This is a genomic window from Nonomuraea sp. B10E15 (assembly GCF_039871615.1).
GTDB lineage: Bacteria > Actinomycetota > Actinomycetes > Streptosporangiales > Streptosporangiaceae > Nonomuraea.
Genome location: NZ_JBDPMB010000002.1, coordinates 54,950 through 169,268, shown reverse-complemented (window position 1 = coordinate 169,268; position 114,319 = coordinate 54,950). Strand labels below are relative to the sequence as shown.

101 protein-coding genes and 1 pseudogene (2 of these 102 cut by a window edge) are annotated in these 114,319 nt (G+C 71.4%); 41 read left to right on the top strand and 61 right to left on the bottom strand.

What is annotated here, in order from left to right; translation table 11 throughout:
* The 3 genes from ABGB14_RS09960 to ABGB14_RS09950 form a co-directional block, all read right to left on the bottom strand.
* On the bottom strand, positions 1–316 hold the beginning of the coding sequence (locus ABGB14_RS09960) for an ABC transporter permease (protein ID WP_347643294.1). It extends 728 nt beyond the left edge of the window; only the first 316 of its 1,044 coding nucleotides appear in the window; the start codon lies at positions 314–316; its stop codon lies beyond the left edge, outside the window.
* A complete protein-coding gene (locus tag ABGB14_RS09955; protein WP_347643293.1) occupies positions 313–1,809 on the bottom strand; it encodes a sugar ABC transporter ATP-binding protein in 1,497 nt (498 codons plus the stop codon). Before ABGB14_RS09955 ends, ABGB14_RS09960 begins: the two co-directional genes overlap by 4 nt.
* 106 nt (positions 1,810–1,915) lie before the next feature.
* Positions 1,916–2,914, bottom strand: coding sequence for an AraC family transcriptional regulator (locus ABGB14_RS09950; RefSeq protein WP_347643292.1), 999 nt, complete (start codon positions 2,912–2,914; stop codon positions 1,916–1,918).
* A gap of 103 nt (positions 2,915–3,017) precedes the next feature.
* Between ABGB14_RS09950 and ABGB14_RS09945 the strand changes: the two genes are divergently transcribed.
* Positions 3,018–4,703 (top strand): zinc-binding dehydrogenase, encoded by a 1,686-nt coding sequence (locus ABGB14_RS09945; protein WP_347643291.1) that lies wholly within the window; start codon positions 3,018–3,020, stop codon positions 4,701–4,703.
* Here the strand turns inward: ABGB14_RS09945 and ABGB14_RS09940 are convergent.
* From ABGB14_RS09940 to ABGB14_RS09930, 3 genes are read right to left on the bottom strand one after another with little or no spacing between them, the layout of a single operon-like run.
* Positions 4,690–6,666 carry an acetoacetate--CoA ligase gene (locus tag ABGB14_RS09940; RefSeq protein ID WP_347643290.1) on the bottom strand — a complete coding sequence of 659 codons (1,977 nt, stop codon included), beginning with the start codon at positions 6,664–6,666 and terminating at the stop codon, positions 4,690–4,692. The two genes, ABGB14_RS09945 and ABGB14_RS09940, sit on opposite strands and share 14 nt — an antisense overlap.
* A gap of 58 nt (positions 6,667–6,724) precedes the next feature.
* The gene (locus ABGB14_RS09935) at positions 6,725–7,582 is read right to left on the bottom strand and encodes a serine hydrolase (RefSeq protein ID WP_347643289.1); all 858 of its coding nucleotides are present in this window, start codon (positions 7,580–7,582) and stop codon (positions 6,725–6,727) included.
* A gap of 43 nt (positions 7,583–7,625) precedes the next feature.
* A complete protein-coding gene (locus ABGB14_RS09930; protein WP_347643288.1) occupies positions 7,626–8,555 on the bottom strand; it encodes a LysR family transcriptional regulator in 930 nt (309 codons plus the stop codon).
* A 171-nt stretch (positions 8,556–8,726) separates the two neighbouring features.
* On the opposite strand from ABGB14_RS09930, the gene ABGB14_RS09925 reads away from it, so the two are divergent.
* Positions 8,727–10,259, top strand: coding sequence for a penicillin-binding transpeptidase domain-containing protein (locus ABGB14_RS09925; RefSeq protein ID WP_347643287.1), 1,533 nt, complete (start codon positions 8,727–8,729; stop codon positions 10,257–10,259).
* Positions 10,260–10,289: 30 nt separating this feature from the next.
* Here the strand turns inward: ABGB14_RS09925 and ABGB14_RS09920 are convergent, their stop codons facing one another.
* From ABGB14_RS09920 to ABGB14_RS09890, 7 genes and pseudogenes are all read right to left on the bottom strand, one after another.
* Positions 10,290–10,997 (bottom strand): haloacid dehalogenase-like hydrolase, encoded by a 708-nt coding sequence (locus ABGB14_RS09920; RefSeq protein ID WP_347643286.1) that lies wholly within the window; start codon positions 10,995–10,997, stop codon positions 10,290–10,292.
* Positions 10,998–11,126: 129 nt separating this feature from the next.
* Complete coding sequence (locus tag ABGB14_RS09915) at positions 11,127–11,753, bottom strand: HAD hydrolase-like protein (RefSeq protein WP_347643285.1); 627 nt, start codon at positions 11,751–11,753, stop codon at positions 11,127–11,129.
* 547 nt (positions 11,754–12,300) lie between these two features.
* A complete protein-coding gene (locus tag ABGB14_RS09910; protein ID WP_347643284.1) occupies positions 12,301–12,801 on the bottom strand; it encodes a hypothetical protein in 501 nt (166 codons plus the stop codon).
* Positions 12,723–13,040 (bottom strand): annotated as a pseudogene (locus tag ABGB14_RS09905) (zinc ribbon domain-containing protein); the annotation flags it as partial. The gene ABGB14_RS09910 and the pseudogene ABGB14_RS09905, both read right to left, overlap by 79 nt.
* A gap of 33 nt (positions 13,041–13,073) precedes the next feature.
* Positions 13,074–13,721, bottom strand: coding sequence for an HAD family phosphatase (locus ABGB14_RS09900; RefSeq protein ID WP_347643283.1), 648 nt, complete (start codon positions 13,719–13,721; stop codon positions 13,074–13,076).
* 54 nt (positions 13,722–13,775) lie between these two features.
* On the bottom strand, positions 13,776–14,447 hold the full coding sequence (locus tag ABGB14_RS09895; protein WP_347643282.1) for a response regulator transcription factor: 672 nt from the start codon (positions 14,445–14,447) through the stop codon (positions 13,776–13,778).
* Complete coding sequence (locus tag ABGB14_RS09890) at positions 14,444–15,835, bottom strand: sensor histidine kinase (protein WP_347643281.1); 1,392 nt, start codon at positions 15,833–15,835, stop codon at positions 14,444–14,446. Before ABGB14_RS09890 ends, ABGB14_RS09895 begins: the two co-directional genes overlap by 4 nt.
* Before the next feature lie 135 nt (positions 15,836–15,970).
* Here ABGB14_RS09890 and ABGB14_RS09885 point away from each other — a divergent pair, with 135 nt between their 5' ends.
* The 4 genes from ABGB14_RS09885 (at position 15,971) to atpB (ending at position 20,144) form a co-directional block, all read left to right on the top strand.
* Positions 15,971–16,888, top strand: coding sequence for an ATP-binding cassette domain-containing protein (locus ABGB14_RS09885; protein WP_347643280.1), 918 nt, complete (start codon positions 15,971–15,973; stop codon positions 16,886–16,888).
* Entirely contained in the window at positions 16,885–18,459 is a 1,575-nt protein-coding gene (locus tag ABGB14_RS09880) for an ABC transporter permease subunit (RefSeq protein ID WP_347643279.1), read from the top strand. Before ABGB14_RS09885 ends, ABGB14_RS09880 begins: the two co-directional genes overlap by 4 nt.
* Positions 18,456–19,232: an ABC transporter permease gene (locus ABGB14_RS09875; protein WP_347643278.1), complete on the top strand. Its 777-nt coding sequence runs from the start codon at positions 18,456–18,458 to the stop codon at positions 19,230–19,232. Before ABGB14_RS09880 ends, ABGB14_RS09875 begins: the two co-directional genes overlap by 4 nt.
* A gap of 99 nt (positions 19,233–19,331) precedes the next feature.
* Complete coding sequence (gene atpB, locus ABGB14_RS09870; RefSeq protein WP_347643277.1) at positions 19,332–20,144, top strand: F0F1 ATP synthase subunit A; 813 nt, start codon at positions 19,332–19,334, stop codon at positions 20,142–20,144.
* A gap of 46 nt (positions 20,145–20,190) precedes the next feature.
* On the opposite strand, the gene nagZ is transcribed toward atpB, so the two are convergent.
* The 6 genes from nagZ to ABGB14_RS09840 form a co-directional block, all read right to left on the bottom strand.
* Positions 20,191–21,492, bottom strand: coding sequence for a beta-N-acetylhexosaminidase (gene nagZ / locus ABGB14_RS09865; protein WP_347643276.1), 1,302 nt, complete (start codon positions 21,490–21,492; stop codon positions 20,191–20,193).
* Between the two features lie 61 nt (positions 21,493–21,553).
* Positions 21,554–23,221: a phosphoenolpyruvate--protein phosphotransferase gene (gene ptsP, locus ABGB14_RS09860; protein WP_347643275.1), complete on the bottom strand. Its 1,668-nt coding sequence runs from the start codon at positions 23,219–23,221 to the stop codon at positions 21,554–21,556.
* Positions 23,218–23,478 carry an HPr family phosphocarrier protein gene (locus ABGB14_RS09855; protein WP_132596043.1) on the bottom strand — a complete coding sequence of 87 codons (261 nt, stop codon included), beginning with the start codon at positions 23,476–23,478 and terminating at the stop codon, positions 23,218–23,220. Before ABGB14_RS09855 ends, ptsP begins: the two co-directional genes overlap by 4 nt.
* Positions 23,479–23,591: 113 nt before the next feature.
* Positions 23,592–24,038 carry a PTS glucose transporter subunit IIA gene (locus tag ABGB14_RS09850; RefSeq protein ID WP_347643274.1) on the bottom strand — a complete coding sequence of 149 codons (447 nt, stop codon included), beginning with the start codon at positions 24,036–24,038 and terminating at the stop codon, positions 23,592–23,594.
* 10 nt (positions 24,039–24,048) lie between these two features.
* Complete coding sequence (locus ABGB14_RS09845) at positions 24,049–24,285, bottom strand: PTS glucose/sucrose transporter subunit IIB (protein ID WP_347643273.1); 237 nt, start codon at positions 24,283–24,285, stop codon at positions 24,049–24,051.
* Between the two features lie 51 nt (positions 24,286–24,336).
* Complete coding sequence (locus ABGB14_RS09840; protein ID WP_347643272.1) at positions 24,337–25,371, bottom strand: SIS domain-containing protein; 1,035 nt, start codon at positions 25,369–25,371, stop codon at positions 24,337–24,339.
* Positions 25,372–25,495: 124 nt separating this feature from the next.
* Here ABGB14_RS09840 and ABGB14_RS09835 point away from each other — a divergent pair, with 124 nt between their 5' ends.
* From ABGB14_RS09835 to ABGB14_RS09820, 4 genes are all read left to right on the top strand, one after another.
* A complete protein-coding gene (locus ABGB14_RS09835; protein WP_347643271.1) occupies positions 25,496–26,221 on the top strand; it encodes a GntR family transcriptional regulator in 726 nt (241 codons plus the stop codon).
* A 31-nt stretch (positions 26,222–26,252) separates the two neighbouring features.
* Positions 26,253–27,596, top strand: coding sequence for a PTS transporter subunit EIIC (locus tag ABGB14_RS09830; RefSeq protein ID WP_347643270.1), 1,344 nt, complete (start codon positions 26,253–26,255; stop codon positions 27,594–27,596).
* A gap of 43 nt (positions 27,597–27,639) precedes the next feature.
* Positions 27,640–28,899 (top strand): PTS transporter subunit EIIC, encoded by a 1,260-nt coding sequence (locus ABGB14_RS09825; protein WP_347643269.1) that lies wholly within the window; start codon positions 27,640–27,642, stop codon positions 28,897–28,899.
* Between the two features lie 205 nt (positions 28,900–29,104).
* A complete protein-coding gene (locus ABGB14_RS09820; RefSeq protein ID WP_347643268.1) occupies positions 29,105–29,557 on the top strand; it encodes an Rv3235 family protein in 453 nt (150 codons plus the stop codon).
* 95 nt (positions 29,558–29,652) lie between these two features.
* On the opposite strand, the gene secA is transcribed toward ABGB14_RS09820, so the two are convergent.
* Positions 29,653–32,442: a preprotein translocase subunit SecA gene (gene secA / locus ABGB14_RS09815; RefSeq protein ID WP_347643267.1), complete on the bottom strand. Its 2,790-nt coding sequence runs from the start codon at positions 32,440–32,442 to the stop codon at positions 29,653–29,655.
* A gap of 223 nt (positions 32,443–32,665) precedes the next feature.
* Between secA and ABGB14_RS09810 the strand changes: the two genes are divergently transcribed.
* Positions 32,666–32,926 (top strand): HGxxPAAW family protein, encoded by a 261-nt coding sequence (locus tag ABGB14_RS09810; RefSeq protein ID WP_132596035.1) that lies wholly within the window; start codon positions 32,666–32,668, stop codon positions 32,924–32,926.
* Positions 32,927–33,199: 273 nt separating this feature from the next.
* Positions 33,200–34,396, top strand: coding sequence for a crosslink repair DNA glycosylase YcaQ family protein (locus tag ABGB14_RS09805; protein ID WP_347643266.1), 1,197 nt, complete (start codon positions 33,200–33,202; stop codon positions 34,394–34,396).
* A gap of 93 nt (positions 34,397–34,489) precedes the next feature.
* Here the strand turns inward: ABGB14_RS09805 and ABGB14_RS09800 are convergent, their stop codons facing one another.
* The 6 genes from ABGB14_RS09800 to mtrA all read right to left on the bottom strand — a co-directional run bounded on the left by ABGB14_RS09800 (position 34,490) and on the right by mtrA (position 41,593).
* Positions 34,490–35,188: a response regulator transcription factor gene (locus tag ABGB14_RS09800; protein ID WP_347643265.1), complete on the bottom strand. Its 699-nt coding sequence runs from the start codon at positions 35,186–35,188 to the stop codon at positions 34,490–34,492.
* Positions 35,189–35,360: 172 nt separating this feature from the next.
* Positions 35,361–36,029: a ribosome-associated translation inhibitor RaiA gene (raiA, locus tag ABGB14_RS09795; RefSeq protein WP_347643264.1), complete on the bottom strand. Its 669-nt coding sequence runs from the start codon at positions 36,027–36,029 to the stop codon at positions 35,361–35,363.
* A 612-nt stretch (positions 36,030–36,641) separates the two neighbouring features.
* Positions 36,642–37,340, bottom strand: a complete 699-nt coding sequence (locus ABGB14_RS09790; RefSeq protein ID WP_347643263.1) for a ComF family protein — start codon at positions 37,338–37,340, stop codon at positions 36,642–36,644.
* A gap of 85 nt (positions 37,341–37,425) precedes the next feature.
* A complete protein-coding gene (locus tag ABGB14_RS09785; protein ID WP_347643262.1) occupies positions 37,426–39,162 on the bottom strand; it encodes an LpqB family beta-propeller domain-containing protein in 1,737 nt (578 codons plus the stop codon).
* A complete protein-coding gene (gene mtrB, locus ABGB14_RS09780; RefSeq protein ID WP_347643261.1) occupies positions 39,149–40,795 on the bottom strand; it encodes an MtrAB system histidine kinase MtrB in 1,647 nt (548 codons plus the stop codon). The genes ABGB14_RS09785 and mtrB overlap by 14 nt, the downstream gene beginning before the upstream one ends.
* Positions 40,796–40,915: 120 nt before the next feature.
* A complete protein-coding gene (gene mtrA / locus ABGB14_RS09775) occupies positions 40,916–41,593 on the bottom strand; it encodes an MtrAB system response regulator MtrA (protein ID WP_043620615.1) in 678 nt (225 codons plus the stop codon).
* Positions 41,594–42,096: 503 nt separating this feature from the next.
* Here mtrA and ABGB14_RS09770 point away from each other — a divergent pair.
* The 5 genes from ABGB14_RS09770 to ABGB14_RS09750 all read left to right on the top strand — a co-directional run bounded on the left by ABGB14_RS09770 (position 42,097) and on the right by ABGB14_RS09750 (position 47,535).
* Entirely contained in the window at positions 42,097–43,128 is a 1,032-nt protein-coding gene (locus ABGB14_RS09770; protein WP_347643260.1) for a glycerophosphoryl diester phosphodiesterase membrane domain-containing protein, read from the top strand.
* Positions 43,125–43,790, top strand: a complete 666-nt coding sequence (locus ABGB14_RS09765; RefSeq protein WP_347643259.1) for a DUF4129 domain-containing protein — start codon at positions 43,125–43,127, stop codon at positions 43,788–43,790. Before ABGB14_RS09770 ends, ABGB14_RS09765 begins: the two co-directional genes overlap by 4 nt.
* Positions 43,787–44,962 carry a DUF4350 domain-containing protein gene (locus ABGB14_RS09760; protein ID WP_347643258.1) on the top strand — a complete coding sequence of 392 codons (1,176 nt, stop codon included), beginning with the start codon at positions 43,787–43,789 and terminating at the stop codon, positions 44,960–44,962. The genes ABGB14_RS09765 and ABGB14_RS09760 overlap by 4 nt, the downstream gene beginning before the upstream one ends.
* Entirely contained in the window at positions 44,952–45,932 is a 981-nt protein-coding gene (locus ABGB14_RS09755; RefSeq protein WP_347643257.1) for a MoxR family ATPase, read from the top strand. The genes ABGB14_RS09760 and ABGB14_RS09755 overlap by 11 nt, the downstream gene beginning before the upstream one ends.
* A 229-nt stretch (positions 45,933–46,161) precedes the next feature.
* Positions 46,162–47,535, top strand: a complete 1,374-nt coding sequence (locus tag ABGB14_RS09750) for a DUF58 domain-containing protein (protein ID WP_347643256.1) — start codon at positions 46,162–46,164, stop codon at positions 47,533–47,535.
* A 79-nt stretch (positions 47,536–47,614) separates the two neighbouring features.
* On the opposite strand, the gene ABGB14_RS09745 is transcribed toward ABGB14_RS09750, so the two are convergent.
* Positions 47,615–48,607, bottom strand: coding sequence for a stage II sporulation protein M (locus ABGB14_RS09745; RefSeq protein WP_132516475.1), 993 nt, complete (start codon positions 48,605–48,607; stop codon positions 47,615–47,617).
* A 51-nt stretch (positions 48,608–48,658) separates the two neighbouring features.
* Here ABGB14_RS09745 and ABGB14_RS09740 point away from each other — a divergent pair, with 51 nt between their 5' ends.
* A complete protein-coding gene (locus ABGB14_RS09740; protein WP_347643255.1) occupies positions 48,659–49,639 on the top strand; it encodes an RDD family protein in 981 nt (326 codons plus the stop codon).
* A 187-nt stretch (positions 49,640–49,826) separates the two neighbouring features.
* Here ABGB14_RS09740 and ABGB14_RS09735 read toward each other — a convergent pair whose 3' ends face one another.
* A complete protein-coding gene (locus ABGB14_RS09735; protein WP_347643254.1) occupies positions 49,827–51,206 on the bottom strand; it encodes a hypothetical protein in 1,380 nt (459 codons plus the stop codon).
* Between the two features lie 36 nt (positions 51,207–51,242).
* A complete protein-coding gene (locus ABGB14_RS09730; protein ID WP_347643253.1) occupies positions 51,243–52,640 on the bottom strand; it encodes a hypothetical protein in 1,398 nt (465 codons plus the stop codon).
* 166 nt (positions 52,641–52,806) lie between these two features.
* Between ABGB14_RS09730 and ABGB14_RS09725 the strand changes: the two genes are divergently transcribed.
* Entirely contained in the window at positions 52,807–53,442 is a 636-nt protein-coding gene (locus tag ABGB14_RS09725) for a DUF305 domain-containing protein (RefSeq protein WP_347643252.1), read from the top strand.
* A 90-nt stretch (positions 53,443–53,532) separates the two neighbouring features.
* Here ABGB14_RS09725 and ABGB14_RS09720 read toward each other — a convergent pair whose 3' ends face one another.
* Entirely contained in the window at positions 53,533–54,768 is a 1,236-nt protein-coding gene (locus ABGB14_RS09720; RefSeq protein ID WP_347643251.1) for an adenosylhomocysteinase, read from the bottom strand.
* A 241-nt stretch (positions 54,769–55,009) separates the two neighbouring features.
* On the bottom strand, positions 55,010–56,437 hold the full coding sequence (gene ahcY, locus ABGB14_RS09715) for an adenosylhomocysteinase (RefSeq protein ID WP_347643250.1): 1,428 nt from the start codon (positions 56,435–56,437) through the stop codon (positions 55,010–55,012).
* Positions 56,438–56,540: 103 nt separating this feature from the next.
* On the opposite strand from ahcY, the gene ABGB14_RS09710 reads away from it, so the two are divergent.
* Positions 56,541–56,966, top strand: a complete 426-nt coding sequence (locus tag ABGB14_RS09710; protein WP_347643249.1) for a MerR family DNA-binding transcriptional regulator — start codon at positions 56,541–56,543, stop codon at positions 56,964–56,966.
* Here the strand turns inward: ABGB14_RS09710 and ABGB14_RS09705 are convergent.
* From ABGB14_RS09705 to ABGB14_RS09685, 5 genes are read right to left on the bottom strand one after another with little or no spacing between them, the layout of a single operon-like run.
* Positions 56,921–57,847 carry a cation diffusion facilitator family transporter gene (locus tag ABGB14_RS09705; protein WP_347643248.1) on the bottom strand — a complete coding sequence of 309 codons (927 nt, stop codon included), beginning with the start codon at positions 57,845–57,847 and terminating at the stop codon, positions 56,921–56,923. The genes ABGB14_RS09710 and ABGB14_RS09705 overlap by 46 nt on opposite strands.
* 48 nt (positions 57,848–57,895) lie before the next feature.
* Positions 57,896–59,002: an SIS domain-containing protein gene (locus tag ABGB14_RS09700; RefSeq protein WP_347643247.1), complete on the bottom strand. Its 1,107-nt coding sequence runs from the start codon at positions 59,000–59,002 to the stop codon at positions 57,896–57,898.
* Positions 58,999–59,166 carry a Trm112 family protein gene (locus tag ABGB14_RS09695; protein ID WP_347643246.1) on the bottom strand — a complete coding sequence of 56 codons (168 nt, stop codon included), beginning with the start codon at positions 59,164–59,166 and terminating at the stop codon, positions 58,999–59,001. The genes ABGB14_RS09700 and ABGB14_RS09695 overlap by 4 nt, the downstream gene beginning before the upstream one ends.
* A complete protein-coding gene (locus tag ABGB14_RS09690; RefSeq protein WP_347643245.1) occupies positions 59,163–60,512 on the bottom strand; it encodes a phosphomannomutase/phosphoglucomutase in 1,350 nt (449 codons plus the stop codon). The genes ABGB14_RS09695 and ABGB14_RS09690 overlap by 4 nt, the downstream gene beginning before the upstream one ends.
* 42 nt (positions 60,513–60,554) lie before the next feature.
* On the bottom strand, positions 60,555–60,923 hold the full coding sequence (locus ABGB14_RS09685; RefSeq protein ID WP_106236645.1) for a DUF3499 domain-containing protein: 369 nt from the start codon (positions 60,921–60,923) through the stop codon (positions 60,555–60,557).
* A 224-nt stretch (positions 60,924–61,147) separates the two neighbouring features.
* Here ABGB14_RS09685 and ABGB14_RS09680 point away from each other — a divergent pair, with 224 nt between their 5' ends.
* Entirely contained in the window at positions 61,148–61,588 is a 441-nt protein-coding gene (locus tag ABGB14_RS09680; protein WP_132605991.1) for a metallopeptidase family protein, read from the top strand.
* A 24-nt stretch (positions 61,589–61,612) separates the two neighbouring features.
* Here ABGB14_RS09680 and ABGB14_RS09675 read toward each other — a convergent pair whose 3' ends face one another.
* From ABGB14_RS09675 to ABGB14_RS09660, 4 genes are all read right to left on the bottom strand, one after another.
* Complete coding sequence (locus tag ABGB14_RS09675; RefSeq protein WP_347643244.1) at positions 61,613–62,911, bottom strand: DUF5719 family protein; 1,299 nt, start codon at positions 62,909–62,911, stop codon at positions 61,613–61,615.
* Complete coding sequence (locus tag ABGB14_RS09670) at positions 62,911–65,703, bottom strand: glycosyltransferase family 2 protein (RefSeq protein WP_347643243.1); 2,793 nt, start codon at positions 65,701–65,703, stop codon at positions 62,911–62,913. Before ABGB14_RS09670 ends, ABGB14_RS09675 begins: the two co-directional genes overlap by 1 nt.
* A 112-nt stretch (positions 65,704–65,815) precedes the next feature.
* The gene (locus ABGB14_RS09665; RefSeq protein ID WP_020546325.1) at positions 65,816–66,076 is read right to left on the bottom strand and encodes a WhiB family transcriptional regulator; all 261 of its coding nucleotides are present in this window, start codon (positions 66,074–66,076) and stop codon (positions 65,816–65,818) included.
* Positions 66,077–66,395: 319 nt separating this feature from the next.
* Positions 66,396–68,225, bottom strand: coding sequence for a hypothetical protein (locus ABGB14_RS09660; protein WP_347643242.1), 1,830 nt, complete (start codon positions 68,223–68,225; stop codon positions 66,396–66,398).
* Positions 68,226–68,406: 181 nt separating this feature from the next.
* Between ABGB14_RS09660 and cofD the strand changes: the two genes are divergently transcribed.
* Genes cofD through ABGB14_RS09645 form a run of 3 tightly spaced genes read left to right on the top strand, consistent with a single transcriptional unit; the run spans position 68,407 to position 71,185 of the window.
* The gene (cofD, locus tag ABGB14_RS09655) at positions 68,407–69,345 is read left to right on the top strand and encodes a 2-phospho-L-lactate transferase (protein WP_347643241.1); all 939 of its coding nucleotides are present in this window, start codon (positions 68,407–68,409) and stop codon (positions 69,343–69,345) included.
* Positions 69,342–70,691, top strand: coding sequence for a coenzyme F420-0:L-glutamate ligase (locus tag ABGB14_RS09650; RefSeq protein ID WP_347643240.1), 1,350 nt, complete (start codon positions 69,342–69,344; stop codon positions 70,689–70,691). The genes cofD and ABGB14_RS09650 overlap by 4 nt, the downstream gene beginning before the upstream one ends.
* Positions 70,688–71,185, top strand: a complete 498-nt coding sequence (locus ABGB14_RS09645; RefSeq protein ID WP_347643239.1) for a carbohydrate-binding protein — start codon at positions 70,688–70,690, stop codon at positions 71,183–71,185. Before ABGB14_RS09650 ends, ABGB14_RS09645 begins: the two co-directional genes overlap by 4 nt.
* Positions 71,186–71,226: 41 nt before the next feature.
* Here ABGB14_RS09645 and ABGB14_RS09640 read toward each other — a convergent pair whose 3' ends face one another.
* The 7 genes from ABGB14_RS09640 to ABGB14_RS09610 form a co-directional block, all read right to left on the bottom strand.
* Positions 71,227–72,975, bottom strand: coding sequence for a substrate-binding domain-containing protein (locus tag ABGB14_RS09640; RefSeq protein ID WP_347643238.1), 1,749 nt, complete (start codon positions 72,973–72,975; stop codon positions 71,227–71,229).
* Positions 72,976–73,050: 75 nt separating this feature from the next.
* Positions 73,051–75,624 (bottom strand): bifunctional FO biosynthesis protein CofGH, encoded by a 2,574-nt coding sequence (locus ABGB14_RS09635; protein WP_347643237.1) that lies wholly within the window; start codon positions 75,622–75,624, stop codon positions 73,051–73,053.
* A 48-nt stretch (positions 75,625–75,672) separates the two neighbouring features.
* Positions 75,673–76,569: a DNA-3-methyladenine glycosylase 2 family protein gene (locus tag ABGB14_RS09630; RefSeq protein WP_347643236.1), complete on the bottom strand. Its 897-nt coding sequence runs from the start codon at positions 76,567–76,569 to the stop codon at positions 75,673–75,675.
* Positions 76,570–76,599: 30 nt separating this feature from the next.
* The gene (locus ABGB14_RS09625) at positions 76,600–77,694 is read right to left on the bottom strand and encodes an NDP-sugar synthase (RefSeq protein WP_347643235.1); all 1,095 of its coding nucleotides are present in this window, start codon (positions 77,692–77,694) and stop codon (positions 76,600–76,602) included.
* 17 nt (positions 77,695–77,711) lie between these two features.
* A complete protein-coding gene (locus ABGB14_RS09620; RefSeq protein ID WP_347643234.1) occupies positions 77,712–78,827 on the bottom strand; it encodes a glycosyltransferase family 1 protein in 1,116 nt (371 codons plus the stop codon).
* Positions 78,828–78,922: 95 nt separating this feature from the next.
* On the bottom strand, positions 78,923–79,846 hold the full coding sequence (locus ABGB14_RS09615; RefSeq protein ID WP_347643233.1) for a lysylphosphatidylglycerol synthase domain-containing protein: 924 nt from the start codon (positions 79,844–79,846) through the stop codon (positions 78,923–78,925).
* A gap of 38 nt (positions 79,847–79,884) precedes the next feature.
* Positions 79,885–80,712, bottom strand: a complete 828-nt coding sequence (locus ABGB14_RS09610) for a class I SAM-dependent methyltransferase (protein WP_347643232.1) — start codon at positions 80,710–80,712, stop codon at positions 79,885–79,887.
* Between the two features lie 92 nt (positions 80,713–80,804).
* On the opposite strand from ABGB14_RS09610, the gene ABGB14_RS09605 reads away from it, so the two are divergent.
* From ABGB14_RS09605 to ABGB14_RS09595, 3 genes are all read left to right on the top strand, one after another.
* Positions 80,805–81,881 carry an SPFH domain-containing protein gene (locus tag ABGB14_RS09605; RefSeq protein ID WP_347643231.1) on the top strand — a complete coding sequence of 359 codons (1,077 nt, stop codon included), beginning with the start codon at positions 80,805–80,807 and terminating at the stop codon, positions 81,879–81,881.
* 74 nt (positions 81,882–81,955) lie between these two features.
* Positions 81,956–83,029, top strand: coding sequence for a hypothetical protein (locus ABGB14_RS09600; protein ID WP_347643230.1), 1,074 nt, complete (start codon positions 81,956–81,958; stop codon positions 83,027–83,029).
* 9 nt (positions 83,030–83,038) lie between these two features.
* Complete coding sequence (locus ABGB14_RS09595; RefSeq protein WP_347643229.1) at positions 83,039–83,998, top strand: lysylphosphatidylglycerol synthase transmembrane domain-containing protein; 960 nt, start codon at positions 83,039–83,041, stop codon at positions 83,996–83,998.
* Here the strand turns inward: ABGB14_RS09595 and ABGB14_RS09590 are convergent.
* The 3 genes from ABGB14_RS09590 to ABGB14_RS09580 all read right to left on the bottom strand — a co-directional run bounded on the left by ABGB14_RS09590 (position 83,899) and on the right by ABGB14_RS09580 (position 87,949).
* On the bottom strand, positions 83,899–84,960 hold the full coding sequence (locus ABGB14_RS09590; RefSeq protein ID WP_347643228.1) for a glycosyltransferase family 4 protein: 1,062 nt from the start codon (positions 84,958–84,960) through the stop codon (positions 83,899–83,901). The two genes, ABGB14_RS09595 and ABGB14_RS09590, sit on opposite strands and share 100 nt — an antisense overlap.
* A gap of 3 nt (positions 84,961–84,963) precedes the next feature.
* A complete protein-coding gene (locus tag ABGB14_RS09585) occupies positions 84,964–85,857 on the bottom strand; it encodes a glycosyltransferase family 2 protein (RefSeq protein WP_347643227.1) in 894 nt (297 codons plus the stop codon).
* A gap of 91 nt (positions 85,858–85,948) precedes the next feature.
* Positions 85,949–87,949 (bottom strand): glycosyltransferase family 39 protein, encoded by a 2,001-nt coding sequence (locus ABGB14_RS09580; RefSeq protein WP_347643226.1) that lies wholly within the window; start codon positions 87,947–87,949, stop codon positions 85,949–85,951.
* 178 nt (positions 87,950–88,127) lie between these two features.
* On the opposite strand from ABGB14_RS09580, the gene ABGB14_RS09575 reads away from it, so the two are divergent.
* The 6 genes from ABGB14_RS09575 to ABGB14_RS09550 all read left to right on the top strand — a co-directional run bounded on the left by ABGB14_RS09575 (position 88,128) and on the right by ABGB14_RS09550 (position 95,762).
* On the top strand, positions 88,128–89,630 hold the full coding sequence (locus ABGB14_RS09575) for a hypothetical protein (RefSeq protein ID WP_347643225.1): 1,503 nt from the start codon (positions 88,128–88,130) through the stop codon (positions 89,628–89,630).
* A 264-nt stretch (positions 89,631–89,894) separates the two neighbouring features.
* Positions 89,895–91,475, top strand: coding sequence for an LCP family protein (locus tag ABGB14_RS09570; protein ID WP_347643224.1), 1,581 nt, complete (start codon positions 89,895–89,897; stop codon positions 91,473–91,475).
* 174 nt (positions 91,476–91,649) lie between these two features.
* A complete protein-coding gene (locus ABGB14_RS09565) occupies positions 91,650–92,903 on the top strand; it encodes an acyltransferase family protein (protein ID WP_347643223.1) in 1,254 nt (417 codons plus the stop codon).
* 56 nt (positions 92,904–92,959) lie between these two features.
* Positions 92,960–93,949, top strand: a complete 990-nt coding sequence (locus tag ABGB14_RS09560) for a glycosyltransferase (protein WP_347643222.1) — start codon at positions 92,960–92,962, stop codon at positions 93,947–93,949.
* A gap of 174 nt (positions 93,950–94,123) precedes the next feature.
* Positions 94,124–94,888 carry an alpha/beta hydrolase gene (locus ABGB14_RS09555; protein ID WP_347643221.1) on the top strand — a complete coding sequence of 255 codons (765 nt, stop codon included), beginning with the start codon at positions 94,124–94,126 and terminating at the stop codon, positions 94,886–94,888.
* Positions 94,889–95,048: 160 nt separating this feature from the next.
* On the top strand, positions 95,049–95,762 hold the full coding sequence (locus ABGB14_RS09550) for an acetoacetate decarboxylase family protein (RefSeq protein ID WP_347643220.1): 714 nt from the start codon (positions 95,049–95,051) through the stop codon (positions 95,760–95,762).
* Between the two features lie 2 nt (positions 95,763–95,764).
* On the opposite strand, the gene ABGB14_RS09545 is transcribed toward ABGB14_RS09550, so the two are convergent.
* The 6 genes from ABGB14_RS09545 to ABGB14_RS09520 all read right to left on the bottom strand — a co-directional run bounded on the left by ABGB14_RS09545 (position 95,765) and on the right by ABGB14_RS09520 (position 101,557).
* On the bottom strand, positions 95,765–96,649 hold the full coding sequence (locus ABGB14_RS09545; RefSeq protein ID WP_347643219.1) for a glycosyltransferase: 885 nt from the start codon (positions 96,647–96,649) through the stop codon (positions 95,765–95,767).
* A gap of 187 nt (positions 96,650–96,836) precedes the next feature.
* Positions 96,837–97,604, bottom strand: a complete 768-nt coding sequence (locus ABGB14_RS09540; protein ID WP_347643218.1) for a CDP-alcohol phosphatidyltransferase family protein — start codon at positions 97,602–97,604, stop codon at positions 96,837–96,839.
* Positions 97,582–98,622, bottom strand: coding sequence for an iron-containing alcohol dehydrogenase family protein (locus ABGB14_RS09535; RefSeq protein WP_347643825.1), 1,041 nt, complete (start codon positions 98,620–98,622; stop codon positions 97,582–97,584). The genes ABGB14_RS09540 and ABGB14_RS09535 overlap by 23 nt, the downstream gene beginning before the upstream one ends.
* 27 nt (positions 98,623–98,649) lie before the next feature.
* Complete coding sequence (locus tag ABGB14_RS09530; RefSeq protein WP_347643217.1) at positions 98,650–99,384, bottom strand: phosphocholine cytidylyltransferase family protein; 735 nt, start codon at positions 99,382–99,384, stop codon at positions 98,650–98,652.
* A 128-nt stretch (positions 99,385–99,512) separates the two neighbouring features.
* Complete coding sequence (locus tag ABGB14_RS09525; protein ID WP_347643216.1) at positions 99,513–100,121, bottom strand: DUF5941 domain-containing protein; 609 nt, start codon at positions 100,119–100,121, stop codon at positions 99,513–99,515.
* An 11-nt stretch (positions 100,122–100,132) separates the two neighbouring features.
* On the bottom strand, positions 100,133–101,557 hold the full coding sequence (locus ABGB14_RS09520) for a CDP-alcohol phosphatidyltransferase family protein (RefSeq protein ID WP_347643215.1): 1,425 nt from the start codon (positions 101,555–101,557) through the stop codon (positions 100,133–100,135).
* A gap of 112 nt (positions 101,558–101,669) precedes the next feature.
* On the opposite strand from ABGB14_RS09520, the gene ABGB14_RS09515 reads away from it, so the two are divergent.
* Both ABGB14_RS09515 and ABGB14_RS09510 read left to right on the top strand, forming a co-directional pair.
* Complete coding sequence (locus tag ABGB14_RS09515) at positions 101,670–102,944, top strand: bifunctional cytidylyltransferase/SDR family oxidoreductase (protein ID WP_347643214.1); 1,275 nt, start codon at positions 101,670–101,672, stop codon at positions 102,942–102,944.
* Between the two features lie 26 nt (positions 102,945–102,970).
* Positions 102,971–104,704, top strand: coding sequence for a CDP-glycerol glycerophosphotransferase family protein (locus ABGB14_RS09510; RefSeq protein WP_347643213.1), 1,734 nt, complete (start codon positions 102,971–102,973; stop codon positions 104,702–104,704).
* A 6-nt stretch (positions 104,705–104,710) separates the two neighbouring features.
* Here ABGB14_RS09510 and ABGB14_RS09505 read toward each other — a convergent pair whose 3' ends face one another.
* A complete protein-coding gene (locus ABGB14_RS09505; protein WP_347643212.1) occupies positions 104,711–105,727 on the bottom strand; it encodes a glycosyltransferase family 2 protein in 1,017 nt (338 codons plus the stop codon).
* A gap of 82 nt (positions 105,728–105,809) precedes the next feature.
* Between ABGB14_RS09505 and ABGB14_RS09500 the strand changes: the two genes are divergently transcribed.
* The 5 genes from ABGB14_RS09500 to ABGB14_RS09480 all read left to right on the top strand — a co-directional run bounded on the left by ABGB14_RS09500 (position 105,810) and on the right by ABGB14_RS09480 (position 110,249).
* Positions 105,810–107,243, top strand: coding sequence for an LCP family protein (locus ABGB14_RS09500; protein ID WP_347643211.1), 1,434 nt, complete (start codon positions 105,810–105,812; stop codon positions 107,241–107,243).
* Between the two features lie 35 nt (positions 107,244–107,278).
* Positions 107,279–107,626 carry an STAS domain-containing protein gene (locus ABGB14_RS09495; protein ID WP_347643210.1) on the top strand — a complete coding sequence of 116 codons (348 nt, stop codon included), beginning with the start codon at positions 107,279–107,281 and terminating at the stop codon, positions 107,624–107,626.
* An 82-nt stretch (positions 107,627–107,708) separates the two neighbouring features.
* Positions 107,709–108,554 carry a GNAT family N-acetyltransferase gene (locus ABGB14_RS09490; protein ID WP_347643209.1) on the top strand — a complete coding sequence of 282 codons (846 nt, stop codon included), beginning with the start codon at positions 107,709–107,711 and terminating at the stop codon, positions 108,552–108,554.
* A complete protein-coding gene (locus ABGB14_RS09485) occupies positions 108,551–109,390 on the top strand; it encodes an LLM class flavin-dependent oxidoreductase (RefSeq protein ID WP_347643208.1) in 840 nt (279 codons plus the stop codon). The genes ABGB14_RS09490 and ABGB14_RS09485 overlap by 4 nt, the downstream gene beginning before the upstream one ends.
* A gap of 127 nt (positions 109,391–109,517) precedes the next feature.
* Entirely contained in the window at positions 109,518–110,249 is a 732-nt protein-coding gene (locus ABGB14_RS09480) for a hypothetical protein (protein ID WP_347643207.1), read from the top strand.
* Between the two features lie 7 nt (positions 110,250–110,256).
* Here ABGB14_RS09480 and ABGB14_RS09475 read toward each other — a convergent pair whose 3' ends face one another.
* The 4 genes from ABGB14_RS09475 to ABGB14_RS09460 all read right to left on the bottom strand — a co-directional run bounded on the left by ABGB14_RS09475 (position 110,257) and on the right by ABGB14_RS09460 (position 113,827).
* Positions 110,257–111,078 carry a hypothetical protein gene (locus ABGB14_RS09475; protein ID WP_347643206.1) on the bottom strand — a complete coding sequence of 274 codons (822 nt, stop codon included), beginning with the start codon at positions 111,076–111,078 and terminating at the stop codon, positions 110,257–110,259.
* A gap of 155 nt (positions 111,079–111,233) precedes the next feature.
* Positions 111,234–112,373 carry a hypothetical protein gene (locus ABGB14_RS09470; protein ID WP_347643205.1) on the bottom strand — a complete coding sequence of 380 codons (1,140 nt, stop codon included), beginning with the start codon at positions 112,371–112,373 and terminating at the stop codon, positions 111,234–111,236.
* A 109-nt stretch (positions 112,374–112,482) separates the two neighbouring features.
* Positions 112,483–112,875 carry a VOC family protein gene (locus ABGB14_RS09465; RefSeq protein WP_347643204.1) on the bottom strand — a complete coding sequence of 131 codons (393 nt, stop codon included), beginning with the start codon at positions 112,873–112,875 and terminating at the stop codon, positions 112,483–112,485.
* 268 nt (positions 112,876–113,143) lie between these two features.
* On the bottom strand, positions 113,144–113,827 hold the full coding sequence (locus ABGB14_RS09460; protein WP_347643203.1) for a C39 family peptidase: 684 nt from the start codon (positions 113,825–113,827) through the stop codon (positions 113,144–113,146).
* A gap of 178 nt (positions 113,828–114,005) precedes the next feature.
* Between ABGB14_RS09460 and ABGB14_RS09455 the strand changes: the two genes are divergently transcribed.
* Positions 114,006–114,319 carry the 5' end (the start) of an AraC family transcriptional regulator ligand-binding domain-containing protein gene (locus ABGB14_RS09455; RefSeq protein WP_347643202.1) on the top strand. 673 nt of this gene lie beyond the right edge of the window, so the window shows 314 of its 987 coding nt (coding positions 1–314); its start codon is at positions 114,006–114,008; the stop codon falls past the right edge of the window.

The window sequence follows — 114,319 nt, the reverse complement described above, 5'->3', positions numbered from 1 at the left end:
CGAGCACGTCGGCGGTGACGAACGCGACCAGCCCCACCACGGAGCCGACGGACAGGTCGAGGTTGCGGGTGATGACCACGACCGACTGCCCGACGGCCAGCAGGGCGAGGATCGCGGTGTTGAGCAGGATGTCCTCGATGCCCTGCCCGGACAGGAAGTTGGGGTTGACCGCGCCGGTCACGCCGATGAGCAGGGCCAGGGCGATGACCAGGCTCAGCTCGCGGGCCCTGAACACCAGGTCGACCAGGCTCCTGGCGCTGCGCCCTCCGGGGGACTGCTCGGAGGGCGCGGCCACCGTGGTGGTGGGTCCGGTCACGCGGCCCTCCCGGTCGCGGCGCTCATCACGCTCTCCTCGGTCGCCTCGGCCCTGGGGATCTCGGCGGCCAGCCGGCCCTCATGCATGACCAGCACCCGGTCGGCCATGCCGAGCACCTCCGGCAGCTCGGAGGAGATCATGAGGACGGCGATGCCCTGGCCGGCCAGCTCCGACAGCAGCCGGTGCACCTCCGCCTTGGTGCCGACGTCGATGCCGCGCGTCGGCTCGTCCACGATCAGCACGGACGGCTCGGTGGCCAGCCACTTGGCCAGCACCACCTTCTGCTGGTTGCCGCCGGACAGCACGCCCACCCCGTCGGCCAGCCGGGCGAACTTCAGCTGCAGCCGCAGCGCCCAGTCCCCGGCCCGGTCGCGCTCGGCCCCGCGGGAGATCGTCGGGCCGCGGCGCAGCTCGCGCAGGCCGGTCAGCCCGATGTTGCGCTCGATCGACAGGTCCATGACGAGCCCCTGCTGGCGGCGGTCCTCGGGCACCAGGGCCAGCCCCGCGTTCATGGCGGCCGTGGGGCTGCCCGCGGGCAGGGTGACGCCGTCCACCGTGACGGACCCGGCGTCCCAGCGGTCGATGCCGAAGACGGCCCTGGCCACCTCGCTGCGGCCGGCGCCGACCAGCCCCGCCAGGGCGACGATCTCGCCCCTGCGCACCTCGAAGGACACGTCGGTGAACACGCCCTCGCGGGTCAGCCGCTCGACCCTCAGCGCGACCTCGCCGACGGCCGCCTCCTCCTTGGGGAACAGCGTGGCGACCTCGCGGCCCACCATGCGGCGGATGAGGTCGTCGTGCGTGAGGCCCTCGACGGGCTCGCTGGCGATCCAGGCGCCGTCCCGCAGGGTCGTGACCCGCTGGCACAGGGTGAAGATCTCGTCCAGCCGGTGGGAGATGAACAGCAGGGCGCAACCCTGCTCGCGCAGCGCCTGCGCGACCGAGAACAGCCGGGTCACCTCGTGGCCGGAGAGCGCGGCCGTCGGCTCGTCCATGACCAGCACGCGGGCGTCCCTGGAGATCGCCTTGGCGATCTCGACGAGCTGCTGGTCGGCGATGGACAGCCCGCGCGAGGGCTGCTCGGGGTCGAGGGCCACGCCGAGCCGCCCGAACAACTCCCTGGTACGCGCGTGCATGGCCCCGCGGTCGATCCTGCCGAGGCCGCGCCGGGGCTGGCGGCCCATGAAGATGTTCTCGGCCACGGACAGGTCGGGGAAGAGGGTCGGCTCCTGGTAGATGACGGCCACGCCCGCCTGCTGGGCGTCGGCCGGTCCGGCGAACTCGACCGGCTCGCCCCCGAGCAGCACCTGGCCGCTGTCGGGGCGGTGCACCCCCGCGAGCGTCTTGACCAGGGTGGACTTGCCGGCGCCGTTCTCCCCCGCCAGCCCGTGCGTCTCGCCGGCGAACAACTCGATGGAGACGTCACGCAGCGCGCGCACGGCGCCGAACGACTTGCTGACGTTCGCCAGGGCCAGCGTGGGGGGAACGGCCATCCATCCTCCCGACAACAAACGTTTTAACGGGTGGCTGTCCGGAATCTAGGCGCTGTGTCCAGCAAGCGTCAATGCCTTGCTCCAAGGTATGACGGCATTGTGATTGCTACGTTTTAATCACGTCGGGGACCTGGCGGAACACGGCCCGCCGCCGGCTTCGACCGGGCGGCGGCGCGAGCAGACCGGCCTCACGGCGATACCGGCCGGGCGACATGCCGTGCTCCCGCTTGAAGGCGTTGGCGAAGGCGTACTCCGAACCGTAGCCGACCTGGGCGGCGATCTCCCCCAGCACCGCGTCCGACTCCCGCATGAGCCGGGCGGCCATGGCCAGGCGCCACCAGGTCAGGTAGGTGAGCGGCGGCTGCCCCACCAGCGCCGTGAACCGCCTGGCGAAGGCCGACCTCGACAGGCCCGCCCGTTCGCCCATCTCCTGGACGGTCCACGGATGTGCCGGATCCCGGTGCACGGCGTCGAGCACGGCGCTGATCCCCGGATCGGCCAGGGCCGCCGCCCAGCCGCCGACCTGGCAGCGCCCCGGCTCCGCGGCGAAGCAGGCCCGCAGGATGTAGAGCAGGAGCATGTCCAGGAGCGACGTCACGATCGTGTCGGCGCCCCCGCCCGGCCGCCGGACCTCCGTGCTCAGCAGGCCGATCGCGGCGCTCAGCTCGGCGTCCAGGCCGAGCGCCCCCGGCAGGTGCACCAGGTCGGGCACGTCGGCCAGGATGGGATGGGCGCGGCTCGTGTCGAACCGGTAACCACCGCACAGCAGCACCGTCGCCGCGCCCGTGCCGCCGAACGAGTCCGCGGCGAACAGGCCGAGCTCATCCTGCAGCGGGTCGCACGCCGGCTCGGCCAGCGGGGTGGACGCCGAGTCGGCCATGGCGTAGCCGTGCCCGCGCGGGAAGAAGAGCACGTCACCCGCCGACAGCGCGACCGACTCGCCGTCCGGTGGGATCAGCCGGCCGGTCCCCTCCAGGACGACCTGGAACCCGGCCGAGCCGGGGACCGCCGGGAACCGCTGGCCCCAGGGTGCGTGCCACGCGACGCGGGCCGCCCGGGGGCGCCCTGTGCGCATGAGCGCGATCACGTCACTGAGCACGTCCATAACCCAGGAGTTTAAGACGATGACGTATGAAATACGCGCTAATGGCGCATTGGATGTCTCGATGGGCGCTCCTACGGTTGCTTTGCGACGAAAGGAGCGCTCTATGGGTGCGGTTCTGGTCACCGGGGCGACCGGCACGGTCGGCAGCCAGGTGGCGAAGCAGTTGCGGGCGGCAGGCGCCGAGGTCACGCCCCTGACGAGGACCCCTGCGGGGGGCCGTACGGGTGATCTCAAAAACCCCGGATCGTTGCCTCTCGACGGGGTGGAGTCGGTGTTCCTGGTGTGGCCGTTCGCGACGGCCGAGGGTGCGCGGGCGGTGGTCGACGTGCTCGCCGCGCGTGCCCGCCGCGTGGTCTACCTCTCCTCCGCCGCGGTCCGCGAGCACGAACGCGAGGTCGAGCGGCTGATCGAGGAGTCCGGGCTGGAGTGGACGTTCCTGCGCCCGCACGCCTTCGCGGCCAACGCGCTGCGGTGGGCCAGGCGGCTCAGGGCCGGAGTCGTGCGCGCGCCGTACGGCCGGGCCGCCATGGCTCCGGTGCACGAGCGGGACATCGCGGCGGTCGCCGTACGGACGCTGCTGGAGGACGGCCACCACGGCGCCGCCTACGTGCTGACCGGCCCTGAGCCGATCACCCAGGCCGGCCAGGTGGGCGTGCTCGCCGAGATCGCCGGATTCCCGGCGCGCTGGGAGGAGGTCCCGCCGCACCATGCCCGCGCGGAACTCCTGGCCGAGGGGTGGCCCCCGCTCGCGGCGGACGAGGCCCTCCAGGCTCAGGCCGCCCTGGTGACCGCCCCGCTCCCGGTCACGCGGACGGTCGAGGAGGTCACGCGGAGCGCCGCCCGCACGTTCCGCGAGTGGGCCGCGGAGCACGCTACGGCCTTCCGCACCGCCCCCGTACCGGCCGGCACCATGCGCGCCGCCCGGATCCACGAGTTCGGCGGCCCGTCTGTGATCCGGCACGACCGGATCCCGGTGCCGCGGCCCGGCCCGGGAGAGGTGCTGATCGAGGTGGCGGCCACGTCCTTCAACCCGGCCGAGATCGGCCTGCGCTCCGGCCTGCTGACCGAGATCTTCGGGACGAGCCTGCCGCGCACCCTCGGCTGGGACGTCTCCGGAACCGTGCTGGAAACCGGCGCGGACGTCACCGGCCTGGCCCCGGGCGACCGCGTGTTCGGCCAGGTGGACGGCGCCGCGGCCGAGTACGTGACCGCGCCCGCGAACATGCTGGCCAGAGCCCCGGAGAGCATCCCGCTCGCCCACGCGGCCACCATCCCGGTGGCCGGGCTCACCGCCTGGCAGGCGGTCCACGAGCACGCCCGCATCACCAGGGGACAGCGCGTGCTGGTCAACGGCGCGGGTGGCGGCGTCGGCATGTTCGCTGTCCAGCTCGCCCGTCTGGCGGGCGCGGTCGTGACGGCCACGGCGAGCCCGCGCAGCGCGGCGGCGGTCAAGGGGTACGGCGCCGACGAAGTGATCGACTACACCGCCACGCCGCTGCCCGACGGCATGGACGTGCTGCTGAACCTGGCCGCCGTCCCTCCGCGGGACGCCGCCGCGCTGGCCGGGCTCGGCCGAACGGTGGTCACGATCGCCACCCCGATCGAGGGCGGCACACACTTCGTGACCCGCAACGACCCCGGCCAGCTCGTTCAGCTGGCAGCCCTGGTGGACCGGGGAGATCTGGTCGCCGGCCCGTCCGAGTGCCACCCGCTGGCGGCGCTGGCGGAGATCCACCGCAGGGCGGAGTCGGGGCGGACCCGCGGGAAGATCGTCATCACGCCGGTCTGAAGTGCCGCAGGACCTCCGGGTTGGCCATGGCGTCGGGATTGGCCGCCTGCTCGACGGGCGCGCCCAGCAGGATCTTGCGTACGGGCACCTCGAGCTTCTTGCCCGACAGCGTGCGCGGGATGCCCGGCACGGCGTGGATCTCGTTGGGCACGTGGCGGGGCGACAACTCCTCGCGGAGGGCGTCGCAGAGGGCCCGCTGGAGCGGCTCGGTGAGCTCGGCCCCTTCGGCGAGCGTGACGTACAGCAGCAGCCGCCCCTCCTGGCCGAGCTGCCCGGTGTCGATCACGAGGCTGTCGGCGACCTCCTCGAACCGCTCGACGACCCGGTAGAACTCGCTGGTGCCCATGCGGACGCCGCCGCGGTTGAGCGTCGAGTCGGAGCGGCCGTAGATCACGCAGCTGCCGTCCTCGTTGATCTTGATCCAGTCGCCGTGCCGCCACACGCCGGGGTAGACGTCGAAGTAACTGCCGAAATAGCGCTCACCCGACGGGTCGTTCCAGAACTTCACCGGCATCGACGGCATCGGCCGGGTCACCACCAGCTCGCCCACCTCGCCGACGACCGGCTTGCCCGCGGGGTCGTACGACTCCACCTTCGCCCCCAGCGACCGGCACGGGATGATGCCGGCCCTGACCGGGTGGAGCACGGTGGCCCCGACGAAGCCCGTGCACACGTCGGTGCCGCCGGAGAACGACCCGAGCGGGATGCCGGGCAGCTCGGCGGCCAGCCACGCGAACCCCTCGGGCGGCAGCGGCGACCCGGTCGAGCCGACGCCGCGCAGCTTCTCCAGCCCTTCCGGATGGAGGCCCGCCTTCTGCGAGGCCATGATGTAGGGCGCCCCGACCCCGAAGTAGGTCACGTGCTCGGAGTCGGCGATCCGCCACAGCGCCGCCGCCGACGGATAGGTGGCCGAGCCGTCGTACAGCACCGGCGTGGCCCCCACCAGCAGGGCTCCGATGAGGTAGTTCCACATCATCCAGCCCGTGGTGGTGTACCAGAAGAACACCTCGCCCTCACCCATGTCCTGGTGGAAGGTGAGCGACTTGAGGTGCTCCAGCACGACGCCGCCGTGCCCGTGCACGATCGGCTTGGGCAGCCCGGTCGTGCCGCTGGAGTAGAGGATCCACAGCGGGTGGTCGAAGGGCACCCGCTCGAACTCCAGCGGGCCCTGCTCGGCGCGCAGCCCCTCCCAGCCGATCACCTCGCCGTGCGGCGGCTCCGCGGCGTGCGGGGAGGCAGGCTCGGCCTGCTGCGGCGCGTGGCCCTCCCCGGCCGCCGCCAGGTAGGGGATCCACACGGTCGCGCGCAGCGACGGCAGCGCGGCGGCGATCTCGTTGACGGCCGCGGAACGGTCGTAGCTCTTGCCGTTGTAGTGGTAGCCGTCGACCGCGATGAGGACCTTGGGCTCGATCTGGGTGAACCGGTCGACCACGCTCGGCACGCCGAAGTCGGGCGAGCCCGCCGACCAGATCGCGCCCAGCGAGGCGGTGGCCAGGAAGGCGATGAGGGCCTGCGGGATGTTGGGCACGTAGGCGGCCACCCGGTCGCCGCGCCCGACGCCGAGGCGGCGCAGCCCGGCCCGCACGCGGGCGACCTCTTCGCGCAGCTCGGCGTGGCTCATCTCCTGGCGGGCGCCGTCCTCCGAGACGAACACCAGGGCGGCGCCCTCAGTGCCGTCAGTGCTGCGCGGGCGCAGCGCGTTCTCGGCGTAGTTGAGGGTGCTGCCGCCGAACCACGTGACGCCGGGCATCGCGCCGGACAACACCGGCCCGTCGCCACGCTCGCCGATCACGTCGAAGTAGTCCCAGATCGACGTCCAGAACTGTTCGGGGTTGTCGACGGACCACCGCCACGCGTCCTCGTAGTCGGTGGGCCGCCCCAGCCACTCCAGGTAGCGGGTCAGCCTGGCCGATGCGACGACCTCTTCGCTCGGCTCCCAGACAAGCTCGCCCTCAGCAACCATGTGTCCCATCCTGTCGCTTGATCAACGGAAAGTCATACCCGGACTTCCCCACAAGTTGCTACTTCCTCAGGTGGTCCACCGCCATACGCGCGGCCGTGCCGATCACCGCGTCGGCGCGCGGCTGGTTCAGCGCGGTGCTGAAGGAGCGGGTGAACACGGCCACCGCGTAGCGCCTGCCGTCGGGATATTCGACGACGCCCGATTCGGTGCGCAATGTCGGGGCCGTGCCGGTCTTGCCGCTGACGGCCACGTCGTCGTACGGGAAGCCGGAGGCCAGCCGGTGCGGCCAGACCTGCTTGTTGAGCGCCGCGCGCATCCAGGCGCACGACTCGGCCGAGGCCGCCTCGTCCCGCCAGATCAGCCCGAACAGCTCCGCCATCTCGCGCGGGGTGCTCCGGTTGGTCCGCTCGGGGTCGAGCGCGCTCAGGCGGGCGATGTCGTCGGGGTCGACGAACGGCCACGGGTGGCCTGCGTCGTCACGCATGCTGTCGTTGAACTCCTGGCAGCTGTGCAGGACACGCGTGCCGCGCAGCCCCAGCGCCGCCAGCATCGTGTTGACCGCCTCGCGCCCGACCTCGGCCAGCAGCACGTCGGCGGAGCCGTTGTCGCTCACCGCGATCATCAGGTACGCCATGTCGCGCAGCGAGAGCGTCACCTCGTCCAGCATCGCCGAGATGCCCGTCGGCCCCGACGACCGGCCGGTCGCCGGCACGGTCATCCGGCCGGCGGGGTCGAGCAGCCCGGCGTCGGCCTGCCGGCAGAACTCCACCAGCAGCGGCACCTTGAACATCGACGCCGTGGGCAGCGGCACGTCGGCCCCGTGACCGATCTCCCGGCCCGAGTCGACGTCGACGGCGTGCAGCCAGCCGTTCACGCCGGCCGCCCTGAACAGGGCGTCGAAGTCGGGCGTGCTCACGTGCCCTCCTTCACCGGCCGCGCCAGCGGGTCGCGTCCGCGCCTCATGCCAGCATCCCCGGCCTGCGGCTGATCCGCCGTGCGGGTACGGCGCCCTCGTCCGTCATCCCCGCTCTCTCCTTCAATGTCCGTACGGCCACGGCGGAGAAGTCGCCGATCAGGTCGTTGCCGGACGCCGTCGCCATGCGCCAGGCCGTGGAGACCCGGGACATGATCGGCGAGCCTAGCAGCGGCCGCCAGGCCAGCCCCGAGAGCTCCGCCTTCGGCCCGAACGCCACCGCCGCCCCGGCCAGGACCAGCCCGAGCCCGGCGCCCTGGTGCACCTGCGCGGGGACGAAGCCGTGGCGCCGGCATTCCGACAGCACCTCGGCGTGCAGCCCCGGCTCGCCCTCCTTGGGTGGCATCACCAGCTCGCGTCCCGCCAGGTCGGCCAGGTGCACCTCGCCGACGGCGGTCAGCGGGTCGCCCTCGGCCAGCAGCACGCCCTGCGCCTGCACGAGGATCCGGCCGTACTCCAGGCCGGGCGCGGAGACCGGATGGCGGACCAGGCCGACGTCGATCGTGCCCTCCGCCAGCGCCGTCACCTGGTCGGCGGTCCAGATCTCGGCGGGCGCGAGGCGTACTTCCGGCTTGATCTCGCGGAAACCGGCGACGAGCGCGGCGATCGCGGCGGCGGCCAGGTCGGGCGGGACACCGACCTTCAGCACCGTGCCCTGGCCCTGCCTGGCCAGCTCGTGCAGCCGGTCCACCCTGGTCACGATCTCGCGGGCCTCGCCCAGCAGCAGCCGGCCGGCCTCGGTGAGCCTGACCTGGCGGGCCGAGCGGTCGAACAGCCGCACGCCGAGCTCCTCCTCCAGGCGCTTGATGCGCTGGCTGAGCGGCGGCTGCGCCATGCCGAGCCGGATCGCGGCGTTGCCGAAGTGGAGTTCCTCCGCGACCACGGTGAAGTAGCGAAGGTGTCGGACGAGGTCCATGAACAGCAACTATATCCAGATATATATCCATTGAGCGGTCATATCAGTATTGGACACCAACACTCCCGCTCTGGTGTCCTCTCCGTCATGGCACCACAAACGGGGACAAACTATGCCTACCTCCGGCCTGAACAACCGCCGCGGCGCCGGAGCCGGCGATGGCCGTGGATCGTGGCGGGACTGCTCGTCCCGGTCGTCGCGGCCGGCGGCGTCATCTGGGCGCTGCGTACGGAGGGCTCGCCGGAACGGACGGCCGACGAATATCTCGCGGCCTGGTCAGGCCAGGACTACGCGGCCATGCGGGAGCTGGTCGTCGACCCGCCCGCCGACTTCGAGCGCCGGCACCGGCGCTTCCTCACCGACCTCAAGGCGACAAGGGCCGGCTTCCACCGTCCCGAGCCGACAGGCGTCTTCGCCCGCTCGGCCGCCGACGGCGACGGCGTCGTCGGCTTCGTCGCCCAGGTGACCGGGAAACACGACTGGCGCTACAGCGGGGCGCTCAAGCTCGTCGAGAGCGGCCGTACCTGGAAAGTGGCCTGGACCCCCGCCGCCCTGCACCCCCTGCTGAAGCAGGGCCGCTCGCTGCGGGCGGTCACGGAGCAGGGCGACGGGCCTCCGGTCGTGGCCGCGGACGGCACCACCATCAGCACCCCGGACGCGCCCGGCTCCGTCCAGCAGCTCGTCGAAGGGATCAAGCAGACCTTTCCCGACCGCTTCCAGGCAGCGGAACGCACCAGAATCGACCTGTACGAAGGGGACAAAGTCCTCCAGACGGTCGTGGAACCCGCCGGGAAGCGGCCGCTGAGGACCACGATCGACCTGAAGGTGCACCGGGCGGGGGCCCGGGCGCTCGAAGGCGTGTCCAAGCCCCGCTCGCTGGTGGCGCTGCGGGCCTCGACCGGAGAGATCCTCGCGGCGATCAACGCGCCCGGCGGGTTCAACCGGGCCCTGCTCGGCAAATATCCGCCGGGCTCGACCTTCAAGGTCGTGACGGCCTCCGCCCTGGTCGCCGACGGGACCGAGCCGAGCGAGAAGGTCGCCTGCCCCGCCGAGCGGAACATCGGCGGCTTCCCGTTCCACAACGCGGGCTACGAGGACTTCGGCACGCTGCCGTTCCGTGACGCGTTCGCGCATTCGTGCAACACCACGTTCGGCGAGCTCGCCGTGGCCGAACTGAACGGCGGCCGGCTGGGCGAGGTCGCCGGGAGCTTCGGCTTCGGCCTCCCGATCACGCCCGGCGTGCCCGCCGTACGGGCGGAGTTCCCCGACCCGAAGGACGACACCGACCTCGCCTCCGCCGCCATCGGGCAGGGCAGGGTGCTGGCGAGCCCGCTGAACATGGCGTCCGTCGCCGCGGCCATCGCCTCCGGCGCGTACATCCCGCCCAGGCTCGTCAAGGACGAGCACATCCCCGACGCGCAACCGTCCCGGCCGCGCCCGCTGGAGCGAGAGGTGGTGGCGGCGCTGCGCAAGCTCATGCCCGCCGTCGTCACCGACGGCACCGCCCACGCCGTACGGTTCCCGGCCGGCACGGCGGGCAAGACCGGCACCGCGGAGTACGGCTCCGGCGAGGAACCGCCCGCGCACTCCTGGTTCATCGGCTACCAGGGTGACCTGGCGTTCGCGGTGGTCGTCGAGGGCGGCGGCGCGGGCAGCGCGGTGGCGGCTCCGATCGCGGCCCGCTTCCTCGACGCCCTGCCCTGACCGCCGAGCTACGGCCGGCCGGGAGGGAGGTCAGCCGGCCTTGCGGTCGAGAGGGGACGTGAGGCCGGCGACCGCGGCCACCACCTCCGAGGCGTTGGACAGGTCGGGCAGCACGATGTCGGCGCCCGCGTCGCTGAGCTCGGCCGCCGTCGACCGCCCGGAGGCGATCCCGATCATGGCCGCGCCGCCGATCTTGGCGGCCTGCACGTCACGCGTGGAGTCGCCGATCACCACGGTGTTGGCCGCGGTGAACGGCACTCCGAGACGCTGCTTGGCCCGCGACTGCGCGACCTGCAGCAGCGTCGCCTTGGGATAGACCTCCTCGCCGTAGCCGCCGAGCTCGAAGTCGATGTACTTGTCCAGCTTGAACGCCTTGAGCTTGTGCGCGGCATTGCTCTTGATCGTGCCGGTCAGCACCGTCTGGACCACGCCGTCGAGCTTGGACACCGACTTGAGCGCGTCTTTCGCCCCGGGCATCATCCGGCCTTGCTCGGCCAGCCGCCCGCGCCGGTCGGCGAACGCCATGGCCAGCGCCGCCAGGAACCTGGGCAGGTGGGCGTCCTCGGCCTGGACGCCGTTGACGGCCAGCGTCTCGAAGACGATCTCGGAGTCGGGGCGGCCCAGCGGGGGAACGAGCTTGACCAGCGGTCGCCCGGTCACGAGGCGGAACGCCTCGGCGTAGGCGTCCCTGGTCACGATGGCGACGTCGACCAGGGTCAGGTCGACGTTCCAGAGCACAAGGCGGTTGATGGCGGCCTCCTGAGGGGGGTGATCCCTGCCAAGGGTACGGCCGCCACCGGGCTCAGGGCCCGCGCCCGGGCGATTTTCGTATGCCCCGAGCATGCCTGAGCATGGCCCGAGCGCTGTCTAGGCGTGGTCAAGGGCGTCGGCCAGGGTGTCGACCACCGGCAGGCCGGTGCTTTCGAGCTCGGCCCTGGTCGTCATGCCGCCGGTGTAGAGGACCGCCCTGGCTCCCACGTGCTTGGCGGCGAGCCCGTCGTCCACGCTGTCGCCGATCACCAGGATGTCGCTGGGGTCGATGCCGAGCGTCGCGATGTGCGCGGTCATGTGGGCCGCCTTCTCGCCGCCGGTCAGCCCGAGCAGCCCGTCGATCCTGGTGAAGTGCCGGGTGATGCCGAACGAGTCGACCTTGGGCACCAGATGGGCGTGCGGCGCCATCGAGCAGAGCGACTGCGTGCCCGTCCAGCTGGAGAGCACGACCTCGGCGCCGGCGGCCAGCCGGCAGCTGTCGCACAACCGGTAGTAGTGCTCGTGGAACCCATCGTTGAGCAACTGCCACTCGCCCTCGGTCAGCGGGCGGCCGAGCAGGCGCTCATAGGCGAGCCAGACCGGGCGCGTGTAGACGGCGCGGAATCCGTCGGCGGTCATCGCAGGCAGGTCGTACGGCTTGAAGACTTCGTTGGTGGCTTCGACCACGGCGTCGAGATCGTGGAAGAGGGTGCCGTTCCAATCCCAAACAATGTGCTTTGTCATGTCATGACCAGCATAGTGGGCCGGCGTGACATTCCACGGAACGTGCGAAGGCCGCGGCCGGCCGGCCGCGGCCTTACGCCGGCGTGCCTCAGCCGCAGGCCTTGGCGGTCATGCCGGAGCCGTTCTGGCCGCCCCGGCCGCCGTTCCACCGCACGGTGGCGGTGCCCCAGGCGCACATGTTGTTCGCCCAGATCATGTCGCCCCAGTGGCGGCCCCCGTTGCCGGCCTTGTAGGAGAAGGTGTCGTAGCGTCCGTCCCTGGCGTAGACCTTGGTGACTCCTCCGCTCCCTGAAAAAAGCGGCTTCTCGCCTCGCTTACGCGGGAGACGACGGCCAAGCCCTGACCGATGCCCGAAAGCACAAGCACAATCCTATCCGCAGGAGGCGACGGTGTCCGAGGTTCCGCCCCTGAACGCCCGGGCCTTGGCGGCCCTCCCGCTCCCGATTCCCCCATCGCCTTAAGGCGACGGTCCCCTCAGGAGGCTCTGATGGTGCCGATGGTGCCGTTGGCACGGCTCTTGATCTTCGCGGTCTTCACCGCGCGGCCGTTACTCACCGAGAAGTTCGGGGATCTCCTGGGTCGCGTACCACATGAGCTCGTGGGCCTCCGCGCCGTCCACGGTGAACTTCGCGTCGTCGTCGCCCGCGTCGGAGGCTGGCAGCGCGGCGATCGCGGCCTCGATGTCGGCCACCGCGTCGTGGTCGTCGACGTGCACGGCGGCCACCTTGGCCAGCGGGACCGGCCCGGCGAGGCGCACCCTGCCCCGCTCCTCGAGACCGACGCCGGCGGACACCTCGCGGTCCGGCACCTCGGCCGCCACCACGACGCGCCTGGGCGCGGCCTTCCCGCCGGCGCCGGCCAGCATGCGCAGCGAGGCGCGGGCCGCCTCGGTGAGCGCGACGTATTCGAGCTCCTCGGTGTCGCCCGAGGCGTACCACTCGGTCAGCGCGGGGGTCACCGCGTAGCCGGTCAACGGGGCCGGACCCACCTCTCCCGCCTCGACCGCCGCGGCCAGGGCAGGGAGAGTGCACGGCAGATAGACGCGCATGACGTACCTTTCCACGCTTTCGCCAGGGCCCGGCCATCGGGAAACCCGAGCCACCAGACCGACACATTACTGGTGACTCCTCCGCTTCCTGAGGGAGCGGCTTCTCGCCAAGCCGCTTGCGCAGCCTGGCGAAGGGCAAGCCCTGCCCTCAAGATGTTGATCGCTGTGTTGACGTCGGCGTGCGCGGCATGCCCGCACGCCGTGCAGGCGAAGTCGGCTCGGGTGACGCGGTTCTCCTTCGCGCTGTGCCCGCCACGATGCCCGGCAGGCTGTCAGGCCCGGCGCAGCGTGAGGCGGAGGAGGGACTCGAGCTCCGTGATGGTCGACTCCGCGTCGCGGTGATGGATGCCGGCGATGCCGAGGGCGCGGGCGGCCAGGATGTTGGCCTCGATGTCGTCGATGAACACGCACTCCTCGCCGGGGAGCCCGATCTGGCCGAGGGCGTGGTGGAAGATGCGCGGCTCTGGCTTGCGCATGCCGACCTCGCCTGAGATCACGACCGCGTCGAAGAGGTCGTCCCAGCCGTCGCGGGCATACGTGTTCGCCCAGGAGTTGGAGAGCAAACACGTTTTAAGGCCATTTTTCCGCACGTCGCGGAGCACGTCGTACATTGCCTCGACCGGCTCGAACCCCGCGAACATCCGATCCAGCAGCCCCTCCGGCACCGGCGGCACCCCGTCGAGCGTGAGCAGCCGGGCCGCGAGATCGCGCTCGAAGGCGGGACCGTCGAGCTCGCCGCGTTCGAGCGCGTGGACCGTGCTCTCCCCCGCGCCGTCGCCGTAGGCGTGATCGACCATCTCGCGCATCACGACGTAGTAGTGGTCGGCGTCGATCCGGTCCTCGCGAATCCACCTGCCGATGGAGTCGGACAGGCTCGTCGTGAGCACCCCGCCCCAGTCGATCAGCACACCCGTGACCACGACCACCTCCAGGCTCGAACGTCGTTCCAGAATAGGGCGTCCCGCGGCCCGCGCTCACGCCCGGCCGCGCGGCACCACCAGCCCCGTCTCGTACGCGGCGACGACCGCCTGGGTCCTGTCACGCAGGCCGAGCTTGTTCAGCACGCGGCTGACGTGCGTCTTGACCGTCTCCTCCGTCACCAGCAGCCGCCCCGCGATCTCCGGATTGGACAACCCCTCCGCGACCAGTCTCAGCACCTGCGTCTCGCGCGGGGTGAGCCTGGCCAGCTCCGCCACGGGAGCCTCGCCCCTCGGGCCCTGCCGGGCGAACTCGCTGATCAGCCGCCGGGTGACCGCCGGAGCCAGCAGCGCCTCGCCCGCGGCGATGACGCGTACGGCGTCGAAGAGCCGCTCGGCGGTGACGTCCTTGAGCAGGAAGCCGCTGGCCCCCGCGCGCAGCGCGTCGTAGACGTACTCGTCGAGGTCGAACGTCGTCAGGATGAGCACCCGTGGCCCGCCGGGCCCCACGAGCAGCCGGGTGGCCTCGATGCCGCCCATGCCGGGCATGCGCACGTCCATGAGCACCACGTCGGGCGACCGCTCGCGGCACACCCGCACCGCCTCGGCGCCGTCGGCGGCGGTGCCGGCGACCTCGAAGTCCGGCTGGGTGTCGAGCAGCTCGGCGAACCCGGTGCGCACCACCAGATGATCGTCGGCGATGACGACACGGACCTTGGAGCCACTCATCCGCTCGGTCGTTCCTTTCCCGGGAGGCGTTCGTCACTGCGTGGGAGGCGGGCCTCGACGAGGAAACCCCCGCCCGGCGCGGGCCCCGTGTGCAGGTCGGCGCCGACGGCCGCGGCGCGCTCGCGCATGCCCGCCAGGCCGTGACCACCCTGCCCGTCACCCTGCTCATCACCCTGCTCATCACCCTGCTCATCACCGGGCTCATCACCGGGCTCAATACCGCGCGGTCCCGGCCCGTTGTCGCGGACGCGCAGCCGCACGACCTCGTCACCGTAGTCGAGCTCCACGTCCACGGCCGCGCCCGGGGCATGCCGCCGCACGTTCGTGAGAGCCTCCTGGATGATCCGGTACGCGGCCAGTTCCACCCCCGGGTCGAGCTCTGCCGGAGTGCCGCGCAGGACGAGCCTGGTGACCGTGCCCGACGCCTCGCGCGACGCGTCGAGCAGCTCGTTGAGCTCGTGCAGGCGCAGGCCCGGTTGAGGCCGCCAGGCCGGCTCCGCCTCCGCGTCCTCGCGCAGCACGCCGAGCAACCGCCGCATCTCGGTCAGCGCCGCCCTGGCGGTGTCGCCGATCGCCAGCAGCCTCTCCGCACCGGCATCGGGCATCCCGGGGACGGCGAGCCGGGCCGTTTCCGCCTGCACGGCGACCATGCAAATGTGGTGGGCGACCACGTCGTGCAGCTCGCGGGCGATACGGGCGCGCTCGCCCCTGGCTGCGTGCTCCAGCAGGCTCTCCGACATGACCTGCCGGGCCGCCGTGTCGGCCATCGCCCGGCGGCGGGCCCGCCGCGCGATCCCGGCCAGCGCGGCCGCCGGAGCCGTGCACGCCGCCAGCAGGGCGAGCATCCACGCCTGGCCGTCCGTACGACCCACCACCGCCAGCGCCACCGCCAGCAGCGCGAACGGCGCCGCGGCCAGCACGGCGGGGACCGGCGGCCCGTGGCGGCCGGACCGGTGGGCGGCGATCAGCTGCGTGACCGCGCCCGCCACGGTGAACGTGTCGAAGGCCGCGATCGACATCACCGCCGCCGCGCAGGCGACCAGGGCCCCCGCGAGCGGCTGCGCCCACAACAGCGGCAGCGGGAGCGTGGTGGCCAGCGCGAGCAGCGGCAGCACGATGACCTGGGCCGGATCCGGCACCCCCGGACCCGCCGGGTCCGTGGCCGGAGGGGCGCCGGCAGGGGGGCCCGCAGGCCCGTCCGGGGTGCCCGCGGGCACGCTCACCGTGTCGCCCATCACCGGCTGCGTCGACGAGAACGCCAGCGACTCGGCCACGGCGAGCAGTGCCGTCAGCACGCCGGTCGCCAGGGGCGCATACGGTGCCAACGCCGTGCACGCGGCCGGGATCCGGCGCACCCACGCCACCCGCCCGCCGCCCGCTCGCTTCACGCAAGCCATTGTCACCGTCGAGCGGCCCGCCGCCATCCCTCGTACGAGGGACGGGCCGTAGCGGGCGTCAGGGAGGTCGGAGATGGCTCCGTCGCGTGACGACCGGCACGGGGCCCGCTGCCTAGTCTGCCTGGCGTGGAAGCAACCATCGAAGTCTCCGGGCTGCGCAAGCGGTTCGGCGCGACCCAGGCTCTGGACGGGATGTCGTTCACCGTACGGCCGGGCCAGGTCACCGGTTTCGTCGGCCCCAACGGTGCGGGCAAGTCCACCACCATGCGGGTGGTGCTCGGCCTGGACACCGCCGACGAGGGCAGGGCGCTGGTCGGCGGGCGGCCGTACCGGAGCCTGCGCACCCCCTTGCTGCACGTCGGCGCGCTGCTCGACGCCGGTGCGCTGCAACCGAGCCGCACCGCGCGCGACCACCTGTTGTGGCTGGCCCGCTCCCAGGGGCTGGGCGCCGGCCGGGCCGACGCGCTGCTGGCGCGGGTCGGGCTGGCCGCCGCGGCGAGACGCCGCGCGGGCGGGTTCTCGCTGGGCATGCGCCAGCGGCTGGGGATCGCCGCGGCGCTGCTGGGCGATCCGCCGATGCTCATGCTGGACGAGCCGTTCAACGGCCTCGACCCCGAGGGCATCGTGTGGATCCGCGGGCTGCTGCGGTCGCTGGCCGCCGAAGGGCGGGCCGTGCTGGTGTCCAGCCACCTGATGAGCGAGCTGCAGGACACCGCCGGCCACCTCGTGGTGGCCGGCCGGGGCCGGGTGGTCGCGGACACCAGTGTGGCCGACCTGATCGCGGCCGCGTCCGGCGGCCAGGTCACGGTCCGCACGACGGCACGGGAGCCCGCGATGTCGGCGCTGGCCGGAGCGGGCGCCACGGTGACCGTCACCGGACGTGACACGCTCACCGTCGCAGGGCTGGCCGCCGAGCACGTCGTACGGCTGCTCGGCGACCGGTCCGTGCCGTTCTCCGAGGTGAGCGCCCACCGGGCGACGCTGGAGGAGGCGTACCTCGACCTGACCAGGGACGCGGTCGACCACCGGGGGGCCGCGCGATGACCGCCGTCACCCCCTACCGCTCGGACCTGCGAGCCGGGCGGGACGGGTTCTGGCAGCTCGTACGCGCCGAGTGGACCAAGTTCCGCACCGTTCGCGGGTGGGTGGCCGGCGTGGCGACCGGGGCGCTGCTCGTCGTGGGCCTCGGGTTGTCGTTCGCCGCGGGCAGCCACGCCTCCTGCAGCAAGGGGCCGGTGGAGGTGCCCTGTCCCGTCCCTCCGCTGGGCCCTGGCGGCCAGGCTGTGGAGGACCGGTTCTTCTTCGTCCACCAGCCGCTGGACGGCGACGGCGCCATCACCGCGCGCGTCACCTCCATGACCGGCCAGATCCGCAAGCCCGACGCCACCCCTGGCGTCAGGAACGTGGTCGAAGGTGTCGTGCCCTGGGCCAAGGCCGGCCTCATGATCAAGGAGAGCACGGAGCAGGGCGCCTCCTACGCGGCCGTGATGGTCACCGGCGGCCACGGCGTGCGCATGCAGCACGACTTCACCGAGGACGTCGCCGGCCGCCCCGGCGGCGTCTCGCCGCGGTCCCCGCGCTGGCTGCGGCTCACCCGGTTGGGTGACACGATCACCGGCGAGGAGTCACCCGACGGCAGGCGGTGGACCCGGGTCGGCACCGCCCGCCTGGAGGGGTTGCCGGCGCAGGTCCGCATCGGGCTGTTCGCCGCCTCCCCCGGTGACCTGACGATCTCGCCGAACGCCGCCGGCGGGTCCATCGCGGCGTCCCGCTTCGCGGAGGCCACCGCCGTCGCCGACCGGGTCAGCGTGCGCGGCGCCGGCACCGGCGGCACGTGGAAGAGCGACGACATCGGAGTCACGATGGACCTCGACGGCGTGACGCCCCATCACCCGGGCAGGCTGGAGCGCTCCGGCGGCACGTTCGCCGTCACCGGAGTCGGGGACGTCGCGCCCCTCACGGGCGGGAGCACCGTCGAGCGCACGCTGACCGGCGCGATGGCGGGGCTGATCGCGGTGATCGTCGTGGGGGTGCTGTTCGTGACCGCCGAGTACCGGCGGCGGCTGATCCACACCACGATGCTGGCCAGCCCGCGACGGGGCCGGGTGCTGGCGGCCAAGGCCGTGGTGGTCGGCTCGGTGACGTTCCTCGCCGGGCTGGCCGCCGCCGGCGTCACGCTGCCGGCCGGGCGGCGCATCCTGAGCGGCAACGGCGTCTTCACCCAGCCGGTCCCCCTGCTCACCGAGCTGCGCGTGATCGCTGGCGTCGCCGCGCTGCTGGCCGTGGCCGCCGTCCTCGGCCTGGCGCTCGGCGCGCTGTTCCGGCGCAGCGCGACGGCGGTCATCGTGGCCGTCGCGGCCACCCTCGTCCCGTACGTGCTCGCGATCCTGTCCTTCCTGCCGGAGAGCGTGTCGGAGTGGCTGCTGCGGATCACGCCCGCGGCCGGGTTCGCGATCCAGCAGAGCGTGCCCGAATATCCGCAGGTGATCGCCCACTACGCGCCGGTGGCCGGCTACTACCCGCTGGCGCCGTGGGCCGGCTTCGCCGTCCTGTGCGGCTACACCGCCGCCGCCCTCGCCGTGGCCGCGTACCGGCTGCGCGGGAGCGACGTATGAGACACGCCGTGTACGCGGAGTGGACGAAGCTGCGCACCGCGCCGGGGCCCGGGTGGCTGCTGGCCGGGACGGCGGTGCTGACGGTGGCGCTGAGCGCCGTGGCGGCCTCCTCCGTGACGTGCGCGTCGGCGGGCTGCGGGCACGACGCCGCCAGGATCGGCCTGCAGGGCGTCCAGCTCGGCCAGGCGACGGTGGCGCTGCTGGCCGTGCTGATGGTGTGCGGCGAGTACGGCACGGGCATGATCCGCACCAGCCTCGTCGCGATGCCGCGCCGCACCACCGTCCTGGCCGCCAAGGCCACCGTGCTCACCGGCCTGACGCTGGCCGCGGGGACCGCCGGCGTGCTGGGGTCGGTGCTGGCCGGGCGGCTGCTGCTCCCCGGCAGCGGGTTCACCCCGGCCCACGGCTACCCGCCGTTGTCGCCGGCCGACGGCCCGACGCTGCGCGCCGCCGCCGGGTCCGTGCTCTATCTGGCGCTGATCGCCCTGCTCAGCCTGGGCCTCGCCACCGCCGTACGAGACTCCGCCGCGGCCACGGGCAGCGTGCTGGGCCTGCTCTACCTGTTCCCGCTCGCCGTACGGATGGTCGCCGACGAGGGGACGCAGCGGTTGCTCTGGCAGCTGTCGCCGGCCAGCGCCGGGCTCGCGGTCCAGGCCACCACCGACGCCGCCGGCCTGCCGCTCGGCCCGTGGGCGGGGCTGGGCGTGCTCGCCGCGTGGGCGGCGGCCGCGCTGCTGGCCGGCGGGCTGCTGCTGGGCCGGCGCGACGCCTGACCGCGGTTTCGGGACCGAACGGAACCACCCATAAATGCCCGTATTTTCGATCGCTAGGGTGATTTTCCAGCGTTAGGACGCTACCCGGAAAGGACCGCCGTGCGGACGACGATCCTGATCACCTCCAGCAGCCCGAATCCCTCCCCCGGCCAGTGGCAGGCCCCCGGACTCGAACTCTTCGAGTTCGCGCCGATCCTCCCCGGCGGGCCGCACTGGTTCACCAAGCCGGTGCTGATCGCCCTGCTCAGCTCGGCCATCGTCATCGCCCTGTGCTGGGCCGCGTTCGCCCGGCCGAGAGTCGTGCCACGCGGGCGCCAGAACCTCGGCGAGTACGTCTACATGTTCGTACGGGAGCAGATCGCCAAGCCCAACCTCGGCCAGGACTCCGACCGGTGGATGGGCCTGCTCCTCACGATCTTCCTGACCGTGCTCGTCTGGAACCTGATGGGCATCGTCCCGTTCGTTCAGTTCCCCGTCTCCGCGCACATCGCCTTCCCCCTGGTGCTGGCGCTCACCGTCTACGGGATCAAGCTCTACCTCGGCGTCAGGCACCACGGCCTGCGCGGCTACCTGAGGGGCATCGTGCACCTGGAGGGCCTGCCCGGCTGGGCGTACGGGCTCTACACCCCGATGATCCTGGCAGAGGTGTTCATCACGTCGCTGTTCACGCATTTCGTGCGGTTGTTCGCGAACATGTTCGCCGGCCACATCATCGTCGCCTTCTTCAGCTCGGTGGGCTTCTGGTTCCTGTTCGAGCGGCTCACGCCGCTGGGCGCGGGCATCGGCGTCGTCGGCGTGCTGGTGACGATCGTGATGACCGCGTTCGAGATGTTCATCCAGTTTCTGCAGGCATTCCTGTTCGCCATCCTGGCCGCGATGTTCATCGCCAGCGGGCTACGCGGCTCGCACTAGCTCCAGCGACGGGGTCATCGGGCGCTCACCGATCGGGGGCCGGGCGTCAGCCGCCGGAGACCCGGGCGGCCAGCTTGCGGTGCTCGGCGGAGCGCAGCACGCGGGCCGCCTCCTCGGCGGAGGCGACGGGGGCCTCGGCCAGCAGGCCCTTCGACTGCTTGAGCGTGAGCAGCCTGGTGACCGACTGGTCGAGCCGCTGCTCGGAGATGCGGCCCGACTTCACCGCCGCCAGCACCGCCCGGTGGGCCTCGGGCAGGTCGTTGGGCATGAGCAGCAGGTCGGCGCCGGCCAGCACGGCACGGACCGCCACCTCGCCGTCGTCGTACTTCGTGCGCGCCCCGCCCATGTTGAGCGCGTCGGTGGAGATCACGCCCTTGAAGCCCAGCTTCTCCCGCAGCAGGCCGGTGAGGATGGGCTTGGACAGCGTCGCCGGGTCCCCCGACGGGTCGAGCTTGGGGAAGACGATGTGGGCGCTCATCACGGCGTCCACGCCCGCGGCGATCGCGGCCTTGAACGGCGGCGCGTCGATCCGCTCCCACTCGGCCCTGGTGTGCTTGATCACGGGCAGCCCGCTGTGGCTGTCGACGGTCGTGTCGCCGTGGCCGGGGAAGTGTTTGGCCGTGGCGGCGACCTTCGCGTCGTCGAAGCCCTTGACCGCCGCCGAGACCATCTTGGCCACCTTCTTCGGGTCGTCACCGAAGGCCCGCCTGCCGATCACGGGGTTTCCCGGGTTGACGTTGACGTCGGCGACGGGCGCGAAGTCGAGGTTGACGCCGAGCGCCCGCAACTCCCGGCCGGTGGCCGCGGCCACGGCCCGCGACAGCGACGGGTCCTTCTTCGCGCCGATCTCGCCCGCGCCGGGGAAGTCGGTCATGAGCGCGGACATCCGCGACACCGGGCCGTTCTCCTGGTCGGTGGCCACCAGGAGGGGAACGCCCTTGGCCGCGCGCTGCATGCCGTTGGTGAGATCGACGACCTGGCGGGAGCTCCTGACGTTCTGCGGGAAGAGGATCACGCCCCCGAGGTGGTATTTCCTGATCACCTTGGCCGGGGTCTGGGCGCCGTAGCGGGCGTGGTTCTCCCCTGACACCGAGGAGGCGGAGGTGCCGTAGAGGACGGGCATGAACAGCTGGCCCACCTTCTCCGCGACGCTCATCCCGGCCAGCGCGCTCTTGACGGGATCGGGCTTGTCCGGCGTCTGGGGCGGGCGCTGGGGGGTGGACCGCGTGGGCGGCGCCGCCTTACTCCCCGGCGGTGTCGTGCCCGCCGAACCGCCGCCACCGGCGCACGCGGCGAGCGCGATCGTCAGGATGCCTGCCGTTGCGATGCGTCGAGGGGAGTGAGGCATGCCTCCTAAGGTATCCGTGCGACGACCCGGCCTGGCCGCACGCCCGCGGCCCGTCCTCCCGTCAGAGCCCCAGCCTGGCGAGTTCGGGAAGGTGCACGCGGGCCGCCGCACGCGCGGCGCCCGCCGTCGTCTGCTCCCGCGCCGCCTCGGCCGCGAACGTGCACTGCTGCAGGGTGTGCGCGGCCAGCCCGGCGCGTACGGCGGGCAGCGCCCCGGCCCCCATCGACAACGTCGTCGCCCCCAGGCCGACGAGCACGCACGCCAGCGCCGGGTCGGCGGCCGACTCCCCGCAGATCCCGCACGGCTTGCCCACGTCGTGGGCGGCGTGCGCGGCCATGGCGACCAGGTCGAGCAGCGCGGGCTGCCACGGGTCCTGCAGCGCGCTCACGGCGCCGAGCTGGCGGTCGGCGGCGTAGGCGTACTGGGACAGGTCGTTGGTCCCGACCGAGACGAAGTCCACGGGGGCGAGCAGATCCTTGGCCCGCAGCGCGGCGGACGGGACCTCGATCATCACGCCCACCCCGCGCAGCCCCTTGGCCCGGCACCGCTGCGCGAACCAGTGGCTCTCCTCGGCCGTGGCCACCATGGGCGCCATCACCATGAGGTCGTCGGTCGCGACCTCGGCCAGCGCGCCGAGCTGTGCCTCCAGCACCTCGGGGTACTTGCGGAACGCGCGCAGGCCCCGCTCGCCCAGCGCCGGGTTCGGCTCTGTGGTGGAGGGCAGGAACGCCAGCGGTTTGTCCGCGCCGCTGTCGAGCGTCCTGACGACGACCTTGCCGCCGGGGAACGCCTCCAGCGCCGCCTGGTAGGCGCGCCGCTGCTCCTCGGCGGACGGCGCCTCGGCGCGGTCGAGGAAGAGGAACTCGGTCCGGTAGAGGCCGATGCCCTCGGCCCCCGCCTCCCGGGCGGCGGCCAGGTCGGCCGGGCTGCCGATGTTCGCGAAAAGCGGAACGAGGTGGCCGTCGGCGGTCCGGCCGGGGCCCTCCGCCTCGGACACCGCGGCCTGCCTGGCCGTCGCGGCGCCGACGGCCTCGGCCACGTCGGACTCGGCCGGCTCCAGGCGCACCTCGCCCGAGCCGCCGTCGGCCATCACCCGCACGCCCTGCCGGATGGTGGTCGCGCCCGGGCAGGCCACGACGGCGGGCACGCCCATCGCCCTGGCGATGATCGCGGTGTGGCTGGTGGGGCCGCCCTCCTCGGTGACGAAAGCGGCGACGTCGCCCCTGGACAGCAGCGCGGTGTCGGCGGGCGCGAGGTCCCGGGCGACCAGCACGTACGGCTCCGCCGGCGCGGCGGGCAGCCCTGGCATCGCGTGCCCGTAGAGGAGCGCGACGACGCGGTCCCTGATGTCGTTGAGGTCGGCGGCCCGCTCGCCCAGGTATCCGCCGGAGCCGGCAAGCACGTCCCGATATTTCGTGAAAGCTTCGTAGACCGCTCTCGGCGCGGCCAGCCCGCGGTCGATCAGGGAGCGCACCTTCACGACCAGGCCGGGGTCCTCGGCCATCAGCGCCTGAGCTTTGAGGATCTCCTCCGCCTCGCCGCCCGCCTGGTTGCCGCGGGCCTCCAGCTCGCCCGCGACCCGGGTGAGCGCGGCCATCGCGCGCTCCTTCTCCTGCTCCGCCTCACCGGTGTAGGTGGCGCCCTCGGGGGGTTCGGGCACGGAGGCGGTCAGTACGTACGCGGGGCCGTGCCCGATGCCCGGGCTGACCCCCACCCCCCGCAGATTCATGGCTTACCGGCGATCTCTGCCAGTTCGTCGAGCACCTCTTCCGAGCCCTCGCCCTCCGCGGAGATCACGACGGTCTCGCCCTGGCGGACGTCGAGCCCCATGATCGCGAGAATGCTCTTGCCGTTGACGGGGTCGCCGCCGTGGGCCTTCGCCACCGCGATGTCCATCGGAGCCTGTTTGGCCCGCTGCACGAACGTCGCCGCGGGACGGGCGTGCAGCCCCACCTCCGCCGCTACGGTGACCTTGCGCTCACCCATCTGCTTCTTCCTCCTTCTGCGCTGGTCCGGACCAGCCGGACCCGGGTTCGTACGGCGCCTGCCGATCGGGGTCGGATCGGCGGCATGCCTATTGTGACGCCTTGGCAGCGGGTCTATTCCCATATGAACAGCTCGTCTCCTGCCTGCACCCTGCCCCGTGCGACCCCGGTCACCGCATCGGAGAGCGCGTCCAACGCGACCACCGGGCAGACCGGCGAGCGTCCGCCCGCCTCGACGGCCGACGGGTCCCACGCCACCACCGCCTGGCCGGCGCGCACCCTGTCGCCCTCGGTCGCCAGCAGCCGGAACCCCTCGCCCTTGAGCTGGACCGTGTCGATGCCCAGGTGCACCAGCACGCCTCTGCCGTCGTCCCCCACGATGACGTACGCATGCGGATGCAGTTTCATGATTTTTCCCGCTATGGGAGCAACGGCCTTGCCCGGCCCTCTGAGCGGATCGATCGCCGTTCCCGGCCCCACCATGCCCGCGGAGAACACCGGATCGGGCACCGCGGCCAACCCCACGGCCGCCCCCTCGACCGGGGCGAGAACAGTCGTCATGACCTCGCCCTCAGCCGATGATGTCCTCGATGTCGCTGGCGATCGTGTCCGCCTCCGGCCCGACGACGACCTGGACCACGTTGCCCGCGGCCATCACGCCGTGCGCGCCCGCCGCCCTGAGCGCCGCCTGGTCGACCATGGACGCGTCGCGCACCTCCGTACGCAACCGGGTGATGCAGGGCTCTATCTCGATGATGTTGCCGGCACCGCCGAGCGCCGCGATGATCGCGTTGACGTCAGCCGCCATCCGGTCCTCCCTTGCGCTAACACTCCGACCAGGCTAGACGACGCTTTGTGATCAGTCCGTCTGAGTGACCTTGTTGAGGCCGCGCGGCGCGTCGGGGTCGACGCCGAGCCTGCGGGCGAGCGCCTCGGTGAGCAGCTGCCCCGGCACGATCAGGCCCATGGGCGCGACCCACTCGGGCAGGTCGGGACCGTTGAGCGCGGCCGTGCCCGCCCGCGCGAGCGCCTCGCCGCCCCCGATCGTGTACGCCGCCGCCCCCGCGGCCACCACCCGCTCGGCCAGGGCGACCGTACCGGGCAGGGTGGGGCTGTTCTCGGAGGCGACCAGCAGCGCGGGGGTGTCGGCGTCGACCACGGCGATGGGCCCGTGCAGCAGGTCGGCGTACGACAGCCCCATGGCGTGCAGGTAGCAGGCCTCCTTGAGCTTCAGCGCGGTCTCCAGAGCCGTGGAGAACGCCAGCCCGCGACCCGACACCACGACGCCCGGCTTGTCCAGCAGCCCTTCGACGAGAGCGTCGAGGTCGCCAGGTGCCGCGATGAGCTTCTCCACGGCCTCGGGCACCCGCCGCAGCTCCGCCACGTCCACGTCGGCGCCGAGACCCAGCGCGAGCACGGCCAGCGCGGCGAGCTGGGTGGTGTAGGTCTTGGTCGCCGGCACGGCCTCCTCCTCGCCGGCCACCGTGCAGAGGGCCACGTCGGCGGCCTGGGCCAGCGGGCTGTCCGCGCCGCCGTTGGTGACGCCGACCGTCCTCGCCCCGCAGTCCTTCGCCCACGCCAGCGTCTCGACGATCTCCTCCGTACGCCCTGACTGCGAGATGGCCACGGCCAGCACGCCGTCAAGGTCGAGCCGGCGCTTGTACGTCGTCGCGATCGACGGCGCGGCCAGCGCCGACAGGCGGCCCGCGTGCGACTCGACGAGGTAGCGCCCGTACACCGCCGCGTTGTCAGAGGTGCCGCGCGCGATGAACAGCAGTTGCTTCGCGTGCTCGCCCACCGCGCGCACTTCGTCGACCCTCGGGAGCAGGGCGTCCAGCGTGGCCTGCAGCGCGGCCGGCTGCTGGGCGATCTCGCGGCGCATCTTCGTCGTCATCTCGGGCTCATCCCTCAAATCCGTGGGGCTTAGACTTGACCGTCTTTTACGACATGTGGTCTAGTCCGGACTAGACCAGTACGAACCATAACTCATTGCCCTGGTCGGTTCGAGAGGAGGATCCGTGGCGCACATCGATCCGGACAGCCCGGTGCCCAAATACTTCCAGCTTCGCGAGATCCTGCTGGACCTCATCGACAGTGACGAGCTCAGCATCGGCGCCGCCATCCCCTCCGAGCGCGAGCTCTGCCAGCGTTTCGGCCTGTCCAGAATGACCGTACGGCAGGCGGTCGACCACCTCGTCTCCGAGGGGCGCCTGCACCGCGTCCCCGGCAAGGGCACGTTCGTGGCCCGGCCCAAGATCGAGCTGGCGCTGCAGCTGACCTCGTTCACCGACGACATGAGGGCCCGCGGCATGATCCCCGGCTCGCGCGACCTCGACAGGAGGATCGTGCGCGCCAGCGCCCACCTGGCCAAGGAGCTGGGCATCCAGCCGGGCGAGGAGGTGCACTTCATCGAGCGCCTGCGCACGGCCGACGGGGAGCCGCTGTCCATCGAGCGGGCGCACATCCCGGTCAAGCTCGCCCCCGGTCTAGCCGACCACGACTTGTCCGACAAATCACTGTATGAGCTGCTGGAGAGCCGCTACGGTCTCGTCATGGACGCCGGCGAGCTCACCATCGACGGCGGCATCGCCGACCCGAGCGACGCCGACCTGCTGAAACTGCCGCGCGGCGGGGCCGTGCTGCTGCTCCAGCGCAGGTCGTTCGCCGGTGGCGTCTGCGCGGAGCTGGGCGTGTCCACCTACCGCGCCGACCGCTACCAGCTGCGCACCATACTCGAGCCCTGAGGGTCGGCCCCCACCCCCGGAGGAACGCCCGGTGAACGAGACCACCGCCGCCCGGCCCTCGCCGGGCGCCCGCGTGATGACCGTGCTCCAGCGGCTGGGCCGCTCCCTGATGCTGCCCATCGCCGCCCTGCCCGCGGCGGCCCTGCTGCTCCGCGTCGGCCAGCCCGACATGCTCGGCTCGAACGGCGCCGAACCCGGCGGCCTCGCGGACGTGGCGGGATTCGCCTGGGTGGGCCAGGTGGCCGAGGTCCTGGCCGCGGCCGGCGGCGCGCTGCTGGAGAACCTGCCCCTGCTGTTCGCCGTGGGCGTGGCCATCGGCTTCGCCCGCAAGTCCGACGGCAGCACCGCGCTCTCCGCCATGGTCGGCTACCTGGTCTTCGACCGGGTGACGAAGGTGATGTTCTTCGGCTCCGACATCCGCGACACCGTCGCGATCAAGGAGGTCCAGGACCAGGGCGTCGTCGAGATCATCAACTACGGCATGCAGAACCCCACCCAGGTCCTCGGCGGCATCGTCATGGGCCTGGTCGCGGCCCTGCTCTGGCAGCGGTTCCACCGCATCAAGCTGCCGTCGTGGCTGGCGTTCTTCGGCGGGCGCAGGTTCGTACCGATCATCATCGCCATCGTGGCGCTGCTCATCGGCGTGCTCTTCGGCTGGCTCTGGCCGGTGCTCGGCGAGTGGATCCGGCACGCGGGCGAGGCCCTCACCGCGATCGGCCCCATCGGCACCGGTATCTACGGGCTGATCAACCGCCTGCTCATCCCCCTCGGCCTGCACCACTTCGCCAACTCCGTCGTCTGGCACGTGGTGCCGCAGTGCGACGTCGGCGGCCAGCTGCTGGGCGGCGACTGGAACTGCTATTTCGGCGGCGCGGCGCACGCGGGCCAGTTCATGGCCGGCTTCTTCCCCATCATGATGTTCGCCCTGCCCGCCGCCGCCCTGGCCATGTGGCGCGCCGCGCCGCCGCACCGGCGGGCCAGCGTGGGCGGCATCATGTTGTCGGCGGCGCTGGCGTCGTTCGTCACCGGAATCACGGAGCCGATCGAGTTCGCCTTCATCTTCGTGGCGCCGCTGCTCCTGGTGGTGCACGCGATCCTGACCGGCCTGGCCATGGCGCTGACCACGCTGATCGGCGGGCAGCTGGGCTTCGGCTTCTCCGCCGGCCTGCTCGACCTGCTGCTGAACGCCAGCAAGTCCAACACCGAGAACTTACCCGGCATCCTCGCCCTGGGCGCCGTCTACGGCGTGCTCTACTACGTCGTCTTCACGTTCCTGATCCGCAGGCTCAACATCCTGACACCCGGCCGGGAACCCGAACCGGACGTCGACTCCGGCGAGACCGGCGCCGGTTCCCCGCGATCCGCCCCGGGGTAGTAATCCCCGCGACCCCCGCGAGCGATGTGGGGGGACCACCGTCATGAGCCCTGGCTGGTCGTCGGTGTTCGGCGGGCTGCAGCGCGTGGGACGCTCGCTCATGATGCCCATCGCGGTGCTCCCCGCCGCGGGCCTGCTCCTCCGCTTCGGCCAGGACGACCTCCTGGGCGCCGGCGGCCTGGGCGGCGTCCTGCCCTGGCTCCTCCCGGTGGCCGGCGTGCTCGCCGCGGCGGGCGGCGCCCTCTTCGACAACCTGCCGCTGCTGTTCGCCGTGGGTGTGGCCATCGGCTTCGCCCGCAAGTCCGACGGCAGCACCGCGCTCGCCGCCGTCGTCGGCTACCTCGTCTTCGACCGGGTGACCAAGACCCTCTTCTTCGACGCCGGCCAGGGCGCCGTCCACGACAAGGTGACGGTGCTGCTGCGCGACGGCACCCCCGCACTCGACCTCGGAGCGCAGAACCCGACCGGGGTCCTCGGCGGCATCCTCATCGGCATCACCGCCGCCCTGCTCTGGCAGCGGTTCCACCGGCTCAAACCGCCCTCGTGGCTGGCCTTCTTCGGCGGGCGCCGCTCCGTACCCATCATCACCGCGGTCGTCGCCCTCCTCCTCGGCGTCGCCTTCGGCCTGCTGTGGCGGCCGATCGGCGACTGGCTGGCGCAGGCGGGCGACTGGCTGTCCGCCCACGGCACCGTCGGCACCGGCATCTACGGCGTGGCCAACCGCCTGCTCATCCCCCTCGGCCTGCACCACGTGCTCAACACCATCGTCTGGTTCACCCTGCCGGAGTGCCGCGCGGGCGTGAACGGCGCGACCAGGGACGCGGCCGGGGACCTCAACTGCTATTTCGCCGGCGAGCAGGGCGCCGGCATCTTCATGACCGGGTTCTTCCCCGTCATGATGTTCGGCCTCCTGGGCGCCGCCCTGGCCATGTGGCGGGCCGCCGACCCCGCCCGCCGCCAGGCCGTCGGCGGCATCATGCTCTCCGCCGGCCTGACGGCCTTCGTCACCGGCATCACGGAGCCCCTGGAGTTCGCCTTCATCTTCGTGGCGCCGATCCTGTTCGGCGTGCACGCGCTCCTGACCGGCCTGTCGATGGCGCTGATGGCCGAGCTGGGGGCGCGCCTCGGGTTCACGTTCTCCGGCGGCGCCATCGACCTGCTGCTGAACGCCGGCAAGTCCAACACGCACGAGCTGGGGTTGATCGTCGGGTTCGGGCTGGTGTACCTGGTGCTCTACTACGTGCTGTTCACCGTACTGATCCGCTCCCTGAACCTCCCCACGCCCGGCCGCGAACCGGCCTGAGTTCAGGACGGCCGATGCGTACGCCGCTCCGCGCCCGAAACGGCGCACAGCCCCCGACGAGGGGGATCCAGCTCCGGAGGACCTTCTTCGCACAGCGGGACAAGAAGCGACCCCAGCCTCGGGAAGCTGGTGACCGCTGTATTCCTGGGCCGGGCCGAAAACTCCTTATGACGTTTGTTTCTCCGCCCGAGCACCTGGAGGATGCGTGTCCGCACTGCCCCACGTCGGCATCGCCCCCGCCCCCGAGCCGCCCTACGACGACGGGCGGCGCGGGGCGGGCGGCGCGGCGTCCCGGACCCACGGAGCCCTGGCCCTGGACGCGCGTCCCCTGGTGTGGGGAGCACCTGGGGCGGCCCCGGACGAGCGCAGGCTACGCCATCTGGGGCAGGCCCTGGCGGAGGTGCTCACCGGCCGCCGCCCGCCCGAGACGCTGGCCGGCCGGCTCACCGAGCGGGCCTACCGGGACCTCGTCAGGGCCGGGCGGATGATCGCGGCCAGCCGCCCCCCGTTCGCCGGGAGGCCGCACGTGACCGAACCCAGGGAAGGCGCCCTGGAGATGTGCGTGGTCGTGCACTGCGGCGAGCGCGACCACGTGCTCGCCGCCCGCCTGGAACGGCGCGGCCACCAATGGCTCTGCACCGACTTCGAGACCGCCTGACGAGGTCGCGCGCAACCGGCCGTCCGAAGAGGGTGCGGGTCCGTACAGCGCAGAAGACCCCCACCCCGGAGAGGTGAGGGTCTTCGCAGGAACCGTCAGGCGGCGTTCTTCGGGTCGCCGTGGCAGCGCTTGTACTTCTTGCCCGACCCGCACGGGCAGGGCGCGTTGCGCTCCACGTTGCCGTAGGCGGCCCGCTCGGCAGAGGTCGTGCGCACCCGGGTGTGCTCGACCTCTCCCTGCTCGCCCGGCGCCGAGTATTCGAGCTCGGCCGGCCGCTCGGGGCCCCGCAGCCCGCGCGCGATGATCGAACGGGTCTCCGCCAGGGCGTCGTCCTCTTCGGCGACGATCGGATTCTCCTGCACCTCGACCTCGAGGTTGAACAGGAAGCCGACGGAGTCCTCCTTGATGCCCTCGAGCATCGCGGAGAACATCTCGTAGCCCTCGCGCTGGTATTCGATCTGCGGGTCCTTCTGCGCGTAGGCCCGCATGCCGATGCCTTCGCGCAGGTAGTCCATCTCGTAGAGGTGCTCGCGCCACTTGCGGTCGAGAACCGAGAGGATCACGCGGCGCTCGAGGTCACGCGTGGTCTCGGGACCGAACTCCTCCTCGCGCCTGGTGTACGCGGCCAGCGCGTCGGCCTTCATCCGCTCGCTGATCAGCTCGGCGGTCACCTCCTCGCGGGAGCCGGCCTCCTCGACGATGTCCTCGATCGTGACCTGGACCGGGTAGAGCTCGCCGAACGCCTTCCACAACTTCTCGAGGTCCCACTCCTCCGCGAAACCCTCGGTCGTGGCGCCCTGGACGTAGCCGTCGATCACGTCGCTGATGAAGCCGCGCACCTGCTCGTGCAGGTCGGCGCCCTCCAGCACGCGGAGGCGCTCGGCGTAGATGACCTTGCGCTGGCGGTTCATCACCTCGTCGTACTTCAGAACTTCCTTGCGGATCTCGAAGTTCTGCTGCTCGACCTGGTGCTGGGCGGAGGCGATCGCCTTGGAGACGATGTTGGACTCGATCGGCTGGTCGTCGGGGATCTGCAGCCTGGTCATGATCATCTCGACCCTGGCCGAGTTGAACAGGCGCATGAGGTCGTCGCCGAGCGACAGGTAGAACCGCGACTCGCCGGGGTCGCCCTGGCGGCCGGAGCGTCCGCGCAGCTGGTTGTCGATGCGCCGCGACTCGTGCCGCTCGGTGCCCAGGACGTAGAGGCCGCCGAGCTTGGTGACCTCGTCGTGCTCGGCCTTGACCGCCGCCTTGGCCTTCTCCAGCGCCTCGGGGTAGGCCTTCTCGTATTCCTCCGGCGTCTCGACCGGGTCGAGCCCGCGCTGGCGCAGCTCGAGGTCGGCGCGGAACTCGGGGTTGCCGCCGAGCTGGATGTCGGTGCCTCGACCTGCCATGTTGGTGGCGACGGTGACGGCGCCCTTGCGGCCCGCCTCGGCGATGATCGAGGCCTCACGCGCGTGGTTCTTCGCGTTGAGCACCTCGTGCTGCACGCCGCGCCGCTTGAGCGCCTTGGACAACCGCTCGGACTTCTCCACCGAGGTCGTGCCGACGAGGACCGGCTGCCCGGCTTCGTAGCGCTCCTTGATGTCGTCGACCACCGCGTTGAACTTGGCGTCCTCGGTCTTGTAGACCACGTCGGCCTGGTCCCTACGGATCATCGGCCGGTTGGTCGGGATCGGGACCACGTTGAGCTTGTAGGTCTTGTTGAACTCGTTGGCCTCGGTGACGGCCGTACCGGTCATGCCGGCCAGCTTGTCGTAGAGGCGGAAGTAGTTCTGCAGGGTGACCGTGGCGAGCGTCTGGTTCTCGTCCTTGATCTTGACGCTCTCTTTGGCCTCGATGGCCTGGTGCATGCCCTCGTTGTAGCGGCGGCCGTGCAGGATGCGGCCGGTGAACTCGTCGACGATCAGCACCTCGCCGTCGGCGACGATGTAGTCCTTGTCCTTCTTGAACAGCTCTTTGGCCTTGAGCGCGTTGTTCAGGAAGCCGACGAGGTGCGTGTGCTCCGGCTTGTAGAGGTTGTCGATGCCGAGCCAGTCCTCGACCTTCTCGACGCCGGACTCCAGGATGCCGACCGTGCGCTTCTTCTCGTCGACGACGTAGTCGCCGGTGCTCTCCTCGCCGGGGTTCTTCGCCTCGACACCCCTGCGCAGGCGGGGCACGATCTTGGCGAACTCGTTGTACCACTTGCCCGACTGCTCGCCAGGGCCGGAGATGATCAGCGGCGTGCGGGCCTCGTCGATCAGGATGGAGTCGACCTCGTCGACGACCGCGAAGAAGTGGCCGCGCTGCACGCACTCGTCGAGCGACCAGGCCATGTTGTCGCGGAGGTAGTCGAAGCCGAACTCGTTGTTGGTGCCGTAGGTGATGTCGGCTTCGTACTGCCTGCGGCGCTCGTCGGGCTGCTGGCCCGACACGATGCAGCCGACCTCGAGGCCGAGGAAACGGTGGATGCGCCCCATGTTCTCGGCGTCACGCTTGGCGAGGTAGTCGTTGACCGTGACGACGTGCACGCCCTTACCGGCCAGCGCGTTGAGATAGCTCGGCAGGGTGCAGGTCAGGGTCTTGCCCTCACCGGTCTTCATCTCCGAGATGTTGCCCAGGTGAAGGTTGGCGCCACCCATGATCTGCACGTCGAAGGGTCGCTGGCCGAGCACCCGGCGGGCCGTCTCACGGACCGTCGCGAACGCTTCGGGGAGCAGGTCGTCGAGGCTCTCGCCTTCGGCGTGGCGCTTGCGGAACTCGTCCGTCATCGCCCGCAACTCCGCGTCGGACATGCCTGTGAAATGGTCCTCAATGGAGTTGACCTGGTCTGCGTACCGCTTCAGCTTGCGTAGGATCTTGCCTTCGCCGGCACGTAGGATCTTGTCGAGAATGGCTGCCACTTTATGTAAAGCTCCTCGCAGGTCTACCCCGGCGGCGCCGCCAGGAGGAGAGGCCGAGACAAACTTCCCCGTTGCCATGGTAGGTGGTTCCGCAAGCAGACACAGCCACCGTGCCGACGAGGGCGCAAGACTGGTCTGGGAGAATGGGCTCAAGGCAGAGGATATGCCGGTTGAGAGCCGGCTCGCACCAATAGCGCGATAACCGGCAAAGGAAGGATTTGTCATGGTTGAGGGGAAGAAGTCGGAGCAAACCGAGAATCTTGGCAGCCACGGCGGGCGCGCATCATCGTGGCTGGCGGTGACCGTGATGCTGGTGGGCACAGTGGTGGCCGGCTTCGGGCTGACCGCCGGTAACTGGACGCTCGTCTGGATCGGTGCCGGTGTGTTCGTCGTGGGCGGCATCCTCGCTCTCGTCTTCGACATCTTCACCGACGTCGTGATCGACGCTCCGCGCGTGGGCATGCGAGCCGAAGACCACCGCTGACGTACGCTTCGCACGGCGGGCGCCCATCCAGTGGGCCGCCCGCCGTTTTTTCGTTCCAGCGATCCCCCGGGCGTGTCCCGCCCCGCGCCCCCTACGTCGCTACCCATCCCGCTCTCCCCCGGCGCACCCCGAACGGTCTGCGGGTGCCCGTCCGGCACGTCCGTGAGCCAGGGCCTGGAGGCCCTGTTCCCCTCACCCCGGCGGCCGGGCGGGCGGTTCTGTCGGTGGCCGCCGCTAGATTGCTCGCATGCACCGCCGTACGGACATGCCGACATGACCCCCCTACCGGATCTGACCGCCGACGAGGCACGACGCATCATCCTGCGCGCCCAGGGCCTCATCGGGGCCGACGCGCGCAAGGGTGGGGTGCACGCCATGCTGCGCAGGCTGGGCGCCGTGCAGCTCGACACGATCTCGGTCCTCGCCCGCTCCCACGAGCTGGTCGCCTACGCCCGCCTGGGCGCGGTCGGCAGGTACAAGATCGAGCGCGCATACTGGCACAACCCCGCTCAGAGCTTCGAATACTGGTGCCACGCGGCCTGCATCCTGCCCATCGAGCACTGGCCGCTCTATTCGTTCCGCCGCCGCGCCTACCGCGAGCGGCGCTTCCGCTGGCACGAGGTCCCCGACGACGTCGACAAGCTGCTGGAGAAGGTGCGCGAGTCGGGGCCGTTGACGACGTCCGACGTGGGCGGCGCCAAGAACGGCGGCCCGTGGTGGGACTGGTCCGACTCCAAGATCGGCCTGGAGTGGCTGCTCGACATCGGCGAGCTGGTCTGCACCCGCCGCGTCGGCTGGCGGCGCGTCTATGACCTGGCCGAGCGCGCCGTCCCCGCCGACCTGCTGGGCGACGACCTGCCCGACGAGGAGTGCATCACGCGCCTGGCCGCCATCGCGGGCCGTGCGCTGGGCGTGGCCAACCGCACCGACCTGATCGACTTCCTCCGGCTCAAGGGGCGTCACGCGGCGACACTCGACGAGGTGCTGCTGAGCGGGGCCTCGGGGCTGGTGCCCGTCGCCGTCACCGGCTGGCCGGGCAAGAAGGGCCTCGCCAACGCCTGGGCCGATCCGGCCGCCCTGGCATCCGAGCCGCGCGGCCGCCACCGCACGACGCTGCTGTCGCCGTTCGACTCGCTCATCTGGCACCGCGGCCGCACCGAGCGCGTCTTCGGCTTCCGCTACACGCTGGAGCTCTACGTGCCCAAGCACAAGCGCGTCCACGGCTATTTCACGATGCCGGTGCTGGCCGGCGGCCGGCTGATCGGCCGCGTCGACCCGGCGCGCGAGGGCACCACGCTGGTGGCCAGGCAGCTCAGCCTGGAGCCCGGCCTCTCCTCCGCCCGGTGGGCCGACGCCCTGCGCGAGGCCCTGTGGTCGGCGGCCGACTGGGTCGGCTGCGACTCCGTCCGCGTCGACCGCGCCGACCCTCCTGAACTCGCACCGATCCTGAGCACGGCCAGGAGGGGTTGAGCACCGTTTCGAGAGGCGCCCTGTCCGAGATCTTCGACGGGGCGCCCAGGGCGGGGGTCCAGCCGGAGCCCATCACCGTGCTCGTGGAGCTTCCTAGGTGATCTCCAGCATGCGTTCGCGCACCGCGTAGACCACGGCTTCCATCCGCGAGTGCAGTTGCAGCTTGTCGAGGATGTTGCGCACGTGGTTCTTCACGGTGTTCTCGGAGATGAACAGCTGCTTGGCGATCTCGCGGTTGTTCATGCCCTTGGCCACCAGCCGCAGCACCTCCATCTCCCGGTCGGTCAGCCGGGGCACGGGAAGCTGGGGCGGGCGCTCGGCCTCCTTGCGGCTCATGTTGGCGAACTCGGTGATGAGCTTGGCCGCCATCGCCGGGTTGATTAACGACTGGCCCTCGTGCACGCCGCGCACCGCTGCGGGGACGTCGTTGATCTGGACGTCCTTCAGCAGATAGCCGGTGGCGCCCGCCTTGATGGCCTCGAAGAGGTCTTCCTCCTCGTCGCTCACCGTCAGCATGATGATGCGGGTGCTCGGGACGGAGGCCTTGATGCCCTTAGCCGCCTCGATGCCGTCCTGCCGCGGCATGCGCACGTCCATGAGGGCGACGTCGGGCATGAGGCGGTCGGCCAGTTCGACCGCCTCCTGCCCGTCGCTCGCCTCACCGACCACCTCGATGTCGGGCTCAGCGGCCAGCGCCAGCGCCAGGCTGCGCCTGATCAGCTCGTGATCGTCCACGATCAGCACGCGGATCGGCTCGCTCTCGGACGCGCGGACCTCGCCGGACTCGGTCACGAGGCCTCCTTGCGCAGCCTCGCGACTGTGTGTTCGTCGCTTCGCTCGCTCATCTGAACCTGACTGAGCTCGCTCACGTCTCCTCCTCGTCGGGGGGCCAGAGCCGTTGAACCGCCATGATGGCACGGGTGCCGCGGTTCTCGGGTGGTCGAGAAGATCTTTCAGCGCGCTGTCAGGGCTCTACGAGCCGCAGCACACCATAGTTGTAACCGCGTCTGTTGTAGACGACACACGGCTGGCCGCTCTCCTTGTCACGGAACAGGTAGAAATCGTGTCCGACCAGTTCCATCTCGAGGAGGGCCTGGTCGATGGTCATGGGCTCCGCCTTGTGGAACTTCTCCCGGACGATGAGCGGGCCGTCGCCGTCCATCTCGATCGGGACGATGTCGTCGTAGAGCCGGTCGCTCTTCTCCTGCTCGTCCTCGTCCGGCTCCTGGGCCTGCTCGGGGACGGATGGCCGGGTGACCGGGGGAAGCCCGGCGGCGTCAGGAAGCGTCGCGGTGATCTCCGCCACAGAGGGCGGGCAGTGGTTGCCGTGATGGACCTTGCGCCGGTCGGCCAGGCGCCTGAGGCGGCCTTCCAGCTTGTCGAGGGCGAGATCGAGGGCTGCGAACCGGTCGTCGGCCGACGCCTCGGCGCGGATGGCCGGTCCTTTCGAGTGAATGGTGAGCTCGACGCGCTCGCGTCGGTCGGCGAGGCGCGGGTTGCGTTCCTTCGACACCTCCACGTCGACTCGGATGATGTGGTTGTCCAGACGTTCGATCCTGGCCAGCTTGGTCGTCACGTGGTCTCGGAACCGTTCACTCACTCCTGTGTGCCGGCCCTTGACGATGATGTCCATGCAACAGCCCCCCTTCGTCTAACGACTGAGCAAGAGCGCCCGACGATGCGCGTGCCGGGCGGGGTCTTCTGTCTGCCTTTCTGCCACCGTTACCCTCTTCCGACTCGCCGTCACCGGGAACTCAGTGGGCACCCGCCCGGCCGACCTGGTCTTCGACCCCACATCCGCCTGCTGAGGGTCTCGCAGCTCAGTCGCCACTACTGCCCTTCTCTTCTGGCGAGGGACATCTGGCCCCTCGGGAAGGCAGGACTTACCCCTAAGCCGCACCGTGATCGGTCGACAAAGAGTCGCCTTACGTGGACCGTTTTGCCTGCGGCTGGCATCGGCTAGCAGAGCCGGGAACACCGGCCCTGCGCAACCACGGACCCGAACGGGTGCCATGTCAGAACGCTATCCGTATCCAGGGAGAATGTCAGCCGGAGGGATGATCAAACGATCACTTTCCGTGATTTTCCACGGTATGGAAAGCGCATTCCCGGGCTCGGCACACCCGGTCGGCACCCCTTACGGGCGCGAACGTCCTGACTGCTGAGCTGCCCCGGCATGTCACTCGGGCAAGGCACATGTCACCTTCAGGCTAGAGCGGCGAATTGGATCTTTCTTTACTCACCGTCACCGTAACGACTTACAAGATCTTCGGCGTGTCGCGGCGACGGTGACCGCCAGCGGCGTCTTCACGCCGGCCGACCGCAGCGCCCGCGCGGCCTCGGCGAGCGTGGCGCCGGTGGTCACGATGTCGTCCAGGAGCAGCGCAACGGGCGCTGGAGGGCCTCCGGCGGGCGAGGCGACCTGGAGTGACCCCGCGAGGTTGGCGGCCCTCTCGGCCGAGCTCAGGCCCGCCTGGTCGGCCAAGCCCCGGGCCTGGACCAGCCCCGTCCACGCCCGCGCCGGCAGCCCCAGCGCCCGCAGGTCGCGCGCGACCAGCACGGCCAGCCGCCCCACCGGATCGTGCCCCCTGCCGCGCAGGCTCCGCCGCGCGCTGGGCACGGGAACCACCGCGAACCGGCCACGCGCCCACGATGCCCGCGTCCGCCCGATCGCCGTCACGGCGGTGAACGTCGCCGCCTGCGCCAGCACCCCGGCCAGCGCCACCGCGCCGCGCTCCTTGTAGGCCACCACCGACTTCCTGACCACGCCGGTGTAGGGCGCCGCCGACCAGCAGTCGGGCAGGCCGGGCGGGGACGGGTCGGGCCTGCGCGGGGCGGGTGACGCGGTCAACTCGGCGACGCAGCCGTCGCACAAGCGCGCCCCCTTGGCGCCGCAGCCAGCGCACGTGCCGGGGAGAACCAGATCGAGAACGGCAGTCACCACACGGCCCAGCGTGCCGCCCGGCACCGACAGTTCCCGGCGACCGCGCAGCGGCGAACCCGGCGGACCGGTAAGGCGGAGCGTCAGGTCAGCCCAGGGGGAAGAGAGGGCTGCCGGCGTTGGACTCGACCTTCGGGACCCAGGTCTGGCGGTCCTGGTTCAGCTCGACGATCTTCGTCTCCTTGTCGGTCCGCACTTCTCCCAGCACCCGGTCGTCCAGCGCCGCGAGCGAGGCGAGCCGGTCCTTCAACGGCACTCCCACCGTCTCCCCGTCGCCCACGTTGATCTCGTTCAGTATCTGCCCGGCCTTGCTCTCCACCAGGACCAGCAGGTGCTCGTCATCGCTCCAGGTGACGTCGACGATCTCGTCTCCCACCTCGGTCGTGGTCAGGCTGCGGAAGTTGCCGAGCACGAGCCCGTCGAAAGTGGAGGTGAGCGCGCCGATCTGCACGGTGTTCTCGCCCGTGGTGACGGACACCCGCACGCCGTCCCTGGCGATCCTCAGGCGGGCGACGTCAAGGCCGGCGAGCTTGGGCGCCGAGACCCGCTCTGGCCCCCGCCCGCTCCCCGGGTCGTACCGGAGCAGCACGCCGTTCTTGTTGTCGTACGTCCACAGGGTCCCGTCCCGGTGGAACGTCGGCGGCGTGAGCTCCGTGCCCTGGATGACCTCCTGCCAGCGCCCGTCCTGCGCGAGCTTGGCCATGGAGATGCCGGTGGAGGTCTTGGCGGCGATGAGGGCCGTCTCCTCCTTCGACAGGGCGAAGTCGGTGTAGCCCGCGCGCTGCTCGCCCGCGGCGCCCGGCACGGCGCCGGCGGGGCCTTCCTTCCCCATGAAGTGCACGGCGCCGTTGTCGACGAAGTAGGCGGTGTCGCCCCCGTCGTCCAGCCAGGGGTCGGCGGGATCCGGCCGGTCGACGGCGTACGTCTCGCCGTCGACCTGGATCTCGATGATGCGCCCCTTGGCGACGTCGTTGTCGGCGAAGCTGTGCCTGATCTGCGCCCTGAGTGCGGCCTCCGCGCTCAGGTCGAGCGGATCGAGCGGGCCGGAGAGGTTGACCAGCACGCGCTCCTCGTTCCACCTGATGGACTCGATCGTCGTGTCCTCGGGGAAGCTCGTGGTCACCGCGTCGCGAAGGGCCGTGGTGGGCTCTTTGAGCAGGCGTTCGAGAATGGTCCGCGCGAAGCTCTCCGTCGGCTTCATCCGCAGGCGCACGCGGTCGACGACGAGCCGGTCCGGCATGTCGGCGTTCAGGTAGTAGAGGTTCGCGGGGCGGTACGCGCGCACCACGTCGGAGTTGGTGAGCAGGAGCCCGGCGGGCAGCTTGTTGACGAGGTAGCCGCCCTGCTGGGTCTTGACCAGCTCGAACGTCCCGCCGTCCCAGGTGCCGGCCGTGGGGGCATAGGCGTCGTCGGTCCCGATGCTGGCCACCCACTGGGCCTTGAGCGTCACCTGCAGCACGGTTTCCGTGCCGTCGCGCGGCGTGGGATAGGTGATCTCGAACGCGTCCTCGATCACCTTCACCGGGCCGGCGGCGCTCCACTTGCCCCGTGCCTCGGGGGTCAGGTACTGGGGCAGGATCGACGGGTCGTCGGCGTAGGCGGCCATGGCGGCCTGCAGGCCCTTGATGGTGTCCTCGGGCCCCCAGTTCGGCTGGGGCGGCATGGCGATCATGCGCTGGAACGGCTTGTTCAGCGGGTCGCCGCCGGTGCCGTCGTCACCCACCATGTAGGGGCCGGTCACGGGGATCACGGTGCACCCGGTGCCCGCGACGACCATGGCGAGAGCGATCGCGACCGCGGCGCCGAGCCGCCTAATCGTCGTCATGACCGCCCCCGTCCGCCGAGGCGGGCAGCAGTACGGGAGTCATGGCGCCGCGCCACGTACGCCGCATCTCGATCTCCGGCGGCACCAGCGACAGCGGCGAGCCCTTCAGGTCGGCCCCTGCCGCCCGGGGCAGCGTCAGCCTGAACTGCGACCCCTCGCCCGGCTGCCCCCACGCCTGGAGCCAGCCGCCGTGCAGCGCGGCGTCCTCGCGGGAGATCGCCAGCCCGAGCCCCGTGCCGCCGATGGTGCGCGCACGCGAGGGGTCGGCCCGCCAGAACCGGTCGAACACCAGCGTGTCCTCGCCGTTCTTCAGGCCGATCCCGTGGTCGCGCACGGCGATGGCGACGGCGTCCCTGTCGGCGCCCACGGTGACCACGACGTCCCTGCCCTCGCCGTGCTCGATCGCGTTGAACAGCAGGTTGCGCAGGATGCGCTCGACCCTGCGGTTGTCGATCTCGGCCATGCACGGCTCGTTGGGCAGCCGCAGCTCGAAGCGGGTCGAGTGGCGCTCGGCCAGCGCCTCGGAGTCGCCGATGGCCCGCAGCACGACGTCGCGCACGTCCACCGGCTCGAGGTCGAGCGTGGCGGCGCCGGCGTCGTAGCGGCTGATCTCCAGCAGGTCGGCCAGCATCGCCTCGAACCGCTCCAGCTGCGCCTGCATGAGCTCGGCGGAGCGGGAGGCCATCGGGTCGAAGTCCTCGCGGGCGTCGTAGAGCAGGTCGGCGGCCATGCGCACGGTGGTCAGCGGGGTGCGCAGCTCGTGGGAGACGTCGGAGACGAACTGCCGCTGGACCTGGGAGAGCTCCTCCAGCTGGTGGATCTTCAGCGCCAGGTTGGCGGCCATCTCGTTGAACGAGTTCGCCAGCCGGGCCAGGTCGTCCTCGCCGCGCACTTTGAGGCGTTCGTCCAGCTTGCCGGCGGCGAGGCGCTCGGCGGCCTGGCGCGCGAGCCGTACGGGGGAGACGACCTGGCGGGCGACCAGGTACGCGATCGCGGCGAGCAGCAGCACGAGGCCGAGTCCCACCACGGTGATGGCGAGCCTGACGTTGGTGAGCAGCTCCTCTTCCTCGTCGAACGGGAAGAAGTGGTAGACCTCGTAGTTCTGGCCGCTGGTGGGCACGTGCACCACGCCGCCGACCACGAAGGTGAGCCGGGGCTGGCTCTCGCCGGGAAACTTGATCTGGTGGACGTTGCCGACGGGTTTGCCGTATTCGTGGTTGCGCATGTAGCGCTGCAGGTGCGCCCTGACGTTGGCGGGCACGCTGGAGCGCACGACGCTGCCGGACGCCCGCGACTGGCCCGGGGTGGCCGGGTTGAGGATCAGCACGTCGTAGCGCTTCTTGGAGCCGTCCTCGCCCGAGCCCGTGACGGTGTCCATGACCTCGTCCAGCGGGTTGACCGCGCCGCTCTTGACGGTGTCGGCGGTCTTGGTCTGCTCGTCCGTGTCGGGGGCCAGGGCGTCGGCGATCTGCAGGCGGTCGGCGAACGCGTCGCTGACGGAGGACCGCTGGCTGCTGTCGACCACCGACTTGCTGATCTGCCCGAACAGGAACGTGCCGAGCACCACCACCACGATCACGGAGATCACCAGCGTGCTGGTGACGACCTGGAGCTGCAGCGAGCGCCGCCACACGCTGCGCGTCCTGCCCGCCGCACGACGAACCCGCCGGCGCGCTCCGCCGAGGATCTGGCGGAGCGTACGCCTGCGTGTTCTCGTCTTCGTGGTCGGGGGCATGGCAGGGCTGGGCGGAGGTCAGGCGGGTCCGGCTTTGTAGCCCACGCCGCGGACGGTCACGACGATCTCGGGGTGCTCCGGGTCCTTCTCGATCTTGGCCCTGAGCCGCTGGACGTGCACGTTGACCAGGCGCGTGTCGGCCGCGTGCCGGTAGCCCCACACCTGCTCGAGCAGGACCTCGCGGGTGAACACCTGGCGCGGCTTGCGGGCCAGCGCGACGAGCAGGTCGAACTCGAGCGGCGTGAGGTTGATGGTCTCCTCGCCGCGCTTGACCGAGTGTCCCGCCACGTCGATGGTGATGTCGCCGATCTGCAGGATCTCGGGGGTCGGCTCGTCGGTGCGGCGCAGGCGCGCCCGCACCCTGGCGACGAGTTCCTTCGGCTTGAACGGCTTGACGATGTAGTCGTCGGCGCCGGACTCCAGCCCGAGGACGACGTCGATGGTGTCGCTCTTGGCCGTGAGCATGACGATCGGAACGCCCGACTCCGCCCTGATCCTGCGCGCGACGTCGATGCCGTCGGCCCCCGGCAGCATCAGGTCGAGCAGCACCAGGTCGGGGCGTGTATCGCGGAAAGCGTCAAGGGCCTTGTCGCCGTCGGAGACAAATGACGGCTCGAAACCCTCCCCCCGCAACACGATCCCCAACATCTCGGCGAGAGCGGCGTCGTCATCGACGACCAGCACGCGACCTTTCATGGCCCCTCATTCGTTCTACGCATTCTGGGACATACCCGCACGATCGCTGAAGGTTACCCTTGGCGAGCTCATGAGTGTGACTCGGAGCCCCGCAAAAGGCGAATTTCCGGTCCGCCCCCGCGATCGCCATCTCAGTCTGCGGTAACAGAGCAACTTTCTGCCATCCCTGGACGCGAACATGGGCCGGATTCGCCGAAGAATGCGGCCAAGCCGGGGCGTCGGATCAGCCCAGCTCCACTGGGCGACACCAATGTCCCGCCCAGCATGCCAGGATTGGGGATATGTCAGACGGTCACGGTCCCACGCCCGAGACGCCATCAGGCTGGTCGGCCGAACAGCCCCCGCCCTACAGCGCCCCGCCGGCGTCCCCGTGGACCGCGCCGGGCTCGCACCAACAATCCCCTCACGGAGCTCCCTACGGGCCACAACCACCGCAGCAGCCGCCCCACGGGCCGCAGCCACCTTATCCGCAACATCCGTATCCTCAACCCGGATACGGCGCCATGCCGCCGCCCGCGCTGCGGCCGGGCATCATCCCGCTGCGCCCGCTGCAACTCGGCGACCTGCTCGACGGCACGATCAAGCTCATCAGGTCCAACCCGAAAGCCGTGCTCGGTCTGTCGGCCATCGCCGCCCTGCTCGCGTCCGTGCCCCTGGCGGTGGGGCAGGCGTTCCTCCTCAACTCCGTGGGCAGCGCGCTCGCCGACCCCGACAGCCTGGTCGCCACGCAGGGCGAGCTCACCGGCCTGTACGGCTTCGCCGCCCAGTACGGCGGCACCCTGCTCTCCTACGCCATCCAGTTCGTCGTGGTCACCCTGCTGACCGGCGTGCTGACCCGCATCCTCGGCCGGGCCGTCTTCGGCGGCAAGCTCACCGCCGGCGAGGCCTGGCAGCTGGTCAAGGGCCGGGTGCCGGCGTTGTTCGGCGTGGTGGGGCTGATGGCCGCGATCATGCTGGTGCCCGCCCTCGTCTTCGTGCTGCTCATCGTGGCCTTCTCGCTCAACGCCGGCGCCGGCGACCTCGGCTGGCTGGCCCTGCTGAGCATCCTGTTCATCGTCGTGTACATCGGCTACTACCTGTTCATGAGGACCCGCTTCGCCTTCGCCTCGCCCGCCGTGGTCCTCGAGGGCCGCAGCCCGCTCGACGCCATGCGCCGCTCATGGCACCTGGTGACCGGCGACTTCTGGCGGGTGTTCGGCATCCTGCTGCTCACCTCGCTGCTCGTCGGGCTCGTGGCGGGCATCCTGTCGGTGCCGTTCACGATCGCGGGCACGCTCTTCGGCATGCTCGGCGCGGGCTCGGCGGCCACGGCGGTCGTGTCCGCCGTGCTGATCGCCGTCGGCGGCACGCTGAGCGCCATGTTCGTCTATCCGTTCGAAGCCGGGGTCTCCGGCCTGCTCTACGCCGACCGCCGCATGCGGAGCGAGGCGTTCGACCTCGTCCTGCAGACCGCGGCCATCGAGCAGCAGCGCCAGGGCTGGGTGCACGCCTCCGCCGACGAGCTCTGGCACCCGTCCAACTCCGCCAGGTCGTGAGCCCGATCGACAGGGAGGAGGCCGCGCGGCAGGCCGCACGCGAGCTGCTCGACCCCGCCTACGAGACGGAGTCGCTGCCCGACCGGATCTACCGATGGGTCATGCAGTTCCTGGGCGACCTGATCGACGCGGCCACGGGCGGCGGCCCGGCCGGCGGGGTCATCGCGTCCGTGGTGATCGTGCTGATCATCCTGGGGGTGATCGTGCTGATCTCGTGGCAGCTGCGCAGGTCCGCGCGTAAGAACGCGACGGCGACGGGCGCGCTGTTCGGCGAGCGGGCGATGAGCGCGGCCGAGCACCGGCAGGCGGCGGAAGGGCTGGCCGGCGAAGGGCAGTGGACTCCCGCCGTCCAGGAGCGACTCCGTGCCATCGCCCGCGACCTGGAAGAGCGCGCGCTCGTCGACGGCATGCCCGGGCGCACGGCCGACGAGCTGGCCGCAGAGGCCGCCGTCTCCCTGCCGGGCTTCGCGGACGAGCTGGCCGCGGCGGCCCGCTCGTTCGACGACGTCACGTACGGCGGGGTGCCCGGCACCCGCGACGCCTACACGCGGATGGCCGGCCTCGACGACCGCCTCGGCCAGGCCCGCCCGGTCCCCATCGTGTCCCCCGCTGCGGCGGCGCCCGGCGCGAGCCCGTGGCCGGGGAGCGGAGGGGCCCCATGAGCGTGACCACGCCCCCTCCCTCCACCCGATCCCGGCCGACCTCCCCGACCCCCCGCTCCACCTGGCGCGCCGGCCGGCTCATCGTGCTCCTCGGCCTGGTCGTCGTGCTCGCGGCGGTGGCGAGCGTGCTGCTCGGCTCCGGCGGGGCCCCCGCACGGCCCCTCGACCCCGACGACACCTCGCTGGCCGGCTCCAAGGCCCTGGCCGAGCTGCTGCGCGAGAAGGGCGTCACCGTCGACCGGGTCGACTCCGCCCAGGCCGCCGTCGACAAGGCCGCCACGGGCGACCGCCTGCTGCTCATCACCGACCGGACGTACGTCGACGAGCGCCGCCTCGCCGGTCTCCCCGGCGACCGGCTGATCGTCGGCGACGTCATCAACCTGTCCGCCCTGGCCCCCGACGTGCGCGCGCTGCCCCAACGCCCGCGTCCCCGATCGCGCGAGCCCGAGTGCCCGCTGCCCGCGGCCCGGGCCGCCGGCAGTGCCTACATGGGCGGCGTCGCCTTCCGCGGCCCGCCCGGCTCGACCGCCTGCTACCCGGCGGGCGACGGGCACACGCTGGTCAGCTACGCCAGCGGCGGGGGCGTCACCACCGTCGTCGGCGACGGCGGCTTCATGACGAACCAGCGGCTGGCCGAGGACGGCAACGCGGCGCTCGCGCTCAACCTCCTCAGCACCGGCAAGCCCGTGACCTGGCTCGTCCCCCCGGACAACCCGCCGCCCAGGAAGCTGGCCGGCGAGCAGGGCCAGTCGATGTACGACCTGATGCCCGGCAACGTCCGCTGGGTCGTCTTCATGGCGATCATCGCCGTGGCGCTCACGGCGTTCTGGCGGGGCAGGCGGCTCGGGCCGGTGGTGGTGGAGAAGCTGCCCGTCGTCGTCAGGGCCGCCGAGACGGTCGAGGGGCGTGGCAGGCTCTACCGGGCCAGGCACGCCAGGGAACGCGCGGCCGCCGCGCTGCGCGCGGGCACGATCGACCGGCTCACGGCCAGGCTGGGGCTGGGCCACGGCGCAGGGCCGCATGAGGTCGTCGCGGCGCTCGCCGCCCGCACGGTGGAGGACCCGCACCAGCTCGGCGCGGCACTGTACGGGCCGCCGCCGGCGGACGACGCCGGGCTCGTCGAACTGGCCGGATACTTGGACTTGATCGAAAGGCAGTTGAGTGAACTTTGACGAGACCTACCGCGTGACGGGTTCGGGCGACTCGGCGAGAGAGGCGCTGGCGGCGTTGCGCACCGAGGTGTCCAAGGCCGTGGTCGGTCAGGACGCGGTGGTGACGGGGATGGTCATCGCGCTGCTGTGCAAGGGCCACGTGCTCCTCGAAGGCGTGCCGGGCGTGGCCAAGACGCTGCTGGTGCGCACGATCTCGGCGGCCCTGTCGCTCGACTTCAAGCGGGTGCAGTTCACGCCCGACCTGATGCCGGGCGACGTGACGGGGTCGCTGATCTACGACGCGAAGACCGCGCGGTTCGAGTTCCGCGAGGGCCCGGTGTTCACCAACCTGCTGCTCGCCGACGAGATCAACCGCACCCCGCCGAAGACGCAGGCCGCCCTGCTCGAAGCGATGGAGGAGCGGCAGGTCAGCGTCGAGGGCGCGGCCCGGGCGCTGCCCGACCCCTTCGTGGTGTGCGCCACCCAGAACCCCGTCGAGTACGAAGGCACCTACCAGCTTCCCGAGGCGCAGCTCGACCGGTTCCTCGTCAAGCTGACCGTGCCGCTGCCGCCGCGCGAGCAGGAGATCTCGGTGCTCGACCGGCACGCCCGCGGCTTCGACCCCCGCGACCTGTCGGAGGTCAAGGCCGTCGCCACGGCCGCCGACCTGGCCGCGGGCCGGGAGGCGGCGGCCGGCGTGCACGTGGCGCCTGAGGTGCTCGGCTACATCGTCGACGTCGCCCGCGCCACCAGGAGCTCGCCGGCGCTGCAGCTCGGCGTCTCGCCGCGCGGCGCCACCGCCCTGCTCGCGGCCTCCCGGGCGTGGGCGTGGTTGTCCGGGCGCCAGTACGTCACGCCCGACGACGTGAAGGCGCTGGCCAGGCCCGCGCTGCGGCACCGCGTCCAGCTCCGGCCCGAGGCCGAGCTGGAAGGGGCGACCGCGGACGGCCTGCTCGACGGCATCCTCGCCTCCGTCCCCGTCCCCCGCTGACAGGAAAGCCGGGCTAGTGAGGAGGGTGAGCGATCTATGGCGCTGACCGGACGTGCCGGGCTTCTCGCGGCGGTCGGGATCCTGGTGGAGGGCCGACGCAGGAGGCACTCCGCGCAGCGAGTGAGGAGGGTGAGCGATCTATGGCGCTGAGCGAACCCGACGCAGCGAGCGGAGTGGAGGGCCGACGCAGGAGGCACTCCGCGCAGCGAGTGAGGAGGGTGAGCGATCTATGGCGCTGACCGGACGTGCCGGGCTTCTCGCGGCGGTCGGGATCCTGGTGGTGATGTTCGCGCCCCTGCCGGGGCCCGCGCTGGCCGGGGTGTGCCTGCTGCTGGCCGCCGCGATCATCGTGGACCTGGTGTTCGCCGGCGCGGTGCGCCCGCTCAGGTTCCATCGCTCCGGCGAGACCCTGATGCGCCTGGGCCAGCGGGCCACGGTGGAGCTGGTGGTGGAGAATCCGGGTCCCCGGCGCGTACGCGGCGTGCTCAGGGACGCCTGGCAGCCCTCGGCGGGAGCCTCGCCCCGCGTCGCCCCGCTGGACGTGCCGGCCGGCGAGCGTCGCAAGATCGTCGTGACCCTCGATCCGACCAGGCGCGGCGACCGGACGTCCGTGGCCGTCACGGTGCGCTCGGTCGGCCCGCTCGGCCTGGCCGCCCGCCAGGGCGACCACCAGGCTCCGTGGTCGGTGCGGGTGCTGCCGCCGTTCCTGTCGCGCAAGCATCTGCCCTCCAGGCTGGCCAGGCTGCGCGAGCTGGACGGGCAACATCCGGCGCTGGTGCGCGGGCAGGGCACCGAGTTCGACTCGCTGCGCGAATACGTGGTGGGCGACGACGTACGCTCCATCGACTGGCGGGCCACCGCGCGCCGCCACGACGTCGTGGTGCGCACCTGGCGTCCCGAGCGTGACCGCCGCGTGCTGATCGTGCTCGATACCGGCCGCACCTCGGCGGGCAGGGTGGGGGACGCGCCGATCCCCCTGGCCGGCGCGGGGGGAGGCGGCGGCGGGCTGCTGGTGCGGCCCGATCCGCGGCCGGCGCCCGGCTGGCCGCGGCTCGACTGGTCGATGGACGCCGCGCTCCTGCTGGCCGCGCTGGCCGCCAGGGCCGGCGACCAGGTGGACTTCCTGGCCTACGACCGCGCGGTACGCGCGTGGGTGAGCGGCGAGTCTCGTACCGAATTGCTGTCGTCGCTGGTCAACGCGATGGCGCCGATCGAGGCGGAGCTGATCGAGGCCGACTCGCAGGGCATGGTGGCCGCCATCCTGTCCAGGGCCAAGCGGCGTTGCCTGGTCGTGTTGCTGACCGACCTGAACTCCGCAGCGCTGGACGAAGGGCTGATGCCGGTGCTGCCGCAGTTGTCCGCGCGGCACCTGGTGCTGGTGGCCGGGGTTTCCGATCCCCGGGTGGCGGCCATGGCCGGCCGTCGCGACTCGACCGAGGAGGTCTACGACGCGGCCGCCGCCGAGCACGCGCGGCTCGGGCGCAGGCGCATCACCGCCAGGCTGCGCCGGCATGGGGTCGAGGTGGTCGACGCGGCGCCGGACGACATCGCGCCCGCGCTCGCGGACGCGTACCTGGCGTTGAAGGCCGCGGGACGCCTCTGACGCCGGAGGACGCCGCGGAGGACGCCGCGGAGGCCGCCCCGGAGGCCGGCTGCGGCAGGGCGCCCCTGACGGCCTGTGGTCAGGCTGACGGGGCGACGTCGGGGGCGCGTTCGAGGTCGCCGGTCTCGTTCCGCGCCAGCGCCCGGCGGCCGAAGACGATCACGTACGTCAGGAAGACCGCCTCGGCGAGCACCCCGATGCCCACCCGCGCCCACGTCGGCAGTCCCGACGGGGTCACGAACGCCTCGATCAGCCCCGACACGAACAGCACCACGACCAGCCCGAGCGCCACGCTCATCACCGCCCTGCCCTGTTCGGCCAGCGCCTCGACCCGCTTGCGGGGGCCGGGGTCGACGACCGTCCAGCCCAGGCGCATGCCGACGGCCGCCGCGAGGAACACCGCGGTCAGCTCCAGGAGCCCGTGCGGCATGATGAGGCCGAAGAAGATATCCAGCTTGTCCCTGGAGGCCATGAGGCCGCCGGAGACGGCCACGTTCTCGGCGTTCGCGTAGAGCGCGTACGGGATCGGCAGCCCCAGCAACACCGAGTAGGCGATCATCAACGCCGAGACCCACGCGTTGTTCACCCACACGCGGCTGGCGAAGGACGCGGCGGGATTCTCCGAGTAGTAGTCGGCGAAGTCCTCCTCGACCAGCTGGGTGATCTCCTCAGGGCTGGCGATGGCGGCCTGGACCTCGGGGTTGTTCGCGACCCACGCGCCCATCACGAAGGCGACCACCAGGAACGCGGCCGAGCTCGCCAGCCACCACCACCGGGCCCGGTAGGCCACCACGGGGAACGTCACCGTGAAGAACCTCGTCAGCTCCCGCCAGGCGGGCGTGTGCGCGCCGGTCACCGCGGATCTGGCCCTGGCCACCAGCGCGGACAGCCGCCCGGCGAGCATCGGGTCGTTCGACGAGGAACGCACGATGGACAGATGCGTCGAAACCCGCTGATACAGGTCGACCAGCTCGTCCACCTCGACGCCCGTCAGCGACGAACGATTCTTCACCAGGTAGTCGAGCCGGTCCCACACGGGGCGGTGCGCCGCGACGAAAGCATCGATGTCCACCCGAACATTCTGGCCGCTCAATCAGTGCGACATAGCCGTTAGGCTCCACTTATGTCGGAGGTAGTGACCGGCGACGCCGTCGTCGTCGAAGTGCGGGTGGCCCAGATGCCCTCGCGGGCGCTGGCGGTCGTCATTGACATGGCGGTGCAGTTCACGGCGATGTTCGGCGCCTACGCGCTCTTAGGAGCGTTCGCCGGCGTCACGGATCTGGCCATGTTCAGCGCGGTCATGATCGTGCTGCTGGTGCTGGTGATGATCGGCTACCCCGTGATCTTCGAGTCCGTCACCAGGGGCCGCAGCCTCGGCAAGCTGGCGCTCGGGCTCCGGGTGGTCAGCGACGACGGCAGCCCCGAGCGCTTCCGGCAGGCGCTGTTCCGCGGGCTGGCCGGGGTGGTGGAGTTCTGGCTGCTCGCCGGCGCGCCGGCGCTGATCGCCTCGCTGGTCTCGCAGCGGGGCAAGCGGCTGGGCGACGTGTTCGCGGGCACCATCGTGATCTCCGACCGGGCGCCGCGCGACGCGGGGCAGGCCATCATGATGCCGCCGCCGCTGGCGAGCTGGGCGGCCACGCTGGAGCTCTCCCAGCTGCCCGACGAGGTGGCGCAGGCGGCCAGGCAGTACCTGCTGCGCTGGGTTGACCTGTCGCCGCAGGTCCAGCACGAGATGGGCGTGCGCATCGCGACCCAGGTGGCGTCCTTCGTCTCTCCCGCCGCCCCTGCCGGGACGCCGCCGTACGCCTACCTGAGCGCCGTCCTGGCCGAGCGCCGCCGCCGTGAGCAGGCCCGGTTCGCGCAGCGGGCGGGAAACGGCGGCGCGCCCCAGGGCCCGTACGCGCCGCCCTCGCCGGTCCCGTACCCGCAGCCCGGCCCTCCTCCGCCGGGCTCGTACGGCCCCTACGCCCAGCCGGGGCCTCCTCCGGCGGCTCCCCACCCGGCGCCCGGCCCGTACTCGCAGCCTGGCCCACCGGCTCCGCCGCCCGCACCCGCGCCGGAGCCGCCACAGGCGACCCCGGGCGGGTTCGCGCCACCCCAGTGACCGGGACGGTCCCGAACGACCGAACCCGCCTCACGGGGTGAGGCCATCAACCCGCCGAGCGGAGCGAGGCCCCCAACACGTGAGGGAGCGCCGTCGTCTGGAGGAGCGGCGGGAGCGCAGCGACCAGAGCGGGGGAAGACGGCGGCATCGAGCGACCGAACCCGCCGAGCGGAGCGAGGCCATCAACTCAGTGCCTTCCGTTGCGGTACGACTCCTGCGTCTGCGCGTTGAACCGGTCGGTACGCACGTGCCTGGCGCTGTCCGTGAGCCGGTCGTCGATCTTGACGACGTCGAAGCCCTCGTGGAAGTCGGCCGCGTAGATGTAGCCGTTGTAGTAGTAGGCGGACCAGATGCCGCCGCCACCGCCGCCCGAGCGGGGGCCGCGCTCGAAGTAGCCGATCTCCCTCGGGCTGGTGGAGTCGGTGAAGTCCCAGACCGACAGCCCGCCCATGTACCACGCCTGGACCATGATGTCGCGGCCCTTGACCGGGATCAGCGAGCCGTTGTGGGCGACGCAGTTCTCGCTGTCGTCCTGGTGGCGGGAGATCTTGAAGTAGCTCTTGAAGACGAGCTGCCCGCGCGCGATGTCGTAGATCGCGTCGGCGCCGCGGTTCGGGCCGGTGGCCTCGTTGCAGGTGGCCGCGCCCCCGCCGCCGAGTTCGTCGGTGAAGACGACCTTCTCGGCGTTGTTGCTGAAGGTCGCCGAGTGCCAGAAGGCGAAGTTGGGGTCGGTGGTCCTGGCGGTGACCTTCGGGTCGAGCCGGTCGGAGATGTCGAACAGCACGCCGTCGCCCATGCACGCGCCCGCCGCGATGTCCTTCTCGGCGTACGCGGTGATGTCGTGGCAGCCGGTGGTGGGGATGAGCAGGCCGGGCTGGTCCTCGTTGCCGCCGTCGGGGAAGACGACCGGGGTGGCCGCGACGTGGGCGGCCTCCGGGTGGCGCAGCGGCACCTTGATGATCGAGATCTTGTCGTGCGGCGGCTGGCAGTCGGGGAAGTTCGCCGCCGGCAGGTACGAGGAGACGTAGACGTAGACGTTCTTGTTCCGGTCGCGGCCCTTGCCCGGCACCAGGGTCAGGGTGTGGGAGCCGCAGGCCGTCTCGACCGCCTTGACGTACCTCGGCCTGGTCTTGTGGGAGATGTCGAAGATGCGAACGCCTTCCCAGGCGTCCTTCTCGGAGGCGGGCCGGTCCGTGCTGGCGCAGGAGTCGTCGCTGCGGGAGCTGTCGACGGCGGCGAACAGCAGGTTGCCGTAGACGCTGACGTCCATCTGCCCGCCGGGGCAGACGACGGAGCTCACGACCCTGGCCTTCTTGGGGTTCCTGATGTCGTAGATGGAGAAGCCGCCGTAGTTGCCGACGTAGGCGTAGCCGCCCTGGAAGGCGATGTCGGTGTTGATGGACGAGGCGATGGCGTCCGGCTTGGGGACGTTCCTGACGTGGGTCACATTGGGGCTGGTGACGACGGCGTCAGGTGGCGGGATGTCACTGGCGGTCGCGGGTAACGCGGTGAGGAGCAGGGCGACGGCTGCCCCGGCCATCGCGAGGACACGGCGCGGGCTGGACATGCGGGATGCCTCCTTCGTACGGGGACCGGCGGCCGGTCAGTGGTGACCGTGGCCACGCTCGGGGTAGGACGTCTGGGTCTGCGCGTTGAGCTCGCGCATCTTGACGCCGTTCGCCCGGTTCGTACGCCAGTCGTTGATCTTCAGCACATCGAGGCCCAGGTTGAAGTCGGAGCCGTAGATGTGGCCGTTGTAGTAGTAGGCCGACCAGAATCCGCCGCTGAGCGCCGGTGCGGTGTTGTCGGGGCCGCGCTCGAAGTAGGCGATCTCCTGGGGGTGCGCCGAGTCGGTGAAGTCGACCACCGAGATGCCGCCCTGGTACCACGCCTGCACCATGATGTCGCGACCCTTGACCGGGATCAGCGAGCCGTTGTGGGCGACGCAGTTCTCGCTGTCGTCCTGGTGGCGGGAGATCTTGAAGTAGCTCCTGAAGACCAGCTGTCCCCGCTTGATGTCGAAGTAGGCGTTGGCGCCCCGGTTGGGCCCGATGGCCTCGTTGCAGGTGGCCGCGCCGCCGCCGCCGAGCTCGTCGGTGAAGATCACCTTGGTGCCCTCGTTGTTGAACGTGGCCGAGTGCCAGAAGGCGAAGTTCTCCTCGTCGCGCGCGGTCGCGGTGACCTTGGGCCGCTCGGGGTCACGGATGTCGAGCAGGATGCCCTCACCCATGCAGGCGCCCGCCGCGATGCCCTTCTCCGGGTAGGCGGTGATGTCGTGGCAGCCCGTGGTGGCGGACCTGCCGTCGGGATAGGGCAGCTGCTTGCCCGGGTAGCCGCCGTCGGGGAACAGGTTGGGCGTCGCGATGACGGTGGCGGCGGACGGGTTCCGCAGCGGCACCTTGATGATCGAAATGAGGTCGTGCGGCGTCCGGCAGTCGGGGAACGCGTCGCTCGGGCCGTAGGAGGAGACGTAGATGTAGACGTTGCGCCCCCGCCGGTCGGGGACCAGGGTGTGCGTGTGCGAGCCGCAGTTCGTCTCGACCGCCTTGATGTACTTCGGGTGTGACTTGTCGGAGACGTCGAAGATGCGTACGCCCTCCCACGACTCCTTGACCGAGGCGGGCTGCGAGGTGCTGTTGCACGAGTCGTCGTTACGCGAGGAGTCGACCGAGCCGAACAGCAGGTCGCCGTGGACGCTCACGTCCATCTGGCCGCCGGGGCATACCACGGAGCTGACGAGCGAGGTCCGCTTGGGGTTGCGGATGTCGTAGATCGAGAAGCCGTAGTAGTTCCCGACGTACGCGTAGTTGCCGTGGAATGCCATGTCCGTGTGGATGTCGGCCAGGGCCTCGGGTTTGGGCACGTTCGTGACGTGCTTGATGTTCGGGCTCATGACGATCTCGCCAGGAGCCGGGACGTCCGCAGCCTGGACCGGCAGGGTGACGCCGGCCAGCGCGACCAGGGCCGCGACCAGGATGAGGACCCTGCGGCGGGTGAACACTCGGGGACCTCCGATAAAGGGGGCATAAACCTCCGTTATGGTCGCTCTCTTCACCGCCGTTGACCAGCGTCCAATCTGTCAATTTTTGTTCCGGTTCGACCTCTTTCATAACCCGGGTTCATGACTTAGAGTGCGCATTCTCCACCACGTTTGTCAGGGAGGCTGGGTGCGAGCCGCGCTCATTGTCGTCACGGCCACGGTCGTCACCCTCACCGGCTGCAGCTCCAGCACGTCACCTCAGGCGCCACGGGCCGGCTCGACCGCCCCCGTGATCGCGCCCGGCCGGCCGGGCGAGCAGGACCGGACGCTCTCGCCGGCCGAGGCCGCCACCGCGGTGCCCTCCCCCACCCCCAACGCCGCCGACGTGACCTACGTCCAGGACATGATCGTCCATCACCGGCAGGCCCTGGACATGGCGTTGCTGGCCCCGAACAGGGCGGAGTCGGCCAAGGTGAAGAGCCTGGCCGGCCGGATCAAGGCCGCCCAGGCACCCGAGATCCAGTACATGACCACGTGGTTGCGGGAGCAGGAGCAGAAGGTGCCCGACCACCACGCGGCGCACGACGGCATGCCGGGCATGGCGACGCCGGAGCAGCTGGAGGAGCTGCGGGCGGCGACGGGCAGCAACTTCGACCGGATGTTCCTGCAGCTCATGATCAACCACCACCAGGGCGCGATCACGATGTCGGAGAAGGTGCTGACCAGCGGCTCCCACATCAGGATCGAGGAGCTGGCCGGCGACGTGAGCGTCACCCAGATGGCCGAGATCCGCCGCATGCGCGAGATGCAGTCGGCGCTGTAGCCGCGCGACCTCAGAAGCCGCGCCTCCCAAGAGCGCGCAACCTCAGGAGCCGCCTGCCTCAGGAGGCGCGTGCCGGAGACGCCGCGACGCTCAGGAGCCGACGCGCCAGGAGTGCAGGTAGTCCTCCTGCTCGGCGGTGAGCTCGTCGATGCCGATGCCGGTGGCGGCCAGCTTGAGCTTGGCCACCTCGTGGTCGATCTCCGGCGGCACGTCGTAGACGCCCGGCTCCAGACGTGCCCGCTCGCCGGCCAACCAGGCCACGGCCAGGGCCTGCGCCGAGAACGACATGTCCATGACCGCGGCCGGGTGCCCCTCGGCGGCCGTCAGGTTGACCAGCCGGCCCTCCGCGAGCAGCAGCAGCCGGCGCCCGTCGGGCATGACGTACTCGTCGGTGTTGGGCCGCACGCCACGGATCACCTCGACGGCCAGCTCGTCCAGCGCCCGCACGTCGATCTCCACGTCGAAGTGCCCCGCGTTGGCCAGGATCGCGCCGTCCTTCATGGCGGCCAGGTGCTCGGCACTGATCACGTCGCGGTTGCCGGTCACGGTGATGAACAGGTCGCCGAGCAGCGCCGCCTGCGCCATCGGCCGCACCTCGTAGCCCTGCAGCGTCGCGTCGAGCGCCTTGACGGCGTCGATCTCGGTGACGATCACCCGCGCGCCGAAGCCCTTGGCCCGCTCGGCCACCCCGCGCCCGCAGAACCCGAACCCGGCCACGACCACCGTGCGCCCCGCGAGCATGATGTTGGTGGCCCGCATGATCCCGTCGAGCGTCGACTGCCCGGTGCCGTAGCGGTTGTCGAACATGCGCTTGGTGCGGGTGTCGTTCACGGCCACGACCGGGAACTTCAGCGCGTGCTCCGCGGTCATCTGGCGCAGCCTGATGATCCCCGTGGTGGTCTCCTCGCAGCCGCCGCCGACGCCGTCGAGCAGGTCGGTACGCTCGGTGTGCAGGATGTTCACCAGGTCGCACCCGTCGTCGAGCACGAGATCGGGCCCGAGATCGAGCGCCTGGTGGATGTGCCGGTAGTAGGTCGGCCGGTCGACGCCGGCCCTCGCGTGCACCGCGATCCCGTACGCGCGCAACGCCTCGGCCACGTCGTCCCGCGTCGACAGCGGGTTGGAGGCGGCGAGCGCGATCTCGGCGCCCCCGGCCTTCAGCGCCCCCATGAGCACGGCCGTCTCGGCGGTGACGTGCAGGCAGGCCGCGATCTTCAGCCCGGCCAGCGGCCGTTCGAGGCCGAAGCGCTCGCCGATCGCCGTCAACACCGGCATCGAACGCGCGGCCCACGAGATCTGCCGCTCACCGCTTTCCCAGACGTCCATGGCTCACCTGTAACCGAAGAAGACGGCCAAGAACGCGCTCGTAACGGCGAGATTCCCGTGAGCCTTCACGACCGGCCATGACGGACGGAAGCGGCGTCGGCGCGTGCGGGTGACTTGGCCTGCCGTAAAAGATGGGGTTGGTGCGCTCCGCAGGAGCGCGCACCGCTCCGAGGGGAGGGCCCTCTCGGAGCGGTGGTGAAGCGGAGAAACCCCCGACGACAGCGGAGGAGCCCCCGAAGGATCAGTAGCGATAGTGGTCGGACTTGTACGGGCCCTCGACGTGGACGCCGATGTAGGCCGCCTGCTCCTTGGTGAGCTCGGTGAGCTTGACGCCGAGGGCGTCGAGGTGCAGGCGGGCGACCTTCTCGTCGAGGTGCTTGGGCAGCGTGTAGACGCCGATCGGGTAGTCGGCCGTCTTGGTGAACAGCTCGATCTGGGCGATCACCTGGTTGGTGAACGAGTTGGACATGACGAAGCTCGGGTGGCCGGTCGCGCAGCCGAGGTTCATCAGGCGGCCCTCGGCGAGCACGAGGATCGTGTGGCCGTCGGCGAAGACCCACTCGTCGACCTGGGGCTTGATGGTGTTGCGCTGGATGCCGGGCAGCTTGGCGAGGCCGGCCATGTCGATCTCGTTGTCGAAGTGGCCGATGTTGGAGACGATCGCCTGGTGCTTCATCCGCGCCATGTGGTCGGCGGTGATGATGTTGAAGTTGCCCGTGGCGGTGACGAAGATGTCGGCGATGCCGACGACCTCGTCCAGCGTGGTCACCTGGTAGCCGTCCATGGCCGCCTGGAGCGCGCAGATCGGGTCGATCTCGGTGACGATCACGCGGGCGCCCTGGCCGCGCAGCGCGTCGGCGCAGCCCTTGCCGACGTCGCCGTAGCCGCAGACCACGGCCACCTTGCCGCCGATGAGCACGTCGGTGGCGCGGTTGAGGCCGTCGATGACGGAGTGGCGGCAGCCGTACTTGTTGTCGAACTTCGACTTGGTGACCGAGTCGTTGACGTTGATGGCCGGGAAGAGGAGCTGGCCGTTCTTGTGCATCTCGTAGAGGCGGTGCACGCCGGTGGTGGTCTCCTCGGTGACGCCCTTGATGCTCTCGGCGATCCTGGTCCACTTCTTGTCGGCGCCGACCGTGCGGTTGAGCAGGTCGATGATGACGTGCCACTCTTCGGGGTCGTCGGCGGTGGCGGCGGGCACGGCGCCGGCCTTCTCGTATTCGGCGCCCTTGTGCACCAGCAGCGTGGCGTCGCCGCCGTCGTCGAGGATCATGTTGGGGGCGCCGCCGTCAGGCCAGGTCAGCGCCTGCTCGGTGCACCACCAGTATTCCTCCAGGGTCTCGCCCTTCCAGGCGAAGACCGGCACGCCCTTCGGGTCGTCGACGGTGCCGTCGGGCCCGACGACCACGGCGGCGGCGGCGTGGTCCTGCGTGGAGAAGATGTTGCAGCTGACCCAGCGGACCTCGGCTCCGAGCGCCACCAGCGTCTCGATGAGGACGGCGGTCTGGATCGTCATGTGCAGGGAGCCCATGATCTTCGCGCCCGCCAAAGGTCGCGTGTCCGAGTAGTCGCGGCGCACGGCCATGAGGCCGGGCATCTCGTGCTCGGCGAGCCGGATCTCCTTACGACCGAAGTCGGCAAGTGAAAGGTCTGCGACCTTGAAGTCCATCGGGTTTCCCCTCGCGTCACTGATGGTTGTCGCCGACGAGTCTAGGCACCGTTCGTACGACGACGCACGCCGGGAGGGGTGAAACTGACGTAAGAATGTAAGGATGCGCATCACGGAAGCCGCCAAGCGGCTCGGCATGTCCCCGCGGATGCTCCGCTACCGGGAGGCACTCGGCCTGCTGCCCCCCGTGCGGGAGCAGGGGGCGCACCGGCGGTTCGGCCCCGAGGAGCTGGCCGCCGTGGCACAGGGCGTCGAGCTGGAGAAACGGTTCGACGTGTCGCCGGCCGAGCTGGCGTTCGCGCTGCGGGTGCTGAGCGAGCCGTCGGTGGCGGCGGCCGTGCGCGACCTCGGGGTGCGGATCGGGCGCATCCCGGTGCCCCGCAGGGCCCTCGACTTCGAGAAGGAGAAGGCCCTGCGGCTGCTGCGTACGTCCGGCGGCGCTCAGGAGGCGGGCGCGCGGGCCCGGTCGCGGCCGGGCGGCGCTCAGGAGGCGGGCGTGCGGGACCGGTCGAGGTCGGGCTCGAGGTAGATGACCCTGGCGATCGGCACGGCCGCGCGGATGCGCTGCTCGGCCTCGTCGATGCCGCGCGCCACCTCGCCGGCCGTCTCGTCGTGCGAGACCGCGATCTTGGCGCCCACGAGCAGTTCCTCCGGGCCGAGGTGCAGCGTGCGCATGTGGATGATCCGGTCGACCTCGGGCGCGCTCTCCAGCGCGCGGCGGATCTGGCCCTCCACCTCCGGCGAGGCGCCCTCGCCGACCAGCAGCGACTTGGTCTCCACGGCCAGCACGACCGAGATGACTGCGAGCAGGGTGCCGATCATCAATGTTCCGATGGCGTCCCAGACGGGGTTGCCCGTCACCACGGCCATCGTCACGCCGAACAGCGCGAAGATCAGGCCGAGCAGCGCGCCGAGGTCCTCCAGCAGGATGACCGGCAGCTCCGGCGACTTGGACCTGCGGATGAACGCGACCCACCCCTGACGGCCGCGCACCAGGTTGGCCTCCTTGATGGCCGTGCGGAACGAGAAGATCTCAGCGATGATCGCGAATATCAGCACGCCGAACGCCCAGGCGGGGGACGTGAGTGCCTCTGCGTGGGTCAGTTTGTGGTAGCCCTCGTACAGCGAGAAGAGCGCGCCGATCGCGAACAGCACCACGGCCACCACGAACGCGTAGAAATAGCGCTCGCGACCGTAGCCGAACGGGTGTTCCTTGGTGCTGGCGCGGGCCGCACGCTTGCCGCCGACCAGGAGAAGCACCTGGTTGCCCGAGTCGGCGACCGAGTGGATGCCCTCGGCCAGCATCGACGACGACCCGGTGAAGAACGCCGCCACGAACTTGGCTACGGCAATGGACAAGTTCGCGACCAACGCCGCAATGATCGCTTTTGTTCCGCCGCTCGCGCTCACCGGTCTTCTCCACTCATAAGGTCAATCACAAAGGCCTGGAAGGGGATCCTATTGCGAAATCCTGGCCTTCAGCTCACTGATCGCCGAGACCGAGCTCGGATCGACGGCGTATCCCAGCGCCAGATAGGTGCTCGCGTAATCGCCGAGCAGGATCATCGAGGCCATCCGCTCCAGCGGGTGCACGCCCTCCGCCGCCAGCTCGGTCACCGGCACGTCGCGCTCACGCGCCAGGCGCAGCGACGCCTCGCGCTGGCGCGTCAGCTGGGGATGCTCCTCGACGTCGCGCAGCACGACCAGCCTGAGCGTGTGCGCGGGAGCGTCGGCGAAGATGTCGCGCTCGGCCATCGGCCCGTCGAAGGTCGCGACCTGGCCATGGCCCGCCTCGGGCAGCTCTCCGAAGATGGCGGGATATTTCGCATTGGTGTTGAGCTGGCAGGCCAGCCGGTACGCCGCCACCGACGCCGCGGCCGACGAACCCCAGATCACCGGAAGGCTCTCGGCCAGGTCGAGCGCGAGCGACTTGCCCGGATTGACGAACGACTCGCTGGCCGGCCGGCACCGGTGCGCCATCTCCTCCAGCGCCGTGGCCACCCGTTCGAACAGGTCCGCGTCGGCCGGAACCAGCCGCAGCGCGGCGGCCGCCACGATCAGCGGCACGGCCAGCAGCCAGACGTTGACCCTGGACTGCCCGCTCACCGGCACCGGCACGTAGAGCGCCGACGCCTGGGTGGCGATCGCCTCCAGCGGCGAGCCGGGCGCGCCCACGCCCAGCAGCGTGCACCCGCGCCGCACGGCCTGGGTGGCGACGGCCAGCGTCTCCTCGGTGTCGCCCGAGCCGGAGACGGCGATGACCAGGTCGGTGGCGCCGACCCAGCCGGGAAGCTGGTAGGAGCGCAGGGTGATGATCGGCAGCGGCGCGCCGTTGCCGACGGCCGCCGCCATGATGTCACCCGCGATGCCGGAGCCGCCCATGCCCGCGACCACGATGGCGCGCGGGCGCCCCATCTCGGCCAGGCGGTCGACACGGGACTCGACGGCGGTGCGGTAGCCGGTGCGTACGTGGGCCGCCGCGGCGGCGACCGCCGGCAACATGCCCCCGGGATCACCGTCGCTGAGATGCCCCTGGTCGTCGAGCCGCCCCGGCTCCCAGGTCACGGCTTCCTGGCCTCGTCGACCAGCAGAACGGGGATGTCATCCCGGACCGGGTAGATGAGGCCGCAACCGGTGCAGGCCAGCTCTTCGGCCTCGGCCTCGGCACGCAGGGGCGCCTTGCACGCCGGGCAGGCCAGGATCTCCAGCAACCAGTCGTCGATCTTCACTCTGACACCTTTCCCACAATGGCGAGGACCTCGTCCCTGATCGCCGTCATCTCGGTCTCGTCGGCCGCCTCGGCGTTCAGCCGGAGCAGCGGCTCGGTGTTGGAGGGCCGCAGGTTGAACCACCAGCCGGATCCCGTCACGGTCAGCCCGTCGAGCTCGTCGAACTCGCCCCGGCCCGCGAACGCCTCCCGCACCCGCCGCAGCGCCTCGCCCTGGTCGTCGACCGCGCTGTTGACCTCGCCGGAGGCGTGATAGCGCGCGTAGGCCGTCACCAGCTCGGACAGCGCCCGCTCCTGCTCGCCGAGCGCGGCCAGCACGTGCATCGCGGCCAGCATGCCCGAGTCGGCGAACCAGAAGTCGCGGAAGTAGTAGTGGGCCGAGTGCTCGCCGCCGAACACCGCGCCCGTGCGGGCCATCTCGGCCTTGATGAACGAATGCCCCACCCGCGTCCGCACCGGAACCCCGCCGTGTTCGCGGACGATCTCGGGCACGCCGTGCGACGTGATCAGATTGTGGATGATCGTCGCGCCCGGAGCCTTGGCCAGCTCGCGCACCGCGACCAGCGCGGTCACGGCCGACGGCGAGACGGACTCTCCCCGCTCGTCGATCACCCAGCACCGGTCGGCGTCGCCGTCGAAGGCCAGCCCGAGGTCCGCGCCGCTCTCGACGACCGCCCGCTGCAGGTCGACGAGGTTCTGTGGCTCCAGCGGGTTGGCCTCGTGGTTGGGGAAGTCGCCGTCCAGCTCGAAGTAGAGCGGGACCAGCTCGATCGGCAGCCCCTCGAACACGGCGGGAACGGTGTGCCCGCCCATGCCGTTGCCCGCGTCGACGACCACCTTGAGCGGCCTGACGCCCGCCAGGTCGACCAGCGTGCGCAGGTGATGGGCGTAGCCGGGAAGCAGGTCCTTCTCGATCAGCGACCCCGTCGGCGTGTCCGTCACGCCGACCAGCTCCGCCGCGCGGTCGCGGATCTCCGTCAACCCCGTGTCGCCGCCGATCGGCACCGCGCCGGACCGGCACATCTTCATGCCGTTGTAGCGGGCGGGATTGTGGCTGGCGGTGAACATGACGCCCGGCAGCCCGAGGCTGCCGCTGGCGTAGTAGAGCAGGTCGGTGGAGCCGAGCCCGGCGTGCACCACGTCGGCCCGGCGCGAGCGCGCGCCGCGGATGAAGGCCTCGGCCAGCGGCACGGACGACTCGCGCATGTCATGGGCGACCACGACCGACCCGGCGCCCGTCACCTCGACGAATGCCGCCCCCACGGCCTCGGCGGTCTGCTCGTCGAACTCGTCGGGAAACACCCCGCGAACGTCGTACGCTTTAAAGATCTTGGCGAAATCGCCCACTCCGCAGCTCCGCCCTTGGTCGTTTCCTCCGTTGAAACGAGCCTACCGGTCGCGGTGCTGCTGGGCCGACCGCAGAACGCGCAGGTGCCCGCGCCTGCCGACCTCGACTCCCTGGCCGACCGGCTCGCCCCCGCCGGACGGCGTGGGCCGCGCCGCCTCCCTGACCGCGTTGGCCAGCGCCTCCAGATCGTCGGAACTGGGCGAGGCGCCGTCCGTCGGCAGCCGCACCACCTCCCAGCCGCGGGGGGCGGTCAGCCGCTCGGCGTGTTCGGCGCACAGGTCATAACAATGTGGCTCCGCGTACGTCGCCAGAGGGCCGAGAACAGCGGTCGAGTCGGCGTATACGTACGTGAGCGTGAAGACGGCAGGCTGGCTGCAGGCGGTGCGGGAACAGCGGCGGACGGGGCTCACGGAGGGACCGTATCTGGTAAGAGTGCGAGGCGCCACTATCTGAGCACTCTTAACGAGCGTGTCGCCACAATTCGGACACCTGTCGCAGCCTTTCCACCGATTTCCCCGCCAGGGACCCGGTCTTCGAGCCCGAATATTTCCCGCGTTCCCGGGCAGAACAGTCCGACGTGGAGAGGTGACGCCGCTCCCCGGAAGCGCCCGTACGCCCCCGTACACTTGATCCCGTGACTCACAGGCGCGGTCCCAGGCGGCGCGATCGCCACGGTCGCGGTCTCCGCGGCCCGCTCGCCCCCTCCCACGTCCCCATGGCCAAGTCCCGCAGCGAGCGCTTCGACGACCTCGTGCTCGACGCGGTCGACCGGCTCAGGCCCCGGTGGGAGCGCCAGCTGTCGGCGGTGGAGTTCGCGGTGGAGGAGGTGCCGCCGCTGAGCGAGCTGGGCGACGGCCCGCAGCTGAGCTCCGACCCGATCCCGTTCGGCCGCGCCGACGCGGCCGCCGGCCCCAACCCCGCCTCGATCGTGGTCTACCGGCGTCCGCTGGAGGCACGGGCCCGCGACCGCGACACGCTGGGGGCCATGGTGCACGACACGGTCGTGGAGCAGGTGGCCACCCTGCTCGGCCTGGCCCCCGAGACCGTCGACCCGGGCTACGACGACCGCGGCTGAGGCGCGGGCTCCGGGCCGAAGGGCTCACGAGGCCCCGGGCACCACCACGCGGGAGGTGTCGGTGAGGGGCGGAAGGAGCGTCCACATGCGGGCGGGAGACAGCGGCTGGGCCGTGAGCAGCACCCCGCTCTTCAGGCGTTCCTCCACCACGCGTCCCCCGTAGACCTCCCCCGACACGGGCGTGACCACCACGGCGAAGTTCCCCTCCGCCTTGAGCTTGACGTTCTTCGTCCGCCCCGCCGGCACCTCCACGTCGAACGCCTTGCCCTCGGGCACGGTCCGCACCCGCACCTTGCCGGGCCCGCCGAGCGCCGTGAGGACCAGGCGGGAGCCCGCGCGGTTGCCGGCCACCGCGCTGCCCAGGTCCAGTGAGGACGTGCCCGCGGTGAAGGCGACGTCGGAGCGGCCGCCGGTGCCCGTGGCGACGAGCCCGGCCACGACCGGCGCGGTCGAGGTGAGCACGAGGGCGCCCGAGGAACCGCCGAGCCCGGTGGTGACGTCGAGGGCGACCACGCCGCCGGCCGGCACGTCGAGGGTTTCGCGGCCCTTCATCGCGTACTCCGCGTCCTCGCTCACCGCCTTGAGCCGCACGACGGCATCGGTCTCGCCGGGGGCGGCGACGAGGAGCTCCCTGCGCCCGCCGCCGCCGGGGATGCCGGGGACGACCACGCGCGTCGCGGGAGGCGCGGCGGCGGGGAGCCAGTCGACGCCGCCGCTGTCGAGGGTGGTCCTGGCGGCGACGGCGACGCGGCCGAAGACGGTGGTGACGCTCACGGCCATGATGTCGGCCGAGGGGGCGAGCGTCTTGAGGTCGATCTCCTTGTGCTCGCCGGGCGCGATCTCCAGCCCGATCCCCTTGTCGCCGGAGACGAGCCCTTCCGCGGCATGGACCTGGACGTCGGTGAGCGCGGGCGCCTTGTCGGCGTTGGCGAGACGGAGGCGCACGTCGGCGTCGGCGGGCCCGGGGCCGACCAGCCAGGTCTCCTGGCCTGGCTCGGTGCAGCGCACTCCGGCCAGTCCCCGCCCGCCGCCCTTGGTGACGCGGGTGAGGTAGCCGGCCTCCAGCGCGCCGGGGCCCTTCGTCACGTACGGCTCGGCGTCCATCTTCTCCCGGTTGAGCGTGTCGGGCAGGTAGACGTTGACGTGCTCGCCCTTCGTGCCGGGGCAGACGGCGGTGACCGACTCGACGGCCACCTTCCGCGGGCCCTCGGGCGGGGGCGGCAGGGGTGCGGGCCTGGTGACGTACGCGACGCCGTACATGGCGGCGAGGGCGACGACGACCAGTGCCAGCAGGCCGAACCTGTTCTCCACGAAGGCCTTCATCACGCACCCGCCAGCGCCACGGACGGCGACTCGACGCCTTCGGGCGGGCGCCGCCCCGGCGCGGCCATGACCACCGCCACCAGCACCAGCGCTGCTTGTGCCCACAACCACGGCGTGTGCAGGGCGCTGTCCGGCCGGGCGGGCACGCGGGTGACCGGCTCGGTCAGGCGCCACAGCCCGCCCGCGTCCGACAGGCTCATGCGCTGCAGCGACGGCTGGGAGTCGAGCCTTCTGGCCAGTTCAGGGGAGACGGGGGGCGCCACCGCGACCATGGCGATGCCGTGCCGGGCGAGCGTGGCCGCGTCGCCGCCGCGCCCGCCGGCCAGGCCCTCGGCGGCCGCCCGCACCTGGGTGCGGCCGCCGGACGCGACGGGCAGCTCCGCCTCGCCGATCAGCGGGGTGCGGGCGTGCAGCACCGTGAACGCGGAGCCCTCGATGACGAGGGTGCGTTCGCCGTTCCTTGAGTAGGTCGTGGCCAGCGCGGGCAGCACGTCGGGCGCGTCGCCCACGAGCGGCCCGCGGACGCCGCCCGCCACCCAGAAGCCCGCGGCCAGCAGCGGCGTGCTGAACGCGACCGCCGCCACCGCCGTCGCGCCCAGCTTGCGCAGCCCGCCTCCGGCGCGCAGTTCGGCCAGCCGGTGGGCGGTCAGTCCCACGAGGACCAGCAGCCCGGTGCCCGCGAACGCCAGCGGGACCCCCGGCCAGGCCCGCGCTCCTTCGACGGTGACGCGGCTGACCAGGATGGCGGCCAGCATCCCGTACAGGGCGACGCCCCAGCCGATCGCGACGATCATGCGCTGGCGGCGCATGAGGAGTGCGGCGAGCGCGGCCGTGATCAGGCCGGCCGTCACCCAGAACGGCGGCAGCCCCGGTCCGCCCGGGCTGAGCGCGAGCAGCGACTCGGGAGCGAGCACGGGGTCGGTCAGGGCGGGATCGTGCAGCCCGGCCTCCAGGAGGATCTTGCCCGGGTCGGCCGCCAGGGTCGCCAGCCAGGGGAACAACAGCGCCACCGGCACCGCGAGTGCGATGACCATCGAGGTCACGACGCCGCGCCGCACACCGCCGAAGGCGACCGCCGCGAGCACGCCGAGAACCGCGAAGAGCGGGTAGACCAGCGGGACGAATGCCGTGCCCACGGCGAGCAGCAGCCCGAGTCCCCAGGCGGCGCGGCGGGCCCGGCGGCGCTCGCCGGACAGCAGCACCGTGCCGAACGACGTGTAGAGGGGCAGGAGCACGAACACCACGGCCGTGCCCAGCCGCCCGGCCGCGATCGCGCCGGTCGCGACGGGCAGCAGCGCGTACGTTCCCGCAGCCCAGGCCCGTGCGGGCACCGCCGGGATGATGTGCCGGGTGGCCAGGTACGCCGAGGCGCCGGCCAGCGGCACGGAGCCGAGCAGCAGCACCGAGACGGCCAGCCACGTCTTGCCGAGCGCGAGCGTGGACAGGACGGCGAGCACGGCGACGTACGGGGGCGCCCAGGCGTCCGAGCCGAGCCCGACGTCGTGGAAGCCCTCGGTGTAGAACGCCCACAGGTCGCTCGCGCCGCCCGTGACGGGGACCAGCGCGCCGCCTCCGAGCCGCTCCCCGCCGAGCAGGGAACGCTCGGCGACCAGCGAGACGGCGGTCAGCGCGAGCAGGAGGACGACGCCGGGGCGGCTGAGGAACCGTTTGACCGCGCCGGTGTCGGGGGGTGGGAGCTCGTCCTCCTCCTCGGCGGACGAGTGGTGGTGGCGGCCGGCGGAGTCGACGGGGGCCTCGCCGGCGAGAAAGCTCTGGATCATGTCGGTGAGCCGCCGCCAGGCCGCTCCCCGAGGGGTCATCAACCGCTTTGTGCGGTTATATCCCTTCTTGCGGCCGTTACGGCGGGCACGGCGCGCCCTGAGCAGCCGGAACGGGTGCACCAGGACCGAACCCATGGCCACCATCTCGTCCAGCGCGTTCGCGGGCTGCTTGCTGACGATGAACAGCAGCGTGCGGAAGGCCGAGCCGACCACGTTCCGCAGCAGCGCCCAGAGCATCGCGCCGAACGGCAGGTTGGCCATCACCACGAAGATGGCGTTACGCCTGTCCAGCCTGCGCGGATGGTCCCCGCTGACCGTGATGCGCCGTCGCCTGCGGGCCGCCGCCTCGGCGTGCCAGGCCACGGCGGAGGTGACGTTCAGCACCCGGTGCCCGGCGTTGCGCACCCGCCAGCACAGATCGAGATCGTCGCGGAACAGCGGGAGGAACGGGTCGAGCCCGCCCACCTGCTCCCACACGTCGCGGCGGATCAGCATCCCGGCCGTGGACACCGCCATCACGTCGTGCGTCCCGTCGTGCTGCCCCTGGTCGAACTCCCGTGGTTCGAGCCCGGTGTCCCTGCGCCCGGTGCGGCCCACCCTCACGCCCACTTCGAGCAGCAGCCTGCGGTCGAGCCAGTCGCGCAGCTTCGGTCCGAGCACGGCCGCCTTGGGATGCTGCTCCGCGGCGGCGAGCAGCGCCTCGAGCGCCCGCCGGTCGGGGGCGCAGTCGTCGTGGAGCAGCCAGATCCACTCATCGGGACCGGCGGAGGGCAGCCTCTCCAGCGCCGTCGCCACGGACTCGCCGAAACCGGTGGAGCGGGGCAGGGAGATCAGGTTGCCGCGGCCGAGCGTCCGGGCGAGCAGATCGACGGAGCCGTCCCTGCTGCCGTTGTCGACGCCCGCCACGCGGTCGGGTCTGCGGCTCTGGCCGGCCAGAGCCCGCAGCGTCTCCCCAAGCCAGCGCCCGCCGTCGTGAGCGACGACGATCGCGGTGACGCAGGGACGTGCCATGGGCGGGTGACTCCTGGGAGTTGATCAGGCGCGCCCACCTTACCGGCGAACCCCTTCAAGAGATGCGAAAAAGGGCCACACGGCAGCCGCGTGACCCTCTCGCCCATATCTCTCAAACGGCCTGGCGTTTGATCCGTCTGCGCTCCCGCTCGGACAGCCCACCCCAGATGCCGAACCGCTCATCGTGCTCGAGTGCGTATTCCAGGCACTCTGCACGGACCTCGCACGATCGGCAGACCTTCTTGGCCTCTCGGGTGGAGCCGCCCTTCTCCGGGAAGAACGCCTCCGGATCAGTCTGCGCGCACAAGGCGCGCTCCTGCCATCCGAGTTCTTCAGCGTCAAGCTGATCCTGTGCGATGACCGGATCGGTCACTGCACACCTCCCTGCCGCCCGCCCGCAATGGAGCCCCCCATGGACGCCTTCCTTATTACCCACCCACTGGAAGGCGTAACAACATGGTTGTAATTACACGCGCGTGCCGCACGTGGCGTCAAGCGGCATGCAGGTATCCGGGGAAAGACCAGACCTCGCCCCGGTGTGCTTGGCATGTGATGTTCGCACCCGGCCGACACCCATGTGCGCGCGGCGTCAACCAGGCTTGTTCAACGCTGTCAGCGGTCCGAACCGTACCAGGGCGGGATAGACGGCCGCCCGTGGCCCACCTTCTCTCTAGCCGTTCATTGCCGGTCCGTTACCTGCGTGGCTCATTGGGGGTGTATATGGCTGTCGGGTCGATCGGGTCGTCCCCAGGACGGCGCTGGTCGCCGCCGAAGGCGTCCGGCCCCAACGACGGGTCGAGCCGCATCGTCGCGTCCCCGGCCGGGACCTGGTGAGAGGGCTGGTACTGACCCTGCTGCGGCTCGTACCCGCCGCCCTGCTGTTGATGGGGCTGTTGATGGGGCTGCTGATAAGGCTGCTGGGGGTGGCCGAACGGGTCGTCGTACTGCTGGGGCGGCTGGCCCGTGTAATCGGGCACGCGCACCTCGGGCTGGGTCCCCGGCAAGGAGTGCTGGTAGGTCTCCGCCTGCTGGTAGGCGTCCATGAGCTGCTGGGAACGGGGGTCGGCGGGCGGCTCCTGGTACGCCTGGGGGGTGGCGTACTCCTGGCCGGAGAATCCCGTGAACGGCTGGCCGCCCTGCTGCTGGTCCGGCTGCTGCGGGTCGAACGCGCTCTGGCCGAAGTACGGCTGCTGGCCGTCCACCCCGGCGGGCGGGACGTTCGGGCTCGTGTCACCCGGGAGGTAGGCCTGCTCGGCGGGGGCGAAGGCGCTGGGTGCGGCGTCCGGCGGCGCGTAGGGATTCCGCTGGTCCGGGGAGGGAGCGTAGGGGTTCTGCTGGTCAGCGGGTGGGGCGTAGGGGTTCTGCTGGTCGGCCGGGGGGGCGTACGGGTTCTGGCTGGGCTGGTTGTGGATGTTGGGCTGGCTGTCCGCGGGGACGTACGGAGCCGGCTGGTACTCGGCGGGCGGAGCGGCGTACTCCTGGCCCGCGGGGGCCGTGTCGGCGGGGGCGTAGGCCGACTGGCCGAAGCTCTGCGGCGCGAAGGCCTGGTCCGGCTGCTGCTGGTCCGAAGGGGCGGCGGGCAGCGCGCCTCTGATCTGCGGCTGGGGCGCGGCCTGCTGGGGGTCATGGCCGTACTGCTGGTTGTCGGCCGGGGGCGCGTAGCCGGACTGCTCGGGCTGTCCGCCGTGGCCGGGCTGCTGGCCGTAGTCGGGCTGCTGGCCGGACGGAGGCTGCTGGCCGTATCCCGGCTGCTGGCCCGACGGGGGTTGCGGGGCGTAACCGGGCTGGCCGGACGGGGGCTGCTGGCCGAAACCGGGCTGCTGGCCCGACGGGGGTTGCGGACCGTAACCGGGCTGGCCGGACGGAGGCTGCTGGCCGAAACCGGGCTCCTGCTGGCCGTACGCGCCGGAGGGCTGCTCCTGGCCGTAACCGGGCTGCTGGCCGAACGCGGCCGGCTGCTCCTGCTGCCCGAAACCGGGCTGACCGGGCTGACCCGGGCCGGGCTGTCCGGGCTGGCCGTAGCCGGGGGCGGGCTGCTGCTGGCCGTAGTAGGGGGGCTGCTGGCCGAACTGGGGCTGGTAGACCTGCGCGGCCGGCCGGTCGGGGACGACCTGCGGCAGCAGGTAGACGAGCGCGATGGCGGTCAGCGCGAGCGCGGGCGCGCCCAGCAGCACGAGCTCGATCGCGGACCGGGCGCCGTCTCCGGTGAACACGCCGAGGACGAGCGAGAGCATGCCGCCCACCGCGGCCATCGCCAGCCCGGCCACCGCGGCGTACGCGACGGGCTTGGCCTTGGGCGACGGCTCGCCGACCTTGGTGAGGAGCAGCACGGACCCCACGAGCAACGCCACCACGTACGGGCTCGTGATGTCGAGGGTGTTCCAGGAAGCACGTTCCATGATGGTCGTGTCGGGGTCACCGACCAGGACGCGACCGAACCTCACCAGGACGTACATCAGTCCTAGGACGACCATGGCCCACGCGGCCGGCTCCCTCAGCCGGGCGACGTCAAATCTACTCACAACTACCCCCATCGGACCCTTTAGCCCGAAGGGAGTTTGCCACATCACTGACGAGGCTCGCGGGAGTCCCAGAAACCTCTTCCATCCCAATTCTACAAATATCCCCATGTACAGGGGTTTCGGCACGGCCAAAACCGGTCCCGGGGCGGGCCTGCCAGAGCCCGGTGGAAGACTGGGCCGCATGCACATCGTGTCCCTCGCCGGCGGCATCGGCGGCGCCCGTTTCCTGCGCGGCCTGCGCGCCACCGAGCCAGACGCCTCGATCACCGTCATCGGCAACACGGGTGACGACATCACCCTGTTCGGCCTGCGGGTCTGCCCCGACCTCGACACCGTGATGTACACCCTGGGCGGCGGCATCGACGAGGAACAGGGCTGGGGCCGGGCCAAGGAGACCCACGTCGTCAAGGAGGAGCTGGCCGCCTACGGCGTCGAGCCGCAGTGGTTCGGGCTGGGCGACCGCGACTTCGCCACCCACATCGTGCGCTCGCAGATGCTGGAGGCGGGCTATCCGCTCTCGCAGATCACGCAGGCGCTGTGCGCGCGCTGGCAACCCGGCGTGCGGCTGCTGCCGATGACCGACGACCGCTGCGAGACCCACGTCGTGATCGAGGACGACCGCGGCAAGCGCGCCGTGCACTTCCAGGAGTGGTGGGTACGCCTGCGCGCCTCGGTGCCCGCCCAGTCGTTCGCGCTGGTGGGGGCCGACACCGCGAAGCCCGCGCCCGGCGTGCTCGAGGCCGTCGAGCAGGCCGACGTGGTCATCCTGCCCCCGTCCAACCCGGTGGTGAGCATCGGCACGATCCTGCAGGTCCCGGGCATCCGCGAGGCCCTGCTGCCCAAGACCGTGGTCGGCGTCTCGCCGATCATCGGCGGCGCGCCCGTCAGGGGCATGGCCGACGCCTGCCTGACGGCCATCGGGGTGGAGACGACCGCGCAGGCCGTCCTGGAGCTGTACGGCTCCGATCTCGTCGACGGCTGGCTGGTGGCGGAGGAGGATCACGCGGTCGCCCTCGACGGCGTCAGGGTGGTCGCCAGGCCGATCCTCATGCATGACTCCGACGCCGCCGCCGGCATCGCCCGCACCGCACTCGACCTCGCCCTGGAGCTCGCCCGATGACCGCCTCCCAGCACCCGTCGCCCCACCCGTCGCCCGGGACCGCCTCCCACCGGTCGCGGGCTCCCGAGCCCGCGGGCCCCGCGCGGCGGATCGAGGTGATCGCGGTCACGGGCATCGGCGAGGTGCGGCCGGGCGACGACGTGGCGACCCTGCTCAAGGACGCGGGGCTGCGTGACGGCGACGTCGTGGTCGTCACCTCGAAGATCGTGAGCAAGGCGGAGGGCAGGGTACGGCAGGCGCCCGACCGCGCCCAGGCGATCGAGGACGAGACCGAGCGCGTGGTGGCCCGGCGCGGCGACACCGTGATCTCGCAGACCCGCCACGGCTTCGTCATGGCCGCCGCCGGCGTCGACGCCTCCAACACCGAGCCCGGCACCGTGCTGCTCCTGCCCGCCGATCCCGACGCGTCGGCCAGGCGCATCAGGGCCGGCCTGAGCGTGCGCGCCGGAGTGATCGTCTCCGACACGTTCGGCCGGCCGTGGCGCAACGGCCTCACCGACGTGGCCATCGGGGCGGCGGGCGTGCGGCCGCTCGACGACTTCCGGGGCACGTCCGACGGCTACGGCAACGAGCTGGGCGCGACGGTCACGGCGCTGGCCGACGAGATCGCGGGCGCGGCCGAGCTGGTCAAGGGCAAGCTCGGCGGGGTTCCCGTGGCGATCGTGCGCGGGCTGTCCCACCTGGTCACCGACGACGACGGGCCGGGCGTCAGGCCTCTCGTGCGGGCGGCCGACGAAGACCTGTTCCGCTACGGGTCGCGTGACGTGGTGTTCGCCCGCAGGACGATCAGGGAGTTCGCCGACCGGCCCGTCGACCCCGCGGCCGTGCGCAGGGCGGTGGCGGCGGGCATCGCGGCGCCGGCGCCGCACCACACGACCCCGTGGCGGTTCGTGCTGGTCGAGTCGCCCGAGACCAGGACGAAACTGCTCGACGCGATGCGCGAGGCGTGGATCCGCGATCTGCGCGGCGACGGGTTCACCGAGCAGTCGATCGCCAAGCGGATCAAGCGTGGTGACGTGCTTCGCAACGCGCCCTGTCTGGTGGTGCCGTGCCTGGTGATGGAGGGCTCCCACACCTACCGCGACGAGCGGCGCAACGCCTCCGAGCGGGAGATGTTCGTCGTGGCGACGGGCGCCGGGGTGGAGAACTTCCTGATCCAGCTCGCCGTCGAGGGGCTCGGGTCGGCGTGGGTGTCGTCCACGATGTTCTGCCGGCCGGTCGTGCGCGAGGTGCTCGGCCTGCCCGGGTCGTGGGATCCGATGGGCTGCGTGGCCGTCGGGCACGCGGCCGCGCCGCCGCGCGAGCGGGCGCCGCGCGATCCTGACGACTTCATCGTCACGCGTTGACCGGGAGCGACGAGAGCAAGCCGTGGCCCGTCGCCTCGGTGGGCGGCACCACGACCTTCACCTGGACGTTCACCGTCCAGCACGCCACGCGCGACTTCGAGTACTACATCGGCGGCACGCGGGTGGCCGTCTTCGACGGCGGCGGCAGGCAGCCGCCTCCCACGGTCTCGCACACGGTCGACCTCTCCGGGTTCTCCGGGCGGCAGAAGATCCTGGCGATCTGGAACATCGCCGACACGGCCAACGCCTTCTACTCGTGCATCGACGTACGCATCGGGGGCGGGAGCAACCCGGACCCGACCGTCACGCCGACGCCCACCCCGACCCCGACCAGCACCCCGACGACTCCCTCGGGCACCTGGAAGGCCGGCACGGCGTACACGACCGGCAGCACGGTCACCTACAACGGCGCCACCTACCGGTGCGTCCAGGCGCACACCGCCATCGCCGGGTGGGAACCGCCCAACGTTCCCGCCCTCTGGCAGCGCGCCTAGCACCGCTGAAGGGGGCGTCCCGCGCCCCCTTCACGCGGCCCTCACGTCGTCGGCTTGCAGGTGGGGTGGCAGAGCCGGCGGGCCAGCGCGGCGAGGAAGACGTCGATGATCTCCTCCGGCTCCTTCGCCGCGTGCAGCGAGCCGTTCGTGGCGGCCGCGATCTGCGACAGGCTCGACCGGTCCACGTCCTTGCCGAACGCGATGATGATGATCTGGACGGGCCGGTCCGGGTTCCACCCGTCCCGCAAGGCCTGGAGAAGCCCCGCGAGGTCGGTGCCCTGGCCGTCGTCGCGGCCACCGGTGATCACCAGGAGGGCGTTGTTCATGTCGTCGCGGTAGTCGCCGGTGACCTTGCGGAAGCCGCTGAGTATCGAGTCGTAGAGCGAGCTGTCCGTCTTCGGGTGGGCGGTCATCGTGCTGGTCAGCTCGTCCAGCCGGCTGCGCCGGATCACCTGGCCCGACTCGGGTTCGTTGATCGGCCCGAGCGTGACCCGCTCCCGGTAGCCCTTGATGCCGCCGAGCCGGTCGGCGAACTCCCAGAAACCCATGCGCGTGGAGTCGGGGAACAACCGCAGCCCGATCTTGGCCGCGTCCAGCGCCACCCTGATCCTGGTCCTGCCGTTCAGCTTCTCCGCCATGTGCTTGGAGGCGTCGGTCAGCACCAGGATGTTCGTCGGCGGTGCCAGCCTGCTCCAGGCGGCCAGCGCCGCGTCGATGTCCTGCGGCGACACCGACGGCCTCGTCTTCGGGGCCGCCGAGGCGACCTGCGGCCCGGGAGAGATCGGCCCCTGCCGCCCGTCTCCCGACCTGAACCCGGCCCGCCGTACGATCTCCTGGGCCTGCGGCCCCTCCAGCCAGCCGGCGAAGGCCGCGGACGCCTCCGCCACCGCCGGGTCGGTGGCGGTGACCACGTACGGGTAGTCGAGGTTGATCGTGCCCTCGCGCGGGTGCAGCGCCACCACCGGGTCGTCCGACGGGCGCAGGTTGTGCTGCCGCACCGACTGCTCGGGGACGATCACGACCGGTCGTTTCCAGAACGCGCGGTCGTCGACCGCGTCCAGCATGCTGCGGTAGTCGGGCGCCGAACCGGCCTGCGCCCACCGTACGAACGCGGTCAGCGCCTTGTCGGCCTCCGGGCCCGTGCCGACGACGTCCCTGGCGGCGGCCACCGTGGCGATGCCCGCCCCGGCGAGGAACGGGTCGGGCACGCGGACGATGTCGGGCTCGTCCTCGGTGGGCGTCAGCCGCCCGCGCACGGTCGAGGGGAAGACCATCCGCCAGTTCATCTCGGTCTTGCCGACGGAGAACCGCTCGGCCAGCGACTGGCGGGTCGCGAACACGAGGGGCGACGTGGCCACCACGCTCTCGCCCGCGGGCAGCGCGCTCGCCCCTTGCTGGCGGGCCAGCCTGATCCACGCGGAGGAGTCGGCGATCCAGCCGTCGGGCCGCTCGCGCAGCACGCCCGCCCGGTCGCCGATCAGCGTGCGCAGGACGGTGGCCGGCGGGTGCTCGGTCACCTGGACCAGCACGCACCTGCCGCCGACCGCCGTCTTGGTCTCGTTGAACCGCCCCGCGGCCTCCATCGCCGCGGGCGCCACGTCGACGGCCGCCGCCACGCTCACGAGAACAGGCTCTCGTGCGCTGCACAGCACGCCCCCGCCGCCGAGCACCGCGACGGCGCCCGCCGCGACGATCGCCACGGCCGCGAGCGTCGCCAGCATGCCCCGCCGGAACGCCTTCCTGCGCCGCCGCTCAGGGGGTAGCGCGGCACGGTGCCGACCCAACCGCACGGTGAACCTCTCTCCGGGGAGTGACGATTCTTCCAGCGCCTCCCGTGGCGGGCGCCTTGTTAGAACATGTTATAACTAGGCGATCGGGAGGGCCCTCCTGACGCTCTGGCACACCCCGTCACTCGCCTGCGAGGCCCGCAGCCGCTCCGCCGCCGGAGTCGCGTACTCGGTGGTGCGCTGCCTGGCCGGGCGGCCCGTGGCCTCGACCATCTCCCGCAGCTCGCTGATGGTCTTGTAGGAGCCGTTCTCCGAGCCGGCCATCCGGCTGATGGTCTCCTCCATGAGCGTGCCGCCGAGGTCGTTCACGCCGCCCTGGAGCACCTGGCGGCACAGGTCGTCGCGGAGCTTGACCCAGGAGCACTGGATGTTCCTGATCGCGCCGTGCAGGAGGATCCTGGCCAGGGCGTGCACGGCTCTGTTCTCCTGCGCCGTCGGGCCCGGCCTGGCCAGGCCGGCCAGGTAGATGGGGGCGCTGGTGTGCACGAACGGCAGCAGCACGAACTCCGAGAACCCGCCGGTCCTCTCCTGGAGCCGCCGGATCAGCTTGATGTGCCTGACCCAGTGCAGGTGGTTGTCGACGTGCCCGTACATCATGGTGGACGTCGTGGGGATGCCCACGTCGTGCGCCGTGGTGATCACGTCGACCCATTCGGCGGCCGGCAGCTTGCCCTTGGTCAGCACCCACCGCACGTCGTCGTCGAGGATCTCGGCCGCCGTCCCGGGCAACGAGTCGACGCCCGCCTCCTTGGCGGCCTCCAGCCAGGCGCGGACGGACATGTTCGTCCGGCTCGCGCCGTTGATGACCTCCATCGGGGAGAACGCGTGCACGTGCATGCCCGGCGTCCTGGCCTTCACCGCCCTCGCGATGTCGAAGTACGCCGTGCCGGGCAGGTCGGGATGGATGCCGCCCTGCATGCACACCTCGGTCGCCCCCGCCTCCCACGCCTCCTGCGCCCGGTCGGCCACCTGGTCGAGGCTCAGCGTGTACGCGTCGGCGTCGGTCCTGCGCTGGGCGAACGCGCAGAAGCGGCAGCCGGTGTAACAGACGTTCGTGAAGTTGATGTTCCTGTTGACGACGTAGGTCACGTCATCCCCCGCCGCCTCCCTGCGCAGCCCGTCGGCGATCGCCGCCAGCTCGTCCAGCGCCTCGCCCTCCGCCCCGAGCAGCGCGACCGCCTCGGCGTCCGTCAGGCCCGCGGGATCCGCCTCGGCCCGCCTGAGCGCCGCCCGCACCTCGCCGGGCGTCGCGCCCCCGCCGCCGGCCGGCGTGGCGGGATCCGGGGCGAGGCGGTCGCGGAGTGCGGTCCAGTCGCCGTAGACCTGGTCGAAGTCGTCGCGCCGGTCGCTGGTCCGCCCGGTCGTGTCGACCTCGACGTGCAGGTCGACCCGGCCCGACGCGGCGAACCCCCCGTCGGGCTCCTGCCAGGGCAGCCCGCGCAGGACGGCGTCCTGCCTGGCCAGGCCCGTGGCGGGGTCCGCCAGGGCGGCCACGTGCCCGAGCAGCCGCGGGTCGAGCCACGGCTCTCCCGCCAGCACGTACTCGGGATAGATCGTCAGCCGCTCCCGCAGCTGGAAGCCCTCCTCGGCGGTACGGGCCGCGAGGTCGTCGATCTGCGGCCAGGGCCGCTCCGGGTTCACGTGGTCGGGCGTGAGCGGCGACACCCCGCCCCAGTCGTCGATGCCCGCCCGGATCATGAGCGCGTACTCGGCGTCCACCAGGTTCGGCGGCGCCTGGAGGCGGACGCGGGGGCCGAGGACGAGGCGGGCGACGGCGATGGTGGCCGCCAGCTCCTGCAGGTCGGCGTCGGGCAGCCCGCGCATGGCGGTGTCCGGCTTGGCGCGGAAGTTCTGGACGATGACCTCCTGGATGCCGCCGTACTCGCGGGCCACCCGCCGGATCGCGAAGATCGACTCAGCCCGGTCCTCCACCGTCTCGCCGATGCCGATGAGGATCCCGGTCGTGAAGGGCACGCCGCTGCGGCCGGCGTCCTCCAGCACCCGCAGCCGCACGGCCGGGTCCTTGTCCGGCGATCCGTGGTGGGGCTGCCCCTTCTCCTCGAACAACCGCCGCGACGTCGTCTCCAGCATCATCCCCATGGACGGCGCGACGGGCTTGAGCCGCTGCAGGTCGCGCCAGCTCAGCACCCCCGGGTTGAGATGCGGCAACAACCCGGTCTCCTCCAGCACCCTGATCGCCATGGCCCGCACGTAGGAGAGCGTGTCGTCGTAGCCGTGCGCGTCGAGCCACTCGCGGGCCTGGCGCCAGCGGTCCTCCGGCCGGTCGCCCAGCGTGAACAGCGCCTCCTTGCACCCCATCGCCGCCCCCTGCCGGGCGATCTCCAGCACCTCGTCGGGGCTCAGGAACGGCGACTCCAGCCTGTGCGGCGCGGTCGCGAACGTGCAGTAGCCACACCGGTCCCGGCAGAGCCGGGTCAGCGGGATGAACACCTTCCTGCTGTAGGTGATGACGCCCTCGCGGCCGGCGGCCGCCAGCCCGGCGTCGCGTACGCGGGAGGCGTGGTCGAGCAGGGCGTCAAGCTGCTCGCCCCGGGCGTGCAGCAGGACGGTCGCCTCGGCGACGTCGATGGCCTTGCCGTCGCGGGCACGGGCGAGAGCACGGCGGAGCGCGGAATCGCTGACGGGACTCATAAGGGCACAGTACGTGGAGCTGGGTTCGCCGCTCGCACCCAGGGCGGCTCAGAACGCCCGGTAGTCGCGCGCGGGCATCCGCGGCCCGCGGGCGGGCGGGCGCAGCCCGGTGAGCCAGACCAGCACCGCGGCGCGGTGCCGATGCCCTTCGTACGGCTCAAGCAGCCGCAACATCCCCTGGTCGTCGGTCTTCTCCCCCGTCAGCGCGTAGCCCACGAGCTTGGCCAGGTGGAAGTCGCCCACGCTCACCGCGTCGGGGTCGCCGAACGCGCGCTGGCGCACCTCGGCCGACGTCCACACCCCGATCCCCGGCAGCGCCCGCAGCAGCCGGTCGAGCTCTTCCGTGGTGGCGGCGGCCTCCAGCTTGGCGGCGTGCCAGGCGGCGTTCGCGATGGTCCTGGCGCGCACGGCCTCGGCGCCCGCGCGGTGCCAGTGCCAGCTCGGGATCTGCCGCCACACCGCGGTCTCGGGAACGACCCGCATGCCTTCGGGAGCGGGCCCCGGCGCGGGCTCGCCGTAGCGGGTGAGCAGCCAGCGCCAGGCCCGCCACGCCTCCTGCCCGACGACCTTCTGCTCCAGCACGGCGGGGACGAGCGCCTCCATGACGCGGCCGGTCCTGCCGATCCGCAACCCCGGATTTCTGCGTACGGCCTCCGCCAGGACCTCGTGCCTGACGCTGAAGCCCGAAACATCGTCGTCGGCCCCCAGCAGCGCCGGCAGCGTCTCCAGCGCCCACTCCGCGCCCGGCCCCCACGCCCGCCCGTGCACGGACCCGCCCTCGACGCTCACCCGCAGCGTGCAGGGCCCGTCGGGCGTCCTGGACGTGCGCCACACGGCGCCGTCACCGCCGCGGCGCCAGGTGGGGTCGCCGCCACCCCGCCGGTGCGGCTGCAGCGCCAGCCCCACGTCAAGCGGCCCGCGGGGCCCCCACCTGCGCTCCTTCACCCTTACAGTGTGCCGCGATCGTGCGGCGTCTCAGACGTCGCTGGAATAGCGCACCGCGCGTTCGGGCAGCGCGATGTCGGGCCAGACCCGCGCGCCGTGCTGCAGTTCGTTGCCCGGTCCGACGACGGCCCGGTCGCCGATCACCGCGTCGTGCACCGCCGCGCCCGCGCAGACCCGCGCCCCCGTGCCCACCACGGAGTCGGTCACGACGGCGCCGGGCTCGATGACGCAGTCGTCGAGCAGCACCGACCCGGCGACGGAGGCTCCGGCGCCCACCACGACCCGCGCGCCCACGGCCGTGCCGCCCTGCACCTTGGCCTCGGCCGAGACCCGCGCCCCGTCGAGGGCCAGGTATTCGCCTGTGGGACCGGGCAGCGCGGGCGAGGCGAGCCGGCCCAGCACCAGGTCGCGCGACCCGCGGACGAACGCGGCGGGGGTGCCGACGTCGAGCCAGTAGCTGCGGTCGGCGTAGCCGAGCACGAGCTCACCCGACTCGATCAGCGCGGGGAACGTCTCCCGCTCCACCGACACGACCTCGTCGCGCGGGATCGAGTCGATCACCGACCGGGTGAAGACGTAGCAGCCGGCGTTGATGCGGTTGGTCACGGGGTTGGGGGTCTTCTCCAGGAACGCGGTCACCCGCCCGGAGTCGTCGGTCGGCACGCATCCGAATCGGGTGGGGTCGTCCACTTCTGTCAAATGGAGCGTTACAGCGGCCCGCCGTGCGAGGTGTGTGCGCACCTGATCGCCGATGTCGTGCCCGGACAGGATGTCGCCGTTGAGGATGAGCACGGGGTCGGAGGGGTCCGAGGTGAGCGCCTCCGCGGCGTTGCGGATCGCGCCGCCCGTGCCGAGGGGCGTCTCCTCCGTCATGTATTCGAGTGAGAGCCCGAACGCCGCCCCGTCGCCGAACGCGGGCTCGAACATCGCCGCCTTGTAGGACGTCGCGAACACGATCCGGCGCACGCCGAACGATCGTGCTCGCGCGAGCTGGTGGGCCAGGAACGGCACGCCGGCGGTCGGGAGCAGCGGCTTCGGCGTGCCCAGTGTCAGCGGGCGCAGGCGCGTGCCCTGCCCCCCGACCAGGAGGATCGCCTCGAGGTCTGGCAATGAGCTCGTCATCATTCCGAGAGGTTACCGAACTATTCGATCGCGCGTTGATAGGAGCTGAGGTGCGCCTCGGCCGAGGCGTCCCAGGTGAATTCGCGGGCGCGGGCCAGCCCCGCATCCCGCAGCTGCCGCCTGCGCTCGGGCGCGGCGAGCAGCTGTCCGAGCGCCGTTCCGATGCTGCCGGCGTCGGGCTCGGTGTAGGCGACCGCGTCGCCACCCACCTCGGGCAGCGACGAGCGCTGGGTGGTCAGCACGGGCGCGCCGCAGGCCATGGCCTCCAGCACCGGAAGCCCGAAGCCCTCGCCCCGCGAGGGGAAGGCCACCACGAGCGCCCCGCCCAGGAACCCCGGCAGATCGGACGCGCCCAGGTAGCCGGGCCGTACGACCTTCACGGTGGCCTCGACCTCGCGGCAGGCGGCGTCCACCTCGTCGTCGTGCACGCCGCCGCCGAGCACCAGCGCGGGGGCCCGCTCCAGCGCCGCGACGGCGGCGGCGAAGCCGCGGATCAGGTTGGGAACGTTCTTGCGGGGGTCGAGCGCGCCCAGGAACGCCACGTAGGGCTGGCCGTGCAGCCCGCAACGCATGGCCGCCCGGCGGATCTCCTCCTCCGACGGCGGGTGGAACTGCGCCAGGTCGACGCCGTGGTAGGCGACGTCGATGCGGGTGGGGTCGGCGGCGAGCACGCGCACCAGCTCGTCCCTGGTCGCCTTCGAGGGCACGATGATCCGCCGGGCGCGTCGCACGGCCGTACGGGTGGCGGAGCGGAAGAACGACGCCCGCGGCCGGTGCCGGTCAGGCTCGGTGAACCAGGTGGCGTCGTGCACCGTCACGACCGTCGGCAGCCCTGAGGCGAGCGGGATGGAGTAGTAGGGGGCGTGGATCACGTCCGCGCCCGCCTGGCGGGCCAGCAGCGGCAGGCCCGTCTGCTCCCAGGCGAGCCTGGCCGCCCTGTTGGTGATCGCGACGGGCCCGGCGATGACCTGCGCCGAGGGCGCGAGGCGCCGGTATCGCTCGGCCTCGGACCGCTGGCAGACCACCGCCACGTCCGCGCCGGCCCGGTGGAGCCCGGCAACCAGCCCGTCCACGTATCTGATCAACGCGCCGCGGTCCGCGGGGACCGCCGCCGCGTCAACGAGCACTCGAGGCATACGAAGATCTTCTCCCCTCAAGATCCACGCGGGACCCGGCAGGTCCCCCTCTGGACTTCAGCCTATGGCCAGCGTCCCCTCAATCGTGGCCCAAATCACACCTTGTCGCGACGTGCAGCGATTCCCGCCAGCCCGGCGCAGATCAGGTCCCCCAGGATGATGACGACACGGGAGGTGAGCGCCACCGCGATCGCGGGACCGGCGGCCAGGTGAGGGGCCAGCACCCCGACCATGGCGGCCTCCCGCACCCCCGCGCCGGCCGGCACGACGAAGGTCATGATGCCCAGGCACCAGGACAGCGCGAACGCGCCGATGGCGAAGAGCAGCCCGCTCTCGGGTGCGACGAAGAAGAAGTGCACGCCGTACGCGGTCCAGCCGGCCAGCGCCCAGCCGAGCGCGGCGAGCATGCCGCGGCGGGTGAGCGAGCGTTCGAGCGGCTCCCGCTTGAGCCGGCGCAGGGCGTAGCCGATCACGCCGTTGACGACCTTGGGTTCGAGCAGCACCAGCACCAGGGGCAGGAACAGCAGCAGCCAGCCGTAACGGTCCCAGCCGAGCGTGACCAGCGTGACGAGCAGGCCGGTGGCCAGCTGTATCGGCATCATCAGGAAGAACGCCGCCGCGCTGCGCGAGCGCGGCACGCCGAGGTCGCGGCCCATCTCCATCTGCGCCAGCACGGGCCAGATGGTGCCGGGGATGTATTTGCCGAGCTGGCCGACGAAGAAGACCTTGGCTGCCGCTCTGAGCGGCAGCGGGGAGCCGAGGTCGGACAGCAGGGTGCGCCAGATGAGCATGGCCCCGAGCAGCGCGGCGACCACCGCGACCAGCGATCCGGCCAGCGCGGGCCACGTCAGGCCGGCAAATCCGGCCACCACGTCGTCCCACTGCCCGGCCACGGCCCATCCGCCGAACCCGAGCGCGATCAGCAGGAACCCGTACCTGATCGCGGCCCGGGCCACGGACCGCCCCGGGCGGGCCGCCTCCTCGCCCGCGCCGGCCGAGCCGTCGCTCACGCCGGTCACGCCCGGTCCCGGGCCACCCGCGCCCGATCCGCCCTTGCTCACAGCGGGCGGACCGGCTCGGGCGGCTGCGGCAGCGCGGCGCCCGCGGGCCGCCGCGGGCTCTTGGTCGCCACCCACAGGTAGGTCGGCACGACCGGCAGCAGCAGCCGCAGCACCCCGCGCGGCACCCTGGACAGCACCGCCTTCACCACCCTGCCCAGCGCCCCCGGGAACAGCTCGGACCCGGCGAACCGGGTGGGCGTGGCCAGCACGGGGAACGTGTAGTCCCACACGTGGAAGGCGCGCAACATCCTGCGCAGCCCGCGCCGGGTGCGGAAACGTTCGTAGTAGTGGTCGGCCCGGCCGAACGCCCGCACGTAGCGGTCGGCGGCCGCCGGCGGGAGGTAGGACAGGAACGGCAGCTTGTAGTGGGGCTCCATGACGCCGAGCCGGTTGCCGAGCCCGAGGTAGAGCACCCCGTCGTCCGACAACACCCGGTGCATCTCGGCCACCACGGCGTCGGGGTCGACCACGTGCTCGTAGATGTGGTTGAACACCAGCACGTCGACCGACCCGTCGGGGAACGGGAGCGCCGTGCCGTCGCCGCACACGAACGCCACCCGCTCGCCGAACCGGTCGGCCGCCCTGCGCAGGCCCGGCACGTCGATGTCGATGCCCATGGTGTGCTTGGCCCCGGCCTGCGCGAGCTCGTCGGCGATGAACCCGGCCGAGCAGCCCACGTCGCCCACGGTCAGCCCGCCCAGCGGGCCGTGGAAGTGCTCCAGCACCGCGATGATCTTCGCGGCCTTCCGCCTCCGCTTCTCCTCGTCGAGCATGGCGGACTGGAACTCGCTGTATTCGAGCTGCGCGACCCGTTGCTTCACCACGGTGGCCACAGTACCGACCGCGACGCCAATCCGATGTCAAGCCGCTTTGGTACGGTGGCCGACCTGGCTCAAAACCGACGAACGGGGGCGAAGTGACGTTCTTCGACAAGATCAGGGGCGAGTTCATCGACATCGTCGAATGGCTCGACGACAGCCGCGACACCCTGGTCTGGCGATTCCCCCGTCACGAGAACGAGATCAAGATGGGCGCCCAGCTCGTCGTCCGCGAGTCGCAGGTCGCCGTCTTCGTCAACGAGGGCCAGATCGCCGACGCGTTCGCGCCGGGGACGTACACGCTGGAGACCCGCAACCTGCCCATCCTGTCCACGCTCAAGGGCTGGAAGTACGGTTTCCACTCCCCGTTCAAGGCCGAGGTCTACTTCGCCAGCACCCGCCGGTTCGCGGACTTCAAGTGGGGCACGCAGAACCCGATCATGGTGCGGGACGCGGAGTTCGGGCCGGTGCGGCTGCGGGCGTTCGGCGCGTACGCGGCCAGAGTGATCGACGCCCGCGCCCTCCTGCGCGAGCTGGCGGGGACGGACCCACAGTTCCGCACGGAGGAGGTGGAGGGCTACCTGCGGCAGATGGTCGTGGGCCGGCTCGCCCACGCCCTGGCCACCGCCGGCGTGCCGCTGCTCGACCTGGCCGCCAGGCAGCACGAGATGGGGCAGCGGCTGGCGGAGGCGCTGACCGCCGACCTCGCGGGCGTGGGCATCGCCATCCCGACCTTCACCATCGAGAACATCTCGCTGCCGCCCGAGGTGGAGCGGGCGATGGACAAACGCTCGCAGATGGGGATCGTGGGCGACCTCGGGCAGTACGCGAGGTTCCAGGCGGCCGAAGCGCTGGAGAACGCGGGCGGGGCGGGCGAGGGCATGGGGCTGGGCATGGGCATCGCCGCAGGCCGGCAGATGGCCGCGGCGCTCGCCCCCCAGAGCCGGCCGGACACCCGGCAGGGGCCGCCCCCGCTGCCCGGCGCCGGCCCCTGGTATCTCGGAGTGGACGGCGAGCAGCGCGGACCGTTCGACGCGGCCGGCCTGGCCGCCGCCGGGCTCACCCCCGGCGCGCTGGTGTGGCGGGCCGGGATGCCGCAGTGGACCCCGGCCCGCGACGTGCCGGACCTCGCGCCCCTGCTCCGCGACACGCCGCCCCCGCTGCCACCCTCCTGACCCCGACACCCGCCTGGCTCCGCCGCCCGACCCCCGTTCCTGGCCCGGGGGCCCCGGGCCCGAGAGGACCTCCCGTGAGCTCCCCCACCCAGACCCCCGCCCAGCCGTGCGCGGGCTGCGGCGCGAGCGTGGCCTTCGCGCCGGGCACGACCGTCCTGCGCTGCCCCTACTGCGGGCTCGACCAGCAGATCGCCCCGCCCGCGCGGCAGGTACGCGAGCACTCCTTCGACGCGTTCCTCGCCAAGCCCCGCGTCCACACCCTGGCCAGGCACCAGTTCACCTGCCCCGGCTGCGGCGCCCGCACGGAGAGCGACGCCCTGTCCAGGGCCTGCCAGTTCTGCGGCACCGCCCTCGTGGCCGACACGGCGAACGACGCCCAGATCGCCCCCGAGGCCGTGCTGCCGTTCGCCCTCGACCGGGGCGGCGCCAGGAACTCGCTGCGCGGCTGGGTGCGGACCCGCTGGTTCGCCCCCAACCGCCTCAGGAAGGTCAGCGAGGCGGAGACCATGAAGAGCACGTACCTGCCGCACTGGACGTTCGACGCGGCCACGGTCTCCGACTACACCGGCCAGCGCGGCAAGCACTACTGGGTCACCCAGTCGTACACGTCCAACGGCCGGCGAAAGACCCGGCGGGTCCGCAGGACCCGCTGGTATCCGGCCGCCGGACGGGTCGCGCGCGGCTTCGACGACGTCCTGGTCCCCGCCACGAGACGGCTTCCCCAGGACCGGCTCGACGCGCTGCAGCCCTGGCCCCTGGAGCGGGCGGTCGCGTTCCAGCCCGGCTACGTGGCAGGGCACCACAGCCTCCGGTACGACACCGAGCCGCAGGCCGGCCTGGAGCTGGCCAAGGGCGTCATGCACGAGGTCATCGTGGGCGACTGCCGCCGGCACATCGGCGGTGACGCGCAGCGCGTGCACTCCGTGAACACCGCCTACGCGAACGTCACGTTCAAGCTGGTGCTGCTGCCGGTGTGGGTGGGCAACTACCTGTTCGGCGGCAAGACGTACCAGGTGATGATCAACGGGGTGAGCGGGGAGGTCCAGGGCGACCGGCCGTACAGCGCGGTCAAGATCACGCTGGCGGTGCTCGCCGCGCTGGTCGTGCTCGCGGCGATGGTCTGGCTCGTCTGGGGAAGGAACGCGTAGCCTGGCCCAATGCTCCGCCGCCTGCTGCGCGTCGTCCTCGCCCTGGTCGCGCTCGGTTTCCTGGGCTACGGCCTGGCCGCGAACTGGGAGGAGACCACGGCCGCCGTGGCCGCCATGTCGCCGTGGGCGGTGCTGGGGGCGTTCGCCGCGGTGCTGCTCGGCCAGTTCTTCATGCTCGTGGCCTGGCGCGAGATCCTGGCGGGGCTCGGCACGCGGGTGCCGCTGCGGGTGGCCGGGCGGATCATGTTCGTGGGCCAGCTCGGGAAATACATCCCGGGCGCGGTGTGGGCGTACGCCGCGATGATGGACCTCGGCCGTGACCACGGCAGCCCGCCGCGGCGCACGTTCGCGACGATCTCGCTGGGCCTGGTGATCAACATCGGCGTCGCGATCTCGATCGCCGCCGCCACGCTGGGCTCGCAGGAGGTGGTGCGGCAGGCCTGGTATCTCGTGCTGCTCGTACCAGTGATCATCGTCTGCCTGCACCCCAAGGTGCTCACCTGGGGTCTCAACCTCGCGCTGCGCGTCGCCCGCAAGGAACCGCTGGAGAGCGTGCTGCCCGGCCGCACGGTCGTCGTCGCCGTGGCGTGGACGGCGCTCGGCTGGCTCGTGTACGGCGTGCACATCTGGCTGCTGGCCGGCGTCACCGACCTGTACATCGTGGCCACCGGCGCCTACGCGTTCGCGTGGGCGACCGGCATCCTCACCGTCGTCGTGCCCGCGGGCGTCGGCATCAGGGAGGGCGCGCTGGTGCTGGTGCTCGGGCCGATCGTCGGCACCCCCGCCGCGCTCGCGGTCGCGATCGTGTCGCGGCTGGCGTTCACCCTGTCCGACGCGACGGCCGCGGGGGTGTCGTGGCTGCTGGGCCGTCAGGCGCCGAGCAACACCCCCGTGTACGCGGACCAGAACGGCTCGGGATCGACCGCCTTGACCCCCGACCGCAACCTCTCGGGCTCGCCGGAGACGTAGAACCGCTCGATCGTCTCGCGGAGCGCGCCGGCGTCGCCCGGCTCGACCAGGAGCCCGTCGACGCCGTCGGTGACGTGGTCGGCCAGCGCCCCGACGCGGGTGGCGATCACGGGCACGCCGTGCTCGTGGCCGAGCCAGACGTTCTGGCTGGCGGTCGCGGTGCGGTAGGGCAGCACGAGCGCGTCGGCGGCGGCGAACAACGCCGGCACGTCCTCGGCCGCCACGTAGCCGGGGCGCAGCTCGACGCGGTCGCCGAGGCCCAGCTCGGCGATCAGCGCCCTGGTCTCGTCGAGCCCGCCCCAGAACTCGCCCGCCACCGTCAGCGCGACATCGTCGGGCAGCGCCCGCAGCAGCAGGTCGAGCCCTTTGTACGGCCGGACGATGCCGAAGAAGAGCAGCCGGCGGTGCACGGCGGTGGATCTCGCGGCGGTGGTCGAGGGCAGGTGCGGTGGCAGCCCGGCCACGCTCACGGGCGTGCCGGTCAGCCCTCTGGCCAGCGCGGCCTGCTGCTCGGAGTGGGTCAGCACGGCGTCGACCCGCTTGAGCAGCGCCCTCATCAGCGGCCGGTCGTAGGGTTTGCGCTCGTGCGGCAGCACGTTGTGGCACAGGGCGACGGCCTTGGCCCTGCGCCCCAGGCCGAGCAGGATCCCCAGGTAGGCCGGGACCTGCACCGGGCTAAGCACCGCCAGCACGACCAGGTCCGCCGAGCGCAGCCGCCGCCCCGCGGCGACCCATCCGTCGGGCCGGCGCCAGTCGAGCCTGCGCGCGGTCTTCGGATAGGGGATGCCCTCGGGCGCGGAGATCGTCTGCCGGCCGGGATAGAGGAACGACGGATATTGGGCCCGCCACGACTCGATCACCACGTCGTGCCCCAGCGCCGCGAGCCGGTGTGCCAGCTCGGTGGTGTGCTGGGCCCCGCCCCCTTTGTACGGGTAGGTCGGGCCGACGATCGCGATGCGCACCGGTCAGTTCCCGCGCGAGCGCACGATCAGGTCCGCGAGCAGCGCCACGGACCCGATCAGCAACCCGGACAGGAAGATCATGACGGTGTTGGCCGGGAAGTAGAACGGCTGCTCGATCATGTCCCAGATGCCCTTCACGAGCCCGATGCCCACCAGCCACAGCGCGGGCGGCATCAGCACCTTGAGCGGGTTGAAGTACATGATCATCCGCAGCACCTGCAGGATGTAGCGGTAGGCGTCGGAGACGAAGCTGAACTTCGACTTGCCGGCCCGCTTGGCGTAGCCGATCGGCAGGTAGTAGACGTCGTGCTGGTTGGACAGGAACGACAGCGTGATCGTCGTGACGCAGGAGAATCCGGGAGGCAGCAGCCGGAGATAGGGCTTGGCCACCGGCCTGCGGAAGGCCCGCAGCCCGGAGTTGAGGTCGGGGATCTTCTGCCCGGCCAGCTTCTCGGCCACCTTGCGGATCACCCACTTGGCGGGCACCCGCAGCAGCTTGTGCGAGCCCTCCTCGCTGGTGCGCGCGCCGACCACCATGTCGATCGTGGGATCCTTCTCCAGGATCTGCACCAGCTCGGGGATGCGCTCGTTGGGGTAGGTCATGTCGGCGTCGGTCCACACGACGATCTCGCCCTTGGCCTCCTGCGTGCCGATGCGCCGCACGGTGCCGGCGCCGCCGTTGCGGTGGAAGGCGCGGATGCGCAGGTGGGGATAGCCGGGCGCGGCCTCCTTCAGCCTGGCCAGCGTCTCGTCACTGGAGCAGTCGTCGACGGCCACGAGCTCGTAGGTGTAGCCGCTCGAGTCCATCGCCCTGGTGATGCGCTCGACCTCGTCGATGACGTGATCCTGCTCGTTGTAGCAGGGAAGGACGATCGTGACGTATGGCGCTTCATCCACGGCAGGTCCACTCTTGGAGGCGTCAAGCGTGCTCACGAGGATCGAGGTTACTCTGCCCGGAGGAGCACAGAGCCTACCCTACAAGATCAACTCATTCCGACACGGCCATCCAGACGTTCATCCGCAGGGTCCAGGTGCCGTTCGGGGCCTCGATCAGCGAGCGCTCGTCCTGGCGCGCCACCAGCCCCATGACCTGTGTCGCCCGCCCGTACGGCGAGACCTGACCCTCGTCGGCGGCCAGCACGACCGGCACGCGCCCCGTGCCCCGCACCCGTTCGATCAGGCGGCGGACCTGGTCCTCCGGCGCGACGTCGGTGAGCACGCGCCTGACCGCGGCCGCGGGCCGCCCGCACGTGCCCCGCACCGCCTGCATGAACCGGTCGCCGGTGACCCGCTCCACGAACAACACCGACGCGTTCCGCGGGATCTTGCCGCACATCGCCTCGACCGCCGCCGCCTCGCCCCGCTCGATCGGCGTGAACGCCGTGCCGATCGAGGTCACGGCCGGGGGCACGAGCACCAGCACCACCGCCAGCGCCGTGCCCCAGCGCCGGACGCGCGTGCCGCGCCGGCCCGCCTGGTCGCGCAGCCAGGCCAGCGCGTACGCGGCCAGCAGGACGAGCCCGGGGATGACGACGGGGACCAGGCGGCGGGCGGCCCACGGATGGTCGGGGGTGATCTCGGGCCGCAGCAGCGTGGTGACGGTCGTCCAGCCGACGACCGCCAGCGGCAGCAGCCACTCCAAGGGCGTGCCGTCGCGCAGCAGCCGGCGGACGAGCAGGGCCGCGGCGACCGTGGCCAGCACGACCGCGGGCAGGCCGACGTACCAGACCGCCCAGTGCAGCGAGTATTCGAAGTAGAGCCGGGTGCCGTCGGGGGCCATGCCGTTGGCCCGCTGGATCGCCTCGATCATCGTGAACGTGCGCTGGTCGCTCTCGTGCGCGGGCACCCGGGTGACCGTCTGCACCCACGGCCGCGCGTAGAGGCCGGCCATGAGGAGCACGGTCAGCCCGGCGCCCGCCACCGGCAGCCAGCCCGGCGGCCGCCACCGCGCCAGGAGCGGCGCGGCGGCCGTGCCGGCCGCGGTGAGCACGAGCACGCCCGCGCAGATGAGCAGCAGCGGCCGGATCGAGCCCGCCAGATAGCCCAGGTACGGCCGGGCCAGCGCGTATCCGGCGAGCATCCCCAGCCCGCCGCCCGCGACCAGACCGGCCAGCAGCCCCGGCCCCAGAGCACCCCTGTTCCTTGCCGAACGCCGCATCGCGATCAGCAGCCCCGCGAACGCCAGCACCGGCAGCACGTCGCGCAGCCCGTCGATCCTGACCAGCACGGCCAGCCCGAACACCAGCCCCGCCAGCACCCCGCGCCACCACCCCGGCCTGGCGAGCGCGTCGCAGGTCAGCGACAGGCCGCCGAACAGCAGGATCAACGACGGGATCTCGCTGAACGTGGTGCGGGAGGTGTAGAGGATCGGCAGGCTCACCGCGAGCGCCACCGCCGCGACCACCGCCCACCGCGCGCCGGCCAGCCGCGCCACCAGCCCGGCCAGCGTGAGCACGGCCAGCGCGCCCAGCACGGCGGGCATGGCGAACGGCGCCCCGAACCAGTTGCCCACCGCGAACAGCAGCGGCGCCCCCGGCATGAACTGCGGCACCACCCCGCCGGGCACGTCGAAGAAGCCGACGCCCGCGAAGATCAACCAGGGGTCGGACCCGCCGAACGCCTCGGCCTGCCGGGGGATGGGCAGCGAGCCGTGGTCCGCGATCCAGGCCGCGTAGAGCGCGTAGGTCGCCGGATCGCGCCTGACGGCGATCTGCTCGCTGTGCAGCAGCGTGTTGAACACGCCCGAGGCCACGGCCACCGCCACGACCCCCGCGACCTGCCAGGGCGTGGCCTCGACCAGCTTGCCGAGCCGCCGCGTGCCCGCCCGGCACAGCAGCGCGGCGGCGGGCAGCCCGAGCAGCGCGGCGGGCAGCGGCGCGAAGTGGCCGAGCAGCAGCAGCGGCAGCCCGGCCAGCAGCCATCCCGCCACGGCGAGCGCGGGCAGCACCGTGAGCGCGGCGAGCAACCGGCCTGGTCGATCGTGTCCCATCGGTGAGCGAGCGTATCCAACCGCGGGCACCGGGCACGCCGGTGACAGGGGTGTGGCGCGCCACCAGTGGCACGGGTTCCGCGCGATCGCCGGTACCGTACGGTGGCAGACCGCCCGGGGGTGGCGGCCGGGTGTCGGCCGGGTGTCGGCCGGGTGTCGGATCGCGCACCTCTGCGGCGTGCCGGAGATTCGGGAGGACGTACGGGTGATGTCGGAGGCTCGTGCGGAGGCGCCCGCGCCGGCCCGCCGGGGCAGGCGGCGTCTCCCGCGCGACACCCGCCGCCGGGTCCAGCGGTTGACACGGCGGCACGGATGGTTCCTGGCCGTGCTCGGCCTCGGCACGGCCCTGCGCGTCCTGGCGATGGCGGGTTACCGGCCCGCCCTGTGGTTCCCCGACACCTACACCTACATCGTCACCGTCTTCCACCCGCGCCCCGACCTGGTGCGGCCGGCGGGCTACTCGATGTTCATCAAGCTGCTCGAGCCGCTGCACTCCTTCGCCGCCGTCACCGCCGTGCAACACCTGCTCGGGCTGGCCACCGGCGTGCTCGTGTACCTGGCTGCGGCGCGCCGCGCCGCCCACCGGGCGCCCCGGTGGGCGGCGACGCTGGCCACCGTCCCCGTGCTGCTGGACGCGTACCAGATCGAGCTCGAGCACCTGCTGGTCGCCGACACCCTCTTCATGTTCCTGGTCGTGGCGGCCGTCTCGCTCAGCATGACGCGGCGGCCCGCCACGGTCGCCGCCATCGGCCTGCTGCTGGCCGCCGCCGTGCTCACCAGGACGGTCGGCCAGCCGCTGATCGTCGTGCTGGCCGGCTGGTTCGTGTTGCGCGGGCGCATCCGTCCTGCCGGGGTGCTGCTCGCCGCCGCCCTGGTGCCGCTCGTCGCGTACGGCGCCTGGTTCCACGCCACCTACCAGCGGGTCGGCCTGGTGGGCGCGAACGGCGCCTTCCTCTACGCCCGCACGATGTCGTTCGCCGACTGCGACAGGATGGACCCGCCGCCCGATCTGAAGGTCCTGTGCGACCCGCGCCCGCCGGAGCGGCGCCCTCCCTCCCAGGAGTACATCTGGGCCAAGGACGCCCCCCTCGTCCTGCAGCCGGGGATCACCTTCACCCAGGAGAACGACGAGCTCGCGGCCAGGTTCGCGGCGCTGGCGATCACCACCCAGCCGCTCGACTACGCCGCCTCCGTGCTGGGCGAGCTGGGCCGCACGTTCGTCTGGGGCCGCCCGGTCTATCCTGACGCCGAGATTTACGGCTACTACGAGTTTCCGGTCAGCGAGCCAGGCCCGCCTGGCCGTTATCCCGCACAGGTCGGCGCCGAATATGCCAAGCTCTACGAGCAGGGTGCGATCGGCACGAAGATCGTCGAGCCTTATGCCGGATGGCTGAGGGCCTACCAGAGCGCAGCGCGGCTGCCCGGCCCGGTGCTTCTGGGGGTGCTGCTGGTGCCGCCGGTGGCGGCCGTCGCCGGGTTCCGGCGCAGGCGGCGGGGCCGGCCTCGCGCGGGGGCTCCGGCCTGGCTGGTGCCGTGGTCGGCGGCCGTCGTGCTGCTGGTCACACCGGCCGCGGCCGCCGAGTTCGACTATCGCTACGTTCTGCCGGCCGTACCTCTGGCCTGCCTGGCGGCGGCCCTCAGTCTCAAGCCTGATTCGCTGCGACGAGAACCCGGAGGGTGAAAAGAGTTTGGCGATGATATTCCACCCAATGTCCGGCTCTGAGTATGCTTTGCCGCGAAAACGTCACACCCGGGTCACGACCGTCGCCTACGATCATGGCCACGGGCACGCCGCACGTGTCCTACTCTCGTTGCCCGGAGCGACCAAGCCGGCGCGTCAGGCGCAAGAAGTGAGGCTAGGGGGCGTATGAGCGACTACAGGGGCGCGCCAGTAGCCGATTTTCCGCACGAGCGTCGAGGCGCTCACTCCCCGCCGGGCAGCAGGATGGCCCGCAGAGCGGCGGGCTCCGCGCCGCCTCCTCCCCCGCCTCCTGACGACGACCGGCCACCCCGCGGCCACCGCGGCGGCGGCGGTGGTCAGGGCGGCAGGATGCGCGTGCTGGCCTGGGTCAGCATCGGCGTCACCTCGCTCATGGTCGCGGGCGCGCTGACCGGCTACGTCGTCTACCGCGACGCCTTCGGCAACATCAAGCAGAAGAGCATCAACGACGACATCATCAACCCCCGACCCGTCGACACCGGCGCGCTCAACGTGCTGCTCGTGGGCTCCGACACCCGCGCGGGCGAGGGCAACGCGAAATACGGCCAGGAGACCGCCAGGCAGGCCGACGGCGGCGGCAAGCGCACCGACACGATCATCCTGCTGCACATCTCCCCCGACCGCGACCAGGCCCGGCTGATCAGCTTCCCGCGCGACTCGATGGTGCAGATCCCGAAGTGCAAGAACGAGACCACCAAGCAGGAGATGCCGCCGCGCCGTGACATGATCAACTCGGCGTACAACTCGGGCGGCGTCGCGTGCACGATCTCCACGCTCGAGACCCTCACCGGCATCCGCGTCAACCACTTCGTCGAGGTCGACTTCAGCGGCTTCAAGAACATCGTCGACGCCCTGGGCGGCATCGAGATCTGCCTGAAGTCCGGCGTCAACGACAAATCTTCCAAGCTGGTGCTGCCGCCCGGCAAGAGCCTGCTCAACGGCGAGAAGGCCCTGGGCTACGTACGCCTGCGCAAATACGGCGACGGCAGCGACCTCCAGCGCATCAAGCGGCAGCAGATCTTCCTGAGCAAGGTCATCGCCAAGGCCACCAGCAGCGAGCTCATGACCGACGTCGGCAAGCTCAGAAACTTCATCGCGGCCGCCGCCGGCTCGGTCACCATGGACCCCGCGCTCGCCAACGACACCGAGAAGCTCATCTCCATCGCCATGAGCACGAAGCAGCTGACGGCGAAGGGTGTCGAGCTCACCACGGTCCCGGTGTTGCCCGACCCGGAGAACCCCGAGGCCCGCGTGATCTGGAGGCAGCCCGACGCCGAGAAGCTGTTCACCGCGATCAAGACGGACACCGAGGTCACCGAGCCGTCGCCGTCCGCCAGCGCCAGCTCCAGCTCCAAGCCCAAGGTCACGCCCAAGCCGGAGCAGGTGCGGGTCCAGGTGCTCAACGGCACCAAAACCCAGGGCAAGGCCGGCGAGGTCGCCGCCCAGCTGGCCGAGCAGGGCTTCAAGGTGGTCGAGGTGGGCAACTACGAGGCACCGGGCGGCGCTACCCTGCCCAAGAGCGAGGTCCACTACGCCAAGTCGATCGAGACGGCGCCCGACTACGCCGGCGTGCTGGCCAAGGCCGTCGTGCCCAAGCCCTCGCCGGCGTCGGGCAAGGTCAAGGCGACGAATGCGCAGCCGTACACGTCGACGACGACCAGCACCGGCGGGGCCAAGCTCAAGGGCACGCCGGTGATCCAGTTCGTCATCGGCGAGGACTTCGACTCGGTCAAGGTCAGCAAGCTGCCCGACAGCGTCGAGCAGAGCTCGATCAACGCGTCCGAGCAGAAGAACGTGTGCACCTGACGCTCCAGGTTGCCTGTGTAATCGGGTCATATCTCCCGCGTGAGGGACAGCACCCTTGAGAGCGGGATAGTGTGTTGCGGGTCGGCGACGCAGCGCGACACGGGGCCGCAAGGCCGTCCGCGTCGTGCTGCCGTCGTGTTCCCCGGCCCCGAGCGAAGCTGAGCGACTCCCCCAGTGTCTGACACCAGATGGTCCCCACCCGTCACGACCCCGCGGAGCCCCGACGGCGAGGACGGGCCCGCCGACACGGGAGCCCGATGGCCGCTGCCGGAGGAGACCTTCTGGAGCGAGGCCACCGACCCGCACGGCGTGCCCCCCGGCGAGCGCACCGCGCCGCAGCCGGCGGTGCGGGCCGATCGTCCCGTGGTCACGGCGCCCGCCGCGCAGCCCCAGGCGCAACCGCAGCCCAAGCAGCAGGCCGAGCAGCCGCCCAAGCGCAAGCGCGATCCGTTTCTCGACAACGTCAAGTTCATCCTGATCGCGCTCGTGCCGCTGGGCCACTCGCTGGTTCCGACCCTGTCGGCTGACTCCTCCAGGTCGCTGTACATCTTCATCTACACGTTCCACATGCCGCTGTTCGTGCTGATCAGCGGCTACCTGTCCAGAAATTTCTGGAACTCCAACGCGAAGACCAACAAGCTGGTCGACACGTTCCTCGTCCCCTACGTGATCGTCGAGGTCGGCTACGCCGCGCTCCGCTTCGCGCTGGGCCAGAAGTGGAGCCTGACGATCATCGACCCGGCGTGGCTCAACTGGTATCTCCTGGCGCTGCTGTTCTGGCGCCTGTCCACGCCGGTGTGGAAGCGCATGAAATACCCCGTCCCCGTGTCGATCGCGATCTACCTGTTCGCCGGGTTCTCGCAGATCTCGGGCGACTTCAGCATGGATCGCTTCTTCGGCCTCCTGCCGTTCTTCGTCATCGGCCTCGTGATGCAGCCGGAGCACTTCGAACTGCTCAACCGGCGCTGGATCAAGATCGTCTCGGCGGTCACGGTGCTCGGCGCGGCGGCGGTGGCCATCTACATCGCGCCCAAGGCCCCGCTCGGCCCCTTCTACTACAAGAACAGCTACCAGGACCTCGACCTGTCCTGGTACATGGGGCTCGGCCTGCGCGTCGGCCTGCTGGTGTGCGCGCTGGCCCTGTGCTTCGCCGTGCTGGCGCTGGTGCCCAGGAAGGAGACCTGGTACACCGACCTCGGCACCCGCACGCTCTACTGCTACCTGCTGCACGGCATCCCCGTCCTCATCGCCAAGGACCAGGGCTGGCTGGACTTCCCGTGGCTGTACGGGCCGCTCGGCGTGCTGGCGATCACCTTCAGCTCCTTCGCCCTGGCGATCGTGTTGTGCCTGCCGGAGACCCGCACGGTCTTCAAGTGGGTGCTTGAGCCCCGCCTGACCTGGCTCTACCGGCGGCCATCCCGAAGTTAAGCAGCCGTTCGGCCCGCATTAACGCCTTTGACCTGGTTAGCGCCGAGCATCGACACATGCGCGCATGTGTCGCCACGACCGTCCATCATCCCGAGGACGCCCGGATCATGCACCGGCAGATCCGGGCGCTGCTCGACGCGGGCCACGAGGTGACCTACGTCGCGCCGTTCACCTACTTCAACGTGACGCCGGCCATGGGGCTCGCGGCTGTCGACGTGGCGTACCACGCGTCGTCGGGCCGGGCCCGCGCGGCGCTCAGGCGCGGCGTGCAGGACGCGGACCTCCTGCTCGTCCACGAGCACCGGCTGCTGCGCACGCTGCCCCACCGGCGCCCCCCTGTCGTCTGGGACGTACGCGAGCAGGTGGCCCCGGCGCTGCTCGCCCGGGCGGGACGCCGGCACCGGGTGATCACCCCCGCGGTGGTCCCCGAGGCGACCCAGGTGTCGGCCGGACCGCCTCCACCCGGCGACACCAGGGTCGTGCACATCGGCCGCCTGTCGGCCGAGCGCGGCGTGACGGAGCTGATCGGGCTGGCCGAACGCCTCGTCCCGCACGGGATCAGGCTCGACCTGATCGGCTCGGCGGCCCGCGACGTGCGGCCGCTGCTGCGCGACGCCCAGCGCGTCGGCCTGCTCGACTGGTACGGCTACGTGCCCAACCGGCACGCCCTGCGCATGGCCGGGGGCGCGCTGGCGGGCCTGTCGCTGGCCGCCGGCACGGTGCCGGCGCCGCCCACCAAGATCATGGACTACATGGGCCGAGGGCTGCCCGTGATCACCACCCCGCAGGGCGCCGCGCTGGTCGAGCGGGCCGGCTGCGGCCTCGTGGTGCCCCTCGACGTGGACGCCGTCCTCAACGCCGTCCTGGACCTCAAGGAGAGTCCGGCACGCCGGCTCAAGCTGGGCGCGCTGGGCCACGCCGAGGCGCGCCTGCGCCACCACTGGCCGGACCACGCGCAGGACTTCGTGCGCCGCGCCGAGTCGTGGGCCGGCCTGACCGCGCACGCGCCCGCCCCCGTGCCGGTGGGACACTCACATCACACCTAGTGCCGCGACCCGAAACGATCAGCGCGTTGGCGCGTGGGGCGCTCCGCGGGCGTGACCATGGAAAGCCGGGCGGCATGGCCGAACGTGCCGGGCGGCGGGAGACCAACCGGCGGCTGCCCGACCGCCCGGATAATTGACTCGCATCGTCAGCGGGAATGCCGATGTAATCCGGCCATGCGCATCGCCTCAGAAACCGTCGCTGACGGCATCCGCGAACAGCTCTTCACCATCGGAGACATCCCCGGGGTGCTCTGGACGCCCGCCGAGGGCTCCGGTCCCCGTCCGCTGGTCTTGATCGGGCACGGCGGCGGCCAGCACAAGAAGGGATGGGAGGTCGTCTCCCGGGCCTTCCCCTACGTCACCTCCTGCGGCTTCGCGGTCGCCGCGATCGACGCTCCAGGCACCGGCGACAGGCCGGAGCACCCGGAGATCCGGCGGCTCGTCGCGCTCATCCAGGAACGAGAGGCCGCGGGCGAGCCCTTCCGGTCCGGCCCGGAGTGGCCCGCCCTCAACGAAACCGTGGCGGCGCAGCTCGTACCCGACTGGCAGACCACTCTGGACGCGCTCCGGAAACTGGACTCCGTCGGCGACGGCCGGCCCGTCGGGTACTACGGCCTGTCCCAGGGCGGTGAGATGGGCATCCGCCTCGTCGCGGCCGAACCCCGGATCACAGCTGCCGTCCTCGGCCTCGTCGGAAGCGAGTGGCTCATCGACACCGCGGCGCGGATCACGATCCCGGTCGAGTTCGTGCTGCAGTGGGACGATGAAGGCAGCCCGCGGGACTCAGTCATGAAGCTGTTCGACGCGCTCGGCTCCGCCGAGAAGACCCTGCACGCCAACCCCGGCGGCCACTTCCGGGTCCCGTCCTTCGAGATCGACAGCTCGATCCGCTTCTTCGCCCGGCACCTGGGCAGCCCTGGCCCCGCGAGCAGCTTCTGACACCACCGGCGCCACGCCCACGCGCGGTCCGTCGCCAGTGCCACGCGCGCTTCCGCCGCCGCCCGCGATCACGCCCACCGGACGATCGTCTCCGGTCACAGCACCGGACGGCACCCGAACGGGAATGGTCACACGGCCTGCCGGTTGATGTACTGGAGACATGGCAACGCATCTGATCCACGGCCGGACGGTCGGCATGCCGGTGCGGGTGCGGGACGCGGAGATCTGCGGCGCCTTCTACCCGGTGCGCGCCGACGCCGCCAGGGCGGTCATCGCCTACTCCGGGCTCGACGTCGCCGAGGTCCTGCCGGGCAAGGCTCTCTGCGTGCTGCTGTTCGTCGACTACCGAGACGGCGACCTCGACGCCTACCACGAGTTCGGCATGGCGTTCCTGGTGCGCCCGCCGGGCGCGTCGGGGCCCATGAGAGCGGCCGACCTGTCGAAGGCCGGGATGTTCGTGCACTGGCTGCCGGTCGACCAGCACTTCACGCTGGAAGCCGGGCGCACGCTGTGGGGGTTCCCGAAGGAGCTGGCCGACATCGAGTTGCGGCTCGGCTCGCCGTACAAGCGGTGTGTGCTGCGCAAGGACGGCAGGCTCGTGCTCGACATGCTGGTCAAGCCGGGCGTGCCGGTGCCGGGCGCCACCGTCGTGGCGCCGCTGGACGCGTACACGCACCGGGAGGGCGTGACGCGGCGCGTGCCCTGGTCGGTGCGGGCGCGCGGCGCCAGGGTCCGCCCCGCCGGGGCGCTGATCCGCCTGGGCAACCATCCCGTCGCCAAGGAGCTGAGCGAGCTGGGCCTGCCGAAGCGGGCGTTGTTCAGCATGAACGTCTCGCGTGCCGAGATGGTCTTCGGCGCGGCCCAGCAGGCCTGAGCTCAGACGATCGGCGGGCGGCCCAGCTTGACCATGCGCCAGGCCGTACGCCAGGCCATGGGACGGCGCTCGCCGGCGGAGGTGCGCAGGCCTTCGAAGAAGCCGGCGAACCAGGCTTTGAGCGCGCCGCCCGAGCCGCGCTCGCGCACGATGGTGAGGACGACCCAGTTGGTGAGGTAGAGGAACGCCAGCGGCCACGGCAGGTTGCGCCGGGCCAGCCAGACCCGGTTGCGGGCGTTGAGCCGGTAGAACTCGGTGTGCCGCGTCGGCGGCACCTGCGGGTGGTACATCACCGTCTCGGCGTCATATTCGATGCGGTAGCCCTCGCCGAGCAGCCGCCATGCCAGGTCGGTCTCCTCGTGCGCGTAGAAGAACCGCTCGGGCAGGCCGCCCACCTGCAGGAAGGCCGAGCGCCTGATGGCCGAGGCGCCGCCGAGGAACGTCGTGACGGGCGACGAGCGCTGCGGATCGCCCGCGCGCAGGCGGGGGACGTGACGCCGCTGCCCGATGCCGCCGTCGGGGTCCATCACCCGGAAGGAGATCACCGCGAGGTCGGGCTCGGTGGCGAAACGGTCGCGTACGTGGGCGACCACTTTCTGGCTGGCATACCAGCCGTCATCGTCGAGGAACAGCACGACGTCGCCCGAGCACTCCTCCACGCCGCGGTTTCGCCCTGCGGGAATGCCGGTGTTCTGGTCGAGCCGGATCGCTTTCACGATCGCGGACGACCCCTCGGGTGGCGTCGCCGACACCTCGGGCACGTCGGCGCCATTGCCTACGATCACCACCTCGACGTCGCCGTCGACCTGGTTGAGCGCGGACTCGACCGCCCGGTTCAGCTCCGCGACCCGGTTGCCCATGGTGAGGATGACGCACGAGATCTTCAACGAATCATCGTCCTGACGCGTTGAGAGCACGGGCGGAGCATTCTTTCATGATCACCGAGTCTGCTGGTCTGCATCGTTTGGGATATGGGTGGAGCTAAGCGTATCGGAACCGTCAGTGAACCCCCACCGAACGGCGGACGTCCGATCAATACGACGGACGAGGGGCCCTTCCGGTTCCGACATGAGATCACGCAAGTCGCCTCGATGCCAGGATGCTGACCAAATGCAGGACAACCTGTAGGCAGGCGGCGACGAAACAGGCGACGAGCAACACCCTGGTGGGAGTGAGATCGCCGATCGCCAGATCGATCACCGCGGTCGCCAGCGCGAGCAGCGACAGCTCCACCGGCTGCACGATGCGGTGGAACTTCGTCGCCGACAGCACCCGCCTGCCCAGCCCCAGCAGCCCGGAGCGGAACTGGCCCACGGACGCCTCGGTCGCGGCCGTCAGCCCGCCCTTGGCCCGCGCCACGTCCACGAGGTCGGTCTCGGCCTTGATGAGGATCGCGCCCAGCGCGGCGCCGACCCCCAGCACGGTGTACCAGTCGGGCAGGACGGCCGAGGCCCGCCAGCCCAGCCCGGCCAGCAGCGCCGCCTCGGTGAAGTAGGCGCCGACGCGGTCGAGATAGACGCCGACCAGCGAGGTCTTCCCCGTCCAGCGGGCCAGCTCGCCGTCGGAGCAGTCGAGCAGGAGGTAGACCTGGATGAGCAGCGCGGCGAACAGGGCCGCCCAGAGCCCTGGCAGGGCCAGCACGACGCCGGCCACGATGCCGGCCAGCGTCATCACCCACGTGAGCTGGTTGGGCGTGACCGACGTCTTGGCCATCAGCCACGTGACGTAGATGGACATCCTGCGCATGTAGAGGACGCCCGCCCAGTGCTCGCCGTTCTTGCGCTGGAGGTGGCCCTCGGGCTGGGCGACCCGCCGCAGCTCAGCGACCGAAGGCCCGGACATAGTCCTCCACCCGATCGTGGATCTCGGAGTCCTGCATGCGCAGGTGCTCCAGGATCGTGTAGCGGCCGGGACGGGTGGCCGGCGCCAGCGCGACGGCCTCGGCGAACTGCTGGCTGGACAGCCCGATGTCGGCGGGGACGATCGGCAGCTCGTGCCGGCGCAGGCAGTCGGTCACCTGCGCCACGCGAGCGTCGTCCTGCCTGAGGAAGAAGCAGAAGGCGGCACCGATGCCGGCGAGCTCGCCGTGGTTGGAGGTGCCGGGGAAGAGCTGATCCACGGCATGAAGGATCTCATGGTCGCCACCGCTCGCGGGCCGGGACGAGCCCGCGATCACCATCGACATGCCGGACAGGATCAGCGATTCGGCCAGCACGGTGAGGAACGCGTCGGACTCGATGGAGTCGGCCCGCCCGATCAGCGCCTCCGCGGCCGTGCGGGCCATGGAGCAGGCCAGCCCGTCGATCGGCTCGCCGCGCTCGACGTTGCCCAGCTGCCAGTCCTCGATCGCCGACAGGTTGCTCACCACGTCGCCCACGCCCGCCCGGACGAGCTGCTTCGGCGCGTTGTGCACGAAGTCGAGGTCGACGAGGATCGCCAGCGGCATCGGCACCCCGAACGTGCCCTTGCCGCCGTCGTAGACCAGGGAGGCGGTGGGCGAGCAGATGCCGTCGTGGGCGAGGTTGGTGGCCACGGCCACCATCGGGATGCCGGCGAGCGACGCGGCGTATTTCGTCGCGTCGATCGTCTTGCCGCCCCCGACGCCGACCACGACTTCGTAGGCGCCCTTGCGCAGGTCGGCGCCGAGCGAGACGGCCGCCTCGACCGTGCCGGCGGCCACCCTGAAGATCTCGGCCTCACCCAGCGTGGGCGCTATCAGGCTTTCGATGTGGTCGCCCTGGCCCGGCCCGACGGCCACGGCGACCCTGCCGGAGGTGGCCACGCGGCTGTCGGCCAGCAGCGCGCCGAGCTCCGCCACCGCGCCGCGCCTGACCTGCATGGTCAGCGGCGTCGGCAGCATTCTCGCTAGAAGCGGCATCGCGCCCCCTCAGTAGCGCACGGCTATGGTGCGGGCCTTCGCCAGGTCGTCGTGGTTGTCCACCTCGACCCAGTCGACCTCCCCGATGGGCGCGGCGTGGATCAGCTCGCCGCGCCCGACCATCTCCTGGTAACCGTCCTCGTAGTAGAGCTGCGGGTCGCGCTCGAACGTCGCCTTGAGCGCGTCGGCCAGCCGCTCGGCCGCGCCCGGCCGGATGAGGGTGGCGCCGATGTACTCGCCGTAGGCCTCGGCCGGATCCATGAGCTTGGTGATGCGGCGCAGCGCGCCCTCCGGCGAGAGGGTGACCTTCATCTCCTCGTCGGCGAGCTTTTTCACGTTGTCGACGGCCAGCAGGATGTCGCTCGTCCCGGGCGCCGACAGCAGCGTCTTCTCGACCGAGACCGGGTGCACGGTGTCGCCGTTGACCAGCAGCGCGCCCTGGGCGAAGTAGTCGCGCGCGCACCACAGGGAGTAGGCGTTGTTCCACTCCTCGGCCTTGTCGTTGTGCACGAGGGTGAGCTTGACGCCGTGCCTGTCCTCCAGCTCCTCCTTGCGGTCGTGGACGGCCTGCGCCGCGTAACCGACGACGACCACGACCTCCCGCAGGTCCACCTCGGCAAGGTTGCGCAGCGAGATGTCCATGATCGTGGTCTCGCCGTCGACCGGCACGAGCGCCTTGGGCAGCGTGTCGGTGTACGGCCGCAGGCGTCGTCCGGCCCCGGCGGCCAGAACCATTCCCAGCAACGTGCACTCCTCAGTCGTAACGTGCGGCGGGGCACTGGACGCGACCCGCGTTTGGGGGCGGGTCGTTGGACGCGCCACCGTAGGCCCAAAGGTTAGTTCCCTTTCGGCCTACGGTGGGCAATCTGGCATCAGTCTTGTGTTCCCGTTTCCGCCGCTTCCGCCCCCGCCTGGGGTGCGGCCAGCCAGCAGGTGAGGCTCTCCCAGCCGAACAACGCCCACAGGTAGAGCGCGAACAGCACGTAGCCGCCGGTCAGCCAGCCCGTGAGGGCGACCAGCGAGACCACCATCATCCGCCCGTCCCAGCCGAGGCCGAACGTGGACAGCCAGGCCGGCGCGTAGACGCGCTGGCGCAGCCGGTGGACCAGGTCGTAGTGGTGGAAGGCCAGCGCGCCGAGCAGCAACGTGATCAGCACGGGGTGCACCCCGTGGGCGAACCCGCACGCCGCGATGAAGGTGTATTCGATGACCCGCAGGATCGGCGGCACGAGCCAGTCGAGCCGGCCGTCGTGCGCGTGGCTGCTGCCCGGCCCGGCCAGCAGCAGCGTCACGGCGGGCGCGAACACGGCGAGCCCGTCGGACCCGGCCACGCCGAGCACCAGCAGCACCCCGGTGACGAACGTGCCCGCGATCACCGGGGGCAGCGGCGGGAGCTGCCCGGCCACGAGCAGGCCCATGGCCCGCGCGAGCGGGCCGTCGTCGCGGTAGGCCACGACCGTGCTGCTGGGGACGGGTGCCATGTGAACCGATGTCACCGTGCCGACCTCGCGATCCGTCCGCAGAGCTGGTAGAGGGCCGCCACGCCGCCCCAGCACAGCAGCGACAGGAACGTGACCTTGGCGTTCCAGCCGGCGGCGGTGATGGCGATCAGGGCGGTGCGCTCGCCGATGGGCAGCACGATGATCTTCTTGAGCCAGCGCGCCGCGGTGTCGCGTTCGAGCCGCTGGGCGAGGCCGAGCACGCCCCTGGCGCGGCGGGCGTCCTCCGACTCCAGCAGGGAGCGGGCGGGCCGGCCCCAGGCGGCGCCGACGCGGGCGGCGTCGGCCACGGCCCCCGCGTACGTGTAGTCGACGGCGTGCCGGACGATCTGCAGGATCATCGCGGCCACCGCGAGGTACCAGATGCGGGGTCCGGCGTACCCTGCGGCCAGGCCGATGTAGACGACGTATTCCTTGAGCCGGTCGGCCATGCCGTCGGCCCACGCGCCGAGCGGGGAGAACGTGCGGGTGTAGCGGGCGAGCTGCCCGTCGAGGCAGTCGAGCGCGAACGACAGGTAGAGCAGCACCGCCCCGGCCAGCCGCGCGGCCGGGGTGCCGGCGGAGAACCAGACGGCCGACAGCAGCGCCAGGCCGACGGAGACGCCGGTGACGGTGTTGGGCGTCAGCCTGAGCGTGGCGGCCGGCCTGATCAGGTGGCGGGTCCAGGTGGAGACGAAGTAGGTGGCGAAGAAGCCGTCGTCGTGCTTGACGGCGGTCTCGACCTTGACCTTGGCCTCGTCGACCTCGGCCAGCTTGGCCAGGGCGGTGTCCGCGGAGATCTGGCCGGTCACCCGGTCGGCGTGCAGCGGCCCGAGCGTCGCCGCGCGTACGGCCACACCCGATCGGACCAGCCCGACGAGCAGCAGGTCGACGGCCTCGACCGGGGTGACGGGGCCGAGGCGGCCGGTGTCGGCCAGCTCGGCCAGCTCTTCGGCGATGTCGGCCAGCACGCCGAGGTCGGCCTCGGCCGCCTGGAGCACTCCCCTGAACGTGGCGTTCGCCTCGGGGACCAGGTGGAACGAGCTGCCCGCGGCGACGACCTTGCCGCCTTCGACGCGTACGGGCGGCCGGAGCGGGGCCGCGGCCGTCTCCCGGCAGACCAGCGCGCCGGTGTCGTGGGCCGGGTGTTCGAGCAGCAGCGCCAGCGCCTCGGTGTGGATCACGAGGTCGCCGGGCAGCACGGCGACGGCGCCGGTGGCGGTGCGGGCGATCTTGGCCACTCCTCGCAGGTCGGCGCCGAGGCCGCCGCTGGGGGTCACCACCTGCACCTCGCGCACCGGCAGCGTGGCGAGCTGGTCGCTGAGCCGGTCGAGCAGTGTGCCGTCGGCGCACGAGAGCCCGCATGCCGGCGTCGTGGCGAGGACCACGGCCGCGGCATGAGGGCTGGTCGTGCCACCTCGCGTCATTGAGTCGGGCAAGGCACAGGTCTCCTCCCGGTCGGGTCGGGAGTGCGTGGGCACGCGAGTGCGTAGGCACAGCGTAGCGAGAGGTCAACGCGATATCACGGACCAGGACCGTTAGGCTCGCGGTATGACGTCACGGCTGCGGTCGGTTGGGGTGCTCCTCGCGGGCGGCGTGGGGCAGCGGTTCGGGCATGACACGCCCAAACAGCTCGTCGAGGTGGCCGGGCGGACGATCATCGAGCACTCGCTGGCGGCGTTCGAGCGCGCCCCCGAGATCGACGAGATCGTGGTGCTGATGACGCCGGGGCACGCCGACCGGGTGCGCGAGATCGTCGCGCGGGGCGGCTACGGCAAGGTCAGCCAGGTCGTCGACGGCGGCGCGAGCCGCACCGAGAGCACGTGGCGGGCGCTGCGGGCGCTGGGCACGCAGGAGTGCAACGTGCTGCTGCACGACGCCGTGCGCCCGCTGGTGGAGCCGCGCATCATCGCCGAGTGCGTCAGGGCGCTGCGCGAGCATCCCGCCGTCAATGTGGCGATCCCGAGCTCCGACACGGTCCTGGTGGCCGAGCCGACGCCCGGCGGCGAGGTGATCGGCGAGGTGCTGGACCGGGCGCGGCTGCGGCGCAGCCAGACGCCTCAGTGCTTCCGGCTCTCGCTGATCCGCGAGGCCTACGAGCGGGCGATGGCCGATCCCGGTTTCGGCGAGCGGCCCGCCACCGACGACTGCGGCGTGGTGCTGCGCTACCTGCCCGACGTTCCGATCCACCTGGTGCCGGGCAGCGAGCACAACATCAAGGTCACCCATCCGGCCGACCTGCACATCGCCGAGCGGCTCTTCCAGCTCGCCGCCAGGGTGCCGGCGGGCGATCCCGGAGGGCTGGACGGGCGGAGCGTGGTGGTCTTCGGCTCCGCGGAGATCGCGGAGCTGGCCGCCGCCCGCGGCGCCCGGGTGCACGCCTTCTCCGAGGCTGACGGGGTGCGCGTCGACGACGCCGGTGCGGTGGCCAAGGCTCTCGACGGCGTGGGAGAGGTCGACCACGTGGTGAACGCGGCGGTCGCCGGCCACGCGGGCGGGCTCGCCGAGGCCACCGTCGAGAGCGTCGCCGACGCGGTCAGCGTCAACCATCTGGGCGCGCTCACCGTGGCCCGAGCCGCCCGCCCGCATCTGCGCGGCAGCCTGCTGCTGCACAGCCCGCCCGGTTCCGGGGCGCTGCACGCGGCCTCACGGGCCGCGGTGGCCGGGCTCACCCGGGCACTGGCCCACGAATGGGCCACTGACGGCATCCGGGTCAACTGCGTCAATACCGGCACTTCTCCGCACCTGATCGCGCAGACCTCGCTGGACATCCTCATCTCCGACCTATCAGGGCAAGTCATAGAGGCAGGCGTGGACGGCGCTTGACCTGAAGCTTGTTACCGTGCGATCACATGAGGAGACTCATCGTGATCGCGGCACTGCTCGGCTGCTACCCCGTCCTGCTGGCGTCGGCCCTGTGGCCGGCGCCGGTCTTGTTCGGGGCCGTCGCCGCGGCCTCCTACCTGGTGGAGCGGGTGGCTCCGCGGGCCGGCAGGCCGCTGCCCGACCTGCTGTGCAAGGTGCACCTCGGGCTCACGCTGCGCTTCGCGGCCAGGGAGACCATGGCGCTGCTGCTGGTGGCGCGGACGGCCGGGCCCGACTCGCCCTGGTTCCTGGGGATGGCGGCCAGCGTGTTCGCGATCCACGTCGTACGGGCCGGGCACGCCGGGCTGGCCCTGCGGCTCAGGCAGATGCTCAGCCGGATGCCGGTGACGACCCGCAACCTCGACGTCTCCGCGCTGCGCATCCCCAAGCTGCCGCCCCGCTTCCTGCGCGACGACCGCAGCGTGCGCTTCCTCTATCTCGACGCGCTGCCGGTGCTCGGGGCGGCGTTCGACGCCAGGACGGCGGCCCTGGGCGCGGGCCTGGCCGTCGCGCTCGGCGCCGCCGGCACGCTCGCGCTCATCCCGTACGTACGGCGCGCCGCCCCGCTCACCGACAGGGCGAAGGTCATGGAGGTCGTGGGCAGGCAGGTCGAGAAGTACCGCCCCGAGGTCATCCTGTACTTCTCCGGCGCCCCCGCGGCCGCCTACCAGGCCAGGATGTGGCTGCCCGTGCTCGAACGCATCGACAGGCGCGCCATCGTCGTGCTCCGCGAGCGCGGCATGGCCGCCCATCTGGAGCCGACCACCCTGCCGATGTTGTGCTTCCCGTCGTCGGCCGACCTGATGAGCTTCCGCGCCCTGACCGCCGCCAAACTGTGCCTGTACGTCTCCAACGCCGGCCGCAACGTCCACATGCTGCGCATCCCGACCCTGCGCAGCGCGTTCCTGAACCACGGCGACAGCGACAAGGAGGCGTCGTTCAACCCGTTCTCCCGGGTCTACGACGAGGTGTGGGTGGCCGGGCCGGCGGGCCGCGACCGTTACCGGCGTGCCAGGGTCGGGGTCAGGGACGAGAACATCCACGAGGTCGGCAGGCCGCAACTCGAGGGCATCTCGACGGAGGGGCCGGGGCTGCCGTACCGGACCGTGCTCTATGCCCCCACCTGGGAGGGCTGGAGCGACGACCTGCTGCACACGTCGCTGATCAGCATGGGCCCGCGCCTCGTGCGGGCCCTGCTCGACCACCGTCCGCGCCTGCGCGTGATCTACAAGCCGCACCCGCTGACCGGTCACCGCGACAAGAGCGCCCTCCGGGCGCACAGAAAAATCGTCGCCATGATCGAGGAGAGCGAGCTGGCCACGTCGAAGGCCAGGCACCCGTCGGCGGCGGCCGGCGAGGCGCCGGCGATCAGGCATCTGATCGTCACCGGCTCCGAGCCGCATCTCTATGACTGCTTCAACGAGTGCGACATGCTCGTCACCGACATCTCCAGCGTCGTGGCCGACTTCCTGGCCAGCGAGAAGCCGTACGCGGTGACGAACGTGGCGGGCCTGCCGGAGCAGGCCTTCCACGAGCGTTACCCGAGCACCGAGGCGGGCGAGCTGCTCGGGCAGGACCTGGCCGGGCTGGCGGACTTCCTCAACGGGAAGGACACGCTGGCCCGGGCCAGGGTCAAGCTCAGGAGCTATCTGCTCGGGCCGGAATATCCCGACGCGCTGGCCCGCTTCAACGCCGCCATCGAGCGGGTGCTCGCGGGCTGAGTGGCGTCACCGCGGCGGCCTGGCCAGCTTCTTCGGGCTGGTGAGGAAACCCCAGCCCCAGGAGCAGTGCATGGTGGCGTACACGATCGGCAGGCGCAGCTTCGCGGCGGCCGGCAGACCGCTGCCCGTCAGCGCCGAGCCGGCCACGATGGCCAGCGCGTAGCCCCCGGGGACGACCAGCGCGAGCGGGAGGACCGGCGAGGCGACCAGCGCGAGCAGCATGGCCAGCACCGCGGCGGGCGGCGCGAGGTAGCGCAGGTTGATCGTGCCCTCGTGGGTGCGCGCGACCACGCGCCGCCATCGGCCGTAGTGGAAATACTGCCGGGCCAGCGCCTTGACGTTGGGCCGCGGCCGGTAGGAGACCCGCATGCGCGGCTGGAACCACACCAGGCCGCCGCTCTGGCGGATGCGGTGGTTCATCTCCCAGTCCTGGGCGCGCTGGAAGTGCTCGTCGTAGCCGCCCACCCGGTCGAGCGCCGAGCGCCGGAACACGCCGAGGTAGACGGTGTCGGCCGGGCCCGCCGTGCCGCCCACGTGGAAGGCGGCGGCGCCCACGCCGATCTTGGAGGTCATGGCGCAGGCCACGGCCTGCTCGAACGGCGTGACGCCCTCGGCCGCCATCACGCCGCCGACGTTGTCGGCGCCGGTCTCCGCCAGCGTCTCGACCGCCACGCGCAGGTAGTCGGAGGGCAGCATGGCGTGCCCGTCGACTCTGGCGATGATGCCGTTGCGTGACGCGGCGATGGCGGCGTTGAGCGCGTTGGGAGTGCGGCCCGTGGGGTTGGGCACGACGGTCACCCGTGGATCGGCCGCCGCGATGGCCTCGGCGACCTCCTGGGTGCGGTCTTGGGAGGGACCCACGGCGAGGACGACCTCGATCTCACCGGGGTAGCTCTGGGCGAGGACCTGGTCGACGGCCTCGCGGAGATGCCGCTCCTCGTTGAGGACCGGCATGACGACGGAGATGGGGGGCCAGGCACGCGTCTCCGCGGGAGCGTGCGGCGAGTCGGGGAACTGCTTCATGGCGGGGCTCACGCTACTGTACGAGCAGGGGAGGAGGGCAATCGAAAGCCCGATCCTCCGGCGTGAACAGAGGGGGACGTGCATGCGCGAGCCGGGCGAGGAGGACGCCGGTGTGCTCGTGGGCGGAGACGCCTATGGCGGTGTCAAGCTCGCACCCGGCCGCACCCGCAGGCCGCTGAAAAGCGCCAGGGCCCGCCGTCGCAACGTGCTGATCGCGGGTTTCCTGTCCACGTGCGTGCTGGTCACGACCGGCGTGGTGTGGGCGACCCCGCGCCAGATCGGCACGGTCGACGCGGGCGTGACCGCGTCCTCCTCCCGCGGCGCCGAGAACATCCTGCTGGTGGGGGTCGACAAGCGCGACGACCTGACCCGCCAGCAGCAGAACCGGCTCAAGCTGGGCCGCGAGTCCGGGCAGCGCACCGACACCATGATGGTCATCCACCTGTCCGAGGACCACCGCACGGTCACGGTGGTGAGCCTGCCGCGCGACACCTGGGCGACGGTCCCCGGCAAGGGCGACCACAAGATCAACTCGGCCTACCAGTTCGGCGGGCCCAAGCTCGCCAGGCAGACCGTCGAGTCCGTCACCGGGCTGCAGATCAACCGCTACATCGAGGTCAACATCCTCGGCTTCATCGACGTCGTCGACTCCCTCGGCGGGGTCACCGTCTGCACGCCGGTGCCGATCAAGGACCAGCGGATCGCGCTCGACCTGCCCGCCGGCACCCACAAGCTCGACGGCGTCCAGGCGCTCGGCTACGCCCGCACCCGCGCCACCGCCCGTTCCGACCTCGACCGCATCGACCGGCAGCAGCAGGTCATCTCCGCATTGCTCAACCGGGCGCTGAGCGCGGGCACGCTGGCCAACCCCGGCACGCTGGCCTCGTTCGTCAACTCGACGCTGAGCACGGTCAAGGTCGACCCCGACGACGGGCTGATCGGCCTGGCCACCCAGCTCAGGGACGTCTCGCTGGAGGACGTGAAGTTCGCGGAGGTGCCGCTGGCCGACGTCGACTACAAGACGCCCACAGGAGAGTCCGCGGTGTTGTGGGACAAGGCGGCGGCCCGCGACATGTTCTCCAGGATCGACGCCGACCGCGACCTGGCCGCGCCCACCCCGTCGGCCACTCCCTCGGCCAAGCCGTCGCCCATCCCGCCGGAGAGCGTCTCGCTCAGGATCAAGAACGGCACGCTGATCAACGGTCTCGGCGCCCGCACCAAGGAGGCGCTGGTCGCGTACGGGTTCAAGGTGCCCGGGCAGCCGGGCAACACCAGGCAGCACGACTACGAGAAGACCGTCGTGCGCCACGGCAAGGGCCAGGAGGAGGCCGCGCGGGTGGTGGCCGACGCCATCCCCGGGTCCGAGCTGCGCGAGGTGGACATCAACGGCATCGAGCTGATTCTCGGCAGCGACCAGCCGAAGGTCCGGCAGAAGGGGTCGAAATCCATGCCGACCGCGAAGCCGAGCGTTACACCCTCCACCAAAACGGCAATGCAGAACATATGTAAGAAATAGACATATCTTTCTGCAGGTCGGGACAGGTGAGGCCCATGGTGGTCAGACAGTGGCGGGAGGACCGCTGCACGGTCGTCCACATCGCAGGCGACCTTGACGTGGCAGGGGCTCCGAGGCTGCAGGCCGAGCTGGAGCAGGCGATGGCCGCCGCCGAGCCGCTCCAACTCGTCATCGACCTGACCGGGGCCCCCTTCTGCGACTCCGTCGGCCTGGGCGTGCTGGTTTCCACGTACAACCAGGTCCACCAGCGGCACGGCCGCCTGATCCTCGTGGTCGGCCCCGGCATGATCCGCCACCTGCTGACGATCACCAACCTGGACCACCATTTCGAGACCACCGAATCGCTCGGCGAGGCGCGCACGGCCCTCGACGACGCCGCCTGACCCGCGGGCGGTCTTGATCCGCGGCAGGCGTGCGAGAAGATGTCATCGTGGGCACGCCCAGCGGGAGCCCCCCTTCGCGCGCATGGAGGCCTTCACGTTGTTCGACCAGTTCCCCGAGCCTGCCCGCTCCCAGCTGGTGTCCGCCTTCGAGGAGGGCAGGACGCGGCCCGAGTGGTGCTTCACGGAAGGGCAGGCCCGCCTCGCCTACTGGGCGCCCTTTCCCGGCTCCGGACCAGTGATCACCTGGCAGTTCGACCCCGGGCCCGACCCCGTCGCCGCCGCCGGCCTGGTGCGCCGCAGCCTGGCGGAGATGGGGCTGAGCAAGATGATCCACGACATCCCCCTCAGACCCGGGCTCTCCCCTGTCGTCGACCGCGCCGTCGAGCACGAGGCCCTGACCCTGGCCGGCTTCACCATGGAGGTCGAGCGGCTCATGCTCGAATGGGCGGCGGGCACCGACCTGCCCGACGACCCCGGCCGGCTGACCTACCGCCCCGCGCGCCGCATGGACCCGTCATACGTGCTCGACATCCTCATCCGCGTGTCCGAGGGCTCGCTCGACCACGACACCCAGGTCGAGGTGGCCACCGTGGGAGCCGAGCGCGAGGCCCGGTGGATGTACGACGACCTGATCAACCGCAAGGCCAAGCCCGACTGGTTCGTCATCGGCTGTCTGGGCGACGCCCCCGTCGGGCTGGTGGTTCCCGACGACCACTCCATCGCCTACATCGGGGTGCTGCCCGAGCACCGCGGCCACGGCTACGTCAACGACCTGCTGGCCAGGGGCACCCGCACGCTCGCCGAGGCCGGCGTGCCGCGCATCGTCGCGGCCACCGACGCCGCCAACGTCCCGTCGGCCGGCGCGTTCCTGCGCGCCGGATACGCGGAGGTCGGCCGGCTCTTTCGCTACTACTGGAGAGCATCATGAGACTTGGCGTCATGTTCGACCGGGACCTGCCGCCCGAGCAGCTGATCCCGTTCGCCGGAGAGCTCGACGGCACCGCCGTCGACGACCTGTGGGTGGTGGAGGACCTCGGCTGGACGGGCGGCGTCTCGGCGGCGGCCACCGCACTCGCCGTCACGTCCCGGCTGCGCGTCGGCATCGGCATCACCCCCGCTCCCCTGCGCAATCCGATGCTGCTGGCGATGGAGCTGGCCAATCTGGCCCGCATGCATCCCGGCCGGCTGGCCGCCGGCATCGGTCACGGCGTGCCCGCCTGGATGCGCCAGGCCGGCGCCGCCGTTGCCTCGCCGCTGTCCCTCCTGGAGGAGACGATCACGTCCGTACGCGCGCTGCTGCGCGGCGAGACGGTCACCCTGCACGGCCGGTCCGTGCACCTCGACGGCGTGTCGCTGGTGCACCCGCCGGCCGAGCCGCCGCCCGTGCTCGCCGGGGTGAAGGGACCGCGCTCTCTGGCGTTGTCGGGACGGGTCGCGCAGGGCACGATCGTGCCCGAAGGCATCGGTCCCGCGCAGCTGCCCGGCGTGCGGTCGCAGATCGGCGGCGGCGCGGATCACGAGCTCGTGGTCTTCACCTACCTGCACACGGGGGCCGGCGCCGCCGAGGCGGTGGAGGAGACGGTGGCCGGGCAGGCGGAGTTCCTGGGGGTCTCGCCCGCGGACGTGGTGATGGCGACCGGGACACCCGACGAGGCGGCGGCGCAGGTCAAGAGCATGTGGGCGGCGGGCGCCGACACGGTCGCGGTGCGCCCGCTGGGGGCGGACCCGCTGCGCCACGTCAACGCGCTGCTGTCGGCTCTCTGACGCGATCCTTCAGCCGGCCGTTCGACGCGGCCGGGGAGCGCCTTCGGCCGAATGGCCGATGGGCTACAGGAGGCGGTCGGTCCTCCGGCCGATGGCGGGCGAGCGGCGTTCGGCCACCATCGTCCGCATGAGGCACATCACAGTAGCGGCGGCCTGCGCGGCGGCCATGGCCCTGGCCGCGACGGGCTGCGGCGTGGAGCTCGACGCCGCGGAGGTGCGCGCCACGGAGTCGTTCGTCTTCACGGGCCCCGAGTTGGGAATCCGGTCGTCGCTGGGCGGCGTGCGCGTGCTCCAAGGAGCCGGAGGGCGGGTCGAGGTGGAGCGGTGGGTGCGCGGCAAGGCCGCTGACGAGGGCAACGCCACCTGGTCGCTGCGCGACGGCACGCTCCGCCTGAGCGCCGACTGCAACATGATCGTGGGCGACTGCGGCGCCCGCTACCACGTCCGCGTCCCGCCCGGCGTACGGCTGTCGGTCGAAGCGGCCGACGGCGTCATCCTCAAGGGCCTCGCCCAGGACGTGGACGTGGTGAGCCGCGACCGCATCCAGGTGTCGGGCGCCTCCGGACGGTTGCGGCTGCGCAGCGAGGGCTCGATCACGGCTGAGGGCCTGACGTCGGACGCGGTCAGGTGCCGGACGGTCGACGGGCAGATCGACGTGGCGTTCGACCGCCCGCCCGCCGACCTCGACCTGCTCTCACGCGAGGGCAGGGTGACCGCGAACGTGCCTTCCGGCTCGTACGCGGTCACGGTCACGAGCAAGGAGGGCCGCGAACGCACCACGGTCACGCGCGACGCCGGGAGTTCCCGCACCATCGTCGCCCGCAGCGGGTCGGGGGACGTCCGCGTCCTCGCCAGGTGAGCGTGCCCTACTCCCAGATGGCGGTGTACCTGCCGTTCTCGGCGTTCACCTGGACGGGGTGCAGCCCTCGCTTCTTGAGGGCGTTGAACCGCTTCTGGTAGCCGGCCGCGGACATGTCGATGTAGTGGGCCCAGGACTTGCGCCCGTCCTTGCGCCACACGGCCGCGTACGTGCCGTCGGGCGCCACCGCCACCTTGACCGGCCGGTAGCCCTGACTCTTCTTCGCGTAGAACTCCTCCTTGTGGCGCTCGCGCGACATGCCGTAGGTGTACTTCCAGGTTCCGCCGGGGTTGGGGGTCCACACGCCCACGTAGCGGATGTCGCCGGGGGTGCCGTAGGCGTCGACGGAGGAGAGCGCCAGCCCCTGCGCCGCGGCCTCCTTGTTGTAGGCGCCGAACTGTGCGGGCGTGAGGCCGTGCTTGGTGAGGAACTTTGTGCTCTTGCGCTCCCAGATGGCGGTGAAGAGGGGTGCGTCGGCCGGCCCGGTCGCCGAGACGGAGACGGGCTGCGCGCCTTCCCGCATGCCCGCGTCGAACTGGTGCTGGAACTCGCGGGACGACATGCCCTGCCAGATGCCCCATCCCGACGAACTGCCCTTGATCCACACGGCCGCGTAGCGCTCTCCGTCGGAGATGTTCACCGTGATCGGCCGGTAGCCGCGGCTCTTGAGCGTCTTCACGTGCATCACGCTCTGCGCCGGGGTCGCGTTGTGGTACGCCTGCCACGCCGGCGCCGCCTGGGCTCCGGCCGCGGGGGCTACGGCCACGGCCGGAGCGGCGAGCCCGGCAACCACGGATGCGACGACTGCGATCTTCCTCTTGGTCTGCATGACCCTCCCCGGACAGGATTTTTTTACCAGGTTTTTAAGACAAGGTAAGACCATAACAGGGGATACATGCTGACCGCTGGCGAGTGGTGTGAGCCGCGACAAGCGTGGACGCCGGGTTAAGCGCCGGTTCGTCCTCGGTCAAGAGAGCCGCAGGGTCAACCGACCTTCGCGAAGGGCGTCGGCACCTGGCCCGTCCAGCGGTGGAGCTCGGCGTGCCCGGTGTGCTTGGTCTCGCCGTCCTCCGTGATCGTGCCGGCTCTGGAGGCATAGTAGCGGCCCCGGCCGAGCGAGATCAGGCCGTACTCGCCGGTGAACTCCCACCCACGCACGCCCGACTCCTCGTGCTCCAGCCCGCCCGGCGCCAGGGTGAGCAGGTTGCCCTGCTCGGGCTCCGGCTGGCCGACGATCTCGCCCTTCCTGGGCTGCTCGTCGCCCTTCACCATGAAGAAGGGGTAGTTGGGGAACTGCGGCTTCTTCCCCTTGTACACGGCCATCATCCAGTTGCCCGTGTGGTCGTCGTACTCCAGGTTCTGCACGCCGTAGGTGGTGTTGCCGGTGTAGACGAAGTATTTCCCGTCCACCTGCTCGGGGCCGCTGGTGTGCGGGTCGCTCTCGGTGAGCGGCTTCTCGTACTTCTTCCACCGGCTGATGTCGTACTGGAGGAGGACCTGGTGGTCGTTGTCCTCCCTGCCGACGTGGGAGTAGACGCCGTACGCGACGGTCAGCCGCTCCTTGCCGTGCTTCTTGCCGAACTCCGGCCCGAACGACACGCCGTCGATGCCGCTGCAGCCGTACCTGTGGTCGGGGGTGTCAGCGATGTTGCCGTCGAACTTGCCGTCGCCGTTCATGTCGGCGACGTAGTCGTCGACGACCTCCTTGAGGTACACGGTCCTGACCACGTCGGTGGTCTGCGCGTCCATGTTCATGCTGGTGATGCGGTCGGCGTCGAAGATGGCGATGTAGAACGACTCCTGCTCCTTGTACTCCAGGGAGCCGTACACCCGCCCGTCCCTGGCGTTGAAGTCGAGGTCGCCGAGATGCCCCGTGAAGCCCGTCACCGAGCCGACCGGGTTGCCCTTGAGGTCGGTTTTGACGAGCAGGTTGGTGAAGGAGAAGTACATGTACCCCTTGCGCTGGTCGATGGCGATGCCCTGGACGTGGCCGGCGGTCCAGGCGCCACCGTAGATCTCCTTCGGGAGGTCCCGGGGGCGGTCGGCGGGGGTGGCGGAGACCGCGGTGGAGAGCAGGCCGAGAGTGGCGGTGGCGGCGAGGGTGAAGGTCAGGACCTTGCGCATGTTGCAGTACCCGTTTCCGATTAAGGATCAGCCCGAAACCAGAAGGTATACCGACATGGTGCCAATATCTGACATTTACCCCAACACGCCGTGAAGCCCGGACAAACCGTTAACCGTCGAGGCGGGAGGCGACCAGCTCGACCTCAAAGCCGTCGCGGTCCTCCAGGTAGGCGGCGTAGTGCTCGTCACCGCCGGCATGGGGGTGTCGGTCGGGGAACAGCAGCGTCCAGCCGTACGCCGGCGCCTCCCCCACCAGCTCGTCCAGCCGGGCCCGCCCGTCCACGTGGAAGGCCAGATGGTTCAGGCCGGGACGGCAGCGGTCGTGCCGGTCGGCGATGAGCGCCGGCGACTGCTCCAGCACCACGTACGTCAGCCCCGACCGCCAGCTACGGCCGTCGCTCCACTCCTGGTAGGGGCTGTAGCCGAGGGCCCGCAGCAGCCATTGCCAGCTCTCGGTGGCGCGCCCCAGGTCGGGCACCCACAGCTCGACGTGATGCAGCATCCGGGCAGTAGATCAGAGTTTCTCGACGAAGTACATGTCCCAGCCCGGCTGCAGGGTCTTGGCCAGTGTCGAGGCGTTGACGGTGTGGGAGCCGCCGGTCGGCACAGGGCGCCGATGCTCACGGTGAGGCCGACGGCGGTCCCTGTCCTGCGGTTCGTCACTTGACGGCTCCAGGTGTTCGTACGGACGACGAGCAGGGACCGTAGTGCGCCGCCGGAAGATGATCAGGGACCACCGTGAACTGTGGGCCGAAACCGTGGGATATAGGTCACCTCTTCGAGATGGAGTACATGTTGCCGCCCGACTGCAGGACCTTGGCCAGGGTGGAGGCCTTGATGGTGTGGGAGCCGCCGGTCGGCTTCCAGGGGTCGTAGACGGTGATGGTGTTCGCCAGCTTGTCGTAGCCGTACGCGATGATCGCGTGGCCGACCTTCGAGCCCTTGACCTTGCCCTTGTTCCAGGGCAGCTGCTCCATCCACACCGCGAGCACCGGCGCCTTGTGCAGCTCGCCCACCTGGGTGGAGACCCGGTCCATGAGCACCAGCGCGTTGCCGTCGGCGTCGGTCGTGCTCGTGACCTTGTACCCCTTCGACTTGAGGTAGGTGTTGATCACCGGAATGGCGTACTTGCCCTTGGTGCCGCCGGAGGCGGTGGTCTTCATCTTCTTGGCCAGGGTCTTCTGGCTGACCTTGACGCCGAAGGTCGACAGGCTCATCGACGACGAGGCGGGCACGCAGTAGTAGTTGGTCTGCTGGTACTGCCCTTTGAGGCTGACCTTGTACTTCAGCGGGCTGAGCAGGCCCTTGGTGCTGGCGGTCGGGGTGGGGGTGGAGGTGGGAGCCGGGGCGGGCGTGGGGGTCGAGGGAGAGGCGTGAGCCGGAGTCAGAGAGGTGAAGCACAGAGCGCCGATGGTCACGGTGAGGCCGACGGCGGTCCCTGTCCTGCGGTTCATCACTTGATCGCTCCATGTGTGCACACAAACGACTGACAGTGGTCAAGGACCGTAGTTGAGTTGTTAAAAGAGTGCAAACAGTTACGGAAGGTTACGATGAGCCTGAAGAGCCGATGTGTCCCCTGATGTCCGGCAGGTCGTCTGTTAGCGTCATTCGTGCAGCGAGAGGGTGGTGCACATGTCGGCGGGCGGCGTGGCGATCCAGTTCGTACGCGCGGCCGTCGCCTCCGCGGAGACGCCCGATCTCGACATCGGGCGCGCCCTGCCCGCGCTGACGCGGCCCGGCGCCACCCACGTCAGCTGCGCCCAGACGGTCGAGGCGATGCGGACCCTGTGGCGGCACAGCGACGACGAGCTGCTCAGGCTCGGGCCGCGGCCGATCCCGCCCGGCACCTTCCGGATGATCTCGCTGGGGCTGATCCACGTGCCCGACCTGCGGGCCGCGCTCGAGCGCCTGACCGAGTTCGCGTCGATCACCACGGGCTACACCCG

What these genes read in the sequence shown, in the direction of transcription:
- ABGB14_RS09930 (WP_347643288.1), bottom strand. Translation starts at nt 8,555, where the DNA reads ATGGACCTCGTCCGACACCTTCGCTACTTCACCGTGGTCGCGGAGGAA.
- raiA (WP_347643264.1), bottom strand. Translation starts at nt 36,029, where the DNA reads ATGGACATCATCGTCAAGGGCCGGCACACAGGAGTGAGTGAACGGTTC.
- ABGB14_RS09475 (WP_347643206.1), bottom strand. Translation starts at nt 111,078, where the DNA reads ATGCAGACCAAGAGGAAGATCGCAGTCGTCGCATCCGTGGTTGCCGGG.
- ABGB14_RS09560 (WP_347643222.1), top strand. Translation starts at nt 92,960, where the DNA reads ATGCGCGCATGTGTCGCCACGACCGTCCATCATCCCGAGGACGCCCGG.
- ABGB14_RS09670 (WP_347643243.1), bottom strand. Translation starts at nt 65,703, where the DNA reads ATGGCACGTCCCTGCGTCACCGCGATCGTCGTCGCTCACGACGGCGGG.
- ABGB14_RS09635 (WP_347643237.1), bottom strand. Translation starts at nt 75,624, where the DNA reads ATGAGTCCCGTCAGCGATTCCGCGCTCCGCCGTGCTCTCGCCCGTGCC.
- ABGB14_RS09805 (WP_347643266.1), top strand. Translation starts at nt 33,200, where the DNA reads ATGACCCCCCTACCGGATCTGACCGCCGACGAGGCACGACGCATCATC.
- ABGB14_RS09840 (WP_347643272.1), bottom strand. Translation starts at nt 25,371, where the DNA reads ATGACGACGAAGATGCGCCGCGAGATCGCCCAGCAGCCGGCCGCGCTG.
- ABGB14_RS09910 (WP_347643284.1), bottom strand. Translation starts at nt 12,801, where the DNA reads ATGCGCGTCTATCTGCCGTGCACTCTCCCTGCCCTGGCCGCGGCGGTC.
- ABGB14_RS09535 (WP_347643825.1), bottom strand. Translation starts at nt 98,622, where the DNA reads ATGCTGCCGACGCCGCTGACCATGCAGGTCAGGCGCGGCGCGGTGGCG.
- ABGB14_RS09465 (WP_347643204.1), bottom strand. Translation starts at nt 112,875, where the DNA reads ATGCTGCATCACGTCGAGCTGTGGGTGCCCGACCTGGGGCGCGCCACC.
- ABGB14_RS09855 (WP_132596043.1), bottom strand. Translation starts at nt 23,478, where the DNA reads ATGGGTGAGCGCAAGGTCACCGTAGCGGCGGAGGTGGGGCTGCACGCC.
- ABGB14_RS09555 (WP_347643221.1), top strand. Translation starts at nt 94,124, where the DNA reads ATGCGCATCGCCTCAGAAACCGTCGCTGACGGCATCCGCGAACAGCTC.
- ABGB14_RS09945 (WP_347643291.1), top strand. Translation starts at nt 3,018, where the DNA reads ATGGGTGCGGTTCTGGTCACCGGGGCGACCGGCACGGTCGGCAGCCAG.
- ABGB14_RS09785 (WP_347643262.1), bottom strand. Translation starts at nt 39,162, where the DNA reads ATGACGACGATTAGGCGGCTCGGCGCCGCGGTCGCGATCGCTCTCGCC.
- ABGB14_RS09470 (WP_347643205.1), bottom strand. Translation starts at nt 112,373, where the DNA reads ATGCGCAAGGTCCTGACCTTCACCCTCGCCGCCACCGCCACTCTCGGC.
- nagZ (WP_347643276.1), bottom strand. Translation starts at nt 21,492, where the DNA reads ATGCCTCACTCCCCTCGACGCATCGCAACGGCAGGCATCCTGACGATC.
- ABGB14_RS09915 (WP_347643285.1), bottom strand. Translation starts at nt 11,753, where the DNA reads ATGACAAAGCACATTGTTTGGGATTGGAACGGCACCCTCTTCCACGAT.
- ABGB14_RS09540 (WP_347643218.1), bottom strand. Translation starts at nt 97,604, where the DNA reads ATGTCCGGGCCTTCGGTCGCTGAGCTGCGGCGGGTCGCCCAGCCCGAG.
- ahcY (WP_347643250.1), bottom strand. Translation starts at nt 56,437, where the DNA reads ATGGACTTCAAGGTCGCAGACCTTTCACTTGCCGACTTCGGTCGTAAG.
- ABGB14_RS09940 (WP_347643290.1), bottom strand. Translation starts at nt 6,666, where the DNA reads ATGGTTGCTGAGGGCGAGCTTGTCTGGGAGCCGAGCGAAGAGGTCGTC.
- ABGB14_RS09500 (WP_347643211.1), top strand. Translation starts at nt 105,810, where the DNA reads ATGCGCGAGCCGGGCGAGGAGGACGCCGGTGTGCTCGTGGGCGGAGAC.
- ABGB14_RS09895 (WP_347643282.1), bottom strand. Translation starts at nt 14,447, where the DNA reads ATGAGTGGCTCCAAGGTCCGTGTCGTCATCGCCGACGATCATCTGGTG.
- ABGB14_RS09490 (WP_347643209.1), top strand. Translation starts at nt 107,709, where the DNA reads ATGGAGGCCTTCACGTTGTTCGACCAGTTCCCCGAGCCTGCCCGCTCC.
- mtrA (WP_043620615.1), bottom strand. Translation starts at nt 41,593, where the DNA reads ATGAAAGGTCGCGTGCTGGTCGTCGATGACGACGCCGCTCTCGCCGAG.
- ABGB14_RS09675 (WP_347643244.1), bottom strand. Translation starts at nt 62,911, where the DNA reads ATGAAGGCCTTCGTGGAGAACAGGTTCGGCCTGCTGGCACTGGTCGTC.
- ABGB14_RS09625 (WP_347643235.1), bottom strand. Translation starts at nt 77,694, where the DNA reads ATGATGACGAGCTCATTGCCAGACCTCGAGGCGATCCTCCTGGTCGGG.
- ABGB14_RS09880 (WP_347643279.1), top strand. Translation starts at nt 16,885, where the DNA reads ATGACCGCCGTCACCCCCTACCGCTCGGACCTGCGAGCCGGGCGGGAC.
- ABGB14_RS09825 (WP_347643269.1), top strand. Translation starts at nt 27,640, where the DNA reads ATGAGCCCTGGCTGGTCGTCGGTGTTCGGCGGGCTGCAGCGCGTGGGA.
- ABGB14_RS09620 (WP_347643234.1), bottom strand. Translation starts at nt 78,827, where the DNA reads ATGCCTCGAGTGCTCGTTGACGCGGCGGCGGTCCCCGCGGACCGCGGC.
- ABGB14_RS09580 (WP_347643226.1), bottom strand. Translation starts at nt 87,949, where the DNA reads ATGGGACACGATCGACCAGGCCGGTTGCTCGCCGCGCTCACGGTGCTG.
- ABGB14_RS09525 (WP_347643216.1), bottom strand. Translation starts at nt 100,121, where the DNA reads ATGGCACCCGTCCCCAGCAGCACGGTCGTGGCCTACCGCGACGACGGC.
- ABGB14_RS09845 (WP_347643273.1), bottom strand. Translation starts at nt 24,285, where the DNA reads ATGGCGGCTGACGTCAACGCGATCATCGCGGCGCTCGGCGGTGCCGGC.
- ABGB14_RS09850 (WP_347643274.1), bottom strand. Translation starts at nt 24,038, where the DNA reads ATGACGACTGTTCTCGCCCCGGTCGAGGGGGCGGCCGTGGGGTTGGCC.
- ABGB14_RS09760 (WP_347643258.1), top strand. Translation starts at nt 43,787, where the DNA reads ATGAGCGTGACCACGCCCCCTCCCTCCACCCGATCCCGGCCGACCTCC.
- ABGB14_RS09505 (WP_347643212.1), bottom strand. Translation starts at nt 105,727, where the DNA reads ATGAAGCAGTTCCCCGACTCGCCGCACGCTCCCGCGGAGACGCGTGCC.
- ABGB14_RS09710 (WP_347643249.1), top strand. Translation starts at nt 56,541, where the DNA reads ATGCGCATCACGGAAGCCGCCAAGCGGCTCGGCATGTCCCCGCGGATG.
- ABGB14_RS09735 (WP_347643254.1), bottom strand. Translation starts at nt 51,206, where the DNA reads ATGTCCAGCCCGCGCCGTGTCCTCGCGATGGCCGGGGCAGCCGTCGCC.
- ABGB14_RS09750 (WP_347643256.1), top strand. Translation starts at nt 46,162, where the DNA reads ATGGCGCTGACCGGACGTGCCGGGCTTCTCGCGGCGGTCGGGATCCTG.
- ABGB14_RS09480 (WP_347643207.1), top strand. Translation starts at nt 109,518, where the DNA reads ATGAGGCACATCACAGTAGCGGCGGCCTGCGCGGCGGCCATGGCCCTG.
- ABGB14_RS09875 (WP_347643278.1), top strand. Translation starts at nt 18,456, where the DNA reads ATGAGACACGCCGTGTACGCGGAGTGGACGAAGCTGCGCACCGCGCCG.
- ABGB14_RS09950 (WP_347643292.1), bottom strand. Translation starts at nt 2,914, where the DNA reads ATGGACGTGCTCAGTGACGTGATCGCGCTCATGCGCACAGGGCGCCCC.
- ABGB14_RS09460 (WP_347643203.1), bottom strand. Translation starts at nt 113,827, where the DNA reads ATGAACCGCAGGACAGGGACCGCCGTCGGCCTCACCGTGACCATCGGC.
- ABGB14_RS09495 (WP_347643210.1), top strand. Translation starts at nt 107,279, where the DNA reads ATGGTGGTCAGACAGTGGCGGGAGGACCGCTGCACGGTCGTCCACATC.
- ABGB14_RS09740 (WP_347643255.1), top strand. Translation starts at nt 48,659, where the DNA reads ATGTCGGAGGTAGTGACCGGCGACGCCGTCGTCGTCGAAGTGCGGGTG.
- ABGB14_RS09720 (WP_347643251.1), bottom strand. Translation starts at nt 54,768, where the DNA reads ATGGACGTCTGGGAAAGCGGTGAGCGGCAGATCTCGTGGGCCGCGCGT.
- ABGB14_RS09515 (WP_347643214.1), top strand. Translation starts at nt 101,670, where the DNA reads ATGACGTCACGGCTGCGGTCGGTTGGGGTGCTCCTCGCGGGCGGCGTG.
- ABGB14_RS09770 (WP_347643260.1), top strand. Translation starts at nt 42,097, where the DNA reads ATGCCGCCGCCCGCGCTGCGGCCGGGCATCATCCCGCTGCGCCCGCTG.
- ABGB14_RS09650 (WP_347643240.1), top strand. Translation starts at nt 69,342, where the DNA reads ATGACCGCCTCCCAGCACCCGTCGCCCCACCCGTCGCCCGGGACCGCC.
- cofD (WP_347643241.1), top strand. Translation starts at nt 68,407, where the DNA reads ATGCACATCGTGTCCCTCGCCGGCGGCATCGGCGGCGCCCGTTTCCTG.
- ptsP (WP_347643275.1), bottom strand. Translation starts at nt 23,221, where the DNA reads ATGAATCTGCGGGGGGTGGGGGTCAGCCCGGGCATCGGGCACGGCCCC.
- ABGB14_RS09595 (WP_347643229.1), top strand. Translation starts at nt 83,039, where the DNA reads ATGCTCCGCCGCCTGCTGCGCGTCGTCCTCGCCCTGGTCGCGCTCGGT.
- ABGB14_RS09550 (WP_347643220.1), top strand. Translation starts at nt 95,049, where the DNA reads ATGGCAACGCATCTGATCCACGGCCGGACGGTCGGCATGCCGGTGCGG.
- ABGB14_RS09570 (WP_347643224.1), top strand. Translation starts at nt 89,895, where the DNA reads ATGGCCCGCAGAGCGGCGGGCTCCGCGCCGCCTCCTCCCCCGCCTCCT.
- ABGB14_RS09510 (WP_347643213.1), top strand. Translation starts at nt 102,971, where the DNA reads ATGAGGAGACTCATCGTGATCGCGGCACTGCTCGGCTGCTACCCCGTC.
- ABGB14_RS09955 (WP_347643293.1), bottom strand. Translation starts at nt 1,809, where the DNA reads ATGGCCGTTCCCCCCACGCTGGCCCTGGCGAACGTCAGCAAGTCGTTC.
- ABGB14_RS09485 (WP_347643208.1), top strand. Translation starts at nt 108,551, where the DNA reads ATGAGACTTGGCGTCATGTTCGACCGGGACCTGCCGCCCGAGCAGCTG.
- ABGB14_RS09810 (WP_132596035.1), top strand. Translation starts at nt 32,666, where the DNA reads ATGGTTGAGGGGAAGAAGTCGGAGCAAACCGAGAATCTTGGCAGCCAC.